Source organism: Roseovarius confluentis (assembly GCF_002917925.1).
In the GTDB taxonomy this organism is placed as follows: domain Bacteria; phylum Pseudomonadota; class Alphaproteobacteria; order Rhodobacterales; family Rhodobacteraceae; genus Roseovarius; species Roseovarius confluentis.
This window is the reverse complement of record NZ_PPFE01000004.1, coordinates 114,347-229,689: the sequence shown is the minus strand read 5'-3', so window position 1 is coordinate 229,689 and position 115,343 is coordinate 114,347. Positions and strand designations below refer to the sequence as shown.

General features: G+C 60.2%; 95 protein-coding genes, 1 tRNA gene and 1 other RNA gene (2 of these 97 running past the window's edge). 48 read left to right on the top strand and 49 right to left on the bottom strand.

Annotated elements, in window-relative coordinates; all coding sequences use genetic code 11:
• A protein-coding gene (locus tag C2I35_RS11520; RefSeq protein WP_103763192.1) for an efflux RND transporter permease subunit crosses the window boundary here: on the top strand, positions 1-1,653 show its end. It extends 1,740 nt beyond the left edge of the window; only the last 1,653 of its 3,393 coding nucleotides appear in the window; its start codon lies beyond the left edge, outside the window; the stop codon is at positions 1,651-1,653.
• Here the strand turns inward: C2I35_RS11520 and C2I35_RS11515 are convergent.
• The gene (locus C2I35_RS11515; protein ID WP_103763440.1) at positions 1,632-2,429 is read right to left on the bottom strand and encodes a protein-disulfide reductase DsbD domain-containing protein; all 798 of its coding nucleotides are present in this window, start codon (positions 2,427-2,429) and stop codon (positions 1,632-1,634) included. The genes C2I35_RS11520 and C2I35_RS11515 overlap by 22 nt on opposite strands.
• A gap of 161 nt (positions 2,430-2,590) precedes the next feature.
• Here C2I35_RS11515 and C2I35_RS11510 point away from each other — a divergent pair, with 161 nt between their 5' ends.
• Complete coding sequence (locus tag C2I35_RS11510) at positions 2,591-3,145, top strand: YqgE/AlgH family protein (RefSeq protein WP_103763439.1); 555 nt, start codon at positions 2,591-2,593, stop codon at positions 3,143-3,145.
• A 61-nt stretch (positions 3,146-3,206) separates the two neighbouring features.
• On the opposite strand, the gene C2I35_RS11505 is transcribed toward C2I35_RS11510, so the two are convergent.
• From C2I35_RS11505 to C2I35_RS11475, 7 genes are all read right to left on the bottom strand, one after another.
• On the bottom strand, positions 3,207-3,968 hold the full coding sequence (locus tag C2I35_RS11505) for a class II aldolase and adducin N-terminal domain-containing protein (RefSeq protein ID WP_103763191.1): 762 nt from the start codon (positions 3,966-3,968) through the stop codon (positions 3,207-3,209).
• A gap of 145 nt (positions 3,969-4,113) precedes the next feature.
• Positions 4,114-4,893 (bottom strand): LamB/YcsF family protein, encoded by a 780-nt coding sequence (locus C2I35_RS11500; protein WP_103763190.1) that lies wholly within the window; start codon positions 4,891-4,893, stop codon positions 4,114-4,116.
• A gap of 14 nt (positions 4,894-4,907) precedes the next feature.
• A complete protein-coding gene (locus C2I35_RS11495) occupies positions 4,908-5,921 on the bottom strand; it encodes a 5-oxoprolinase subunit C family protein (protein ID WP_103763189.1) in 1,014 nt (337 codons plus the stop codon).
• A complete protein-coding gene (locus C2I35_RS11490) occupies positions 5,918-6,676 on the bottom strand; it encodes a 5-oxoprolinase subunit B family protein (RefSeq protein WP_103763188.1) in 759 nt (252 codons plus the stop codon). Before C2I35_RS11490 ends, C2I35_RS11495 begins: the two co-directional genes overlap by 4 nt.
• Before the next feature lies 1 nt (position 6,677).
• On the bottom strand, positions 6,678-7,973 hold the full coding sequence (locus C2I35_RS11485; protein ID WP_103763187.1) for a TRAP transporter large permease: 1,296 nt from the start codon (positions 7,971-7,973) through the stop codon (positions 6,678-6,680).
• Positions 7,974-7,982: 9 nt separating this feature from the next.
• Positions 7,983-8,531 (bottom strand): TRAP transporter small permease, encoded by a 549-nt coding sequence (locus C2I35_RS11480; protein WP_103763186.1) that lies wholly within the window; start codon positions 8,529-8,531, stop codon positions 7,983-7,985.
• Positions 8,532-8,604: 73 nt separating this feature from the next.
• Positions 8,605-9,576, bottom strand: a complete 972-nt coding sequence (locus C2I35_RS11475; RefSeq protein ID WP_103763185.1) for a TRAP transporter substrate-binding protein — start codon at positions 9,574-9,576, stop codon at positions 8,605-8,607.
• A 221-nt stretch (positions 9,577-9,797) separates the two neighbouring features.
• Between C2I35_RS11475 and C2I35_RS11470 the strand changes: the two genes are divergently transcribed.
• The gene (locus C2I35_RS11470) at positions 9,798-10,319 is read left to right on the top strand and encodes a winged helix DNA-binding protein (protein WP_103763184.1); all 522 of its coding nucleotides are present in this window, start codon (positions 9,798-9,800) and stop codon (positions 10,317-10,319) included.
• 342 nt (positions 10,320-10,661) lie between these two features.
• Here C2I35_RS11470 and C2I35_RS11465 read toward each other — a convergent pair whose 3' ends face one another.
• From C2I35_RS11465 to C2I35_RS22625, 4 genes are all read right to left on the bottom strand, one after another.
• Positions 10,662-11,987, bottom strand: coding sequence for an HlyD family type I secretion periplasmic adaptor subunit (locus C2I35_RS11465; RefSeq protein ID WP_103763183.1), 1,326 nt, complete (start codon positions 11,985-11,987; stop codon positions 10,662-10,664).
• A 23-nt stretch (positions 11,988-12,010) separates the two neighbouring features.
• On the bottom strand, positions 12,011-14,428 hold the full coding sequence (locus tag C2I35_RS11460; RefSeq protein ID WP_103763182.1) for a calcium-binding protein: 2,418 nt from the start codon (positions 14,426-14,428) through the stop codon (positions 12,011-12,013).
• Positions 14,425-16,242, bottom strand: coding sequence for a type I secretion system permease/ATPase (locus tag C2I35_RS11455; protein ID WP_103763181.1), 1,818 nt, complete (start codon positions 16,240-16,242; stop codon positions 14,425-14,427). The genes C2I35_RS11460 and C2I35_RS11455 overlap by 4 nt, the downstream gene beginning before the upstream one ends.
• A 91-nt stretch (positions 16,243-16,333) precedes the next feature.
• On the bottom strand, positions 16,334-25,432 hold the full coding sequence (locus tag C2I35_RS22625) for a peroxidase family protein (RefSeq protein ID WP_211286136.1): 9,099 nt from the start codon (positions 25,430-25,432) through the stop codon (positions 16,334-16,336).
• Positions 25,433-25,872: 440 nt separating this feature from the next.
• On the opposite strand from C2I35_RS22625, the gene C2I35_RS11445 reads away from it, so the two are divergent.
• Complete coding sequence (locus tag C2I35_RS11445) at positions 25,873-27,282, top strand: sensor histidine kinase (RefSeq protein ID WP_103763180.1); 1,410 nt, start codon at positions 25,873-25,875, stop codon at positions 27,280-27,282.
• Here the strand turns inward: C2I35_RS11445 and C2I35_RS11440 are convergent.
• Positions 27,275-27,946, bottom strand: coding sequence for a LuxR C-terminal-related transcriptional regulator (locus C2I35_RS11440; RefSeq protein ID WP_103763179.1), 672 nt, complete (start codon positions 27,944-27,946; stop codon positions 27,275-27,277). The two genes, C2I35_RS11445 and C2I35_RS11440, sit on opposite strands and share 8 nt — an antisense overlap.
• Before the next feature lie 371 nt (positions 27,947-28,317).
• Here C2I35_RS11440 and C2I35_RS21890 point away from each other — a divergent pair, with 371 nt between their 5' ends.
• The 13 genes from C2I35_RS21890 to C2I35_RS11380 all read left to right on the top strand — a co-directional run bounded on the left by C2I35_RS21890 (position 28,318) and on the right by C2I35_RS11380 (position 39,840).
• Entirely contained in the window at positions 28,318-28,566 is a 249-nt protein-coding gene (locus C2I35_RS21890) for a hypothetical protein (RefSeq protein WP_146050022.1), read from the top strand.
• 345 nt (positions 28,567-28,911) lie between these two features.
• Positions 28,912-30,078 carry a tyrosine-type recombinase/integrase gene (locus tag C2I35_RS11435; protein WP_103763178.1) on the top strand — a complete coding sequence of 389 codons (1,167 nt, stop codon included), beginning with the start codon at positions 28,912-28,914 and terminating at the stop codon, positions 30,076-30,078.
• Between the two features lie 73 nt (positions 30,079-30,151).
• Positions 30,152-30,376, top strand: coding sequence for a helix-turn-helix transcriptional regulator (locus C2I35_RS11430; protein ID WP_103763177.1), 225 nt, complete (start codon positions 30,152-30,154; stop codon positions 30,374-30,376).
• On the top strand, positions 30,373-30,834 hold the full coding sequence (locus tag C2I35_RS11425) for a hypothetical protein (RefSeq protein ID WP_146050021.1): 462 nt from the start codon (positions 30,373-30,375) through the stop codon (positions 30,832-30,834). The genes C2I35_RS11430 and C2I35_RS11425 overlap by 4 nt, the downstream gene beginning before the upstream one ends.
• Positions 30,835-30,908: 74 nt before the next feature.
• The gene (locus C2I35_RS11420) at positions 30,909-31,088 is read left to right on the top strand and encodes a helix-turn-helix transcriptional regulator (RefSeq protein WP_103763175.1); all 180 of its coding nucleotides are present in this window, start codon (positions 30,909-30,911) and stop codon (positions 31,086-31,088) included.
• Positions 31,089-31,193: 105 nt separating this feature from the next.
• Positions 31,194-31,580 (top strand): hypothetical protein, encoded by a 387-nt coding sequence (locus C2I35_RS11415; RefSeq protein ID WP_103763174.1) that lies wholly within the window; start codon positions 31,194-31,196, stop codon positions 31,578-31,580.
• Positions 31,577-31,846 carry a hypothetical protein gene (locus C2I35_RS11410; protein ID WP_103763173.1) on the top strand — a complete coding sequence of 90 codons (270 nt, stop codon included), beginning with the start codon at positions 31,577-31,579 and terminating at the stop codon, positions 31,844-31,846. The genes C2I35_RS11415 and C2I35_RS11410 overlap by 4 nt, the downstream gene beginning before the upstream one ends.
• A complete protein-coding gene (locus tag C2I35_RS11405) occupies positions 31,843-34,374 on the top strand; it encodes a phage/plasmid primase, P4 family (RefSeq protein WP_103763172.1) in 2,532 nt (843 codons plus the stop codon). Before C2I35_RS11410 ends, C2I35_RS11405 begins: the two co-directional genes overlap by 4 nt.
• Before the next feature lie 149 nt (positions 34,375-34,523).
• Positions 34,524-34,970, top strand: a complete 447-nt coding sequence (locus tag C2I35_RS11400; protein ID WP_103763171.1) for a hypothetical protein — start codon at positions 34,524-34,526, stop codon at positions 34,968-34,970.
• A complete protein-coding gene (locus C2I35_RS11395; protein WP_103763170.1) occupies positions 34,967-35,278 on the top strand; it encodes a hypothetical protein in 312 nt (103 codons plus the stop codon). Before C2I35_RS11400 ends, C2I35_RS11395 begins: the two co-directional genes overlap by 4 nt.
• Positions 35,279-35,381: 103 nt before the next feature.
• On the top strand, positions 35,382-37,325 hold the full coding sequence (locus tag C2I35_RS11390) for a cell wall hydrolase (protein ID WP_170067190.1): 1,944 nt from the start codon (positions 35,382-35,384) through the stop codon (positions 37,323-37,325).
• Positions 37,325-39,298, top strand: coding sequence for a hypothetical protein (locus C2I35_RS11385; RefSeq protein ID WP_103763168.1), 1,974 nt, complete (start codon positions 37,325-37,327; stop codon positions 39,296-39,298). Before C2I35_RS11390 ends, C2I35_RS11385 begins: the two co-directional genes overlap by 1 nt.
• A 230-nt stretch (positions 39,299-39,528) precedes the next feature.
• Positions 39,529-39,840 carry a hypothetical protein gene (locus C2I35_RS11380; RefSeq protein WP_103763167.1) on the top strand — a complete coding sequence of 104 codons (312 nt, stop codon included), beginning with the start codon at positions 39,529-39,531 and terminating at the stop codon, positions 39,838-39,840.
• Positions 39,841-40,273: 433 nt separating this feature from the next.
• On the opposite strand, the gene C2I35_RS11375 is transcribed toward C2I35_RS11380, so the two are convergent.
• Positions 40,274-41,374 carry a cache domain-containing protein gene (locus tag C2I35_RS11375; RefSeq protein WP_103763166.1) on the bottom strand — a complete coding sequence of 367 codons (1,101 nt, stop codon included), beginning with the start codon at positions 41,372-41,374 and terminating at the stop codon, positions 40,274-40,276.
• 297 nt (positions 41,375-41,671) lie between these two features.
• Here C2I35_RS11375 and C2I35_RS11370 point away from each other — a divergent pair, with 297 nt between their 5' ends.
• Positions 41,672-42,043 (top strand): Rid family hydrolase, encoded by a 372-nt coding sequence (locus tag C2I35_RS11370; protein ID WP_103763437.1) that lies wholly within the window; start codon positions 41,672-41,674, stop codon positions 42,041-42,043.
• Positions 42,044-42,841: 798 nt separating this feature from the next.
• Here C2I35_RS11370 and C2I35_RS11365 read toward each other — a convergent pair.
• Positions 42,842-43,210, bottom strand: coding sequence for a hypothetical protein (locus C2I35_RS11365; protein ID WP_103763165.1), 369 nt, complete (start codon positions 43,208-43,210; stop codon positions 42,842-42,844).
• A 415-nt stretch (positions 43,211-43,625) separates the two neighbouring features.
• Here C2I35_RS11365 and C2I35_RS11360 point away from each other — a divergent pair, with 415 nt between their 5' ends.
• Positions 43,626-45,131, top strand: a complete 1,506-nt coding sequence (locus C2I35_RS11360) for an ATP-binding protein (RefSeq protein ID WP_170067189.1) — start codon at positions 43,626-43,628, stop codon at positions 45,129-45,131.
• A 199-nt stretch (positions 45,132-45,330) separates the two neighbouring features.
• On the opposite strand, the gene C2I35_RS11355 is transcribed toward C2I35_RS11360, so the two are convergent.
• From C2I35_RS11355 to C2I35_RS11340, 3 genes are all read right to left on the bottom strand, one after another.
• Positions 45,331-45,750 (bottom strand): response regulator, encoded by a 420-nt coding sequence (locus C2I35_RS11355; protein ID WP_170067188.1) that lies wholly within the window; start codon positions 45,748-45,750, stop codon positions 45,331-45,333.
• 1,174 nt (positions 45,751-46,924) lie between these two features.
• A complete protein-coding gene (locus C2I35_RS21885; protein ID WP_146050020.1) occupies positions 46,925-47,488 on the bottom strand; it encodes a hypothetical protein in 564 nt (187 codons plus the stop codon).
• Between the two features lie 430 nt (positions 47,489-47,918).
• Positions 47,919-48,170 (bottom strand): hypothetical protein, encoded by a 252-nt coding sequence (locus C2I35_RS11340; RefSeq protein ID WP_103763160.1) that lies wholly within the window; start codon positions 48,168-48,170, stop codon positions 47,919-47,921.
• Between the two features lie 237 nt (positions 48,171-48,407).
• Between C2I35_RS11340 and C2I35_RS11335 the strand changes: the two genes are divergently transcribed.
• Positions 48,408-49,031 carry a hypothetical protein gene (locus C2I35_RS11335; protein WP_146050019.1) on the top strand — a complete coding sequence of 208 codons (624 nt, stop codon included), beginning with the start codon at positions 48,408-48,410 and terminating at the stop codon, positions 49,029-49,031.
• 74 nt (positions 49,032-49,105) lie between these two features.
• Positions 49,106-49,600, top strand: coding sequence for a hypothetical protein (locus C2I35_RS11330; RefSeq protein WP_103763158.1), 495 nt, complete (start codon positions 49,106-49,108; stop codon positions 49,598-49,600).
• Between the two features lie 42 nt (positions 49,601-49,642).
• Here C2I35_RS11330 and C2I35_RS11325 read toward each other — a convergent pair whose 3' ends face one another.
• The 3 genes from C2I35_RS11325 to C2I35_RS11315 all read right to left on the bottom strand — a co-directional run bounded on the left by C2I35_RS11325 (position 49,643) and on the right by C2I35_RS11315 (position 51,285).
• Positions 49,643-50,182 (bottom strand): type II toxin-antitoxin system VapC family toxin, encoded by a 540-nt coding sequence (locus C2I35_RS11325; protein ID WP_103763157.1) that lies wholly within the window; start codon positions 50,180-50,182, stop codon positions 49,643-49,645.
• On the bottom strand, positions 50,182-50,970 hold the full coding sequence (locus C2I35_RS11320) for a hypothetical protein (RefSeq protein WP_146050018.1): 789 nt from the start codon (positions 50,968-50,970) through the stop codon (positions 50,182-50,184). Before C2I35_RS11320 ends, C2I35_RS11325 begins: the two co-directional genes overlap by 1 nt.
• Positions 50,971-51,208: 238 nt before the next feature.
• A tRNA-Met gene (locus C2I35_RS11315) sits at positions 51,209-51,285 on the bottom strand.
• Positions 51,286-51,386: 101 nt separating this feature from the next.
• Here C2I35_RS11315 and C2I35_RS11310 point away from each other — a divergent pair.
• The 5 genes from C2I35_RS11310 (at position 51,387) to C2I35_RS11295 (ending at position 56,488) form a co-directional block, all read left to right on the top strand.
• Entirely contained in the window at positions 51,387-52,820 is a 1,434-nt protein-coding gene (locus C2I35_RS11310; protein ID WP_103763155.1) for an FAD-binding oxidoreductase, read from the top strand.
• Positions 52,821-53,264: 444 nt separating this feature from the next.
• Positions 53,265-54,650, top strand: coding sequence for an ammonium transporter (locus C2I35_RS11305; protein ID WP_103763154.1), 1,386 nt, complete (start codon positions 53,265-53,267; stop codon positions 54,648-54,650).
• 15 nt (positions 54,651-54,665) lie between these two features.
• Positions 54,666-54,836 (top strand): hypothetical protein, encoded by a 171-nt coding sequence (locus C2I35_RS22150; protein WP_170067187.1) that lies wholly within the window; start codon positions 54,666-54,668, stop codon positions 54,834-54,836.
• A 130-nt stretch (positions 54,837-54,966) separates the two neighbouring features.
• Entirely contained in the window at positions 54,967-55,779 is an 813-nt protein-coding gene (locus C2I35_RS11300) for a CE1 family esterase (RefSeq protein WP_103763153.1), read from the top strand.
• Between the two features lie 67 nt (positions 55,780-55,846).
• Positions 55,847-56,488, top strand: coding sequence for an NAD(P)-dependent oxidoreductase (locus C2I35_RS11295; RefSeq protein ID WP_103763152.1), 642 nt, complete (start codon positions 55,847-55,849; stop codon positions 56,486-56,488).
• A 190-nt stretch (positions 56,489-56,678) separates the two neighbouring features.
• On the opposite strand, the gene C2I35_RS11290 is transcribed toward C2I35_RS11295, so the two are convergent.
• The 13 genes from C2I35_RS11290 to C2I35_RS11230 form a co-directional block, all read right to left on the bottom strand.
• The gene (locus C2I35_RS11290; protein WP_103763151.1) at positions 56,679-57,431 is read right to left on the bottom strand and encodes a TIGR02186 family protein; all 753 of its coding nucleotides are present in this window, start codon (positions 57,429-57,431) and stop codon (positions 56,679-56,681) included.
• Positions 57,431-58,345 (bottom strand): sulfite exporter TauE/SafE family protein, encoded by a 915-nt coding sequence (locus C2I35_RS11285; protein WP_103763150.1) that lies wholly within the window; start codon positions 58,343-58,345, stop codon positions 57,431-57,433. Before C2I35_RS11285 ends, C2I35_RS11290 begins: the two co-directional genes overlap by 1 nt.
• 153 nt (positions 58,346-58,498) lie before the next feature.
• Entirely contained in the window at positions 58,499-59,446 is a 948-nt protein-coding gene (locus tag C2I35_RS11280; protein WP_103763149.1) for an ABC transporter permease, read from the bottom strand.
• 4 nt (positions 59,447-59,450) lie between these two features.
• Positions 59,451-60,086 carry a LysE family translocator gene (locus tag C2I35_RS11275; RefSeq protein WP_103763148.1) on the bottom strand — a complete coding sequence of 212 codons (636 nt, stop codon included), beginning with the start codon at positions 60,084-60,086 and terminating at the stop codon, positions 59,451-59,453.
• Between the two features lie 97 nt (positions 60,087-60,183).
• A complete protein-coding gene (locus C2I35_RS11270) occupies positions 60,184-61,281 on the bottom strand; it encodes an ABC transporter permease (protein ID WP_103763147.1) in 1,098 nt (365 codons plus the stop codon).
• Positions 61,274-62,908: an ABC transporter ATP-binding protein gene (locus C2I35_RS11265; protein WP_103763146.1), complete on the bottom strand. Its 1,635-nt coding sequence runs from the start codon at positions 62,906-62,908 to the stop codon at positions 61,274-61,276. The genes C2I35_RS11270 and C2I35_RS11265 overlap by 8 nt, the downstream gene beginning before the upstream one ends.
• Positions 62,905-63,255, bottom strand: a complete 351-nt coding sequence (locus C2I35_RS11260; protein ID WP_103763145.1) for a molecular chaperone GroEL — start codon at positions 63,253-63,255, stop codon at positions 62,905-62,907. The genes C2I35_RS11265 and C2I35_RS11260 overlap by 4 nt, the downstream gene beginning before the upstream one ends.
• 50 nt (positions 63,256-63,305) lie before the next feature.
• Positions 63,306-64,295: a BMP family lipoprotein gene (locus tag C2I35_RS11255; protein ID WP_103763144.1), complete on the bottom strand. Its 990-nt coding sequence runs from the start codon at positions 64,293-64,295 to the stop codon at positions 63,306-63,308.
• Positions 64,296-64,554: 259 nt separating this feature from the next.
• Entirely contained in the window at positions 64,555-66,144 is a 1,590-nt protein-coding gene (locus C2I35_RS11250) for an ABC transporter ATP-binding protein (protein ID WP_103763143.1), read from the bottom strand.
• Positions 66,141-67,247, bottom strand: a complete 1,107-nt coding sequence (locus C2I35_RS11245) for an ABC transporter permease (protein ID WP_103763436.1) — start codon at positions 67,245-67,247, stop codon at positions 66,141-66,143. Before C2I35_RS11245 ends, C2I35_RS11250 begins: the two co-directional genes overlap by 4 nt.
• 4 nt (positions 67,248-67,251) lie before the next feature.
• Positions 67,252-68,337 carry a microcin C ABC transporter permease YejB gene (locus tag C2I35_RS11240; protein WP_103763142.1) on the bottom strand — a complete coding sequence of 362 codons (1,086 nt, stop codon included), beginning with the start codon at positions 68,335-68,337 and terminating at the stop codon, positions 67,252-67,254.
• A 63-nt stretch (positions 68,338-68,400) separates the two neighbouring features.
• Positions 68,401-70,347 carry an extracellular solute-binding protein gene (locus C2I35_RS11235; RefSeq protein ID WP_103763141.1) on the bottom strand — a complete coding sequence of 649 codons (1,947 nt, stop codon included), beginning with the start codon at positions 70,345-70,347 and terminating at the stop codon, positions 68,401-68,403.
• A 212-nt stretch (positions 70,348-70,559) separates the two neighbouring features.
• The gene (locus C2I35_RS11230) at positions 70,560-71,750 is read right to left on the bottom strand and encodes a c-type cytochrome (RefSeq protein WP_103763140.1); all 1,191 of its coding nucleotides are present in this window, start codon (positions 71,748-71,750) and stop codon (positions 70,560-70,562) included.
• A gap of 140 nt (positions 71,751-71,890) precedes the next feature.
• Between C2I35_RS11230 and C2I35_RS11225 the strand changes: the two genes are divergently transcribed.
• Both C2I35_RS11225 and C2I35_RS11220 read left to right on the top strand, forming a co-directional pair.
• Complete coding sequence (locus C2I35_RS11225; protein ID WP_103763139.1) at positions 71,891-72,724, top strand: prephenate dehydratase; 834 nt, start codon at positions 71,891-71,893, stop codon at positions 72,722-72,724.
• 494 nt (positions 72,725-73,218) lie between these two features.
• Positions 73,219-73,809, top strand: a complete 591-nt coding sequence (locus tag C2I35_RS11220; protein ID WP_103763138.1) for a hypothetical protein — start codon at positions 73,219-73,221, stop codon at positions 73,807-73,809.
• A gap of 72 nt (positions 73,810-73,881) precedes the next feature.
• Here C2I35_RS11220 and C2I35_RS11215 read toward each other — a convergent pair whose 3' ends face one another.
• Positions 73,882-74,349 (bottom strand): SRPBCC family protein, encoded by a 468-nt coding sequence (locus C2I35_RS11215; protein WP_103763137.1) that lies wholly within the window; start codon positions 74,347-74,349, stop codon positions 73,882-73,884.
• Between the two features lie 76 nt (positions 74,350-74,425).
• On the bottom strand, positions 74,426-75,382 hold the full coding sequence (gene nudC / locus C2I35_RS11210; protein ID WP_103763435.1) for an NAD(+) diphosphatase: 957 nt from the start codon (positions 75,380-75,382) through the stop codon (positions 74,426-74,428).
• 211 nt (positions 75,383-75,593) lie between these two features.
• Between nudC and C2I35_RS11205 the strand changes: the two genes are divergently transcribed.
• From C2I35_RS11205 to C2I35_RS11190, 4 genes are all read left to right on the top strand, one after another.
• Complete coding sequence (locus C2I35_RS11205) at positions 75,594-77,582, top strand: bifunctional 2',3'-cyclic-nucleotide 2'-phosphodiesterase/3'-nucleotidase (RefSeq protein WP_103763136.1); 1,989 nt, start codon at positions 75,594-75,596, stop codon at positions 77,580-77,582.
• Between the two features lie 10 nt (positions 77,583-77,592).
• Positions 77,593-77,689: signal recognition particle sRNA small type (gene ffs, locus C2I35_RS11200), an RNA gene on the top strand.
• Between the two features lie 95 nt (positions 77,690-77,784).
• Positions 77,785-79,353: a DUF6538 domain-containing protein gene (locus tag C2I35_RS11195; protein WP_245890472.1), complete on the top strand. Its 1,569-nt coding sequence runs from the start codon at positions 77,785-77,787 to the stop codon at positions 79,351-79,353.
• A 286-nt stretch (positions 79,354-79,639) separates the two neighbouring features.
• A complete protein-coding gene (locus C2I35_RS11190; RefSeq protein ID WP_103763433.1) occupies positions 79,640-80,041 on the top strand; it encodes a transcriptional regulator in 402 nt (133 codons plus the stop codon).
• Between the two features lie 219 nt (positions 80,042-80,260).
• Here the strand turns inward: C2I35_RS11190 and C2I35_RS11185 are convergent, their stop codons facing one another.
• The 4 genes from C2I35_RS11185 to C2I35_RS11170 are packed head-to-tail and all read right to left on the bottom strand — an operon-like array spanning position 80,261 to position 84,108.
• On the bottom strand, positions 80,261-81,277 hold the full coding sequence (locus tag C2I35_RS11185) for a proline racemase family protein (RefSeq protein ID WP_103763135.1): 1,017 nt from the start codon (positions 81,275-81,277) through the stop codon (positions 80,261-80,263).
• A 28-nt stretch (positions 81,278-81,305) separates the two neighbouring features.
• Positions 81,306-82,586 carry a TRAP transporter large permease gene (locus C2I35_RS11180; protein WP_103763134.1) on the bottom strand — a complete coding sequence of 427 codons (1,281 nt, stop codon included), beginning with the start codon at positions 82,584-82,586 and terminating at the stop codon, positions 81,306-81,308.
• 9 nt (positions 82,587-82,595) lie between these two features.
• Entirely contained in the window at positions 82,596-83,102 is a 507-nt protein-coding gene (locus C2I35_RS11175; protein ID WP_103763133.1) for a TRAP transporter small permease, read from the bottom strand.
• A gap of 22 nt (positions 83,103-83,124) precedes the next feature.
• On the bottom strand, positions 83,125-84,108 hold the full coding sequence (locus C2I35_RS11170; protein ID WP_170067186.1) for a TRAP transporter substrate-binding protein: 984 nt from the start codon (positions 84,106-84,108) through the stop codon (positions 83,125-83,127).
• On the opposite strand from C2I35_RS11170, the gene C2I35_RS11165 reads away from it, so the two are divergent.
• The 6 genes from C2I35_RS11165 (at position 84,095) to C2I35_RS11140 (ending at position 94,733) form a co-directional block, all read left to right on the top strand.
• Positions 84,095-85,291 (top strand): GlxA family transcriptional regulator, encoded by a 1,197-nt coding sequence (locus C2I35_RS11165; RefSeq protein WP_211286135.1) that lies wholly within the window; start codon positions 84,095-84,097, stop codon positions 85,289-85,291. The genes C2I35_RS11170 and C2I35_RS11165 overlap by 14 nt on opposite strands.
• An 873-nt stretch (positions 85,292-86,164) precedes the next feature.
• On the top strand, positions 86,165-87,133 hold the full coding sequence (locus tag C2I35_RS11160) for an ankyrin repeat domain-containing protein (RefSeq protein ID WP_103763130.1): 969 nt from the start codon (positions 86,165-86,167) through the stop codon (positions 87,131-87,133).
• A 10-nt stretch (positions 87,134-87,143) separates the two neighbouring features.
• A complete protein-coding gene (locus C2I35_RS11155; RefSeq protein ID WP_146050017.1) occupies positions 87,144-88,088 on the top strand; it encodes a hypothetical protein in 945 nt (314 codons plus the stop codon).
• Between the two features lie 716 nt (positions 88,089-88,804).
• Positions 88,805-89,995 carry a DUF6361 family protein gene (locus C2I35_RS11150; RefSeq protein WP_146050016.1) on the top strand — a complete coding sequence of 397 codons (1,191 nt, stop codon included), beginning with the start codon at positions 88,805-88,807 and terminating at the stop codon, positions 89,993-89,995.
• Entirely contained in the window at positions 89,992-91,791 is a 1,800-nt protein-coding gene (locus C2I35_RS11145) for a phospholipase D-like domain-containing protein (protein ID WP_103763127.1), read from the top strand. Before C2I35_RS11150 ends, C2I35_RS11145 begins: the two co-directional genes overlap by 4 nt.
• Positions 91,791-94,733 carry a DEAD/DEAH box helicase gene (locus C2I35_RS11140; protein WP_103763126.1) on the top strand — a complete coding sequence of 981 codons (2,943 nt, stop codon included), beginning with the start codon at positions 91,791-91,793 and terminating at the stop codon, positions 94,731-94,733. Before C2I35_RS11145 ends, C2I35_RS11140 begins: the two co-directional genes overlap by 1 nt.
• Positions 94,734-95,244: 511 nt before the next feature.
• Here C2I35_RS11140 and C2I35_RS11135 read toward each other — a convergent pair.
• The 4 genes from C2I35_RS11135 to C2I35_RS11120 form a co-directional block, all read right to left on the bottom strand.
• On the bottom strand, positions 95,245-97,269 hold the full coding sequence (locus tag C2I35_RS11135; RefSeq protein WP_103763125.1) for a hypothetical protein: 2,025 nt from the start codon (positions 97,267-97,269) through the stop codon (positions 95,245-95,247).
• Between the two features lie 316 nt (positions 97,270-97,585).
• Positions 97,586-98,671 carry a beta family protein gene (locus C2I35_RS11130; RefSeq protein WP_103763124.1) on the bottom strand — a complete coding sequence of 362 codons (1,086 nt, stop codon included), beginning with the start codon at positions 98,669-98,671 and terminating at the stop codon, positions 97,586-97,588.
• Between the two features lie 16 nt (positions 98,672-98,687).
• Positions 98,688-99,278, bottom strand: coding sequence for an ImmA/IrrE family metallo-endopeptidase (locus C2I35_RS11125; RefSeq protein ID WP_245890471.1), 591 nt, complete (start codon positions 99,276-99,278; stop codon positions 98,688-98,690).
• A complete protein-coding gene (locus tag C2I35_RS11120) occupies positions 99,259-99,801 on the bottom strand; it encodes a hypothetical protein (RefSeq protein WP_103763123.1) in 543 nt (180 codons plus the stop codon). Before C2I35_RS11120 ends, C2I35_RS11125 begins: the two co-directional genes overlap by 20 nt.
• Positions 99,802-100,184: 383 nt before the next feature.
• Here C2I35_RS11120 and C2I35_RS11115 point away from each other — a divergent pair, with 383 nt between their 5' ends.
• Both C2I35_RS11115 and C2I35_RS11110 read left to right on the top strand, forming a co-directional pair.
• Entirely contained in the window at positions 100,185-105,062 is a 4,878-nt protein-coding gene (locus tag C2I35_RS11115) for a DEAD/DEAH box helicase (protein ID WP_103763122.1), read from the top strand.
• Positions 105,059-105,502, top strand: a complete 444-nt coding sequence (locus tag C2I35_RS11110; protein WP_103763121.1) for a hypothetical protein — start codon at positions 105,059-105,061, stop codon at positions 105,500-105,502. Before C2I35_RS11115 ends, C2I35_RS11110 begins: the two co-directional genes overlap by 4 nt.
• A 340-nt stretch (positions 105,503-105,842) precedes the next feature.
• Here C2I35_RS11110 and C2I35_RS11105 read toward each other — a convergent pair whose 3' ends face one another.
• Entirely contained in the window at positions 105,843-106,325 is a 483-nt protein-coding gene (locus C2I35_RS11105) for a protein-tyrosine phosphatase family protein (RefSeq protein WP_103763120.1), read from the bottom strand.
• A 12-nt stretch (positions 106,326-106,337) separates the two neighbouring features.
• Entirely contained in the window at positions 106,338-107,168 is an 831-nt protein-coding gene (ypfJ, locus tag C2I35_RS11100) for a KPN_02809 family neutral zinc metallopeptidase (protein ID WP_103763119.1), read from the bottom strand.
• A 98-nt stretch (positions 107,169-107,266) separates the two neighbouring features.
• Here ypfJ and C2I35_RS11095 point away from each other — a divergent pair, with 98 nt between their 5' ends.
• The 8 genes from C2I35_RS11095 (at position 107,267) to C2I35_RS11060 (ending at position 112,481) form a co-directional block, all read left to right on the top strand.
• The gene (locus C2I35_RS11095; protein ID WP_103763118.1) at positions 107,267-107,659 is read left to right on the top strand and encodes a YidH family protein; all 393 of its coding nucleotides are present in this window, start codon (positions 107,267-107,269) and stop codon (positions 107,657-107,659) included.
• A gap of 76 nt (positions 107,660-107,735) precedes the next feature.
• Complete coding sequence (locus C2I35_RS11090) at positions 107,736-109,508, top strand: DNA polymerase III subunit gamma/tau (protein WP_103763117.1); 1,773 nt, start codon at positions 107,736-107,738, stop codon at positions 109,506-109,508.
• A complete protein-coding gene (locus C2I35_RS11085; protein WP_146050015.1) occupies positions 109,484-109,894 on the top strand; it encodes a hypothetical protein in 411 nt (136 codons plus the stop codon). The genes C2I35_RS11090 and C2I35_RS11085 overlap by 25 nt, the downstream gene beginning before the upstream one ends.
• Before the next feature lie 71 nt (positions 109,895-109,965).
• Positions 109,966-110,190 (top strand): hypothetical protein, encoded by a 225-nt coding sequence (locus tag C2I35_RS11080; RefSeq protein ID WP_103763115.1) that lies wholly within the window; start codon positions 109,966-109,968, stop codon positions 110,188-110,190.
• Positions 110,191-110,260: 70 nt separating this feature from the next.
• Positions 110,261-110,596, top strand: a complete 336-nt coding sequence (locus tag C2I35_RS22620; RefSeq protein ID WP_281255060.1) for an SH3-like domain-containing protein — start codon at positions 110,261-110,263, stop codon at positions 110,594-110,596.
• Positions 110,593-110,865 (top strand): SH3-like domain-containing protein, encoded by a 273-nt coding sequence (locus tag C2I35_RS22615; protein WP_103763114.1) that lies wholly within the window; start codon positions 110,593-110,595, stop codon positions 110,863-110,865. The genes C2I35_RS22620 and C2I35_RS22615 overlap by 4 nt, the downstream gene beginning before the upstream one ends.
• 1 nt (position 110,866) lies before the next feature.
• Positions 110,867-111,517, top strand: a complete 651-nt coding sequence (nthA, locus tag C2I35_RS11065; RefSeq protein WP_103763113.1) for a nitrile hydratase subunit alpha — start codon at positions 110,867-110,869, stop codon at positions 111,515-111,517.
• A 31-nt stretch (positions 111,518-111,548) separates the two neighbouring features.
• Complete coding sequence (locus C2I35_RS11060; protein WP_103763112.1) at positions 111,549-112,481, top strand: lysophospholipid acyltransferase family protein; 933 nt, start codon at positions 111,549-111,551, stop codon at positions 112,479-112,481.
• Positions 112,482-112,627: 146 nt separating this feature from the next.
• Here C2I35_RS11060 and hemF read toward each other — a convergent pair whose 3' ends face one another.
• The 3 genes in view from hemF to C2I35_RS11045 are tightly spaced (at most 45 nt apart) and all read right to left on the bottom strand, a layout consistent with a single transcriptional unit that may run on beyond the window.
• On the bottom strand, positions 112,628-113,515 hold the full coding sequence (hemF, locus tag C2I35_RS11055) for an oxygen-dependent coproporphyrinogen oxidase (protein WP_103763430.1): 888 nt from the start codon (positions 113,513-113,515) through the stop codon (positions 112,628-112,630).
• Between the two features lie 44 nt (positions 113,516-113,559).
• Positions 113,560-114,360, bottom strand: a complete 801-nt coding sequence (locus C2I35_RS11050) for an SDR family NAD(P)-dependent oxidoreductase (protein ID WP_103763111.1) — start codon at positions 114,358-114,360, stop codon at positions 113,560-113,562.
• Between the two features lie 45 nt (positions 114,361-114,405).
• Positions 114,406-115,343: the 3' portion of a class I SAM-dependent methyltransferase gene (locus C2I35_RS11045; RefSeq protein WP_103763110.1), read on the bottom strand. The gene runs 64 nt beyond the window's last position; only the last 938 of its 1,002 coding nucleotides appear in the window; its start codon lies off the right edge, out of view; the stop codon is at positions 114,406-114,408.

Genomic DNA, 115,343 nt, shown 5'->3' with positions numbered 1-115,343 from the left:
GACACACTGGCCATGATGCGCCAGATCCAGACCGCCGTCGAAGACCTCGGCGCCGACTACGAGGACCGCTACGGCGCCAACCCCATCAAGTTCGCCATCGCCCAGATCGGCGGCAATTCCGGCGGCGGCCTTGCCGGTGCCGACACCAAGGAACCCGACCAGCTGGGCGGCATATCCATCGAACTGATCGACCCCGACCTGCGCCCCTATTCCTCCTTCGCCTTCGTGGCCGAGTTGCAGGACGCCGTCACCCGCCACCCCCTGACCGAGGAACTCAGCTTTCGCGGCTGGCGCTCGGGCCCCGGCGGCGACGCGCTCGACGTCGAATTCTACGGCGCCAGTGCCGAGACGCTGAAAGACGCCTCCGAAGCGCTCAAATCCGCGCTGCTCGACTACCCCGAGGTATCGGCGGTCGAAGACAACTTGGCCTATGACAAGCAGGAATTGATCCTCGAACTCACGCCGCAGGGCCAGGCGCTGGGCTTCACCATCGACGGCATGGGCAGCGTCCTGCGCAACCGCCTCAACGGGATCGAGGCCGCGACCTATCCCGACAGCGCCCGCAGCGCCGAAATCCGCGTCGAGGTGCCGGAATCCGAGCTCACCGCCGACTTCCTCGAACGCATGCAGATCCGCGCGCCCACCGGCGCCTACGTGCCACTGGCGGATATCGTCAGCGTGACCGAGCGCGTGGGCTTCTCCACAATCCGGCGCGAGAACGGCATCCGCCACATCAATGTCACCGGCGACATTTCCGAAGATGACCCCGCCCGCGCCGCCGAGATCAGCACCGCTCTCGAGACCGAGATCCTGCCCCGCATTGCCAGCGTCCACCAGGTCGAATGGCAGCTTGGCGGCCTCGCCGAACAGGAAAGCGAGTTTCTTAACGACGCCCGCCTCGGCCTGATCCTGACGCTGACCGGGATCTACCTCGTCCTCGCCTGGGTTTTCGCCAGCTGGACGCGGCCCATCGTGGTGATGTCGATCATCCCCTTCGGTCTTGTCGGCACGATATACGGGCACGCCTTTTGGGAGGTGCCGCTGTCGATGTTCACGGTCGTGGGGCTCTTGGGCATGACCGGCATCATCATCAATGACTCGATCGTGCTAGTGACAACCATCGACGATTACGCCAAGGAGCGCGGCATCGTCCCCGCAATCATCGAAGGCGCCGTCGACCGGTTGCGCCCCGTCATGCTGACGACGCTTACCACGGTGCTTGGCCTCACCCCGCTTCTGTTCGAGCAATCCACACAGGCGCAGTTCATCAAACCCACGGTCATAACGCTGGTCTACGGCCTGGCCTTCGGCATGGTCCTCGTCCTGCTGCTGGTACCCGCGATCATTGCCATCCAGTCCGACGTCGCGCGACAGACCGCCTCCCTGCGCCGCGCCCTGCGCTCAAAACCCGGGGAATTGCGCGGTATCATGCTGGTGGGCGGGGTGGCCATCGCGGCGCTCTTCGCCGCCACGCTGGGTTTTGCGGCACTGACCGGCAGCCTGCCCGGACCGATCGCCGCGCTGGCCTTTGGATCCCCGATGCCGAAAGCACTGGTGCTCTTCATCGCGGGAACCCTTATGATCGTGGTTCTGCTCTATACCGCCGTGGCCCTGCGCCACGCCTTTCGCCGTCAGCCCGCCGAACAGCCCTGAATATCCACGGCACCACCCCGGCTCAGCACGGTAAAGCGTAGGCCCCTGCGGTCGACCGCAAAGGACCGCCCGTCGACATGGCTCAACACCGTCCGCGCGATCAGCCTGTCGCCCTGCCGCGTGGTCTCGGGCGGCGAGACCCAGACCTTGGGGTCGCTTGATTCGACCACCGCGTATTCCGACACGCCCAGCTTCGGCATTCGGATCGTCGCGGTCAGTTGCACGCCACCCGCCACGGGCGACAACCGGCAGGCAACGCTCCGCACCCCGGCCTCGTCGGCACCATAAGGCCGCGCGGTCAGGGCCGCGACGATGGCGGGGTCCGGCTTTTTCGCGGCACTCGGCAAGACCTGCGCCACGTTCACGCTGACCGGCACGCAGATATCCTTGCACACACCGATTTGCAGCTGGCCTTCCAGCCGCACGTCACGCCCACCCGCCTTGGGGCGGATGTGCAACGGCACAACCACGTCATCATCGTACCCGATGGTCATAAACCCGAATTGCGGCACCGGCTTGGGGGCGGGCCAGATCACGTCGACCCCCGAAAGGTTGCGCGATCCGCGCCAGTTGAACAGCGGCGGCACACCGGCCTCACCCGGACTGCGCCAATAGGTCTTCCACCCCGGTGCAAGGTCCAGCCGCAAAGCGGCGTAGTGACTGCCATCCGACGCCCGCCATCCGGGCAGCACATCGACGCGCACCATATTGGCGGTATCCTGGGCCGACACCGGCGCGGCACAGACCGCGATCAGGGCGGCTTTCAAAAGGGTCATGATCTTCTGCATGGGGCCTCTCATGGCGGGTTTCATCGGCTTTGCCAATTCACATTGAAGCGAGAAATCCCGGCACTCTCAAGGCAGGATGGTTGCACAGAACGCCCCGCACCTCCATCATGTGACCTGTAATCTAACCACCGGGGACCGCCTTGAGCGACATCGACCTGACCGGAAAACTGCTGATCGCCATGCCCGCCATGGGCGACGACCGCTTCGCGCAGTCGGTCGTCTTCATCTGCGCCCATTCACCAGAGGGCGCGATGGGTCTCATCGTCAACAAGCGCGCCGACGACCTGCGCCTCAGCGACCTTCTGGAGCAACTCGAGATCGCGCAGGGCCAGGACATGACCAACCTACCCGTACATTTCGGCGGCCCGGTGGAACATGGCCGCGGTTTCGTGTTGCATGATTACGGCTACCACTCTGCAATCTCCACACTCGACGTGAACGACGATTTCGCCATGACCGCGACGATGGACATCCTGGAGGACCTGGCGCTTGGCCGTGGTCCGCTGCGCAACATCGTGGCCTTGGGCTATGCCGGCTGGGGCCCCGGCCAGCTGGAAAGCGAATTGTCCCAGAACGCCTGGCTCACGGTCGAGGCCGACAAGGAAATCGTGTTCTCCCACGCTGACGCAACCAAGTGGGAATCCGCCCTGCAAAAGCTGGGCGTCAGCTCCGTCACGCTCTCCTCCGAGGCCGGCCACGCCTAGCCAAAAGCTTTATCAAAGCTTTTGGCAAAACTTTTGCGGAAAAGTTTTGGCCCGCCCCGTCTCACGCGGCGTAATCAGAGCCTTCCGCGTCGAGAATCGCCATCAGTTCCGCCAGGTGTCGGTCGCCCTGCTCTGGATAGTCTTCCATCTCCCGCGCGGTCTTTTCGGCCACCTCGTCCGACAGCACCCGCAACGTCTGGCCCGTCTGCAACGCGCGGATATACGTCTCCGCCGCCCGCTCGAAATAATACATCCGGTTAAAGCAATCCGCGACCGTGTCACCCATCACCAGGATACCGTGGTTGCCCATGATCATAACTTTCTTGGACGGATCCCCCAACATCTGGGCACAGCGCTCGCCCTCATCCTCGAAAGCAAGCCCGCCGTAGCCGTCGTCGATGACGTAGCGGTTGAAGAAGGTGGCGCAGTTCTGGTCGATCGGCGGCAGAGTGCTGTCGGCCAGGCTGGCCAGCACCGTGGCGTGGATCGAATGCACATGCATCAGGCAGCGGTGGTGCGGACAGGCCCGATGCACCCCGCCATGCAGCCCCCATGCAGTCGGATCCGGCGCGCCGGGCCGCTCCAGCGTCTGGGGATCTTTGGCGTCGATCAACAGCAGGTCCGACGCCTTCACCCGGCTGAAATGCACCTGGTTGGGGTTCATCAGGAATTGCGTTCCGTCATCGTTGACCGACAGGCTGAAATGGTTCGCCACAGCCTCATGCATGTTCAACCGTGCGGTCCAGCGAAACGCCGCGGCCAGCTCGACCCGCTCTTTCCAGTGGGCAATGTTGGGGGTGGTCGCGGTGTTGGTCTGCAACATGATACATCTCCATTCCGGGTTTTTTCAGCACCCTGCGCCAGTGCGACCGAAGTTGCAATCTGCGTGACACCCACGTCACGACAGCCAGCAGCATAGCGAAAGAAAATGTGGCCGCGCGGCGGCACGACCAGGCACATGGGGCCCCTCACGCCGAAACAGGGTCTCCCGCAAACATCTTCAGCTTCGTTCCGGCCTCTTTCAACGCTTGCCGGACATGGTCCGCGATGTCGACAGCGGTGGGCGTGTCGCCATGCAGACAAATCGTATCGATCCGCGTGGGAATGCGCTTGCCGCTTTCCGTGATGATCGCCCCGGCCCCCACCATCTCGACCATCCGCGCGGCAGCGGCCTCGGGGTCGTGAATGACAGCCCCCGGCTGGCTGCGATCAACCAGCGTCGCGTCGTCGTTATAGGCGCGGTCGGCAAAGATCTCGCAGGCCGCCCGACAGCCAAGTTCGGCCACCGCCTCCTGCTGCGCCGTGCCCGCCAGCACCATGATGATAAGCTCCGGCGCGACCGACAACGCGGCCTCGTAACAGGTCATCGCCACCGCCTTGTCCTCCGAGGCCATGTTGGCCAGCGCCCCGTGCAGCTTCAGGTGCCGCACCTCGGCCCCTTCCGCCCGCGCAATGCCCAACGCCGCACCCAGCTGATAGCGCACCAGGTTACCGAGGCTCTCTGCCGGCAGGGTCATCCGACGCCGCCCGAAACCCTGCAAATCGGGAAACCCCGGATGCGCCCCGATGCCCACACCGCGCTCTGCCGCCGCGCGCATTGTCTTGGCCATCACGTCCCAGTCCCCGGCGTGCTGCCCACAGGCGACATTGGCCGAGGTCACGATATCCAGCACGGCCGCGTCGTTGCCCATCACCCAGGGGCCAAAGCTTTCGCCCATATCCGCGTTCAGGTCCACCGTCGTCGTCATGTCTCTTTCGCCTCCTAAAGCTCTCGTCCGGCCGTGGCACCGCTGATCAGCTGGTAGGCCAGAAGATTTCGTATGTCATGCGGGTCGCGCACCAGCGGTGTCAGCGCCGATCGCAGCCCCTTGCGATGCGTTGCGGCACGGCGCTCGGCCTCCACCGCCTCTTCCAGCGTCACGAACCGGAACCGCAGCGCCGTGCCGGGCGCAGCCTGCACCACTGTCGGCAGATCGCAGGGCAGCACCGACGCGATGCGCGGGTATCCCCCCGTCGTCTGGCACTCGCCCAACAGCACGAAGGGCGCGCCGTCGCCGGTGATCTGAATGTCCCCGGGCACCACCACTTCGGACAGCACACTCAGGCCCGCATCGCTATGAAAGCCCTCGCCGTCGAAATCCAGCCGCACCCCCATGCGGCTACCTCGCGCATCGCGCTTGAACCGGGTCGTCTCGAACCGCTCGATCTGGCCGGCGTCGAAGAAATCCGTCTGCAGGCTCGGCACGACACGCACCGTGCCCCCCGCGAAGCGGGGCTCGACCGGCAGCAGCCGGTTCACCTCCACAGGGGCGCTCTCCTCGCCGATTTCCAGCCGCGCCTCGGACTCAACCGCCGATCCCAGCCCACTTGCCACGTGAACGCTGCGCGACCCAAGGCACGTTTCGCCGGCAAAACCGCCACCCACGTGCAGATAGCCGTAACTGCCCGCCTCGGCCCCGCCGATGGTCAGCCGCGCCCCGGCGGGCAGGGCATGGCTGGCGTGCCAGGCCACCCTTGTGCCGTCGATGGCCGCCCGCATCGGTGCGCCGGTCAGGGCGATACGCATGTCGCTGTCCGCTTCGAACTCGCCGCCCATCCCCGCCATTTCCAAAGCGGCCAGCCCGTCATCCTGTCCCAAAAGCGCCGCGCCCTCGGCCAGCGCCAACCGGTCGGCGGCACCGCCCGGCGACAACCCAAACCCCATGTAGCCCGGCCGCCCCCGGTCCTGCAGCGTCAGGCCAGGGCCCGCGCGGCGTACGATCAGCGCCCGGCTCATGTCACCTCCTTCGCGCGGGCACCGCCATCGGGATCGTCCTTCATCGCCTCAAGGCGCTCCCGCGACACCGGCTCGAACCGCACCGCGTCGCCCGGGCGCAGCACGAAGGGCGTGTCGGCCTCGGGCCGGAACAGCCGAAACCCGGTCTGCCCGATATGCCGCCACCCGGTCGGGGTGGAAACGGAGAACAGCACCAACTGCCGGATCGCAACCGCCAGCGCGCCCTCGGGGATGCGCTCGGTCAGGGCCTTCTGGCGGGGGATGTCCCAGTCCGGCCCAAGCTCGCCCAGATAGGGCTGACCGGGGGCGAACCCGATGGTCTGCACCCGCACGACCGTCTCCGAGATCGAGGCAATCGCCTCGTCCGCTGTCATCCCCGCCGCCGCAGCGGCCTCTTCCAGCTGCGGCGCAAGGTCGGTGCCGAAGACCGTCGGAATACACCATTCCCGCCGCCCCTGCGGCAGGTCGGCTTCGTACCAGTCGCGATCCTGCAACAACGCATCGAGATCGGCGCGCAACCCGGCGTGATCGCGGTGCACCGGATCGAACCGGACATAAGCCGAGACCAGCGATGTGGATGTCTCCTCCACCCCCTCCGGCGCCGCCCGGTCCAGCGCGGCGCGAAAGGCCAGCGCGGCGCGGTTGGCCGGCTCGCTCAGGCGATCGCCAAAGCTGACCAGCATCCCGTCCACTCCAACGGTGCGGATCCTCGGCCAGTCCGATGCGGCCACCTGCTCTGTGCCAGTGTCGCTCATCCTACATCTGCCCCGGCAGGAAGGTGACGATGGACGGGAACACCGAGATGATCACCAGCGCCGCCACCATAAGCAAAAAGAACGGCAAGGCCGCCTTGGCCACGTAAAGAATGTCGCGCCCGGTCAGCGATTGCAGCACGAACAGGTTGAAGCCCACGGGCGGCGTGATCTGCGACATCTCAACCACGATCACGAGGAAGATGCCGAACCACATGGGATCGATCCCGGCCTCGTTCACCATCGGCATGATCACGGATGCCGTCAGCACCACGACCGAAATCCCATCCAGGAAACAGCCCATGATGACGAAGAACACGGTCAGCGCGGCCAGCAGCGTGAAAGTCGACAGCCCCAGCGACCCGATCCATTCCGCCAGGATGCGCGGGATGCCTGTGAACCCCATCGCGACGGTCAGGAACGACGCACCCGCCAGGATGAAGGCGATCATGCAAGACGTCACGGTCGCGCCCATCAGCCCGTCGATGAAGCTCTGTTTCGTCAGCGTCCCGGTGCTCCACGACAGGATCAGCGCCAGCACCACGCCCACCGCGGCGGCATCCGTGGGCGAGGCGAGCCCGGCATATATCGAGCCGATCACGCCGAGGATGAGCAACATGACCGGGATCAGCCGCCGCGACCGGCGCAGCCGCTCAATGAAACTCACCGCCAGCGACTCGTCGGGCAGCCGCGCACGGTTCAACAGCGCCCACAGGATCACGTAGCCCAGGAACAGCCCCACCAACAGAACGCCGGGCAGGACGCCCGCCACGAAAAGCCGCGCGATGGATTGCTCGGTCGCCACGCCATAGACGATCAGGATGATCGACGGCGGGATCAGCAATCCCAGCGTGGCCGAGCCGGCCAGTGTGCCGATCACCATCTTTTCGGGATAGCCCCGCTGCGTCAGCTCCGGGATCGACAGCTTGCCGATGGTCGCCGCCGTGGCGGCGGACGACCCAGAGACTGCGGCGAAGATCCCGCAGGCGAAGACGTTGACATGCAAAAGCTGCCCCGGCAGCCGGTTCATCCAGGGCGACAGGCCCGCGAACATGTCGTCCGACAGGCGCGAGCGGAACAGGATCTCACCCATCCAGATGAAGAGCGGCAGCGCGGCCAGCGCCCAGTTGTTGCCATGCCCCCAAAGCGTGGTCGCCATGACCAGCCCCAGCGGCGCGTCGCTGAACAGCGCCATGGCGGCGATGCCCACACCCAGAAGCGCAAAGGCCACCCACAACCCCGCGCCCAGAAACGCGAACAGCAGGACCAGCAGGATGATCGAAAGAACCGTGACGGACATGGGCGCACCTCACTCGTTGAGAAGGTTTTCGCCCTTGCCGGTCCAGCTGGCAGAGCGTCCGCGCAACAGCGCGACAAGCTCGTCGGTCAGCGCGATGGCAAGAATGATCAATCCCAGCGCCACCGGCACCTGCGGGATCCAAAGCGGCACCGACACCATGCCGGAACTCTTGTCGCCGAACTCGTGCGACTCCAGCACCAGCAGGATCATGAACCACGCGGCATAGGCGGACATGACAAGGCCGATCGCGGTGACGACAATTTCCAAAGCGTGTCGGCTGCGCTCCCCCAGCGCCTGCGTGACCAGCGACACCCGAATGTGCCCGCCGGCCCGCAGCGTATAGGCCAGCGCCAGGAAACTCGCGGCGGCCAGGAAGAACCCGGTGAAATCGGCGTAGGACGGGATCGTGACCCCAAGCCCCTTGCCCGTCAGCCCCACGGTGATCTTGTCGGCCAGGTTCAGCGCCACCTGCGCGAAAACCAGCACGACGATGGCAAGGATGAAAAGCGCCGCCAGCCCGCCGGCCGCACGGTAAAGCGTGTCGAGAACGCGCCGCATGAGGTGTCTCCCTGTTTGGATGAAGGATGGCCCGGGCGCGACTTGGCGCGCGCCTCGGGCCGGTATGCGTGCGTTAGCCTTCGTAGGCGTCCAGAAGCTGTTGACCGGTCTCGCCGGCCTCTTCCTTCCACGCTTCGAGCATCTGGGCGCCGATCTCTTGCAGGCCGGTCGTCAGTTCCTCGGACGGCTCGACCACGGTGATGCCGTTGTCTTTCAGGACCTGCGTCATCTCCTCGGCTTCGGATTTGCTCTTCTCCCAGCCGCGCGCCTCGGCGGCCTCCGCGGCTTCCAGCACGGCGGTCTGCGTGTCCTCGTCCAGACGGCGGAAGGACCGCTTGTTCACCACGACGATGTTCTTCGGAATCCACGCCTGGATGTCGGTGTAATGCGTCAGGAAATCCCACGCCTTGGAATTCACCCCGGTCGAGGGCGAGGTGATCATCGCCTCCACACGCCCGGTGCTGAACGCCTGCGGAATATCCGGCACTTCCACCTGCGTCGGCGCAGCGCCGGCCAGGTTCGCGAACTGCTCCAGCGTGGCGTTGTACGTGCGGAATTTCAGACCCGCCAAGTCATCGACCGACGTGATCTCCTTGGTGGTATACAGCCCCTGCGGCGGCCACGGCACGGCGTAAAGCGGCATCAGCCCCTGCTCGTCCAGCAGCTGCTTAATCACTTCTTCCTGCGCGGCCCACAGCGCCTGCGCCTCGTCATAGCTGGTGGCCAGGAAGGGCAGCGAATCCGCCCCGAAGACCGGGTTGTCGTTGGCCAGCAGCGACAGGAAGAACTCGCCTGCCGGCACTTGACCGCTGCGGACGGCCTTGCTGATCTCGGGGTGCTTGAACAGCGAGCCCGCGGAATGGACCTTGATCGCCAGGTCGCCGCCGGTCGCCTCTTCGACGTCCTTGGCGAACTCCGCGATGTTGACCGTGTGGAACGTGGCATCCGGATAGGGCGTCGGCATGTCCCACGTCTCGGCCTTGATCGGCAGGGCCAGCGCCGCCACGGCAACCGCCGCGCCACCCAATGTCTTCATCAGTGTCATCACATTTCTCCCTGTGAATTATTCAATGTCGGAATATTGACGATACGCTTGCAATTTGTCAACGTTTTGTCAAATCGGGTTTGCTATCGGCGAATGGCTTGGCCCACTCATGCAGCGGCAGGCCAGCCTACGCGGCCACCCTCAAAGCATTGTGCGACGGCTTTGAATGTGAAAAAGTCAATGAAATGCCAGCGTTTCGCCAAAGAAAGAAGGGCCGAAGAATGGAAAAATCCCAATCGGAAAACCGCCGTATCGTCTCCTCACGCCATCTGGCCGAGGGCGAAGGCTGGGAACTTTCCGAATTCGAATTCGGCCTGATCATCGCCTACAACGCGTTCTCCCGCTGGATGACTCGCTGCATGGCCGCCGCCGGACAGGGCGAGCTCAACCCGCTCGACATCCTGATTCTGCACAACACCAACCACCGCAACCGCGACAAGCGCCTGTCCGACATCTGCTTCCTGCTCAACATCGAGGACACGCACACCGTCAATTACGCGCTGCGAAAGCTGTCCAAGGCCGGTCTGATCGTGTCCGAAAAGCGCGGCAAGGAAGTGTTCTATCGCACATCGGACGCGGGCAGCGCGCTCTGCCAATCCTACCGCGACGTGCGCCGCCAATGCCTGCTGGACGCCTCCGGCGGCACCGGCCTGAGCGGCGAGGAACTGCGTGAAATTGCCCGCATCCTGCGCGGCCTTTCGGGCCAGTACGACCAGGCCAGCCGCGCGGCCGCCTCACTTTAGCACCCCTCGATTTTCCCGGGGGCGCGGCGCCCGACTCCACTGCCGCGCCCACCACAACTCGCGCTCACCCCTTTCACGAACCATCCGCTCGGAATGCGTGAGCGCGGAATGGAGCTTTGTCAGGTTGCCGGCTCGACCGGGCAAGCTGCAACAAGCCGCCTATACGCGTGATCAATCCACAATGCCGCCGCAGCTCGGCCCGCAGACCTCCAGGCTCCGGGGCGTAAGGACCTGCCTCCTCTGAAGTGTCGGCGTTGAACGCCCAATTCCGAAATCCTCGCCGGCTTCACCTCGGGTGCGCTCGCTGATCAGCGAAGTCTTGATAAGCGCGAAGCAAGGCGCTTATTCCTCGCGGAAGGCGCGCTCGAACTGATCCATGAGTGGCCTTGCAAAATAGGACGCGGCTGTTTGCTCTTGTGTCGAAAGGTAGATTTCTGCAGGCATTCCCGGCAACAGGACGAGGCCGTCCAGCCGGTTCATCTCTTCAGGCGGAATATCAACATTGCCGATGTAGAACGGCTCGCCGGTTGCGCTCGAAATAGTGGTCGCAGGTGATATCTGCGAAATCACGCCGAGGATCTCGGGCGTCGTACGATGGTTGAACGACGAAAAGCGAATGCGGGCACTCTGATCGAGATAAACCTGGTCAATCGAAGTGGTGGGCAATTGCACCTCTATCCGCAATTCTGCGGACGATGGAACAATCGTAGCCAGAACTTCCGCCGGCGTGATGACACCACCTTCGGTAAAGACCGACAACTCGTTGATGCGACCGGAAATCGGTGCACGTATCTCGGTCCGTGACAGCCGGTCCTGCACAGCTGTCAGCCTGTCGGACAATTCCTGTATGCGTGTTTCCACAATCGAGAGTTCCCGCTGCGCCTCGTTCCGGGCGACCTCGTCCACCGAGAGGATACGCATCTCGATTTCGCTAATACGGGAACCGGAGCGCGCGATATTCGCGTCGAGTTCACCAAGTTTGCCGCGCATCTGAACAAGCTCGCGTTTCGCCTCGTCAACGCGCGGCGTCTGGATCAAACCCTTCTCGAACAGGCTGACAACCCGATCATGGCTTTCCTCGACCAGCGCCAGTTCATCGACCAGGGCCGAACGCTGCGATTCCAGTGCCACAATCTCCTCTTCTACCTGCACGATGCTGAGTTCAAGTTGCTCGCGCTGGTTGGTGCGGTTCTTGATATTGCCGGCGTGCAGACGAAGTTCCCCTGACATCAACTCGCTTTGCTGCGGGTCCGCACTGGCGAAGCGCTCGGGGAAACGGATTTCTTCCTCGCCATCACGATCAGCAATCAGTCGGGCACGCCGCAGTTCGGCCTCGTCAAGCTGAACCGACAAGATCGACAGTTCCGCACGGGACTGTGCGTCGTCGAGACGAAACAGAACTTGTCCGGCCTCGACCTCATCGCCTTCGCGCACGAATATCTTCTCGACGATTCCGCCGTCGCGATGCTGAACCTGCTTCAGGTTCTGGTCCACCTTCACGGTGCCCATCGCGATCACCGCGCCGGTAAGGTTTGCGTTGAACGCCCATGCGCCGACGCCACCCAACAACCCGAACATCATGGTCACGCCCAGCACGATGCGTCCGCTGATCTTATCGAAGGCGGCGCTGCGATTTGTCTTTTCCGAATTGCGTTTGGCATCACTCATTTGAAGTTTCCCTCGCGTTCACTTTAACAGCCTTGTTCGACTATCAGAATCTGGTCTGTTTCAATTGTCAGTTCAAAGTCGACAATCCGGTCCCGGTCGAGGTCGACTTCGATAATCGTTCTGCGATACGTGTCAGTCCAATCGTGGCGAAAGGTCAGTTGAGGTTCAGCTGCGTTGACCTCTTCGGCGTAATCTTCCAGATCTTCCTCTATGCGCTCTTCCAGCGATCTCTGTGCTTGGCGGATCTCCCTGTGACTTGCACCCGAACCGATCCAAATGCGGTCGTCGTCATCGAAATCCGTGATCATGTAGGACGATGGCATAGAAGAGACCGTGTCGCCCTGCTGGAACTCATACGTGTCGGCACCACCGTTCCCGGACATGACGGCGTGCCCCTCACCGGCGACGAAATGGTCGCCAAAATTGCTACCCCTGTAATGCTCGAAGTCGTCAAAGCTGTCTTCGCCAACACTTTCGCCAGAAGCTTTTTTCACGATCAGGTCAAACTCGACTGCTTCGCTTGCCCCGGAATAATCCAATTGGTCGTGACCATCGCCACCAAGGTAGGTGTCGTCGGCGTCATCATCGTCGGCGATCACCCGGTCATTGCCGGCCCCACCCTCGACGGTATCGGCCCCGTCGCCACCGATCAGGATGTCATCGCCGTCGCCTCCGACAAGGCTGTCTTGGCCGTCCTCGCCCGACAGGACGTCATCACCGACGCCGCCATCAAGCCGGTCGGCACCTTCCCCGCCGAACAAAACGTCATCCCCAGCGTCCCCTGAAATATCGTCGTCGCCGGCTTCGCCAAGGATCAGATCGTCGCCGTCCTCACCGGAAAGCAGGTCATCGTCGGCGCCGCCCGAAACCACGTCGTCGCCCGCGCCGGCCAGTACGGTATCCTGCCCGGTGCCGCCAAGAATTTCGTCATGGCCATCGCCGCCGTGGATCTCATCATCCCCGGCGTCGCCATGGATCTCGTCGTCGCCGTCCTCGCCGGAAAGCAGGTCATCGTCGGCGCCGCCCGAAACCACGTCGTCCCCCGCGCCGGCCAGTACGGTATCCTGCCCGGTGCCGCCAATAATCTCGTCATGGCCATCGCCGCCGTGGATCTCATCATCCCCGGCATCGCCATGGATCTCGTCGTCGCCGTCATCGCCGGAAAGCAGGTCATCGTCGGCGCCGCCCGAAACCACGTCGTCACCCGCGCCGGCCAGTACGGTATCCTGCCCCATGCCGCCAATAATCTCGTCATGGCCATCGCCGCCGTGGATCTCATCATCCCCGGAATCTCCATGGATTTCGTCGTCACCGTCCTCGCCATAAAGATGATCGTCGCCGGCTCCACCGGAAATGAAATCGTTGCCGGCACCCCCTGCGATCTGGTCGTTCCCGTCGCCCCCGTACAGAAAGTCGTTTCCGTCACCCCCGGCAATCTGGTCGTCGCCAGAGCCACCATCAATCGTGTCATGTCCGCTCAGACCGATCAGATTGTCATCCGCGCCAAGCCCCGAGATGACGTCGCGACCAAGCGTACCTACGATCAGGTCATCGGCCCCGGTACCTTCAAATTCGTTCGCGACCACGTTCAGATAGGCGGTCTGCGCTATGGTTAAATCTCCGTCGGTAATCGTGTAACTAATTTCGACCTCGCCAAGATATTCCGTGTCTGCAAAATACCGCCAGCCCGCACCGTGTGGGGCAATATGTCCGATGACACCACCATCGATCGAAACGCTCATCGCATCACCATCGGGATCGATCGTTCCGGACAGGAAATACGACAAAGAGATCGCCAGAACAGCACCGCTACCGATATCCCCGAGTTGAACTGGACCTGTCGTGCGGGGGGCACGGTTGCGTTCCTGTTCCGTGGTGGTCTCGTCAGTGGTATCCTCCTCGGTCACGACACTGGCGTCCGGTTGCGGGCTACGAACCGCGGCTTGCGGCGAATGGCCTTCTGGTAGGTTCTTGAAGCTCTGAAACAGGCTGAACGGGGGCAGGATCGTATTTGCAGACGCGCTGGCCAGGTTGCTTACAAATAGCGAGCCGGAAGCGGGCTCGAGAAACATACTCACAAACCGGCCTTCAATCTCAGGATAAGGATGGACAGTGTCGGCTTCGCTTTCGTCGGATGCGTGCGCGTCGGCAGCGGGTTCGCCTTCTTCCTCCGCCGTCTTGGCCACCCCCACCTTGGAAGACTTGAGGTTTGATGCATTTTCCTCATCTGGATCAGTCACAGGCGTTTCCTCGCCGGGTGACTGGGCGGCTACCGGATCAGCCCACAAGAACGAACGCAGGTAGAGTCCCAGACCAAGCAGGCCACCAACCCAACCACTGAGCAGCTTGACCTGGTTGTTGGCCGGCAGTTCCAGACCCATCGGGTCGAACTTTTCCGATGGTTCCTCTTTGCTTGAACGAAAGCCTTTTACGTCAATCATGACCGGCCTCCTCTACTGGCCTCGCGAACATGCTCTCGCACTTCGCAGCCATCCTGATTCTGCGCCGGTTTCGGTTCTGCTTTCGCGGCAGGAGCGGTCTTCACGGACCTTTTCTTCTGCGCATCGGGAACGGGTTTCGGATTCAGTATTTCCTCTCGGGACCCGAAAGCAGTCAGCTTGCCACCTTGGACAACGCCGATCAGATCGCATGCCTGAAGTGCGGAGGGACGATGCGCGATCAGCACAACAATTCCGCCGCGGCTTTTCACGCCCTCGATTGCGGCGATGAGGGCCGCCTCGCCTTCAGGGTCCAGATGCGCATTTGGCTCGTCCAACACGACAAGGAACGGTGACTTGTACAACGCACGTGCAAGCCCCAGACGCTGACGTTGTCCACCCGAAATCGATGTGCCCATCGGCCCAAGGTAGGTACGGTAGCCTTCCGGCATCCGGACGATCATCTCATGTACGTTGGCGGCTTTCGCAGCTGCCACTATATGCGCGGCTTCCGGCGCTTCATCGAGACGCGCGATGTTGTCCTCTACAGTCGCGTCCAGCAGCGCCACATCTTGCGGCATGTATCCGACAAAAGCGCCCCGATCATCATCGCTCCATTGCGTAAGCTCCGCACTGTCCAGCCGTACCGACCCTCGCAAGGGCGACCAGATGCCAGTCAAGACGCGCGCCAGCGTCGTCTTTCCGCCTCCGCTGGGTCCAATAATGCCGATGGCCTGTCCGGCTTCCGCTTCGAACGATATGTCGCTCAGCAACACCATGCCGGTCGCCGGAGCCGCAACGGTTACGCCTTCCAGCTTCAGGTTGTACTTCGGAGCTGGCAGCGACATCGGCTTGGGTTCGCCTTCAAGAACGTCGATCGTTTTGCGCAGCCGTTTCCACGCAGTGCGTGCGGATTCCATGTTCTTGGCATTTCCGATTGCAAGATCGATCGGTGCCATGGCACGGGCTGCCGCAATAGTCGCCGCAATGATCGCACCAGCCGAAAGCTCACCCATGATCGTCAGAAAGGCGGCAAGCCCGAGAATCGAAGATTGCAGTAACATCCGAAGCACACGCGAAATCGCACTGTAGGTCCCCGAGATGTCGGTGGTGCGGGTCTGAAGCTCGAGATGTCGGTCATTCGCAGCCGAGAAGCGTGCAACCGCGCGAGAGGCGAAGCCCATAGCTTTCAACACCTCGCCATTGCGCGCGTTCGAGTCCGCAATCGCATTGCGTTCGATCGTCGCTGCAACGGTCGAGTTGCTCCAACTGCGTGTCCGCAGTTCGGCCGCTATCGCGAGCGAGGTCAGAACAAAGGCGCCAGCGATAGTCAGTGCGCCAAGATAAGGGTGCAGGAAATAAACGAACGCCAGGAAAACCGGCATCCACGGCAGGTCGAACAAGGCAATCGGTCCTTGGGATCCGAAAAACCCTCGCACCGTGTCCACGTCCCGGCCGCGTTCCAGCGCCTCGGACGTGGAATAGCCATGCCGTGGCATATCGATGACCAGCTGATGCGCCATGGGTGCAAGCCTGCGATCCAGCCTGGCGCCCATACGGACAAGGATCTGCGAGCGCAGAATGTCGAACACGCCCTGAAACAGGTACAACCCGATAGCCAGGGCCGAAATGGCAAGCAGCGTCGGAACACTACCGCTTACCAGGGCACGGTCGTAGATCTGAAGCATGTAAAAGGCACCGGTCAGTGCCAGGATATTGATGACGCCGGAAAGGACGAGCAGAAAAACAAACAGGCCCTTGACGCTTCCCAGCGCCTTGAAGGCTGCATTACCGGGCTTTTTCTTCGGCTGTGCCATAATGAATTCTCGCAACTTGAAATGATCGGGTCCGGGCGGGTCGGTCCGGGCAGGTACACAGCCTGTCCGGACCGGTTTTCGTAATTACGCGTCAGAGCTGGAAGTCATCCTGGTTCAGCTCATGACGTCCCCGGATGTTGATGCTGAAGTCAGCACCGTCATCGCCATCGATATTGCCCTGGACCACGGTCATCTCGCCGTCCGCACCTGTTTCGTGCGTTACAAGAAGCTGACCACTGCCGGTAAAGGCGCCGGACACGAGAGAGAACGTTCCGTTGCCCATGCCCGACCCGTTGGCATCGATCTGCGAAAGGTCGATCTTGTCACCGGGTTCGAACGACAGGATCGTATCGCCATCGGCGTCCGACGCAGACAGGAAGCGATAGACATCGTTGCCGACACCACCATCCATTTCGTTCTGCGCGCTGCCGGCAGTGATCACGTCGTCGCCGGAACCTCCAAGAAAGTTCTCGACACTCCAGAGCACGTCATTACCGGATTGATCACTGGAGGCATGACCGCGTCCCCCCGGGCCGCTTCCGAGGTCAACCGTCGCGTCCGCCGTGATCTGGGACATGTCCAGGGTATCCGTCCCGGAGTCGGCACCGACGTCGTCACCGTAGTAGACATCATCGCCGTCGCCCTGGGTTGCCTGGAACATATCGTTACCGTCGCCGCCAACGACAAAGTCGTTGCCGCTTCCGCCCTGGATGAAGTCGTCTTCACCCTCCCCGAAGAGCTTGTCATTGCCTTCGTCACCGAAGACCATGTCGCGACCGCCACCAGCGAGCACATTGTCATTGCCATCACCGGCAAAGATCATGTCGCGTCCACCCAGTCCGAGGATGTTGTCGCCTTCGTCGCCACCGAAAAGGGTGTCTCCGGCAGCGGTTCCGATGATATCACCTGATGCCGCAAGCGGCGGGGCGCCTACATCATCATCGTCATCCCCGGCCTCATCGTCGTCATCGTCATCACCGACGTCGTCATCTTCATCATCGTCGTCACCGGCATTGTCGTCGTCACCGCCGTTGTCGTCGTCACCGGAGTTGTTGTCATCATCACCGGCATTGTCGTCGTCATCGTCGGCGTTGTCGTCATCATTGCCGTTGTCTTCGTCGTCAACCGCAGCATCGAACAGGCTGTTGTCGATATCCGTAAGGCTCGTGTTGCGCGCGACAATGTTGGCGAATGTCGTATCTTCGCCGAAGGCATCGTAGAAGTCGAAGTCGTCAAACCGGTCAAGGTAGTAGAACCGGTCGCCCTCTTGAAGACGGTCAAGCTGTTCGTGCAGCACGACCCAGAAGGTCTGACCCACCATGCCACCGTTGATATGCTTCTCGGCAAGGCCGCCGGTCCACATATCCACCCGGTCGATCCCCTTGACGATCTTCGCACCGTTCTCCCCGTCCATCAGTACGATATCCGGGTTCACCGCGACGAAAGCAGCGATCTTCTCGGGCGTATCCAGCACCAGGTCAGGATAGGCCTCCATAAGATCCTCGATCATCTCGTCGCTCAAATCGTTACGCGCCTGGAAGTCGGCCCAGCTATCATAAGGTGACAGGTCTCCGGCCAGCCCCACCGCTTCGCTGACATACTTGTCCATCGAAGCCGCAAGCTGAGCGCGTACCTGGTTCAGCGTCCCAAGACCGACATCCCAACCGCGTGCCACGTTGAACGAGAACAGGTCCGCGTTGATCCGAACAAGGTCAGACCGGATCGCCTCCACGATCTTGAGGTCCACCTCTTCCGCCATCTGCGTGGAAGTCCCGCCAACGATCGATGAGACACCGAACTGGCTGTAACCCGGTTGCGGCACATATCCCGGAGGAAGCGGCCCCGTGAATACCGACGCATCATTGCTCGGGTTGAGGAAGGCATCGTACAGCGGCACCTGGATCGGCTCGCCATCGGGTCCCGTGACCTGAAGGTTCTCCCCGACCAGCGAGTGGCCGAAGCGGTACGCCGCGGCTGCGAACTCGTGGCTGATCCGGGCGTCCGCTTCGGGATTGTAGCCGTCCCAGCCATGCGTTCCGAAGTCGCCGTCAGGGTCGCGCAGACCACCAAGCAGCTTGTCCGCGAACTCCTGGAAGACCACCCGCGCATAGTCGCTCTCGTTGATCATCTTGGCGGCCTGGAAGATCTCCTCGGCGGAACCTTCATAGCCCTGAGCGATCAGGTTCTCGACATGGAAGTTGTGGTTCCGCGCCCAGATCGTGTGGACCGATGTCAGTGCGATATTCTCGTTCGCACGGCCATCGCCAGCGACCCGGTGATCAAGCAAGTTGATGTACGGGTTGGTATCCAGCAGCAGCGGCTGACCGGAACCCAGGAAGTTCGATGCAAGTGCTTGCACCCCTGCCGCGTCGATCTCGCCGGTGGTGTCGTCCACCAGATCCGGCATCATATCGCGAAGCGTTGCAGCTCCCCCCGGCAGACCCGCATCCTCAAAGATCGTTTCGGCCGCCCAGTGATGCTCGATCAGGTCACGCAGCGTCGGAAGCAGGGTGAATGCCGGATCCGACGGATCGGCCTCGCCTCCCAGGAGACGCATGCCAAACCCTTGTGCTCCATCACTTTCGCGCAGGAACTGACCAACCAACTCGTGGCTACCATAAGCCTGGTTCTGATCGACATAAGGCGACGTGTTGTTGATATGCTGCGGCACGCCGTTTTCGTCATACCCCGAGACGGCTGCCCGCGTCAGGTCGGCAGGGTTGTCGGATGTCGGGCTGCGTTCCGCCCCCGGTCCGCCGATTTCGATCGTGCCAAAGGCAGGGTCCTTCCCGATAAAATCGAGCCCGTGGTCGAAATACTGACCGAAGGCCATGAACAGCGTGCTCGCATTCATCGCGTTGGTTGGCGTACCCGCCTCCTGCTGCCCGAGGATGTTGGAAATATCCCGCGCATCCAGACCGTCGAAGATCGGGTTGATCGCCCGGTTTCCGTTTTCGTCCGGCTCGCCATAGCGGGCCTCGGTCAAGCGGATGAAAGGTTCGTTCGCCGCGCCGTATTCAGGATTGTCCTCATTGTTACCGGCGCCGCTCAGCGTTCTGACTCCGGCAGCACCCTCAGTGTCGTCATCGCCCTCGAATGCCGGGTCGCCATTGACGAGGTTCTTCAGGCCCTCAAGGTCTCGCGCACTCAGAGCGAAAGAGCCGTCGGCCACATCGTCATCAAGCTCCATGTCGCTTCCGATGGCCGGCATCCCTGACGCACCATCGAAGGTAACGCTCGATCCGCCACGGCTGACAGTGACCATGCCGTTGCTGTCGGTGGTGACCTCTGGGTCGCCGATGCCAGGCAGCTCGATCACGTCCTGCGGGCGCAGGGCGCCGATGATCGTATCGTTGCCGCCTTCGCCGCGGAACACGATCCGGTGTCCCGATGTCAGCGCCGTGATGTCGATCGTATCGTCGCCGGAAGTGCCGTTGACGGTGATCGTGCTGAAGTTGAGGCTCGTCGGGTCGAAATTGCCAACGATGTTGACCGTATCGCCACCTACAGCGCCGCCATCGGGCACTCCGTTTCCGTTGTTGGCCGACACGTTCAGCGTATCGATCTCGATTTCCTCGATGTTGTCGAGCTCCGCCACGATGGTGGTGGTCGCACCGACAGTGCGGGTGATGACGATCTCGGTCGAGGCCTGGATGACCGTACCAAGGCTTGCCGCGAGCCCCGCATTCTGACCGCCCGACATGGCGTAGACAGTGAAGGTTTCAGCTTCGGCATTGCCCTGCAGGCGATAGGTGTCCGTGCCACCGCCACCATCGACGACGTCGCGTCCGTCGGTCGATGCCTGGATGATGGTATCGGTGCCGCCACCGGCAAGGATAATGTCGTTGTCCGCCCCGCCGTTCAACACGTCGTTGCCGCCGCCGCCGTCGAGCAGGTCGAAGCCGGCACCGCCGTTCAGCACGTCGTTGCCGCCGTTTCCGTACAGGAGGTCGTCGCCGCCATTGCCGTTGAGAGTGTCATTACCGCCGAAAGTACCAAAGATGCCCAAGTTAATTGGTGTCACGCCGTTCAGCACGTCGTTTCCGTCACCGCCGTCCAGCGTGTTATTTTGGAACGGTGCGCCATTCAGCGTCACGCCGGGGTTCTCTTCCACCGCGAGGGTCGGTTCGGAATAGACGGTTTCGAGCGTGCCGCCGCCATCGACGAAGCTCACCTCGACCCTCAGTTGGCGACCGATCTCGCTGATGTCGCCGAAAAACTCCTGAATGGGGTTCGGATCGTTCGGTGTGAACGTCGCTTCATCCGCACCGGGGATATCGGTCCAGACACCATCGTTGAGATACTGCCACTGGTAGTTGAACGTACCCAGACCATTTGCGTCCGCGATGCCGCTCACATCCACCGTCAGCACCTGACCCTCGACCGGAGACACCTGGCCATTGGTCGGCGTCGGATCATTGATGACGGGCATGCCTGTCGCCGGCTGCGGAGCCAGGATATCGCCATCGGCAAAGCGCAACACCTCGATGTTGTGCAGGGTATCCGTGCCGTCATCGATCAGGATGTCGGGATTGGTGCCGAACCCGGTGTGTTCAACGCGGATCATGCCGTCGCCCAGATCGGTGATCGTGTACTGATCCCGGTTGTCGTTGAAGACCGCGACGTCGATGTCGCCTTCTTGTCCACCATCCAGGATTTCGCGCTGGATATGCATCTGGCCGGGCGCAATCGTACGCGAAACCAGCAATTCGAACATGCTCTGACCGACCCAGTCGGGATCCACCCCGTCTTCCTCAGTAAAGACGTGTGTCAGGCTGTCGACCGTGGCGATTTCGTTTCCGGCCGTGTTTTCATCGTTCGGATCACCGGTAATCCGGATCCGGACGTTGAGCCAGCGGTCGCCATCTATGATGTCGTCGCCTCCGTTGCCGGTGATAAGGTCCGACCCTCCGCCGCCCAACAGGATGTTGCCCTCTTCCCAGAACTCCTCTCCGTTGAGGATCTCGACCAGCTCCGCCAGCCCTTCGATCCTGTCGATGCCTTCCTGGTTCAGACCATCGTTGAACAACTCGTTTTCGTTGCCTTCTCCTGCTCCGGGCGCCACGCGATCGTCCCCTATCAGCGTGTCGTCCATGTCCCAGCCGGACAGGCCTTCGACCTTGTCGAAACGATTGCGCAGAATGTCCTGCTCATCGGTGGTGAAGATCTTGATGCGCATGTCGGCATACGCGTCGGTCTCCACCCCTTTGAACGAGACCCAGTCGAAACCGAACATGCCCTCGTTACGCATCACGCTCTCGCCCTGAACCATGATGTCGTCGCCGGATTCAGCGTCGAAATCATGTTCATCCGAGCCCGCGAACATCACGTCATGGCCGATGATCTTGCTGTTGAAGAACAGTTCGGAGTTGTCGCCGGCCGTCACGTCGAAACCGCCACCGGCCTCCATCCAGTCGTCACCTTCGTTGCCCAGCAGGAAATCGGCGCCATCGCCGCCCAGAATAAAGTCGTCACCGGTTCCACCGAAGACTTCGGAGGCATCGACGCCGAGGAAGATGGCATCCTTGCCGCCACCGCCCATGAGCACGTCTGCACCGTTTGCAGACCCCATGACGTCGTCACCGCCTTCACCCTTGAGGAAGTCCCCTTCGTCGCCATCATCCAGAATGATGTCGTTGCCGCCACCGCCGTTGACGAGGTCGACGCCAAAGCCGGACTGGATGAAGTCATCCCCGTCGTCGCCCCAGATACCGTCATCGCCATCCGACGTAATGATCGTGTCGTTGCCGTTCGTGCCGCCAACCGCAAGGTGCTCGCCACCGGTGACGCGAATGTAGTTCGTTTCAACCTCGGCAGTGGTCGGATCATCGCGGACGACCTTACCCATTCCGAGACCTTCGAGAACCGGATCGTTTCCAACCGGGTCGTCGATCAGCTGGTTGGCCTGGTTGACCTCCAGAACGAAGTCGTACTTCGCGAACGAGTCGACGCCGATATGGTGATTGATGACATCATCCTCTGTGCCACGGATACCGTCTGCACCGGGATCCGACAGGCTGGTATTGGCCAGGAGCATTTTCGAGAAGGAGTTTTCTTCGAGCTCGTTGAGGAAGTTCTGACCTTGTGTCCGGCTCAGATAGTAGAAGCGGTCGCCGTCTTGCAGCGCTTCCATCTGCGCCTCGAAGACGGCGGTGAACGTCGAACCCAGCATGCCACCAAAGGGCATGATGCGCTCTGCCAAGCCACCGACCCAGAGGTCGATGTCGTTGAGGCCGGTCGTGGCAGCATCTCCCAGCAGGAAGTTGAAGCGTTCCTGGTCCGTCATCGTATCGCTGCCGAACACAAGCTCGAACGCCGCTTCGCGTTTTTCGTCAAGCGTGGTCGCATCAAGTATCGTCTGGTGCGTCCCGTAGGCCGCAAGCAGGTTCACGATCGTGGTCGGAGTCTTGAGATTGGTCGCCAGTTCAACCCAGTTTTCATAGGGTTTCAGCCAAACGGAATTTGTCTGTTGATACAGCTCCGCCCGCGCCTCGTTGAAGGTCGGGATACCCGTGTCGCGGCCCCGTGCGATGTTGATCGCAGCGAGGTCGAGCGGCAGGCCAAGTAGGTTGCTGCGCAGGGCAGGCACGACGAACTCGTCGATCTGGCTTCCGCGTTCGGTTGTCATGCCGAGGATGACGGCCGCCGAGGCCTCGTCCGCGGTCATCGCACCGTCATTGTCGAATGCAACCGGATTGAGGAAGGCGGCGATCAGACCCATGTTGTCGGTCGTGATATCGCCGGTTTCGCTATCGACCATCACACGCGGCATGTTTTCGGTCAGCATCGAGTGGCCAAAGCGGTAGACCACGTTGGCGAACTCGGCAAAGATCGAGGGGTTGATATCCGTCACTGCGTTAAAGACGAACGGGTCGATATTCGGATGGATCTTGCGCCCGAACTCCTCGAACACCAGGTGCTGGTACTGCATTTCCGTCGCAAAGCGCCCGGCTTGGAAGAGGCGCTCACCGTCCCAGGTCAATAACGTGGGATCTGTCGGGATCTCAGCGTCCGGCGCCAGATCCTCCAGCAGCCATTCGTTGATGAAGTCGATATCGCCCGAGGCCAGGATGGTCAGCTTCTGCGCCTCCACCTGGCGGTTGTGTTCCGAGTGGAACACGTGGTGAACCGCGGTCAGGCCGATGTTCTCGTTACCGCGCCCGTCGCCGGTGATGAAGTGGCGGTCCAGTAATTCATTGTCATACTTGCCCTCCGTGCTCTCGCTGTCGGACAGGCCAATCGCGTCGTCGTTGTCGGCAACCTTCAGCATCCCGGTTTGCGAGTCGAACGGGTTCGCCGCATGCGCGATATCGTCAAGGAACGCGTGTCCGATCCGGACCGCGCCAGCCACCCCCGCCGTGAACGTGTTGACCGGGTTGTCCAGATCGCCTTCGACAACATCGTCGTCATCCGTGTTCGGAATACCGTCCGGGCCAATACCGGTCACGATGAGTGGTAGCCCATTATCGCCCCGCACGAACTCGCCATAGGCATCCGTCCGCAGCAGCGGAATGTTGAGAACGTCGCCATCGGTCAGCTCGATCCCGAGCATGTCACGCGCCTGCGCCTTGATTTCCGCCCAGGTCGGCAGGCCGCCGTTCGCACCGTCCAGGAGGTGGCCGGTTGCCACCGGCTCGCCGTTTGAATCGAACGCGTATTCGCGCAGGAACACCTGGTGCGAGGCATGAGACGTATAGGTCTGGTTCTGGTCGACGAAGGGCGTCGTCGTGTTCTCGCCTTCGTGATCCGTGTCATCGGCCGTGCCCAGGATACCGTCCGGGCCGGGGCCTTCGGTCGGCGTCGACCGGGTTACCGCCATGAACCTCAGATGCGTCGGAAGGTCGTCGCCAAGGGCCTGACCCATCGCGCCGATGCCATCGTTGACGCCATTGGCCCCCACGACCAGCGGATCGTCCGGCTGAAGCGGAATGTAGATCGTCCCGTTGTCACCCTTGGTGATAAGGTCCAGCCCGTGGTCGAAGAACTGGCCGAAGAACGTCATCCAGGCGTTGAAGGGCGCGGATATGCCGTCATCGGGCGCAATGTTGGGAAGCGTTGCCAGATCGACGTTGTCGATCTCGATCTCGTTGCCAAAACGGGCCGTCAGCGAAACATTGTCCACCAACACCTGTGGAGCGCCGCCGCCATGTTCAACCTCGATGCGCAAGGTCTGACCCTCAAGGCCCGCGGGGATGGGGCCTGCCTCCAGCATCACATCTTCCCACTGCCCGTTGGCAGGCTCCGGGAATGCGACGGACGACAGAACCGTGGTCGCACCGCCTGCATCAACGGCAACAAGACGCGCGGTGCCACCCGACCAAACCATGTCAGACCGATCGCCAACGCTCAGGCTCAGCCCATAGCTCGCACCCTCGGTCAGAACGCCAGTGTCCTGAGACAGGACTGCACCGTCTTCGAGCCAAACTACGTTCGGGCCCGAATGCCCCGCCGAAGCCGATACGCCGTCGACCGGCGCCCACAAGCCGCTCTGCCCACCGGTGACCGTCCAACCAGAGGGCGGTGTCGGCGTCCAATTGCCAAGCGCAGTCACGTGCACGCCCGGCCCGCCATTGACGATTACCTGATCCTCGAAGCTCGCATTGAGAATTTCTACGGGGTTCGGCCCTTGGCCCGGACGGAGCGGGATCGCGTCTTCGCCATAGCGCTCATGGAAAGCGGCCAGTGCTGCGTCGTTGGCGAACCACGCCTCGACCGCGGCCGGGTTGTCGACGGTCTGGCTCACCACCAGGTTCGAAATGATCCGCGGGTCCGCGTCGGCTACGTTGCCGGTATGCCCGCCATTCACGCTCATGTCGCCCGTCGGCGCGCCGATCACTCCGTAGTCGGTGTTCGTGACGGCCGGTCCACCCGGAGGCCCGAACGGCATCGTGTCGCCATCCATATCGTCGCGGAAATTCGGGCTGAGCATCCGGGGCATGGCCGTGTCCGCCGCGCCCCAGGTTTCCCGCCCTTCGATCAGGTTGTTCAGCGTCCCATCGACAGTGCGAAGCCCTCCGGGCACGAGCGGATGCGACAACGCGAGCACAGCGCCTTCCGTTCCTTCAGGCACGACGTTGCCATCAGCATCGACGTAGATTTCCGTGAGCGGTGTGCCCGCGGCATGCGCTTCCGCGATTTTGACCTGACGAATGAAGAACTCCAGATCCGCGACATTCAGTTTGACAGCCATTTCAGATTCCCCCGCTGGGCTCGCAGCAGCATCTGCGCGAGCAATTAAATTAAATTTGTCAAAGTCTTAGGCCCCGCTCTCCCGACTGAGAAAAGCAGCGTCGCTCTGTAGAAAAAGCAGAGACCCCCAATTGCCCGATTACGGTCTCACTTCTGCCAAATTTCCGCCATGGGCAGAGGTCCGCCGTATCTCGACTGCAAAAGGCTGAAGAAAAAGTCAGACCAAGGATCGCGGAATTTTCAGACCAAAGGCCGAGACGACATGCGGACCAAAGCCCATACCGCGAAACCATCCAGTGTGATTAAGATGTTATTAATTCCCCGTTAATAATAGTTAATTTTAGGTTAGGACTAAATCGTCAGCCAGGCAGTGCAGATGGCGTTTGCGCATCTTCAAAGCGCACCGACCCGACGTGCCTGTCTGCGCCAGCAGACAAAAACATGTTCCAGAAAAAGAGCCCCACGCCGAATCGCGAACCCGAGTCGCTCCAATCAGCCGAATCGCCGGAGGCCACGTCCAGACGGTTCATCCTCGCACCCAGCCCCCTGGCAACGGTCTTTACCTTGATCGTACTCGTGGTCATGTTCTCGCTCGGCTCCTTCGTGATCTGCGAGTATCGCTCTCTGCAACTTCAATCGCAGGGTCGCGTTGGAAGCGCCTATATCGAGAATGTTCTTGTACCATTGGCTTTGGGAGCTCCCGAAAATAGCGAGAGGGCCGACACCGGCGCAGAACAGATATTCAGCAATGTACCTTTCGAGAAAACAGATTTCGTTATGCGTATATGGAGCCTTGACGGAAACCTTCTCCACTCGACGCTGGCCGACGACTCTCCCCAGCATCACGACGAAGATGATCTTCAAGTGGCGTCGGAAGGGGATTTCATCGTGGATCTGGAAACGTCAGGCACAATCGAAACGAATTTCCCCCTCGCCCACCCCTTTCTTGAGGTATACGCACCGATCCAAGATCCCAATACGGACAACGTGATTGCCGTCGGAGAGATATATCTGGACGCCGCGAAGATCTTGCAGGAGCGCAACTTTGTTGAGCGCATGGTTTGGGCTGCCGTAGCACTTGTGACCATTGGCATGCTTGGAATGCTTGCCTTGACGTTCAGTCAAAGCGCTCGATTGGAACTAAGGCTCGAACGCGAGCGCGAGATAACCAAGCAGAACGACCAGCTACGCCGCGACGCCAACCAGGCGCGGCTGGATGCGGCTCAAGCCAACGAACAGGTCTTGAACGTCGTCGGGGCCGAGTTGCATGACGGTCCAATTCAGATCCTCGGACTTGTCTCGCTGATGCAGGGCAAAGATGGCGACAAGGAGATGCCAGACGGAAAAAGCGCAGGCGACTTGGTCCATCAAGTCATGACGGAATTGCGATCCATTTCCGCCGGTCTGATCCTACCCGAATTGGAGGGCTTGAACACCGAAGGCGTCGTCGGGCTGGCCGTCGATCGCCACAAAGCACTTATGCCGGGCGATGTCGAAACCGATGTGGAAAAGCCGCTTGATGATCTGGATCTTGCGCGAAAGATCTGTCTCTACCGCGTCATCTGCGAAGGCCTTGGCAACGCGGTACGCCACGGCCATGGCATCCCTCCACGTGTAACGGTCCGCCAAGCAGGTTCCGCTTTGCACATCTCCATTCTGGGAGGTCATTCGAAATCCGCACGGTCAATTCGCCCGGGCACCCCTTGGCACCTCGGACTACAAGGCATGCGCCGTCGGCTCGACGCATTCGAAGGAAAAGTCGACCTGCAAATCCTGGACAACTCGTCCGAGCTTCAGGTGGTTTTGCCCGTGCGATCCTCGAACGAAGAAATCGAACTGCCCCTCAGTTAAGCTGCGACGCACCGCCCAACAACTCTCCGCTGTTGTGAAGTTGCTGCGCGGCCAACACGACTTCGACCCTGTTTCGAACGTTCAGCTTCTGGATCAGTACGGACATGTAGTGCTTTACGGTCTTCTCTTGCAAAGTGAGCGCTTCGGCTATTTCACGGTTCGTACATCCCTGCAGCAAGAGACGAAGAACATCTTCCTCGCGCTTGCTGAACCTGACCCGGGGCACCAACCGCGAGCGTGCTTTCTGGCGCAGGCCGGCAATGACGGTGGCCGAAACGCTCGGCGACAGATACGTTTCGCCCACTTGCACCTGCCGGATCGCCTCGGACAGTTCATCCAGGCTGCTTCCCTTGAGCACGTAGCCGAGCACGCCGGCCTCAAGTGCTGCAATTGCCGTGTCCTTGCTACTTGACGCCGTGAAGGCCACCATCTTGGTTTCAGGAAAATTGTTCGCGACCTTGACGATGGCCTGGACAACGTCGCCTGGCATGTTGAGGTCCAAGACTATTACGTCCGGTTTAATGGATTGAGCAATTTCAACAACGTCTGCCGAGGCACTTCCGGATGCCACAACGGAAAATTCGCCCAATTCTTTGAAAAGATGACAAATCCCTGAAAGCATAATTGGATGATCGTCAACAAAAGCAACGGTAATAATGGACATGTCAGTACGCCTACTCCTAAGTGCGTATGCAAGCTATGGCCTTTGAATCAGCTTAAAAAAACTGAACGTGGGAAACTAAGAAAATGAAAAACAACCCTATGAAATAACTGTGAACGGGTCTTAACATTTATTAATCGGCATTTCAATGCTCATGAGAATTTTAAGTATTGACATATTGTTTTTAGATCTTTTCGCAAAATTCAACTATTAGGTGTTTCGCTCATCGGCCGATAGACACGCCAGGGTATTGAGCGAGGATCGATGGATCGCGCATGCCATCTGCCCGGGCAAACGCCAACTTAAGGCCCCCGACTTGCGCAGCGTTTTTTACCTGATAATAGCGCAATTACCGCTTCGCCGAGTAGATCTTCATGAGGTCTGACCTGCCTCCGCAGATGTCCCGTTCCGATGTGGATTTGCACAACCTATTGCTGTGCTGCCCCGAACTTCAGGCTCTCGTTTCAAGTGAGGGACCATTGAGGCGGCCAGGTCCGGATGTGGTCCGTTCCAAAGAAGAAAAGTTTCTCGTTCGCTTTGCCGAACGACTGATCCAGCGCAGAGAAATTGATGGTCAGGAGATCGAGGCTATCGAAGAGGGCGTAGGAGCAATGGCTCACTGATACGCTCAGGCTCACACCTTGCTACAAGAGAATCGCGCCTCCACTCGGTAGGCTGAAATATGTCATTAACGAAAGGCGGTAGAGAAACGGAAAAAGTAATGTTCGCGCGGAGAAAACACACAGAAGAACAATGGGGGCCAAGCGGTAACAGGCTGTCATAAATTGGAAAATTTGGTAGCGGAGGAGGCTACGAAACTACTGTTTCACGCCGTTCCAATACACCCCATAATATTCTTTAATTACAGGGCTTATTGAATGCGCTTGTCTCAAGCTGTCCCAGAGAATTTCATTTAATCCCACACTTTTTGATGGTATAAATGATGGTAAGCAAATGTGGGGACAGCGATGGGGAAACTAACCACCAAAAAGGTTTCCAGCCTTAAAGATGCGGGAATGTACGGCGACGGAGACGGACTTTACCTGCGCATCGGAGAGTACGGCGGGAAGTCATGGATCCTTCGTACGGTCGTTCAGGGCAAAAGGCGTGACCTGGGTATAGGCTCAGTCAAAACTGTTGGCTTGGCGGAGGCCCGTGACGAGGCGCGCGAGATGCGGAAAATTGCCCGCAAGGGCGGTGACCCAATCGAAGAGCGAAAACGTGTGAGCGTTACATTCGAGGAAGCCGCGCGCAAGGTACACTCCGAGCTTAGGAAGTCATGGCGCAGCGAGGACCATGCAATCAGGTGGATTTCGTCACTTGATCGATACGTCTTCCCCGAATTTGGATCCAAGCCAATCCATCAACTCGACAGTTCGCATGTTCTCAAAGTCCTCTCGCCGATATGGACGGAAAAGAACGAGACAGCTTCCAAGGTGAAGCAACGCATCGCGACCGTGTTTGACTGGGCGAAAAGTGCAATGCTGTATCCGAATGAGAACCCCGTTAATGGCGTGACCAGGGCGCTGCCGACCGTAAAGCATCGACCTCAGCACATGGCAGCGCTGCCTTGGTCTGAAACACCTGACTTTATGCGTGAACTGAAAAAGCGTGAGGGCACTTCGGCACGTTGCCTGGAATTCATCATTCTGACCGCTGCCCGCTCTGGTGAAGCCAGGGGAGCACGCTGGTCTGAGATCAGCGGTGGCGTTTGGACTGTACCCGCCGAAAGAATGAAGACTAACGAGAAGCACCGTGTTCCGCTTTCGCCTGCGGCCCTTGCGACCTTGGAGAAGGTTAAGGGACTGGATGACGAGTTGGTATTTCCCAGTCCTTATCGTGGTCCGAACGGAAATCGGCCTCTTTCCGGCACCGTGTTTGCCGCCCTGTACAAACGAATGAAAATGAAGGGACTGACCACTCATGGGTTTCGGTCCACGTTTAGGGACTGGTGCAGGGAAAACCAAATCGCCGATAGGGAGATTGCTGAAATTGCGTTGTCTCACAAGGTCGGTGACGCGGTAGAGCGTGCCTATGCTCGGTCTGACCTTTTCCTTCTACGTCTGCAATTGATGACCCGTTGGGCTGACCACGCAACCGGCAAGAACATCAGTAAAGCGATGAATTATGCCTAACTTTCCGAAATTTTAACTGGGCTTAAACCCTGGCCGTGCAGATTGGTGTCATAAGAAAGAAGGAGGTCTTTAAATGACCGATAAGATACTAAGATGCCGAGAAGTTCAGCAAGCCATAGGGCTTAGCAGATCAACGATATACCGCATGATCGAGCGGGGTGATTTCCCGCGACCCCAGAAGCTTGGCCTGCGCGCCATTGGCTGGCGGCAAAGTGCGATTGATGGCTGGTTAAACGCCAGAGCTGTTGGAATTATGAACGGCATGGACCGCAACCTGCACTCAGGAGCGATGGCGTGACGAAAACTTCAAAATTTACCATCAAGACAGAAGAAGATGTGGAGCGTTTTTTGTCTGCAGAATTTCCAGAGTTGCCCATTGAGCAAGTCATGGATGCGTTCGACTGGGCCTTTTTCGGCGGTCAATACGAGCCAACGGATACTAAGAAGGTTTGGGCCAAGCGCATTAAGATACTGCGTAGGGATTCCGGCACTGATGAAACAGCGGAACTGGAAGAAATTTGGCATAGAAATAACCCAAAGACAGGCGGGGCCGATCCAGCGGACTACATGGTCGCTGACTGGGTAAAAATGGCCTTTGAGGAACTTGGTGCAAGAATCTCATTTGGAATTTCTGCGGAATTCGCTGGTGCACCTTCGACACGCTTTGGGCGGGTGGTTCAAGCGGCGTTTGCCTATCGAAACTTATCTACAAATTGGCGTCGTCCGGCCCAAAACCTGGCGGAGCAACTAGACTGAACCGAGTTGGCATTTAGACTGCTTTCGTGAGCCTGAGTATTTTTGCTTCACCGTGACACATCAGAGGTGAAGCAATGACTTATCTGAATCTAAACCAGCTTTCACAGAAGCTCGGTGGCCGCTCTCGTTCCTCGCTATATCGCGATATCGAAAGTGGCCGGATTCCTGAACCCATCCGCATCGGCGGTCGGCTCTACTGGATCGAAAGCCAGGTTGATGAAGCCCTAACTGGCAACCTGCAGGAAGCAGCTTGAAAGAAAACCCCCACCCAAAAGGTTCGGGCAGGGGCGGTATTCGTTTGTGCAGCAACAGAAACGTACCGCATTCCGCCCGTTCCTTCAACCCAGAAGGAAACGAGCATGAGTAAAAAAACAGAAGCAACGCCGCCCGAAAACACGCGGTGGATCATCTCGAGGCAAGACCTACCGCGACGTCGCGGCAGCGCGCGCTACGAGGTGCGCAACGCCGGTGGCGCACGCGAAACCATCACCTTGAGCAACCGCAAGAGGCAGGTTCTGGATGCGCTGATGCGCAACCCGATTTACTGCGCAAGCCCGGTTCGCCTGTCCGATATTGTTCTGCTTCTGCGGAATGAAAACGGGATCAATATCGAAACCGATTTCTTCCAGGAAAATGATGGGATCGAGAACACGCGCTTTGGCATCTACGTCCTTGTAGACCAGGTGCGTTACCTGGGCGAAGTCAGCACGGTCGCCAGTCCCGCAGCGGAAAGTGAGGCGGCATGACCGAGTGTTCGCGAAAACCCGAGGATGACCTGAGGGGTTATGTGGAGGTCCGCGAAGGCTGGGGCGAGGAAATCGCCCCATACCGCTACCTGACGGTCTACTACGTCTATGACTGGTCACGCCACCGGGACAGCGCGGCAATCGTCGGCAGCTTCGACACGCGCCCCAAAGCTATCGAGTTTGCCAGAGATTGGGCCGAAGCCCATGAACGGGATCTGGCGACGGCAGAGGTTATCCCTCTTCGTCGGGAAAGCGGGGCTGCATGATGAATTCCACCGCAGTCGTAATCGAAATGCAGGGCTACGCTGAGGGGGTGGTAGCAAGGGAGTATTGCACCGGGTTCGGTCAAAGCGACACGCACGCCGAAATCCTGAGCGATGGGCGGCGCAACCCGCACAAGTCTGCCGGGCAGGCCTACGGCTCAGTAACTGGCAAGGAAATCGTGCGCATGGTCGAGGACCCTGCCAACGTGGTGAAGGACCGCGCGCAGTGGTTCATCCCGTCGAACTATTGCCAGACGGATGCACGTTCTCATGAGGCACAGCGCGACCGAGGCTGCTTCTGGTGGCTGACGCTGGACATTGACGAGAACAACCTTGACCTGACCGACGTCGTATCGGCCATCAAGGGTGTTGTCGGCAACGCCCGCAGGTTGGTCTACAGCAGCAAATCCGCGACACCTGAAAAGAAGAAGTGGCGGGCATTACTGCCTTTGTCAGAGCCTATATTCGGGAAGGACTTCTCAGATACGCAACGCGCTTTCTTCGACCTCCTGGAAGAAGCAAGTGACGGCTCGTTGATCCCGGATCGGGGTTTGGAACGTCCCGGACAACTCGTCTACCTGCCGAACCGTGGTGAGCATTACCAGTTCGACATTTGCAGGGAAGCAAGGATTGCCCTGGATGCCGAGCACCCGATCATTCAGCGCCGCGAGGCAAACCGCAGGGCGTTGGCAGAAGCCGAGGCGGAAGCTCAGGCCGAGAGGGACCGTAGAGCCGCTCAAAGAGGCGTACAGGCTTCGGGAGGTGATGTTAGCCCCGTTGACCACTTCAACGGCGCTCACACGGTCGAGCAGCTTCTTGGACACTATGGCTACAAGCACCTCCCAGGCACCGACGACTGGCAAAGCCCGATGCAGTCGAGCGGGAGCCATGCAACCCGGTGCTACGGGGACTACTGGGTCAGTCTCTCAGGCAGCGATGCAGCGGCAGATATCGGGCGCGGCACACAGAGCGGTTACAGAACAGGCGACGCCTTTGATCTGTTTGTTCACTTCGAGCATGGCGGAGACTTTACCGAAGCCGTGCGCGCCTACGCGAAGAGTGAAAACCTTGGTCGCGCCTTCGGTGCCCCGACAGGATGGGATTTCGGCACTGACCCGGCAAATACACCGCAGCCAGAAGGTGGTGCCGAAACAGGCGACTTTGACCTGAGCCACGACGCGCTTGCGACGGACCTTGGTAGCCAGGATTTCGACCAGAACGGCAGATACGTCGCCATATGGAACAAGTGGCTTTTCTGGAGTGGTTCGCGATGGGAGGCCGACGACAAGTTGGGTCACCTCACCCGCACGCGCGCCTTTCTTCGGGATCGTGCCAGTGACCTTGTAGAGGCCTCAGAGCACAAGGCTGCAAAGCTCGACCAGGACAAGGGCGAAGGTGAAGGCGACAAGCTGCGCCGCTGGGCCAAAGAGCAGGCTCGCGCGCTCCGCAGTAAAGTCACTGTTGCGGCGGTAGAGAGCCTTGCGAGGTCCAATCCGGCGAGCGTGGCGGGCGCAGAAGACTTCGACGGCGACAGGATGCTTCTGGGCACTCCCGGCGGTACAGTTGACCTGCGCACCGGCCAGCTTCGCGAAGCACTCCGCACCGACAACATCACAAAACTCATGGCATGCGCTCCTGCTCCAACAGGCGAGCAGCCCGAACTGTGGCTTCGCTTTCTCAATGACGTGTTCGCAGGCGACCAGGAGGTTATCTCCTTCATGCAGCGCGCAGCAGGATACGCCCTGACCGGCCAAACGACCGAGCATAAGCTGCTGTTCCTTTATGGCACGGGCCGGAACGGCAAGTCGGTCTTCCTGAACACGCTGTTCGACCTCTGGGGCGATTATGCGCGCAGAGCGGCGGCTGAAACCTTCCTCAACAGCGCGGTCGAAAAGCACTCCACCGGGCTTGCAGGCCTTCAGGGCGCGCGCCTCGTGGCCGGGTCGGAGCTGCCGGTAGGAAAGACCTGGGACGAGTCGGTTATCAAAGACCTGACCGGCGGCGACCGGATGACAGCACGCTTCATGCGCGGCGACTTCTTCGACTTTGATCCCCAACTGACCCTGATGATTGCAGGAAACAACCAGCCATCGTTCCGAGGGGTCGATGAGGCAATCCGGGCACGCGTGGTCCTGGTCCCCTTCACAGTCACTATCCCAGCCGAAAAGCGGGATCCTGACCTTGCGGACAAGCTTCGGTTAGAAGGTCCGAAGATCCTTCGCTGGGCCATCGACGGTGCTGTTGAATGGCAGAAGCGCGGTCTGGATGTACCAGCCAGCGTGGCTGCGGCCTCGACCGAATACATGGATGACGAGGACACTTTGGGACAATTCCTGTCCGACGAAACCGTCTCAACGCCTAACGGCTTCGTAACGACCAGCGAATTGCACCAGCGGTTCGGTTTCTGGTGCGAACGCCAGGGGCTGCACCCATGGACGCAGAACACCATGCGTAAGGAACTGAAATCACGCGGCTTTCAAGAACACCGCCGGGCACAAGGACGGGGCTTTATGGGGGTGAAAATTGCCTAGGATGACACAAATGACACTTTTACCCTTATCCACCGTATACGCGCGTGCGCGCACACACATACGCGCGCGCATACGGTCGATATGTAGCAAAGTGTCATTTTCGTCATTTCCGTCATCGCAGCCCCGCGCTGGCAAGAAGGGGGTGCGTGATGACACGTAAAAACGACCGTAACAGCGGTGCGAATACGGAAGGGCGCAACCCCGACGGCACCTTTGCTCCTGGCAATCCCGGAAAGCAGCGAGGCGCGCGCCACAAGGCAACGCGCGCGGTCGAGGATCTTCTGGACGGGCAAGCGGAAGGTCTGACTCAGAAAGCTGTGGATCTGGCCCTAGACGGCGACACGACCGCTCTGCGTCTCTGCATGGAACGCATAGCGCCCGCCAGGAAGGACACGCCGGTCAATTTCGACCTCCCGGCCATGAAAACCGCACAGGACGCCTCACAGGCCGCTCAGGCGGTGCTGCAGGCCGCCTCCGAGGGTCAGCTAACCCCGCTGGAAGGCGCAAGCGTCATGGCGCTGGTGGAAGGCTACCGGAAGGCACTGGAAACCACGGAACTGGAACAACGGATAACAGCATTGGAGGCAACACAATGAGCATCAAGGCACGCTTGGGAAAACTGGAAAAGCATAGCGGCGATACTGGCCTCAGCACCGTGATCTTCCGCACGGTCTACGAGGATCGGAATGGCGAAGCCGAAAGCGAGAAAGCCGAGGGCTATATCGCCTGGGGGCAAAACCGCGTGGCGAGAGTCGAGCGAGGCGAACAGGAAAGCCACGAAGACTTCAATGCACGCCTCGATGGCTACAAGAATCTGAGCTGGCCGCAAGCCCAGCGCACCGAAGGGCTAAGGATCGCCCATGCAAATGAGGCAGTAACCAATAGCAGAAAGGCAGAACAATGACTTTGGAACGACAGAGGCAGGCAGGACGGCAAGACAGCCCTCAGGCCGAACAAGTGGCAACAACAGCGGCCAAGCAATGCCGCAAAGCAGGAGGGCATATGTAATGCTTTACTCATTTGGAGCGGGGACTGGAGTCTCCTACGAACAACTGCAGCAGCGTCGGAAGATTGTCGATGCGTTGCAAAAACAGAATACGCGCACCCCACGCAACGCAGGGGAAGGCGTCCACGCGATTGCAAAAGCCCTCGTTGCGCGCGGAGTAGACCGCCAGAACACGGAGGCAGCCGAGAAACTGCGTGAGCAATACTCCGGGCTGTGGGAAGGGCTCATGGGCGCTCCAGGTGGCGCACAGGGCGGTTACAGCGGCTCTTACACCGGCTCCGGTGCCACCGGACAGACCGCAGGCAACTTCAGTGCACAGCCCCAATCCACGCAAGAACGCATGGGCCTCGATATGGGGCAGTCCGACGAAGCTTTTGCGTCGGGGCAAAACCCGACCGAGACGGTCGGCGGCGTATCATATGATATAGGCCGTGAAGTCGGAAACCCACAGGACCGCATCCTATTGGCAAAAACGCTGGAAGCGGAAGCCGGTGGTGAGGGCTTGGATGGTATGCTCGCCGCAGGTGCCGTCATCAACAACCGCGTCAAAGCAGGCGGGTATGGCGATGGTTTGCAAGGCGTCATCATGAAGCCCGGCCAATTCTCGGCATGGAACAGCGTAACGGGCTATGCAGGTGGTGAGGGCGGGCTTGATATGAACCGCATCCAGCCCAGCCAGACCGCGCTGCAAGCGGCTGATATGCTTCTCGCGGGCCACTACGACGACCCTACAGGCGGAGCAACGCACTACTACAACCCGTCTGTAGCGACCCCGAAGTGGGGCATGCAGGCTGGCGGAAACTGGAAGCGCATTGGGAACCATGTGTTCGGCTTCGGTGACGGCAACCCAGGTGGGGGCGGTAGTTCGCCCCGTGGCGGCGTCCAGACCGCACAAGCGGGCGGCATAGATCCCTCAATTGTCCAGTTGGCGCAAATGCTGTCGGCACCGGACGAATTTATGCCGCCGGGTCAGAAGGCCATTGCCGAGGCATTGCTTCAGCGCAAGTTCGCGCAAAGCCAGCCGATGACGCCTCTTGAGCAGCAGCAATTCCAGATGAACCAAATGGAAATGGAGCGTATGGGGCAACAAGCGCCGGACGTGGTGGACATTAACGGCGTTGATGCGACGTGGGATGCTCAACAAGGACGGTACGTGCCGGTCGAGGGTTTCGAGGCTCAACCGGAGTTCTCCATGCTGTCGCCGCAAGAGGTGCAGCAGCTTGGTTTGCCTGACGGTGCCTACCAGCGCGGTGCCGACGGCAAGGTTTACCAAGTCGGCGGCGGTGGAACGAACGTCACTGTGAACAACGGCGGCGGCAAGTTTGCTGAGGAGTTCGCCAAGACCGATGCGCAGGCGCTTGCAGCGGTTTCCGAGAGCGGCCTTGCGGCACAGCGCAATCTCGGTCGCATTGACCAACTTGAAAGCCTTCTATCGGAAAGTCCGTCTGGGTTTGGCGCTCTAGCCAAGCAATATGCCGGGGAGTGGGGCATTAAAACCGAGGGCCTGGAGGACATTCAGGCTGCAACGGCGCTTATCAACTCGCTTGTTCCCGAGCAGCGCCAACCCGGCTCCGGCCCCATGTCGGATGCGGACCTTGCACTGTTCAAGCAATCGCTTCCGCGCATCATCAACCAGCCGGGCGGCAACGAAACAATCATTCGGACCATGCGTGGCATTGCGCAATACGACGCGGAAGGCGCGGCAATCGTACAAGACCTACGGGCGGGCAAGCTGACGCGGGCTGAAGCCTTTGACAAGCTGCGCAACCGTGCCAACCCGCTTGAGGGCTTCGAGGCTCCAAAGGGTAACAAGGACCAGGTAAGCTCAGACAACCCTTACATCGGGCTGAGTTCTGAGGACTTCAAAAAGATAGACCTCGACACCCTGACCTTTGAACAACTTCAACAACTTGATGAAGCGCGCAAAGCGCAAAGGGGGCAGTAATGACCGAAGATGAACTCCGTATGCGCCTCAGGCTTGCTCAACAGCAGGCTGACGGCATGGGTTTCCCTGAGGAACCACAGGGCGGATCTTCCACCAACAGCGCAGCCGTTGAGGACTTCAGCGGCAAAGCGCGCTCTTTGGGCCGAGGGATGGGACAAGGAGCTTCCTTCTGGACCGCTGATGAAATCGGCGGTGTCGATGCAGGTGTGTTCGGTATCACCAGAAACCCTGACGGATCCCGCAACTGGTTCGACTACTCGGATTCCTTCAGTGATAGGGTCAAAGGAGCCACCAATCGGCAGCGCATGAAGAACGCGCAGGCGGAGGAGTCAAACCCCAATGTGTATAACGCGGGTGAATTCCTGGGTGCAGCCGGGTCAAGCGTGGCCTCTGCTCCACTTGCTGGCGGTTCCTCGCTCTGGGGCACGGCACTCCGAGGGATCGGGATAGGTGCGACCGAAGGTGCACTCGCAGGCGGTGGCTCGGACAATGATTCAACACAAGGTCTCGGAGGGCTTGCAAAGTCGGCAGGCCGTGGCGCAGGCATTGGTGGTGCTGTTGGCGGCGCAGCGCCCCTGGCGGTTGCTGGTGGCGCGGCCATCAAGAATGCGGTTGTTGACCCCATGACTGGTATTGTCGACGCCCTTCTGAAGCGCGCCAACCAGGGTAAGGCCAATCGTGCCGTGATGAGCGGTGTCAGAAAATCCAAGAAGGTCCCGAGCCAGCTTTCGGATGATGTGCTGCTTGCGGCCCGTGAAGGACAGCCGGAATACACGCTCATGGACGCAATGGGCATTGCGGGTCAACGGCAGGCGTCGGGTCTGGCGCGTTCGGGCGGTGATGCCGCCGATGAAATCCGCGAATATTTGATGACCCGTCAAGCCGACGCCAAGGACCGGACAGTTGGCTTTATTGACGAAGCATTCGGGACTGATGGTAAAACCCGCGCTACTTGGGAGGGCGATGTACGGGCCAACCGCAAGAAAGTCGCGGATGCGATGTATGACCAAGCCGCACAGGACGCCAGCCCGGTCGATGTACGCCCTACGATTAGCCAACTTGACGCCACCATAGGCCAGATGACCAACAGCGGCATCAAGCCTACCAAGATTGTTCGGGAGTATGAAAAGTTGCGTAAGCGTCTGGCAGGTGTTGACCCGGACGGTAATCCCACGACTCTTTCGGACTATAACAGTGTCCTTGGCATATATCGGCAGGTGCGTGACGAAGTGGACAAGGCATACAAGGCCGGGGATGGGGCGCTTGGGGAAGCCCTAAAGCCCATTCGTGACAGCCTGGAAGCCTCGCTTTCTGAGAGCTCAGACCTGTTTCGCTTCGCACAGCAGAACTACCGTGCCGGATCTGGTGTGATTGATGCTTTTGAGGCTGGTTCGGATATGGCGAAACGTGGCCGCGCAGGTGACACCGTTCCGGCATATAAGGCCATGCCCGAGCAACAACAGCGTGCGGCACGGATTGGGTACGGCGATCAGATTGCAAGTGAGATTGAGCGCAACAAGGCGGTCCTGCCCAACCCGGCGCGGGAAATGGCCAGCACCAAGCGCCGGGCGGAATCGCAGGCAATGGCGAATGACCCGGCGCTGTTCCGAAATCGCATGGATCGTGAAAACACCATGTTTGAGACGCAGAACCGGGCGCTGCAAGGGTCAAAGACCGCAGACAACCTTCAAGACATCGAAGGCATGACGGACGCAACATCAGGCGTTGCAGCAGCAGCGCGGGATATGGCGAACTTCCAGCCCGGCAGTGCCATTTCACGGGTTGCAAGCGCTCTGGGTCCGGTCGCCAGGGGGCAAACTGATGAGACGCGCATGCTCATTGCCAAGATACTCATGTCCAGGAACCCTAAGCAGCAACTGGCAAAGGCTCTACGCGAAGACCGTGTTAGCCAGTCAATGCGCCGATTGGCTGAAGCTTTGCTGCGCGGGGGTGCCAGGGCCGAGGTCAATTAGGTAGGCCCCCAAGGCGAAGAAGAGAAGCGGGACCACCATAGCCGGATATATCCAGAGGCTATGGTTGGTTTCGCTTACTCCTTGCCGGGCCTCCTTCACCATAGTCAGCGCACCGAAGACAAAGCAGGCAGTCAAGGCGTTTCCGGCCAGCACCGCAGCAATGGTTATCAGGAAATCATTCATGGGCAATGTGAGTAGCGGTGAACACGGTATTCCAAAGGGCTTCGATCATGCATGAAAAATATGTTGGCGATGAACTCGATGCAAGCGCGGAGGCAATCGTAGAACGGCTGGTCCGCGAGTGTCAGGACGTTCCCGAAATTACGCGACTGGACGAGTACGCCCATTTCTATGACCAACTGAAGGCCATGCGGGCGCGTGGCGGCCCCTACATTCGCGAGCGTTTCCTCATGGAAGTGGCGGTGCTTCTCAGGCTTCACGAATATGAGGGCAAGCTAGGTCTGCCGCTATGCGAAATGCCCCTCGGCGACGGCCTGGGCGCTCTGGTTGAAGTTTCGCCGGTTCCCGAAGGGTGGCGCTGAAATGGGTGGCTGAGCGGCGAAGGCTTATTGGAGCGGGTCACTGGTAACAGCTAGCGATAATCAGATAGGCTTCTGACTTTTCGTGAAACTTTCCGCCGGTCGATCCGTGAGTGAGGATCGGGGGCGTCGAAATGACGGGGAAAGACATGCTTGCGATTATTGCTGCTCTTGCAAAACGAGACGGAACCGACGAACGGAACGTGAGACAGTCACCGACACCACTCACGCGTGCTGAGATAGCTTGCCTCTTCGCCAAAGAACTTGGCTATTGATGATTTGCCACCGATTTTAATGACAGACAAGTTTAGGTCGACCAGGCGGCAAAACGCCAGCTCGGCTTAGCTTTCGCCGTGCGGCGAACCCTCATGGACTTTGTAGAAAATGTCCTGTGTGAGCGCGGATCGTTTGCCAACTTTCCTGTAGTGCCGAGAAGCTAGTAATACCGGCTTTGAATACGACTGAGAGCTTCCGAGAGCTTTTCACTTTCGCGACTTGAATCGTATTCCTCCGGGTACGGCTCTTTGCCGTCAGCAATCTCTGTTGCGATATCGGTCAATCTTTCCAAAGGACGCACGAAATGACGGGTAAAGAACATAGAAAATATCGCGAGGATGCCCACGAGGCTGAATAAGCTCATCCACATCGCAGAAGATAGTTGCGATGCATCTTCACCGAAGTTTGACGGCGGGATGCGTACCACGACGGACAAACCAGTCGGTGGAGCATTGCCGATAGTTAATTCTGGTGCGACAGCATAAATGTTTCGCTCACCATTTTTGTCTTCGATGATTTGTGCAGAGCCGATGTTTAGCGAAAGAGAGCTGAGGTCGACAGGCGTGAGATTGGGCTGATTCTCTTGATCCTGGTCGAAAACAGAGCGTCCGCGTGCATCGACAACGTACGTGACGAGTTCGAGATCATCTGCAGCCGCTTCCACATACTGCCTAAGCCAGCTGGCTTTAAGGCTATAGACATATACGCCTTTAACACTTCCATCTGGCGATTTAACCGGCACCGATATGTTCAACACTTCCTTACGGTCATGCGACTGCTCGGTGGCCGAGGACGTCATTGCACCGAAGAATGGCCCTCGGAGTCCTCGCCTGTACCAGTCGGTGCCTGATACTGAAGTCCCCTCTCTCAGTCCATTTGATCCAACTCGAATTGTTCCCGAAAGATCCGCGAGACCAGCCCAGCTTACACGACCACCGGCTACAAGAACCGCATCCGTAAAGGCGCGTACCTCGTCGTAATCCTTTGACGCAATCTGCCCAGCGACCGCCCTAAGACTTTCCCATTCACGCTCCAACGCGCGGGACACGGCGAGTCTAATCGCCTTCGCTCCTCGAGTAGCATTGGTGGCTTCCACTTGAGCTTCGAAATTCCGAGCATGCTGATGGATCGGCCACCAGATTGCCAACATGCCCAGGAACCCGCATATGACGACAAATCCAAGAACTGAGTTGGCAAGACGAGGTGCGTGTAATTTTTGTTGCTGCGAGCCGCTCTGGCTTCTGATCTCGACGTAAGGCATATCTGTCCCCCCAACCACAAATTACTTGAGCTGGGCCAGTCGGCTTTCCTGATTTGAATATATCCCGACTACAGCCACACCCTGGCGTCGTTAGAATGGAAATCCGGCAATATTATGACGACCCGGTTTCTTTCGGCCTTAACATGTGGAAGGTCTGCTCCGAGCTCAATTTGCCGAATGTTGCACTGCGCACGAACGTCCGCATTGTGCATCGAAGAAGCTGGTTTATCATGTGTTGAAATCCGATCCATAGTGGAGGTCACTCACATGCGGCAGCTTGTCTCGAATGGAAACCCTATGGAGGAAATCGTCGGGTTCAGTCGCGCAGTTCGCGTAGGTCCATACATTTCGGTAGGTGGAACTGCTCCAGTCGATGCGGAAGGTAAAACCGTAGGCGTCGGAGACGTGTTTGCGCAAACTACCCAATGCTTCGAGATCATCAAAGCCGCTCTCGAACAGGCTGGCTCCGGTATCCACGATATCGTGCGGACAAGAGTTATTCTGACAGATATAGAGAATTGGAAAGACGCCATTGAGGCGCGAAAGAGATACTGCCTCGAAGCCCGGCCAGTGGATACGATTATGGCTGTCACCCGGTTTGTAAACCCGGAATGGTTAGTTGAGATTGAAGTTGATGCGGTAGTTTCAGGCGACACGGCAGCGTCATGACTACATTGTCGCGTCTGAGCGAATAATCCGACGAATTCGACGCCAAATGAAAGATGCCATTGAAACAGATACCCCGAAATTCCATTCCCCCGCGCACCCAACTTTGGCTTAGGCCGCAGCAATTTTCTGGGTAGAACCCTTAGGGCGTTGCCTCTGGCAATGCCGACTCTATCAACAAAAGACTGATCCTGAAAACGGAGTGTTTCTCACTTAGTCGCGATTGTCACTTTGTTGGCTTCATTGAGTCTCGTTCTCGACCGCCAGAAGGTGCATTTCACTTTTGATATGGCGCAGCGTTTTCCGTAGCGCAGAACGAAAGCGTTCAATCAAAAAGAAGACAGGCAGCCTTGTGGCGAGTCCCCAGGTGATCAGGAATGATGAGCAAGACTGAAGCAGCAGAGAAATTCGACATCAAAGAGAATTGTGTTCCCGAAAGAGCTGTAAGAGTGCGCAAACGTCGCTGCTATGCGATCCTCGTTATTGGGGTCTTGAGTATTCTGCTACTGGCAAACTGAGCCGATCCAACGAAAACAACGGCGTATACTCTTCGATACTAAAGCGACCAAACCCTGTAGCAGCCCCGACTCCGACGCAGATGCCTGAACACCTCGCCAAGAGAAAAGAACTTTGGGAGGCGCGTAAGAATACTGGTGCAACTTGCACCAGTATTACCGGCCCCGGCCAGCCCAAAAGGTTTGCCTCTGAAACCTCGGAAAAAACAGGAGTTAACAAGTCCACGGTCAACCGCGCTGTGTCTCGCGCCGACCGGCTATGCGCAGCGGCGGTCGAGTATTACCCTCAGCGAGGGGTCGTTTGATGAAGCTGCAATTGCCAAAGACTACCAATCTTTGCCCAAAGCGAAACGCAGTGAAGTATCTCCAGGGTGCCATCGAACCGCACTTCGCACATGTACGTGACCATGGCCATATCTTCTGCAACCAGTTCGACGGAGTAATCCGATAGGGGCAACTTCACTTCAGTGAGTTGAGCGCGCTTCTCCGCTACAAATTCGCTCGTTCTTTCGTGGCGCTGTCCCGAGCGATCATCTTCGACGAACTTTGCAGTAAGCGTGTAATTCACGTCATCACTTTCGAAATGCAGGTCTTTATCCCAAAGCGATTTCTCTAACGATGCGAGTGTTCGTTGATCTTCTAAAGTCGGTTTCATCTCGGCGAAGTTACTATGTTTTCTCTGCTCGGGAAGTGAATCTTTGGTGTGGCTGCAAGGACTGATTCTCGCTCATATGCACACTTTCGTGCCACTTCAAGTTAGTTCATGCAATTTTGGATTGCAGTGAGCAGAGGACCGAAAGCCAATCATTTCATGCTGAAGAAAACAGTACTGATCGGCACAAGGCTTCTGCTTTTGTCCCTGAACCGTTTCGAGGGTTCCTCGGTCTGGGTAAAGTCCTATTCCCCGGAAATGCTTAGAATTGAGTTCTTCGAAAATCCTTCTATAAATTTGCGCCAGTCGAGATATCAAGTTTACCGGGGTGCCCATGTCCAATTACGACCTTCGTTATGCTTCCGAGGAGTGGAAACACTTCCTAGGCCGACATGACGCCGCCTTAAGGCAGCTATTCATGCTGTCGCTCGACCCCGATATCGAACTTGATGAGAAGATATCGCGGCTGCTGCGCTTGGGCTGTGATGCTCTCAATTTGCCACTTGGTATCGTCAGCCGTATCGACGGCAGTGTCTACGAGGTGCATCACGTATCTGGACCTGAATGGGCTCCTGAACCAGGTGCGACCTTTGATGTGTCCAAAACGTATTGCACCCATACCCTCGTGGCAGATGACGTGACATACTTCCATCACGCTGGCCAATCCGCAATCGCCGACCACCCATGCTACCAGAATTTCGGATTGGAGAGTTACATCGGCGTTCCTTTGCTGGTGGGCAAAGAACGCGTCGGCACATTGAACTTTTCCGGTCCCGACGAGCGAAAAGCTTTCAGAGCGATGGAAGCCGAGTTGGTGCGACTGTTCGGGCGCTGGTTGGGCCAGGAATGGCTTAAGTCGGAACGCACACGCGAGATTTCGGAGAAGACCATGCTTCTCAATGCCATTGTCGAGGCGGTTCCGGACGCGATCATTACAGCGAACGATGAGCGCAGGATCCAAATGGTCAATTCGTCAGGCGAAAAGCTGTTTGGCTTAGACCGAGACAAGCTTGTGGGGCAAAGCACATCGGTTCTTTACCCCAGCGTCGATGAATACGAACGCCAAGGTGAACGGGTCTACGACAAGGCGCTGCAGAAGGCCGTAAACCGTTTCGAAATGAACCTTCGCAAGAAGGACGGATCAATATTCCCCGGCGAAGTCTTCATGGCCCCTCTTAACGGCGACGCTGATGCAAAGCTTGGCGTAGTAGGTGTTGTACGAGACATCAGTGAGGAAACAGCACTTCGCAAGGCCAAGGATGAACTCATAGCGACTGTATCGCACGAACTTCGCACGCCGATTACTTCGATAAATGGCGCTGTGAAACTCCTCACAATGGAGCGTGATCAGCTCCCAGAAAATATGCGGGTGCTACTTGATGCAGCCACACGAAACGCTGATAGGCTGATACACCTTGTCGAAAACATTCTCGACTTGGAGAAGCTCAACTCGAATGAATTCTCTGTCGATCACCGAAGAATTGACCTGTCGGCGCTGGTTGTCAGGGCAGTTGAAGACATGTTGCCGTATGCTGATCAGTACAACGTGAGCCTCGACTTAGCGAGCGGCAATGCCAATCCAAGTGTCATAGTTGGCGATGAAGCTCGCTTGCTCCAAGTTCTGAGCAATTTGCTATCGAATGCGGTGAAGGCTTCGTCGGCTGGAGGAGTGGTTGAAGTTGGACTAACCTCAAGTGGAAACGGTTTTTGGATCCGCGACCATGGCAAAGGCATTCCAGCGTCTTTGCAACAAGAACTGTTCGACCGATTCACGCGGTCGCCTGAGAGTTATACAGCAACGCAAAAAGGCACCGGTCTTGGCATGAGCATCGTTAAGGCCATTGTTGATCACCACGGCGGACAAATCGAGTTCGATACAGCTGAAGGCGAAGGAACGACCTTTACGGTTACGCTTTCCGAATAGCCGCTCGGTGAAGAGAAATAGGCTCTGGCTTCATCTGTGAGGCCATATTTTGCTGCGTAATCCGCAAGGATCCGCTCTGCTTCTTCCAGTCGTTCTATGGTCATCGGCGGCTCCCCTATGAGGGGATTGTCGCATCAAAAGGTTAATGTACCGTTAACCCGACGCGCGGCACATGATTGCGATCATCTCTGTTTTGATCTCAACTTGTGCCCTTTTCGATGTTCGGTGCCACATCTAAGCTTGTCGCCCTGACAAGGCTAAGACCGGAAACGCGTTCCAGTTTTGCACGCAGGTCGGCATCCCGAAATGGTTTTTCGATCACGTCACAGTAACCCAAGCTGGGCGGAAGATTTCGGATGTCTTCCTTGAAGTTCGCGAGGAGTATGACGTGGCAATCTACCTGAATTAACCGTCCAGCAACCTCCGCACTTTGGGTTCCGCAATCCATAGCTAAATCTACTATTGCGACCTTTGGTGCGCGTAGCGTGATTTCACGGTCAGCGTCCTCGATGCTCTTACATGTTCTCACGTCATCAAGACCGTATGCCTGAAACGCTAGCTCTAGGTCGAGCGCTACTACAGGATCGTCCTCGATAATGAGTACAGGTATTTGGTTCATGTAGTGATCTTGCTCCGAGATGCATGCTTCGATTACTCGCTCAAGTGTTGAACAGTCAAATCGAACTAAGCCATGTTCAGTGATTCGCAGAATTAAATAAGACATAACAAAGAAACAGACGCATCGCGTGGGTAAGGAAAAGTCCGAACAATAACTCAAGCGGTCGCGTGAATAAGTTTCGACCGTTAACGGCAAGCGACTGAAAGGATATTGACCTTCCAGCCGCCCAGCCCCCAATTAAGGCTGTTAGTTTTTCGCAGCTGCACATTCTCGGGACTGTTCGGCTGCGGTGGCGGGGAGTAACCGCCACACGGATGCCCTGGGGAAAGACGACCGCTTTCATAGCGCAACACACGTCCGTTGTTTTCTCAACAACTCCGTCACGCGCATAGAGAGATTGGCAAGGTCGTGCCGACAACCCATTATGGTTGTCCATGTAGCCTTCCAAGCTTATTGATGATGGCGCTTAGGTTCTGTTAGGATCGACACAATCATATATACCACTCACAAACCTGATTGCGCTCACGCCTAGGAAGTGTGGGCGCAATTTTTTGGCTGAAAACTGTCTTGGATCAATAGAGCAATTCGGAGTTCTTCCGTGTAATCACAGAAACTTCGGAACTTTTACGTGTTGTTTGTCGTTAGAAACTTCTGTTTGCAAAAGTCGAGGCTTTCCCATTTTGAATTGGTTACACATGTATTTGGCTTACACCCTGTTGTTGACGGTCTTAATCGGCGTCGTTTTCCTTGTGCTTTAAAAGCGTCAACATAGTCTGAGCAGAGAAAAAGCGACCGAGGCACGCCCGGTCGCAGTTACAAGGAGACAGGCGAGGCTGATGGGGTTCAAATCCTCGCCTATAGATTTGCTCCTATAGAATTATGAAGTGATGCGCCACCCACTCTAGTTTAATAGCAGGTTACCCGCACTGGCCTTGCACGGTCGCAATTTTGTTTGAATGTTTTTGGCTTCTATCCCCATTACTCCTCAATGCGATTACGCTTTGCGTTGAGATTGGTAACGGAAATGTTGAGCAGGCATTTTTAACAAATCTGTTACCGCTCCACGTAATTTCCGTACTAGCACTCAGTTTTGGGCGACATTTGTCGACATGTAGAACTGCCTAGTACCAGGCCGCTGACGAAGCGGCCTGGCGTAACTTCTTTCTTCACGCATTTAGCCGTCATTCGCGCCGGTTGTCGCTTCTGCACCGGCCCGCGCCTCCAGTTGAGCCTGAATGCTCTCGCGGAAGTCTTGCGCAGCCATGCCGATGGAGACACCAGCCTCTGAATCGGTCTGCAGTCCAGCTGCGTCTACCGCAACCTGACCAACACCCAGGCCGAGGGCGGGATTTACGTCAATCACGGCTTGGGCAGTTCCTGTGGCGCTCGTGCGCGTGTCAGCGATGGTGCCGATGGACTGACCGTCTGCGGATGCGACTTCAGCACCGACGTTCACACCAGCAGCTGTGTCACCAGTTGAAGCCTCTGAAGACGCGCTGGCGTTGGAATCGACACCGACATTTGCGCCGTCGGTGCTCGCGCCTGCGCCCACTCCAGCGTTTGCGCCAAGTCCACCGACACCTGCATCAACGCCTGCACCGGCATCAGCGCCCACTCCAGCGCCAACTCCGCCGACGCCAGCGCTTGCACCGGCATCTGCGCCGACGCCTTGTGCATACAGCGGCAGCGCGAGGGTCGAGGTAAGTGCGGTGGTCAATGCGACTGTCTTGAGTTTCATTGTGCTAACCTTTCGTACTTTTCCAAGTTGCAGGCCAATCAAACGACCTGCTTCGAAAGGGATAAGCACGCGCGCGAAAATTTCGATGCCCCTTCTGATCCGGTCCGTTCAGACGGCAAAATCCAGCGTTTTTCGCGGGTAGACGACGGCAATCTACCGCAAGGCGTGACGTGCGATTGGAACAAAGTTCGAAGACTTACGTTGCAGTTCGTTTTTCGAAACGGGTTGTTTCGCAGATAACCCTGAACGGCTAATTTCGGACACAATCGCGCCACATTTAACGCACGGACAGAACGCAAAGATGGCTATCAGTAACGAGTGTTTTAAACTGATTTTCATGACGAAAGCGGCAACTGTCTGTGATTGGCGGTTGCCGCATTTTTCATTTTCTGGAGACTGTTTATGCCGAAATAATGGCTAACTCATCGCTCTATTCCAGCGCTTTCAAAGCCACGCCTGGTCCTGTGGCCACCTGACCGTCATCGAGGAATTGGATGCCCTGGTTTTCCAGGGTGCTTACTATTTCTGCAACTATCTCTTCGGACACTAGCCCCTTGTGGTCTGGTTTGCCTTCCACTCGCCTAAGCGTGATTAACGGAATTCTGGCGAGGTTGCACAATTCAAATTGCGTCAACCCAGCAAGGGTTCGAGCCGCTTTGATTTGTGACTTCGAAATAGCCATAGGTTCTCCTGATACTTTATTATCAGTGATACACTTGTTATCAGTTACGTCTAGTGATAGATAGTTATCAGTCAGTAGGAATACTGGCGATGATTACAATCGCGCAGAGCGGCACCCGCCCCTGATGCCTGTCTGGGATGCAGAAGCGCAAGCGCCGCGCTCTGTGAACCTCGCAACCATTTCTCGGATCGCAGTCAACGGTGCGGTCTACAACTTCGCAACCTAATGGAGGATAAAATGGACAATGGAACTCGACCCGTAACGAACTGGGAAAACCAGAGTGTTGGAGGCATCGCGTTGTGCTCCGAAGGTCTCTTTCTTGATCATGTCGAGGATGCAAAAAAGCTTCGCGAGAGACAGGCGCAGTACGAGGCAAGCCTGCCAACTGAGCCTGATGAAGTCATCCGTTCTGCCCGACGGCTCCTACACCCGAACGGTGATGACTACCCTGAAGGCGTCGAAGAAGCGCTGCAACTTTCATGTGCACTTGCAGTCATCGTGAGGCATGGAGACTTGGAAGTGCCTTCGCCTGAAAGAGACGCGGCACTCTACCTGGCCAACCGACTTGAAGATGCTACGCGTAACGCTGTGGGAAAGCTTGATCGACTGTCCGATGTCCTGTCCGCCAAAAGCCGACAGGAGCGTAAAGAAGCCGAGCGGCAGCGCTTATCGGAGCGTGAAGTCGCCTCGCTTCTTCAAGGTTTTGACGACGAAGAAACAGCAATGTTTCGGGAGGCACTCACTACAGCTGTAGAGGATGGTGGAAACCTCGAGCAGGAACTGGAAACCCTCAAAGCCAAAATCGAGGCCAAGCGAGCAAAAGAGAGCGAAGCGGTGGCTGAGAAGGGAGGTGAAGACTAAGGCCGCCCTTTTCCTTGTCGTCGGAGGCAGCCTGCAATCGTGGGCTGCCTTTCCCCATTAAGGCTATTTCAAAAATGACATTTCAGTACGACATTAACCGCCAGTGGTCTGACCAGTTCATACCGCAGATCAAGAGCATCGTCGGGAGCCACCTATTGCAAGCGGCTCCCGATATGCTCGACATGACCCAAGCAACGGATCTGGTCATGCTGGACGCCCGCGATATGCGGATTGCGGCACGGGTGCGCAGGCCGGGATATGCAGACCGCTACCCTTATCAGTTCACAGTGCGCTCACGGCTTCCTTCAGGTGCTGAGACGGAGCTTTCCAAGATAGTGAATGGGAAAGGCGATTGGCTGTTCTACGGCCACGCCAACGCCTCTCAGACGGCTGTAGAGCGTTGGTATCTGATCGACCTCAACGCATTCCGTGCGGCGCTGATCCGGCAGGGTGCAGAGGGCTTGTGCTGGGGGAACAAATGCAACCCGGATGGGACGTGGTTCACCTGGTTCGACGTGCGCAGCTTTCCGGCGGATCCGCCGTTGGTGGTGGCGAGTTCATGCACATAAGGGTTCAGATTGACACGGGGTCTAAGAAGAGGCGGCTAAGATTCAGTGCCTACTTTCACCATCAAGAAGGTCACCCTGCAGATATTTTGCTGGGAGTAAGGTGGTTTGCGATGGCTGGCAAACTCTCAGCCCTTTTTCTTCTATTCGGGAACCGTAACCCGCAACTCGCTCAAACCTGCCATCCATTGAGTGGAATTCAGAACAATCTGCACTCAAAGCCGACGCCAGATGGACACTATCAGGCCCTTTGAGGGCGATGCCTTCATTCCAACGAAGGTTGCGCGCGTCCGTGCATACGAATGGATCAGCCTGTACAAGAAAGGCGTATTGCCCTGAAACCAACAAAGACTCCAACGCGTTTTGCACGCCTTGCGGAACAGGTGTGCTCCCGGCATGGGAAGCCTCAGCAATAGATATCGTTGACGTGTAGACTGTTATTTCCCTGTCTCTGTGAGCCTGCATCAGTTTCTTAATGTACCAGACCTCTTGCTCTCTCCCGTCCTCAAGTCGAGCCGACACGTCAAACTTCACAACATCTATGAAGCAGCACGCGTCCATATATACAGCGGGAGTTGCGCTCATCAGGATGCGTCATCCAAATCATCTTCGGGCTGAAACTCTGGGAAGGACCCGAAAATTCTATCAAAATCATCTGGAGACAACGATGCGGTTTTCTTCAACCGCTCTAAACTCATAGAAACAATACTCCGATTAACCCGGTCGTAAGTGCACTCACCGGAGACAAGAACTACCGTATTCGCCTCCTCCATTGCGTCAGCAACAAGTGAATGCTGGCTTCTTCCATAAAGCACTTTGACGAGTTGGTTGGATGACAACTCACGGACCTGAATGTAAGGGTGACCGACGCCTTTGACCCATGAGTGGATCACTCCTTGAATTCCACCTATGGCGGGGATTGGCTTTTCGACACGGGAACGCATCGACTGCGCCTTTGAATACGTAATTGCCCGCCATTTCGGACTCCCGCCACGATGCGGGATAATCCCCAAGCCTATTTCCTCGTCAGGATCTATCAAATTTCCGATTTTGGCGTATTCCAAGGCCGTCGAATCTCTGACCATCCCGTTTAGACCATCACGGTCAGGGTCAAAATCGGCCAACACCTCAATACTGCGCTCGAAGACCTGCGCCAAGCCAGCATCAACAACGCCTTGGAATTCCGCATCAAACTGAACGGAATGGTTTTCAAAGTCGGCGGCCAACCATTCTCCAGGTTTCGCATCGACACCGCAGTCTTTTGAAAGCGCGCGCAAGAATTTCTCAGCTTGCTCAGAAATCCGGCCAAGCTTCCCCAAAGGCGCGCCCCTGCGCCCTTTGTTCAAAACAAATCTGATTTTCAATTTGGCCAAGAACGCCTCCAGCAGTTCAGATTCTACGCGTCTGGCGAGTCCCGGTAAAGAATTCTCTGACCGTCGCCTGTGCACTGTGCCGTTTGGATCCGAAACTCCATAGTCGGCGATGTCAGCCTTCTCTGCGCGCGAATTGCATACACAACGCACTAACTGACCACATGATGGTAGAAATGATGGGACACGGCAACGAAAGCGCCGTTTTATAATTAAATTTCTGATGCTTGCAGGGATGTTTTGGTAGCGGAGGAGGGACTTGAACCCCCGACACGCGGATTATGATTCCGCTGCTCTAACCACCTGAGCTACTCCGCCAAACCGTGGCGCTAGTTAAGACAGGCGTACCAAGGCGTCAAGTCCGGAATTCGCCCTTTTTCATCTTGCGGCGACCCCGCGCCGCGCTCACTCTGCATACCATGCCAACAGATGCAGACACCCTGCTTTCCGACCTTCGCAACGCCCTCGGCGCGCCCCATGTGCTGACCGGCGACGCCGCCGCGCCCTACCGGATCGACTGGATGGGGGATCGCCGACCCGAGCCACTGGCCGTTCTGCGCCCCGCCGACACCGGCCAGGTCTCCGCCATCCTGCAAGCCGCCTCGCTTCACGGCACCCCCGTCGTGCCGATCTCGGGCAACACCGGCCTCACCCACGGCACCGACGCCGGCGGCGGGCTGCTCCTGTCGCTCGACCGCCTCAACACCATCCGCGAGATCCGCCCCGACGCCCGTGTCGCGGTGGTCGAGGCCGGCGTCATCCTCGCCCACCTGCACGAGGCTGCCGAAGCCCACGACCTGATCTTTCCGCTTACCTTCGGCGCACGCGGCTCGGCCATGATCGGCGGCGCGCTCTCGACAAACGCGGGGGGCTCGAACGTGGTGCGCTATGGCTCCACCCGCGGCCTCTGCCTCGGGATAGAGGCGGTCATGGCCGATGGCCGCGTGCTCGACCTGATGAGCCCCGTGCACAAGGACAATTCCGGCTACGACCTGCGCGACCTGCTGATCGGCGCCGAGGGGACGCTCGGCATCATCACCGCCGCCGTCCTGAAACTCGCGCCCAGGCCCCGTGCCTATGTCAGCGCCATGGCCGCCTGCCCCTCGATCGACGCCGCCCTCAAGCTCCTGCATCGGCTTCAGGCCGAAACCGCCAACTCGGTCGAGGCGTTCGAGCTGATGCCCGGCAACTACATAGACGCGCACCTCACGCGCCATCCCGACGCCCGTGCGCCCTTCGACGACCGCCACGACGTCAACATCTTCCTCGAACTCGGCGCCCTGTCGGCCCGCGATGCCACGCCGGACGCCAAAGGCGCCGTGCCCATGGCCACCCATCTTGAAACCGTGCTTTCGGACATGCTCGAGGCCGGCGACATCCTTGACGCCACCGTGGCCCAGAACGCCGCCCAGCGGTCCGAGATGTGGGCAAGGCGCGAGGCCGCCGCCGAGCTGACCCGCCTGCATTCCCCGGTCGTCGACAACGACATCGCCGTCCCGCTCGACCGCATGGCCGACCTGATCGAAGGGATCGAGGCCGAGACCCGCGCCATCGACCCCGGCATCCGGTTTCTGCACGTGGCCCATCTTGGCGACGGCAACCTGCATTTCTCCGGCTGGCCCTCGACCGACGACACCGAAGCGCATGCCGCCATTGTCCGCGCGGTCGAGGATGTGGCGATCTCGCTCGGCGGGTCTTTCTCGGCAGAACATGGCGTCGGGCTGTCCAAACGCCCTGCCATGGCCCGCCACAAGGACCCAGTGGCGCTCGACATCATGCGCAGCATCAAGGCCGCGCTGGACCCGCAAGGCATACTCAACCCCGGCAAGGTCCTACCGCCATCCGGGTCATGATCCGGCGCAGTACCGGCGAAGCAGCGCGCCGGCTCTTTGGTACAGATCCGGTCTTTTTGATCACTTGACCACCGCTGGCCGCTTAAAATTTACGCATTTATTGGTATATTTTTGGTTCAAGCCCTGTGGGCGTCGAAAAATTTTAACGCGCAACCAAAGGTAGAAGGCATCCACCGACTTCAAACCCAGGCTGTGAGCCCCACCGCTCTGCATTCTCTGGTTTACGAAGAATTTTCATAACCTTACGCCCCACAAGGAGCCGCGCACCCGATACCGCAATGGCTCGTCCCCTCCTCCGACCCGCCCAGAAAACGCTGCCTTCCCGTCCCTTCCGCAGCCGAAAAAACGTTTGGCGGAACGCGTTGGACCCGCTTGAGTAATGGCGTCGCCGGAATCGAAGCGTACGGGACTGCGCACTCCGGCCAACACGGAGGTAAAAGAAAAATGGAAGAACAACTCGCGGAACTTGCGGCCCAGGTGGCCGCGATGGAGGCGAAGGGGAACATGACCAACACCATGTTCGCGGAGACGTACTATTACCTCTCCATCCCCCTCATGATCATCATCCACGCAGGCTTCCTTGCCTATGAAATGGGGGCATCGCGCGCCAAGAACGCGTTGTCGTCGGGGGTCAAGAACATCCTCGCCTTCGCGTTCGTCATACCGGCCTTCTATTTCTTCGGCTGGTGGGTTTACTGGGGTTTCCCCACGGGCTTCTCGCTCTCCGAAGGACCCAACGGGATCTCCGGCGCGGGCTATGCCAACGCCATCGCCTTCCCTTGGGGAGAGTCGGCAGCCTACATGGGCCCCAACACCGAAGACCAGATCGACGGCGTCTTCTGGGGCGCCTTCACGCTCTTTGCCGCTACCACCGCCTCTATCATGTCCGGCGCCGTGATCGAACGGATCCAGACCGTGGGCTTCGTCATCCTCGCCATCATCCTCGGCGGCTTCAGCTGGACGCTCGCGGCGGCCTGGGGCTGGCACGCGGATGGCTGGCTGGTACAGGACTGGGGCGTGCATGACTTCGGCGCAGCGGGGCTTGTCCACGCGGTCGCGGCCTTCTTCGCGCTCGGCGTTCTGATCAACCTCGGCCCGCGCATCGGCAAGTTCAATCCCGACGGCACGGCCAACAACCTTGCCGGCCACAACATGCCCTTCACGGCCACGGGCCTCATGCTCATCGTCGTCGGCTTCTGGGGCTTCCTGATGGCCTGCCTGGTCGTCGGTGGCGAGGCTTGGTCCTGGGGTGCAAACTTCACCACGATCTACGGCACGCCCACCAATCTTGGCGCACTGACCTTCAACATCCTGATGGGCGTGTCCGGCGGCATCATCGGCGCATGGCTGTTCACCCGCGATCCGTTCTGGATGATGTCCGGCGCGCTGGCGGGCCTCATCTCGGTGGCCTCGGGTCTCGACATCTACTTCCCGTCGCTGACCTTCATCATCGCCATCTGCGCGGGCATCATGTTGAAACCCGCCGCCACGATCCTCGAAAACATGGGGATCGACGACGCCGTCGGCGCGGTCACCGTGCACGGAACGATGGGCGTCTTCGGCATGCTGATGCTGGGCATCTTCGCCAGCGGTTACCCCGCCCTCACCGGCGAAGGCGCACCGACGGTCAGCTTTATGGGTCAGCTTGTCGGCATCGTCGTCTTCGTGGTGATCGGGTTCAGCACCGGCTATGTCAGCTCTCTCATCCTGAAAATGGTGGGGATGCTGCGCGTGCCCGAGGCGGCCGAAATCGCGGGTCTGGACACGGTCAAGGTACCGGCACAGGCCTATCCCGAAGGCATCATGGCGTCGCCCCCGGCGTCGCAGTAACGAAAGGAAAGAACCATGGGATTTCCCTTTGAAAACGCATCCTGGGACGGTGTCAGCGGCGTGATCTTCGTCGGCGGTGCTGGTGGCCACACGCTGGTCTACAGCCTGATCGCCATCGGCATCTGCATCGCCGCCCTGCTCTTTGGCAACGGCATCGAGTCGACCAAGTACAAGAAGCACAAGTAAGCCTCGGCTCACCTGCTTGAGACGCCCCGCGGTCCCGCCGCGGGGCGTCTTGCATGGGGGCAGGGTCAAATGGCCGTGAAGGCTCCGATTAGCCCTGTTACCCTACGCCTTCGATGCTAACCCTGTTGGCATGAAACAGTTGCTCGCCCCCCTCGCCCTCATCCTCACCCTGACCTTACCCGGTCTTCCGGCCTTCGCCTGCGGGCCCGACACCGACTGCCGGATTGGCGACCGCAGCTACCGCATATACCTGCCACGGGGGCAGGACGGCACCACGCCCATGGGCGCACTGATCTTCGCCCATGGCTACAAGGGCTCGGCGGCGGGCACGATGCGCAACGGCGCGCTGCGCGGCATGGCCGACCTGCTTGGCATCGCGCTGGTCGCGGCCAACGCCAAGGGTGACGACTGGCGCCTGCCCGGCACGCCCTCGGGCGGCGTCACGTCTCCCGAAACCGAGCTGGGCTATTTCGACGCCCTGCGCGACGACATCCTGGCCAACACCGCGATCGACCCGGACCGCATCGTCGTGGCCGGCTTTTCCGCGGGCGGGATGATGATCTGGACACTGGCCTGCCACCGGCCCGCCGACTATGCCGGGTTCATTCCCGTCGCCGGCACCTTCTGGGCGCCCACGCCGGACAGCTGCACGACACCCCCCGCCGATATCATCCATGTCCACGGCACGTCCGACCGGATCGTCCCGCTCGCGGGCCGCGCCATCGGCGAGGCACGGCAGGGCGATGTCGAAACCGTCCTCGCCATGTACCGCCGGGTCGGCGGGCACGAGACGTCGAAGACCCCCGCCTTGCACGACGGCCTGACCTGCGACGCGTGGACCGCCCCCAACGACACGCGTCTGACCAAATGCCTGCATCCCGGCGGCCACAGCTTTCGCACCGAGTGGATCGCCGCCGCGTGGAACCTGATCTTCTCCGGTTGACCAGACGCACTTTACCTCGCCCCCGCCGCCGCTAGGTCCTGAAACGAATGCCACCCAAAGGAGCCGCATGAGCCAGCACATCACTATCCTCGGCGCCACATCCGGCATCGGCCAATGCGCTGTTGACGAGGCGCTACGCCGCGATCACACCGTCCGTGCCTTTGCCCGCTCCGCCGGCGACATGGCCTCCCGCCCCGGGCTGGAGCCTTTCCCCGGCGACGCGCTCGACCCCGCCAACGTGGCAGATGCGCTCAAGGGCACCGACGCGGTGATTTACGCACTGGGGATCAAGGAAAGCGTCTCGATGCTCTGGAAAGAGGTCACGCTCTTTTCGGAAACCACCCGCATCCTTCTGGACGCCATGCAGACGGCGGGCGTTTCCCGCCTCGTCGCCGTCACCGGCTTCGGCGCGGGTCGCAGTCGCGCCGCCATGAGCAGCGTTGAGAGCCTCGGGCACAAGGCCATTCTGGGCCGACCCTACGCCGACAAGGACCGGCAGGAGGCGCTGATCATGGACAGCCCGCTCGACTGGACCATCGCCCGCCCCGTGATCCTGTCCAACGGCGCCCGCACCGGCACCTGCAAGGTGTTGCGAGAGCCCGAGGCGTGGCGCAACGGCCTGATCTCGCGCGCTGATACCGCCTGTTACCTGGTCGACGCGATCGAGGATGGTCTCGACATCCGCGGCGATGTCGTCCTCACCCGGTGAATTCGCGGAACTGGACTTATCGCGTTAAGCTTTTATTCACCTAATGGATGCTGCGTTCGCGAAATCCGCGAGACCCGTTAACCTGTCATCCGGCGGAACTGGCACTGTCGTGATACCACCCGAATACCGACGCGATACCGACACTCGAAATTGACGAATTGGCGGCCTTAACCTTCGGGTCCCGAAATGCTCAGCGGTCGCGTATCGCCCGGAACGCCGCTGACGCGCCCCAGCCCGCCGCGATTGCGATGGCCAGCGACATCAGGCCATAGATCAGCGGCTGTTCCCGCGACAGGTTGAAGATCCACCGCTCCAGCCCGACCTTCTGCACCCCGATGGCCGTCTCGTAGGTCGCCACGATCTCGCCGCCGCGCGTCAGGAAGATCCGCGTCGCATAGGCCCCTTCCGTCAGGTTCGCCGGCATCTCGATCGAGGTGCGGAACAGTGTCTGCTCGTCCAGCGACACCGCCCCTTCCTGCAGGCTGTAGGCCCCGTTGGCCTTGCGAATACGGATCACCGCCTCGGTAAACGCCTGCGGATCGACCGTGGCACTTGCCGCGCCGACCGACCGGATCGCTCGCGGGATCGAGATGCTGTGGCGCAGGTCCTCGACATTCGACAGAACCTTGTCGAGCGGCCCGGTCGTTGCGATTGCATAGAAGGACGGCGCCCGGTCCACCTCGACAGAGTCGACATTGACCCAGATCCCGAACCGACGCTCCTTGCGGCGCACCACCACGGGCTTGCTCGGCCCCGCAATGGTCACGATCACATCCAGCGGTTCCTCGGGCACCGGCGCCTCACGCTTGACCGCACCGAACACCAGGATCTCCGAGCCGTCGAAGGTCGCCGTGATCGCCACCTTGTCCCGGCTCAAACCCAGCACGACCTCCTCGGCCATCAGCGGCCCGGCCATGAACAGAAGGGCAATCAGCCAGCGCATCAATGTCCCTCCGCCGCGCCGATGGAATAGAGCTCCGACGGCATGATCAGCAGATCCAGCGCCAGTTTGAAGCAGACCGCCAGCACCATCATTGCCAACAGGATGCGCAATTGCTCGGCCTTCATCCGAGTGCCGATCGTCGTCCCGATCTGCGCCCCGATCACGCCCCCGATCAACAGCAGAACGGCCAGCGCAACGTCCACGGTAAAGTTCGTGGTGGCGTGCAAGAGCGTGGTGAAGGCGGTCACGAAAATGATCTGGAACAGCGACGTGCCCACGACCACCTTGGTCGGCATGCCCAGCAGGTAGATCATCGCAGGCACCATGATGAACCCGCCACCCACGCCCATGATCGCCGCCAGCACGCCCACAGCGATACCCACCAACACCGGGGGAATGACGCTGATATAAAGCCCGCTTGTGCGGAAGCGCATCTTGAACGGCAGCTTCTGGATCCAGGTGTGTTTCTTCCGCGCCGCGGGCTTGCCCGACTTGCTGCGCCGGATCGCCCGCAGGCTTTCAAAGAACATCATCCCGCCGATAATGCCGAGGAACACGACATAGCACAGCCGCACCAGCAGATCGACCTGCCCCAACGAGCGCAAGTAGTTGAACACCACGACACCCAGCGCGGCCCCGATCAGGCCCCCTATGAGCAGCACGGTGCCCATTCGGAGATCAACGGTTTTTCGCCTCAGATGCGCCAGCACGCCCGAAAAGGACGACGCGACGATCTGGTTCGCCTCGGTCGCCACGGCCACCGCCGGCGGAATGCCGATAAAGAACAGAAGCGGCGTCATCAGGAACCCACCGCCCACGCCGAACATGCCCGACAGCACACCCACCAATCCGCCCAGTCCCAAAAGCAGGAACGCGTTGACCGAAACCTCGGCGATGGGAAGGTAGATCTGCATAACCCGTGTTAGCCCCGCCTCAGGGCTTTTTGCAAGTGCGGCATCGGCATTGCCGCCTCAGGTCTGATCAATTTATGTGAACTGGCCTTACGAAGCGTGAACGCATCGGTCCATGTGCTTCCGTTTCTGAAACTTTTGAGACATCTGGGGCAGTTAGCGCTCTTTCACGTAGGGCACACCGCCCGATTTCGGGGGAATCGCCTTGCCGACGAACCCCGCCAATATAACCACGGTCAGAATATACGGCGCCGCATCCATCAACTGCGTCGGGATCGTTATCCCGCCAACTTCGAGGTTCTGATAGCGCAGCGCCACCGCCTGCAACAAACCGAACAGCAGCGTTGCCCACAGCGCGTACCACGGCCGCCACTTGGCAAAGATCAACGCCGCCAGCGCGATATATCCCCGCCCCGCGGTCATGTCCTTGACGAACCCGGCCTGCAGTGCGGTCGACAGGTACGCCCCCGCGACCCCGCACAGAACGCCACAGATCGCCAGTGCCGCGAACCGCATCCCCGGAACGCTGATACCCGCCGTATCGACTGCCTCGGGGTTCTCGCCCACGGCGCGCAGGCGCAGCCCGAAACGGGTACGATAGAGAACCCACCAACTGGCCGGGACGCAGAGAAATGCCAGGTAAACCAGTATCGTATGCCCCGACACCAGCTCGCCATAGACCGGCCCAAGGCTGTCCGCAAAGGGCAGGTCGATCGGCTCGAACCGCGCGCCGCTGCCCAGTGACGGCGTCCGCCCCGCCTCCTGGAACCAGTCCGCCGCGATCAGCACCGTCAGCCCCGCCGCCAGGAAATTGATCGCCACACCCGATATCAGCTGGTTGCCCCGGAACGTGATGCTGGCCAGCCCGTGCAGACCCGACAGCAGCATCGACGACCCGATGCCCGCCAGCAGCCCGATCAAGGCCGACCCCGAGACATAGGCGACGGCGGCTGAAAAGAATGCGGCCATCAGCATCTTGCCTTCCAGCCCGATGTCGAAAATCCCTGCCCTTTCGCTGAACAGCCCCGCAAGACAGGCCAGCAGCAGCGGTATGGCCAACCGCACCGTGCTGTCGAGAACTTGCAGAAGGGTCAGGAACTCCATGCGGTCAACTCTCCGATGTCGCCATCTTGTAGGCGGCAAAGCCGAAGAAACTGCCCAGCCCCGCTTCGATCCACCGCCGCCCGCTGGCATAGGCCGCCCGGATAGGGCTCGAGGACAGGAACAGCGCCCAGGCCGCATGCATCGTGAAACTGATCACGAAGGCCCCGGCGACGAAGGCGGCAATCACCGGCGCCGGCGCGCCCTCGACCGCGCCAACCGCGGCGATGGCCAGCCAAAAGACAATCGCCTTGGGGTTCGTCACCTGCAACGCGTAGCCCTGCGCAAACAGCTTCGCATTCGCCTGCTTCGGCGTCTTAATCACCGCCACTCTTGGCGGGTGCAGCGCCTTCCTGAAAGCGCCGTAGGCCAGCCACACCAGGTAGGCCGCGCCCACCAGCTTCAAAAGGCTCATCGCCCAGGCCGCCTGCGACAGTATCAGGCCCACGCCCAGCATGGTCAGGATGTTGATCGTCATGCTGCCGGTGGCGATCCCCGCGCAGGTCACCAGTGCCGGCCCCCGCCCCTGATTGGTCGAGATCCCCAAGAGCATCGCCACCGCTGGCCCGGGCGAGGACGCCCCCACCAGCAGGATGGCATAGGCGGCGATAAAGCCGGGAAGGTAAGGCGCGAAATCCGTCATGGTACGAGGCTCCGAAAAGGTCTGACCCTCGCACATTGCCACACAACGCCACACCCCCCTAGCCTCAACACTTCGCTCCAGGCCGAACCATGCACGCTCATGCCTTCCGCCTCCGCCGCAGCGCGCCGTAGGCCCGCTCCATCGGCATCCGCACCATGTTGTCCAGCGCCCCGGTGAACAGGATCACCAGCGCCTGTATCACCACGATCAACTCGCGCGGTATCGACGTCCACAGGCCCAGTTCGCCCCCGCCCTGGTACAGAAACCCGAACAGGATCGCCGCCAGGAACACGCCCAATGGATGGTTCCGCCCCATCAGCGCCACCGCGATCCCGATGAACCCCGCGCCCTCGGTCGGGTTCAAGAGCAGCCGCTCCGCCTCGCCCATCACCACGTTGACGGCCATCAACCCGGCCAGCCCGCCCGAGATCAGCATCGCCACCACGACGATCTTCACCGGCCCGATGCCGGCATAGCGGGATGCCGTTTGCGAATAGCCCAGCGCCCGGATCTCGTAGCCCAACCGCGTCCGCCAGATCAGCACCCAAACGAACAGGCAGGCCAGCACTGCCACGAACAGGCTGATATTCACCGGCGCCGCCTTGGAAAACGAAATGCCCAACGGCGCGAGCATGTCGTGCAGGGTCGGCAAAGTGGCCCCTTCCGGGAACCGCGCCGTGGCCGACTCGACCGATCCCGCCGGGCGCAGCACCCCGCCCAGCAGGTAGTTCAGCAGCGCGGCCGCGATCAGGTTGAACATGATCGTCGTGATCACGATGTGACTGCCCCGCGTCGCCTGCAGCCACGCCGGGATCAGCGCCCAAAGCGCCCCGAACACCGCGCCCCCGACCACCGCGGCCGGCAGCGCAAGCGCCCAATGCGGCCAGGGCAGCGCCAGGCACACCAGCGCCACGCCAAGCCCGCCCAGCATCGCCTGCCCCTCGGCCCCGATATTGAACATCCCCGCATGGCTCGCCACGGCAAAGGCAAGGCCCGTGAACATGAACGTGGTCGCGTAATAGAGCGTATAGCCCCAGCCATAGGTCGACCCGAACGCGCCCACGACCATGATCCGCAGCGCCTCGACCGGGCTTTCCCCGATACCAAGGATCACCAGCGCCGACAGCAGTGCCGCCAGCAACAGCGACACCAACGGCACCAGTACCGCGTCGGCCCAGCCGGGGAGCCTATCCATGCCCGCCTCCCTGCCCGGCCCTGTGCGCCGTGCCGTGTTCCTCGGCGTGTTCCCGCGCCTGCGCCGCCTGCGCTTCCTGCACGGCGGCGGCGGCATCGTCGGGCCGTCCCTCGATCCCGGCCATCAACAGGCCCAGTTCCGTCTCGTCCGTCTCACCCGGCAGGCGCTCGCCCATGATCCGCCCGTCGAACATCACCGCGATCCGGTCGCTCAGAGCCATCACCTCGTCCAGTTCCACGCTCACCAGCAGGATCGCCTTGCCCGCATCCCTGAGCGCAATGATCTGGCTATGGATGAACTCAATAGCCCCGATATCCACGCCCCGCGTCGGCTGACCCACCAACAGCAGGTCCGGATTCCGCTCGATCTCCCGCGCCAGCACGATCTTCTGCTGGTTGCCCCCGCTAAAGTGCTTGGCCGACAGTTTCGCATCGCGCGGCCGTACGTCGAACCGCTCCATCTTGGCCGCCGCCTCGGTCAGGATACCCGCGTTATCCATCAACAGGCCCGCCCCCGACGCCGGCCCCCTGTGATATCCGAACACACTGTTTTCCCACGCGGAAAACGCCATGATCAGCCCCTCGCGCTGCCGGTCCTCGGGCACGTGCCCCACCCCCGCCGCGCGCCGCGCCTTGCCATCCGCGCCACTGCCGGCCAAGGCCAGATCAATGCCGTTCACGGCCACGCGGCCCGTGGCGGCCCGCATCCCGCCAAGAACCTCCAACAGTTCCGACTGCCCGTTCCCGGCCACCCCGGCCAGCCCCACGATCTCGCCCTTGCGCACCTGCAGGTCGATACCGCGCAGCCGCTCCACCCCCTGCCCGTCGACCACATGCAGGTTCTCGACCTCCAGTACCACGTCGCCGGGCCGGGCGGCCTCCTTCTCGACGCGCAACAGCACCTTGCGCCCCACCATCAACTCGGCCAGTTCCTCCGGCCCTGTCTCGGCGGTCCGGACCGTCGCCACCATCTCGCCCCGCCGCATGACGCTCACGTCGTCGGTGATCTCCATGATCTCGCGCAGCTTGTGGGTGATCAGGATGATCGTCTTCCCCTCGTCCCGCAGCCGGGCAAGGATGCGAAACAGCTGATCCGCCTCCGCCGGAGTCAGTACACCCGTGGGCTCGTCGAGGATCAGGATATCCGCCTGCCGGTAAAGCGCCTTCAGGATCTCGACCCGCTGCTGCATCCCCACGCCAATATCCTCGATCAGCGCATCGGGTGTGACGTTCAGCTCGTATTCCTTCGCCAAAGCCGCCAATTCGCGCCGCGCCTTGGCAAGGCTCGGCCTCAGCAGCGCCCCATCCTCTGCACCAAGGATCACGTTCTCCAGCACGGTGAAGTTCTCCACCAGCTTGAAATGCTGGAACACCATCCCGATACCCGCCGCAATCGCCGCCTGGCTGTCGGGAATGCGCGTCTCCTGCCCTTTTATGAAGATCCGGCCACTATCGGCCTTGTAGAAACCATAGAGGATCGACATCAGGGTCGATTTTCCCGCCCCGTTCTCGCCGATGATCCCGTGAATGGTCCCGGGGGCCACCTTGATCGAGATATCCTTGTTGGCCTGCACCGGACCAAAGGATTTCGATATCCCCTGCAATTCGATGGCCGGCGCCACGCTCATGCGCCCGTCCCCTTGAAGCCGACGATCCGGGTCAGGCGTTCATCCGAGTCCACCTCGATCACGAATTGCCCCGGCTGGATGTGGCCGTCCGCCATTATGAACTCCACCGTCGCGCGGATGATGCCGTCTCGTACGTCCATATTCGCGATCTGAGCAATCGCACCCGGGGCCATGGCCGAGTATTGCCCAACGTAGTCTATCACGGCCGCCGTCCCGACCAACGCCTCCTCCAGCCGCGGGTCGGCATAGCGCACACCGGCCGCCAGCACGTCGTTCAGAACGGCCATCCGCGCCTCCGCGTCGCCGTCGCCCCAGGCGTTGAAAAACCGTCTGACGCTATCGCTCATGGCAGCCTCCGGCTAGCGCCGGGCCACCCTCGCGGCCCGGCAATATATTCCTACGACGCCGGGCAGGTATTGTCGGACATGTAGTCGTGCACCTCCAGCTCGCCATTCGCGATCTTCTCGGCGGCGGCGTCCACGGCTTCTTTCATGTCAGCCGTCACAAGGTCCTCGTTATGCTCGTCCAGCGCATAGGCCACCCCGTCGTTCGACAGGCCCATCACGTTCAGCCCCGTCTCCACGTCCTCACCCGCCGACATCGCGTCGTAAACGGCATTGTCCACGCGCTTGACCATCGAGGTCAGAACGCTGCCCGGATGCAGGTAATTCTGGTTGCTGTCCACGCCGATGCCCAGCACGTCCTCGTCGGCGGCGGTCTGCAACACGCCCGTCCCGGTGCCGCCCGCCGCGTGATAGATGACGTCAGCCCCCTGGCTCATCTGCGCCTTGGTCAGCTCGGACCCTTTGACCGGGTCGTTCCACGCCGCAGGCGTCGTCCCGGTCATGTTCTGGATCACGGTCGCGTCCGGATTGGCCGCTTTCACGCCCTGCACGTAGCCGCAGGCGAACTTGCGGATCAGCGGGATGTCCATGCCGCCGATAAAGCCCACCGTGCCGGAGTCGCTCGCCATCGCGGCCATCATCCCCACAAGGTAGCTGCCTTCATGCTCGTTGAAGACGACCGAGCGCACGTTGGGTTCTTCCACCACCATGTCGATGATCACGAACTTGGTGTCGGGATAATCCGGCGCCACCTCGCCCAATGTCTCGCCGAAGGCAAAGCCGACCATCACCACTGGGTTGTTGCCGTTCTCGGCAAAGCGGCGCATGAACTGCTCGCGCTGCGCTTCGGATTCCAGCTCGACCTCGTTATAGCTGCCGCCGGTTTCCTCGGCCCAGCGCGAGGCACCATTGTGGGCGCTTTCATTGAACGACTTGTCGAACTTGCCGCCAAGATCATAGATCAACGCCGGATCGGCCAGAGCACCTGCCGTGCTCAGTGCCAGCGTGGCGGCCGCGCCCATGAGGGTTTTCATCAGTGTCATGCATATCTCCCTGAGGTGCGGGGCGGTGCGCGGCTGACCGGAAGGGTTGAATCACGCTCGCCCCCTTGTTGATTCCGGCAAGTAGGCCGCAACTGGCTATTCGGGTCAAGGTGAACAGCGGCTTGCCGCAGGGTAAGCCCCGCATCACGCCATACACCCGGCGCGAAACCATCCAACACGCCGTCCCGGACTTGATCTGGGACCTCCTGACGCGATCGCACGCGCCTCTGCGTAGGGTGGGTGAAAACCCACGCGCCGCCTAAACCGTCAAATCCAACGCCGCCTGCAACAAGGTCTTCGTGTACTCGGTCTTGGGGCTCTCGAAGATCTCCTCGGACGCCCCGTATTCCACGATATCGCCCTGCTTCATCACCACCACCTTGTGGCTCATCGCCCGCACAACGGCCAGGTCGTGACTGATGAAGAGATAGGTCAGCCCGTATTTCACCTGCAACCGGCGCAGCAGGTCCACGATCTGCACCTGCACCGTCATGTCCAGCGCACTCGTCGGTTCGTCCAGCACCACCAGCTTTGGCCGCAGGATCATCGCGCGGGCGATGGCGATCCGCTGCCTTTGCCCGCCGGAAAACTCGTGCGGATAGCGGTCCATCGTCTCGGGGTTCAGCTCGACCTCGCGCATCACCTCGGCCACCAGCTCGCGCAACGGCCGGCCGTCGGGGTTGCCATGCACGCCCAACCCCTCCGCAATGATTTGTTCACAGGTCATCCGCGGGCTCAGGCTGCCCACCGGGTCCTGGAACACGATCTGGATGTCCGAGCGTTTGCGCCTCAGCTTGCGGGTGGACCATTCGCGCATGTCCTCGCCCTCGAACCGCATCTCGCCTTCGGACTCGATCAGCCGCATCAGCGCCAGCGCCAGCGTGGTCTTGCCCGACCCGCTTTCGCCCACGATGCCCAACGTCTCGCCCCGGCGCACCTCGATGTCGGCCTCGTTCACCGCCTTCACATGGCCCACCGTGCGCTTCAGCAGCCCCTTCTGGATCGGGAACCAGATGCGCAGCCCATGCGTCTCGACCAGCGTCTCGGCCCCCTCCGCTACCGGCTCCGGCACGCCCGAGGGCGCAGCGCCCAGCAGCTTTTTCGTATAGTCATGCTGCGGGTTGCCGAAAATCTCCTCTGTCGGCCCGCTCTCGACGATCTCGCCGTCCTTCATCACGCAAACCCGGTCGGCGATCCGCTCCACCACGCCAAGGTCATGGGTGATGAACAACAGCCCCATATCCTCCTCGCGCTTCAGCTCCGCCAACAGCTCCAGAATCTGCGCCTGGATCGTCACGTCCAACGCCGTCGTCGGCTCGTCCGCGATCAGAACGTCGGGCTTGTTCGACAGCGCCATGGCGATCATCACCCGCTGCCTCTGTCCGCCAGAAAGCTGGTGCGGATAAGCGCCCAGCCGGCTTTCGGGGTCGCGAATACCCACGCGGTTCAGCAATTCCAGGATGCGCTCCCGCACCGCCGCGCCGCGCAGCCCCTGGTGCAGCTCGATCGACTCGGTCAGCTGCTTTTCCAGCGTGTGCAGCGGGTTCAGGCTGGTCATCGGCTCCTGGAAAATGAAGCTGATGTCGTTGCCCCGCACCTTGCGCAGCAGCTTGTCATTCGCGCCGATCATCTGCTGGCCGTCATAGGTCACGCTGCCCTCGACAATGGCGCTTTCCCCCAACAGAGACACGGTGCTCAACGCCGTCACCGACTTGCCCGACCCGCTTTCACCCACCAGCGCCACGGTCTCGCCGCGGTCCACGCTGAACGTCACGCCGCGCACGGCCTGCGTCACCGCACCGTCCTGGCGGAAGCCCACCTTCAGGTCTTTGACTTCAAGCAGGCTCATTGAAAGGTCTTTCTGGGGTCGAATGCGTCGCGCACGCCTTCAAAGATGAAGACCAGCAGCGACAGCATGATCGCGAAGGTGAAGAACGCGGTAAAGGCAAGCCAAGGTGCCTGCAGGTTCTGCTTGGCCTGCAAGGTCAATTCCCCCAGCGAAGGCGCACCCGAAGGCAGGCCGTAGCCCAGGAAATCCAGTGTCGCCAGCAGGCTGATCGTGCCGGTGATGATGAACGGCAAAAAGGTCAGCGTCGCCACCATCGCGTTGGGCAGCATGTGGCGGAACATGATCTTCATGTTGCCGACGCCCAGCGCCTTGGCCGCGCGCACGTACTCGAAATTGCGCGCGCGCAGGAACTCCGCCCGCACCACGCCCACCAGCGCCATCCACCCGAACGCCACCATGATCCCGACGAGCAGCCAGAACCCCCTCGGCAATATCGAGAACAGGATGATGATCACGTAAAGCTGCGGTGTCGACGCCCAGATCTCGATGAACCTCTGAAAGAACAGGTCGATCCGGCCGCCGAAATACCCCTGCACGGCCCCCGCCACGACGCCGATGACGGACGAAAAGAACGTCACCACCAGCGTGAACATCACCGCCAGCCGGAAGCCGTAGATCACGATCGCCAGCACGTCCCGCTTGGTGCCATCCGTGCCCAGAAGGTTCTGATCGTTGGGCGGCAAGGGCGCTGCCCCGGGTCGGTCAACCGGCGTGTCGTGGCTGTAGGGGATAAGCGGCCAGAGCGTCCAGCCCTTCTCGATCGCCTCTCCCATCACCTCGCCGTCCTGGGCATCCTCGATGATCCCCTCGGGATCGTCGAAGCAATCCACCAGCCCGCCCGATACGATCAGGCATTCGACCTCCGGGTCGGCATAGACCGCCTCGGTCCGGAAATCCCCGCCGAACTCGGTCTCGGGATAGAACTTGAAAATCGGCATGTAGTACGCGTCGCGGTACTTCACCAACAGCGGTTTGTCATTGGCCACGAACTCCGCCGGCAGGGTGATCACGCACAGCAGCGCAAAGATGATCAGCGACCAGAACGCCCGCTTGTTGCGCTTGAAGTTACGCCAGCGGCGCTGGTTCAGGGGGTTGAGCTTGATCATCTCAACCCGACCTCTTCTCGAAGTCGATGCGCGGATCGATCAGCACATAGGTCAGATCCCCGATCAGCGCCACGACCAGCCCGATCAGCGTCGTCAGGTACAGCGTTGCGAACATCACCGGGTAATCGCGCCCGATGGCGGCCTCGAAAAAGAGCCGCCCCAGACCATCCAGCGAAAAGATCGTCTCGATCAGCAGGCTGCCCGTGAAGAACACGCTCACGAACACGCCCGGAAAGCCCGCGATCACGATCAGCATCCCGTTGCGGAACACGTGCCCATACAGCACCTTGCGCTCGGTCAGGCCCTTGGCGCGCGCGGTCATCACGTATTGCTTCTTGATCTCGTCCAGGAAAGAATTCTTCGTCAGGATCGTCAGGGTGGCGAACCCGCCGATACTCAGCGCGGTGACCGGCAGCACGATGTGCCACAGGTAATCCAGCACCTTGCCGATCACCGTCATGTCTTCCCACCCGTCCGAGGTCAGGCCCCGCAGCGGGAAGATCTGCCAGTAACTGCCCCCCGCGAACAACACCAGCAGCATGATCCCGAAGAGGAACGCGGGGATCGCATAGGCCGCGATGATGATCCCGCTGGTCCAGGTGTCAAAACTGCTGCCGTCCTTCACCGCCTTGCGAATACCCAGCGGGATCGACACGAGATAGGACAGCAGCATCGTCCAGATGCCCAGCGTGATACTGACCGGCATCTTTTCCAGCACCAGGTCCATCACGTCGATCTTGCGAAAATAGCTCTCTCCGAAATCGAAAGTGGCATAGTTCCACAACATGTTCAGGAACCGCTCCAGCGGCGGCTTGTCCAACCCGAACTGTGCCTCCAGTTCGGCGATGAACTCCGGCGGCAAGCCCTGCGATCCGATATAACCGCTGTTATCCTCGTTGCCGGTCACGGCACCATCTTGCTCGCCGCCCGCAAAGCCGCCGAACACGTCGCCCTGCCCCTGGATATCGGCAATCGCCTGCTCCACGGGGCCGCCGGGCAGGAACTGCACCAGCGCGAAGTTGATGATCATGATCCCGATCAGCGTCGGGATGATCAGCAACAGCCGTCTTACGATATAGGCGCCCACCCGTGGCCCCCTATGCCCGCGGGATGCGCGTCAGCGCCCCGTCTTCCAGAACCTGCCAGATCGTCAAAGCGCTCCCGCCTCTCTCAGCTTTTTGGCTTTCTCGGCGTCGTACCACCAGAAGTCCAGCGTTCCCAGAAGATAGGGCGGAATTTCCTCGGGATGCGCGTACTGGTCCCAATAGGCGACCCAGTGATCGGGGGCATAACCATCGGGGATCACCACGAACTCATGCCGCAACGCCCGGTCGAGCGCGCGGATCGTCATGTCCTCTTCCTCCTGGCTTTCGGTCATCAGGGATTCCTCGATGATCCGGTCCACCATCTCGCTGCGCAGCCCGGCAGGGTTGAACAGGCCATCGGCGGCCTCGGTCCCGAACCGCTGGGCAAGGCCCGTGCCCGTGCCCATAAGCGCCGGATAGCCGTCGAACACCAGGTCATAGTCGTGGTCGCGCTCACGCTTGGTGAACTGCGCGCTGTCCACGGCCTCGACCCGCGCATCGATGCCCAGGTCCTGCAGGTTGGAGACGAAGTTCTCGGCCACGGCTTTTTCCGTCGGCTGTCCCGACGCGTTCAGCAGGAAATCGAGCCGCAGCACGTTGCCGTCCTCACCGCGCATACGGCCATCGTCGCCCACGGTATATCCCGCCTCCTGCATCAGCCGCAGCGCCTGCCGCTTGTTCTTGCGAGAGGTCAGCCGCGCGGGATCGCTCGTATGCGGCACCCACGGCTCGGTCGTCTTGACCTCCTCGGGCACCACGTCGCCCAGCGAATTCAGGAACTCCAGTTCGTCCCCCTCGGGCACGCCCGTGGCTTCCAGCGGGGTGCCGGTGGAATAGGACCGCTGCTGCTCGTAGAACCCGGCGAACAGCGACTCGTTGGTCCACTCGAAGTTGAACATCAACGCCACCGCCTGCCGCACGCGCTTGTCCTGCAACACGTCACGGCGGGTGTTGAACACGATGCCGGTCATCTGCGGCGGTGACCCGTCCGGGATCGCCTCCAGCTTCACCCAATCCTTGTTGGCCGCCGGGAAATCATAGGCGCTGGCCCATTGCTTGGGGTCCGCCTCGGTGCGGTACGTCACCTCCCCCGCCTTGAACGCCTCGAAGGCGGCGGTGGAGTCCGCGAAATACTCCAGCCGGATCGTATCGAAATTGTGCCGGCCCTTGTTGATCGGCAGGTCCCAGCCCCAGTAATCGGGGTTGCGCTTGATCACCACGCGGCGGTTCGGCTCCACCTCGTCGATGACATACGGCCCAGACCCCGGCGAAATCTCCAGCCGCGGCTCGTCCAGTCGCGCGCCGGTTTCCTCGTACCACGCCTTGGACCAGATCGGCACTGTGCCCACCTGGTCGATCAGGCTGCGGCGCGAAATGCCGTCCGCGAAGTAGAACTTGACCCTGTGTTCGTCCAGCACCTCGACCTTCGGAATGCGCTTGCGCACCGCGTCGGCATAGCTTTTCAACCCCTGGTCCAGCAGCAGGTTGTGCGAAAACGCCACGTCCTCTGCCGTGACGGGCGTTCCGTTCGAGAACGTCGCCTCGGGCCGCATATGGAAGATCACCCACGACTTGTCCTCGGGGTATTCGACCGTGTGCGCCACCAGCCCGTACATGCCGTTCATGTCGTCGCCCGGCAGGCTGCCCGATCCGGCCAGAACCTGGCCCAGAAGGCTTTCGTACATGATCGTCGACAGGGCCGAGGCGCGGCCATTGCGGGTGTAGGGATTCATCGAGTCAAAGCTGCCCGCCAGCGCGATGGAAATCTCGCCACCCTTGGGCGCGTCGGGGTTCACATAGCTGAAATGCTCGTAATCCTCGGGATACTTCAACTCTCCGAAATAGGAATAGCCGTGGCTCTTGATGATGGTCTCGTCCGAGCCCTCATCCTGTGCCAGCGCGGTCGTTGCGGCCAGCGCCGCGATGCAAAGCCCGGTGAGGGCGGCGGTCAGGAAACGGGTGCGGGAAACTGCTACGGCCCGGGTCGTGGCCCGGCTGTGGCGTCGGGTCATTCTTCTCTCCTCTTGACCTGCCTGATGTGGGGTCTTTGTTCTTGCAAGGCAAGCTAAAGTAGGAACGAAACGGGTTTCAAGCGCCGAAAGCCGGATTCCCGTTCAAACTTCCCGTGAGGCGACGTCTTGCCGACTCTCCGCGCCGCACCGCCCATGAAAAAGCCGCCGCTCCGGACCGGAACGGCGGCTTTCTGACTTTTTCAGGTCCCGGCTCAGTTGCCGGTGGACTCCAGGTACTTCACCAGGGCCGCGCGCTCTTCTTCCTTGCGCACGCCGCGATAGGCCATCTTGTTGCCCGGCGCATAGCCCTTGGGGTCTTCCAGCCACGCGTTCAGCTCGTCCGCCGTCCACTGACCGTCCAGACCGGCCAGCGCGTCGGAGTAATTGAAGCCTTCGACCGAGCCGATGTCACGGCCGACGACACCCACCAGGTGCGGGCCGACGCCGTTGGCTTCTTCCTCGGCCTTGTGGCAGGCGGCGCATTTGCGGAATGCCTGCTCGCCATCCGCGGCGTCAGCCGCGGCGACCATCGCGGCAAAGGCCGAACCTCCACCCTCACCGCCCGAGCTTTCCTCGGCGGCCTGCTCCTCAGAGCCGCCCTCGTCAGAGCTTTCTTCGGCAGACGATTCCTCGGTTGCTTCCTCTTCAGAGCCTTCCTCGGCGGACGCTTCCTCGGTGGCTTCTTCTTCAGAACCTTCCTCGGCGGACGCCTCTTCGGTGGCTTCCTCTTCGGAGCCTTCCTCGGCCGACGCCTCTTCAGTGGCTTGCTCTTCCGAACCCTCTTCGGCGGATGCCTCTTCGGTCGCCTCTTCTTCAGTGCCTTCCTCGGCAGATGCGCTCTCTTCCGCGCCTTCCTCGGCGGCAACTTCCGTCATGTCGCCATCGGTCTGGTCAAGAAAGGCGATCACGTTGGCGCGGTCCTCCGGCTTGGACAGGCCGTTATAGCTCATCGACGTCCCCGGCGCATAGCCCGACGGGTTCTCCAGGAACGCGTAAAGATTCTCGGGCGTCCAGACATCCGCCGCCTCGCTCAGCGCGCCGGAATAGCTGCCATAACCATCGGCACTGCCAACATCACGCCCGACCACACCGTAGAGGTGCGGGCCGACGCCGTTCGCGCCCTCTTCCGCCTGGTGGCAGGCCTTGCACTTGCCGAAGACGCGCTCGCCCGCGCCCACATCGGCGTCGGAATAAAGCGAGGCCAGCGTCACCGCTTCCTCTTCTTCCTCACCGCCACCTTCGCCTTCGTCCACCTCGATGACGTAGGCCGCCTGATGCTCCTCGCCGTGACCACCGCCACCGACGTGATAGATTTCCTCCGCAGCCCACTTGCCAAGAAGAAAGACCAGGAACGTACCGCAAAGGCCGCCCATGATCTTTGTGAAGGTCATTGTGTCAAACATAGCCCGCTTCCATCTGAATCTCTCGCGCGGTATCTATCCGCTTCCCCTCGGGCGGCGCAAGGTGTAGTTTCCGCGACCAAACGCCCGCCTTCGGCAAAATTAAGCGGGAAATGGTAAAAATCAGGCGAAGAACCAACGACATGACCAAACGCATCGCCTTTCAGGGAGAGCCCGGCGCCTATTCCCACCAGGCCTGCCGCGACACCTATCCCGACATGGATACCCTGCCCTGCCGCACCTTCGAGGACGCGATCGAGGCCGTCCGCTCGGGCGAGGCGGACCTTGCCATGCTGCCGGTCGAAAACTCCACTTTCGGGCGCGTGGCCGACATTCACCACCTGCTTCCCGACTCCGGCCTGCACATCATTGCCGAGGCTTTCGTGCGCGTGCATATCAACCTGCTGGCCCTGCCCGGCGTGTCGCTGGAACAGGTCAAGCGCGCCAAAAGCCATACGATGCTTTTGGGCCAGTGCCGCGCATTCCTGGCACAACACGACATCCAGCGCGTCACCGGCGCCGACACCGCGGGCTCGGCCCGCGAGGTGGCCCAGGCCGGCGACCCCGAGATGGCCGCGCTCGCCTCCGAACTCGCCGGAGAGATCTACGGCCTCGACGTCCTCGCCCGCGAGATCGAGGACGAGGGCAACAATTCCACCCGCTTTCTCGTCATGTCGCGCGAGCCCGACCGTTCCTATCGCGGCGAAGACGGCATGATGACCACCTTCGTCTTTCAGGTGCGCAACATCCCCGCCGCGCTTTACAAGGCCATGGGCGGGTTCGCCACCAACGGCGTCAACATGACCAAGCTGGAAAGCTACATGGTCGGCGGCTCCTTCACCGCGACGCAGTTCTACGCCGATATCGAGGGGCACCCCGACGACCCCGGCGTCAAGCTGGCGCTCGAGGAGCTGGATTACTTCACCTCCGACATCACGCTTCTGGGCGTCTACCCCGCCGATCCGCGCCGCCACTAGAACCTTTCGCCAAAACCCGGAATCCGCAGCTTGCGGCCAAGCACAGCGCAAGGCTTGACCGCTTCGCGCGGCGCGTCCTCAACCGATATTTCAGGTAAAAGCCGGGATGCATGAGACCACATTCCGGCATCGAAGGCCGTCCACGCCGCCTGCCACAAGGTCAATTATTACAAACGCACCGTTACATCCAAAACTGCACCCATTTGGTGCGCTTTTGCACAAAACCTATGTAACAATATTTATTAATTAAAAACAATACCATACGAGATCTCAAGCTCCTGACAACACAACGCTTGAGAGCAGGGTCACGCCAATCCTCACGGATCTGTGCATCCGCGTGTTCGGCCAGTAACGAGGCGCGGAGCCCCCCTGTGCCGGCACCCCGAATGCCGCCATCTTGTTCGGCAGACGACGCGGACAGCCCGCGCCGCCAACACCGAAACGAACACACACCGTCAACAGAATTGACGAACATCATATGAAAGGAACATATCATGCGTATCATCAGTACAGTCGCGGTTCTCGCCGCTCTCGCCACCCCCGCCGCCGCCCTTCAGGTCGTCAACGTCCTGGGCCAGCACAGCGCACCGCTCAACAACAGCGTCCTGTCCAACGGTGCCCCCTATTTCGACGAAGAAAAGGACAACCAACTGGGCTTTGGCTTCGGCGCACCTTTCCAGGATGAAGAGAAAGACAACCAGTTGGGCCTCGCCGCAAACTTCGGCGCGCCCTTCGTCAATCAGGAGAAAGATGACCAACGCGGCTACGGCGCTGACGCGTCATCCGCCGGTCAACTTGTAGCCAGCAACAAATACGGCGCGCCCTTCGTCAATCAGGACAAGGACGACCAACGCGGCTACGGCGACGATACGGCATCCGATGTCCAATTGATCGCCAGCAAGTACGGTGCACCGTTCGTGAACCAGGAAAAAGATGATCAGCGCGGCTACGGCGCAGACACCGCCACCTTCGAGGTCGCCAGCAACTACGGCGCGCCCTTCATGAACGATGAGAAGGACAATCAGCTCGGCTACGGCTTCGGCGCACCCTTCCAGGATGAAGAGAAAGACAACCAGCTGGGCTAAGTTCGGCTCTGCCAGACACCGGAAAACGGGTCGCCCTCACCGGCGGCCCGTTTTGCGATCAGCACGAGACGCTCAGGCGTCGCTTTTGTAGCGGTCTTCCAGTTCCTTGGCATAACCCGCCACGCGCAGGCTGAACCGCTTGTTCAGGTTGCTCTTCGCCAGCTTCATCGACTGCACCAAAAGTTTTGCCGCCAGCGTCTTGGGTGCCATGTCGATCACCACGCTGATCCGCGTGCGCGACCGCGACAGCGCCACAAGGTCCAGAACCATCTTGCCGCCCATGTTGGGAGAGCGCGACGCAATGACCAAGCCATTGGGCCGGTCCAGCTCGGTCAGCTCCAGTTGCATCTCGCGCCGCTTGCCCCGCAGGCTAAAGGCCGCGTCCCATTTCATTCCCGGCCGGGTCTCATTCAGGTCGTCGACGCGCTGCACCTCCGCACCCCGCCGCAACGCCGACCGCTCGATCGCCGCGAAATCGGTCACCTGCTCGAACACGAACTCGATCGGGGCTTCTACGTCTTCATGGGCCACGAATTTCATGTCTGCGCCTCTTCTTTTTGTCCCGTCCGGTCTTTCGCGCCGGGCAGGGTCTTGGAATGCCTATCGGTTACCGGCGTTATAGCGTATCCGCCAACCAGTTGCGCAGCAAAAATTGCGCAATTGCACCTTTTCGCGCCGGGCTGAGGACGGGATGCGTCCCGGAAAAGGCCTGCATCATCTCCTCGCGGCTGACCCACATCGCCTGCTCGATCTCGACCGGGTCGATGGTGATCTCGCGGCTCAGCGCCACGCCGCGGCAACCGAACATCAGCGACGCCGGAAAGGCCCAGGGCTGGCTGGCCAGGTAGTCGACCGCGCCCACCTTCACGCCGGCTTCTTCCCAGACCTCCCGGCGCACCGCCGCCTCGATCGTCTCGCCCGGCTCCACGAACCCCGCCAGAAGCGAGAACATGCCCTCCGGCCAATGTGGCGAGCGGCCCATCAGCACGCTGTTGCCATGGGTGATCAGCATGATCACGACCGGATCGGTCCTTGGGAAATGCTGTGCGCCGCAGGACGGGCAGGCGCGTTGCCATCCGGCCTGGGTCATCTCGCTCTGCGCCCCGCACCGCGCGCAGAAACGGTGGCTGACATGCCAGTGCAGCACCGCCTTCGCTGTGGCGGCCAGTTCGGCATCGCGTGGGCTCAGCCGGGTCATGACGCGGCGCAACTCCGCAAAGACCTGCGTGTCATCCAGCAGCGGATGCCGCTGCTCGGACGTATCGACAAAGCTGTTCATCTGGGCCGGGTCCACGTCCTCGGGCATCCAGCCCACCAGTTCCCGCGCCTCGATCAGGCGCCCATCGTCCTGCAGGCCCAGCAGCACGGCCTCGGGGGCCGTCTGCGCCAGCACCGGATGGTCGGCGGGCAACCGCGCCAGACGGTCCAGTCCCGGCGCCTCGACCAACGGCTTGCCCTGCCACAACAGCACCACCTCGCGCGGCGTCTGCGCGATCTCTTCCGGTCGCCGCCGCAGCTCGGCAGCACGGTCCAACCCCGAACCGCCGAATGTCACAGTCTCGGCATGGCGCATCTGCATCTCCTTTTGCCGCAGACCTGCCACAGCCCCCCGCCAACGGCAAGCCGCGCCCCGAAGCCGCAATCCCACGCACGCCCACGCCCCAATCTAAGCGCGATCCTAAATAAGTGACCTCAACCGAAAGGAGATTGCCGCCACCCACCCCCTGTGCCAGTCTTGGATCCGTCCGGGTAAACTCCTTGATTAGTGAAATTCGACTTTAAACATGAATAACACCGCGCCTGACCACACCTGGCCGCACGCGCCCGCATCCGCGGATCGTCCCATCCCGGACAATCATATCTGGCTGCGGGTGCTGGAAACCACTGATGTCCACGCCCATCTTGCGCCCTACGACTATCACCGCGATGCCGAAGTGCAGGGCCACGGGCTGGCCCGCACTGCCACGCTGATCGCCCGCGCCCGCGCCGAGGCCGCCAACAGCCTGCTGTTCGACAATGGCGACTTCCTGCAAGGCTCCGCGCTCAGCGATATCGGCACCGGCCCGGACAGCGGCTGGTCCGGCCCGCACCCCGTAATCGCCGCGATGAACACTCTGGGCTACGACGCTGTCGGACTTGGCAATCACGAGTTCAATTTCGGCCTCGACTGGCTGGACCGCGCCCTGTCCGAGGCCACCTTCCCCGTGCTCTGCGCCAACGTCCTGCACGCCGGACCCGCTGCAACGCCCTTGCATCCGCCCTCCGTCATCCTGCCGACGGTCCTGCGCGACAACCGCGGCAAGGAGCACACGCTGCACATCGGCGTGCTTGGCCTGCTGCCGCCGCAGATCACCACATGGGACCATCAGCACCTTGCGGGCCGCGTCACCACACGCGGCATCGTCGAGACCGCGGTGACCGAAGTACCCCACCTGCGCGAGGCCGGCGCCGACATCGTCATCGTTCTGGCCCATACAGGGATCGGCCCCGCCGCGTCCGCGTCCGACAGCGCCGACCCGGCCCTTGAGCACGCGGCCCTCGCATTGGCCACGGTGCCGGGGATCGACGCGCTTCTGACCGGGCACAGTCATCAGGTCTTTCCCGAAACCACGGCGCCCGGTCCTCCCGCGCCGGGCGTCGATCACCACGCCGGCACCCTCGCCGGGGTTCCGGCCGTCATGGCTGGCTTTCGCGGTTCACACCTGGGCGTGCTGGATCTCTGCCTTGCGCAGGATGCGGCGACCGCGGCATGGTCCGTGCAGGATTTCCACTGTCGCGCACAACCCGTGGCTCCAGCAGACGGCACCGCCCCTGCCGCCGCCGACCCGGATCTTTCCGCCGTCACGCGCCCGGCCCACCTGGCGACACTGCAGGTCACCTCCCAAACCGTCGGCCACACGGCGCATCCCATCCACAGCTATTTCGCACGGGTCCGACCCTGCAACGCGCTCCACCCGGTACTCGACGCCAAGACAGCCGCGCTTTCCGCCGCGCTCGGCGACACCGAGGACACGGACCTGCCGGTCCTGGCCGCGACACCCTGTTACAAATCCGGCGGCCATGGCGGGCCCGGCGATTTCATCGACATCCCCGCCGGTCCGCTGACCCTGGGGCACATGGCCGAGCTCTACCCGTTTCCCAACACCCTGATCGGGCTGCGGCTGACCGGGGCGCAGATCGCCGACTGGCTGGAGCGCGCCGCGTCCTGCTTTCATCAGATCCTGCCAGGCCATGGCACCACGCCGCAACCACTCTGGAACCCCGCCTTCGCAAGTCATGCGTTCGACACGATCTCGGGCCTTAGCTATCGCATCGACCTGTCCCAACCGCCACGCTATGACCCGCAAGGGCAACTGATCGACTCCGGCGCACGGCGCATCCGCGACCTTTCGCGCAACGGCACGCCCCTGTCGCACGATGCTCTCTTTTGCGTGGCCACCAATAATTTCCGCGCCCATGGTGGGGGCCCCTATCCACGTGCCACAGCCCAGGCCGTGGTGCATCAAAGTGCACGCACCGTCCGTGACCACCTCACCGCGTTCCTGCGCGACACCGGCACCGACAGCACCTTGCCCGTCGCCGGCGGCTGGCATCTCGACGGCCCGCGAGATGCGACCGTTCTGCTGGAAACCGGCCCCGGCGCGCGCAATCACCCAGAAGACCTCGCGACCCTGGGCGCGCGCGATCTTGGTGTGGACGCGACAGGCTTCCTGCGCCTCGCCATTCCCCTTGTCAGACTGGCAGACCTTGCGAATCCCCCCCAGAAAGCTTAGGTATCCGGTCGAGAGGTTGGCGCGGGCAGGCGCCTCGCCAACCCGGTCAGGTCCGGAAGGAAGCAGCCGTAACGAGCCCCGCTTGGGTCGTTGTCCAGCCTCTCACCCATTCTCACACTAGTCCGTTGAAATTAAACAAAGCCCTTGCAAATAGGGGGCATTGGCCGTTTGAAGGTTACAGTTTTGGTTACAAAGGCTGATCATGATGGCGGGAAAACCTAGGAACTTCGTGAATCGCAACGGACGCTATCACGCTCGACTGGTCGTTCCCAAAGATCTGCGTGGGATCATCGGCAAAACTGAATTGCGCACCCCTCTCGGCGGTGACTACCGACAAGCAATCAAGTTGCTTCCAGGTGCTGTCGCTCAGCTTCAACATCAAATCGCCCTCGCTGAAAGGAAGATCAGCGCAGGAACATTGCAGACCGGCCGGGCACGCTATCCACTCGCTCCTGACCAGATCGCCATGAGCCATTACATGCAAAGATTGGCTTTCGACGATGAGCTAGGCAATGATGCGCGCTGGCCGTCTATCGGCATTGACGACCTACTGGTGCAGAGACTGCGCGCGGCGATAGCTGGTCACGCCGATGATGGAGAACTTGCGGATCTCGTAGGGCCGCAGATTGAGCGTTTCCGCGCCTCCGGAAATCTCGATGCGGCAATGGGGAGCGACGAATGGCGAGTGATTGCCCGTGCCCTTTGCAGTGCCGAGTTAGAGGCACTGGAGCGGGTGGCCGAGCGTGACGAGGGAGATTTCACTGGAACCCCTACTGCGCCGATAATCAAGAACGCGCAGCCTCCGCAGAGCGCTTCTGCGCCGGTGAGCATCAAGAAGCTGTGGGCAGACTACGTGCAGGTTCGCCAGCGACTGGGATATATGAAGGACGGGGGGCGCAGACAGGAACTGGCAATCAAAAGTCTGATCAAGTTCCTACGCCACGACGATGCAACCAAGATTACCAAGAAAAACATGTTGGATTGGGTGGAAAATACTTTGCAGGAGAAACAACCATCGACAGTCAGCAAAGTCTATTTGCCGACGATCCGCAGCCTGTTCAGATGGGCCACCGAACAAGACAGAATAAACGACGATCCCGCTGTCGGTGTGCGGTTGGCTGCACGGAAACCCATCCACAATCGAGAGCGCGGCTTCACGACCGAAGAAGCAATAAAGCTGCTCGCCGCGGTCTTTAACTATCAGCCTAAGACCTCATTCAATGGAACGATTATGGAAGGAGAAAAGATCACTGCTGCCAAAAGGTGGGTGCCTTGGCTGTGTGCATTCACAGGGGCGCGCGTTGCCGAGATTACCCAACTGCGCCGTGAAGATTTCCGTGAAGTTGGTGGCAACATGACGATCAGGATAACGCCAGAAGCCGGGGGCACAAAGACCGGTCAATGGCGCGACGTGCCAGTGCACCCCCAGATCATCAAGCTCGGTTTTCTCGATTATCTGCACACGATCAATAGTGGACCCATCTTTCACAACGGCAAAGAGCACAAGAACTATCAGACTTACGCGAAGAAAATGGCCAATCGCGTCGGTGATTGGCTCAAAGAGCAAAACCTTGTGCCGGAAGGTGTTCAGCCCTCGCATGGCTGGCGGCACAGGTTCAAGACAGTCGGGCGCGAGATCGGGATCCAGGATCGGGTTCTTGATGCAATACAGGGCCACGCCGCCAGAACAGCTGGTGACGATTATGGTGACGTGACGCTTTCGACAAAGATCAACGCAATCAACCGGCTGCCTGAATATGAGATTTCTTGAGTTGATGTTACGACATCTACTTGATCGAAACATGGGTTCTAGGCGGTTAGTGCGACATAATCATCATGAAGCTGTCCGACAGCTTGGAACGAGATATACATCATGGGTGCCCTGGTCCGGCCAGTCCGATTGGTCCGACCACCTTTAACGACTTCAGACCAAGTTTTTGATCGAAAGTGAGCCCTGGAACATCACGGGTTCCCTCATCCTGCGACGCTCCCCAGGCGTCTACTTTCTATAATGAAAGTAAGCAGCGCGTGCTGTGACACGAATGAGAGAACAAGAGATGACAAAGAAACCGCATCAGGACACTGAACTGGCGAAATATGTTGAACGCCGGGTTTTGGAGCTGAAATCGAAAAAATCCCAAGCTGAAATCGCCTCTGAGGCCGGGTTCCAGAACGCCAACATGGTCAGCATGCTCAAGAGTGGTTCGAGCAAGCTTGCACTTGACCGCGTGCCGTCAATGGCGCGCGCCCTTGAAGCCGATCCGGCTTATCTGATGCGTATCGCCTTGGAGCAGGCGGTCGGGCGGACGGCGGCTGCGGCCGTGATCGATATCTTCGGCGCGCCGGTCACCGCAAACGAGCGGGGCTGGATCGAGGCAATCCGGGAGGCCTCCGACAACAGCGACCCTCGGCTCACCAGCCGGTCGAAGGCGGCGGTCAACGCGATCTTTAGGAAATAGGCATCATGCGCGACCGAGAGGATGACCTGACACCCAACGAGCGCGCATGGCTGCGCTTCCTGCGCGACGTGAGCGACGATAGTGACCCAAGGCCCACCCTGCGTCGCGTGCAGCTTCTAAGGCGCCTCTGTGTCCCTAAGAGATCGTAGCGGGCGATCTTCTCGGTGAAGACGGCGAGGTGTTCGAGAGTTAGTTTCATCCTCGCCGCCATCGATCAATTTAGCTGACCACGAAACCTCGTCCCACGGGGTCGTTGTCGTCCAGAAGCCACTTGGCGTAGCCTGTCACCTTCGCAGTTCCCTTTACGGTGGGGATGACCGCCCGAAGGTTTCCGAGCTTCGTCTCGCCGATCAACTCGCCCTCGAACCTGCCAATTCCGAGCAAACCTTCGGAGCGAATTTTCTCGTGAAGTCCCATCTTCCCGCGCGCCTCGAAGGCGGCCATCATCATCGATGTCCCTGTCCCACCTGGCGAGCGATCCAGCTTGCCGTCGCTGAAGACATGCACGTTGCGATATAGACTATCTGCGTGGTCCGGCTCTTGCCAGAATGTCGTGAAGTTCAGGCCGCGGATATGCGGAGCCGTCGGATGAGCGATGTCCATTTTGGCGTTGATCTGGTCCTTCACCATGACACCCATTTCCGAAAGCATCCGGCCATTCTCCGGTCCGATGGGCTGGTTCGGATAAGGCCATTTGACGACCGCAAAGAAGTTCCCACCGAAGGTGATATCAGCCATGACTTCACCGACCTCGGGGAGGGTGACCGGCACGTCCTGTGCCAAAACGAACGCCGGGACGTTTTGGAAACGGGTCCAGGCGACTTGGCCATTCTCGCGCCCGACTTCCGACGTGACCGGCCCTGCCGGCGTCTCGAAACGGATCTTCACGACATCACCGCCGTCATCGTGCACCATGCCATGTGCGACCATTGCCATGGACAGCGCGATGGTGCCGTGGCCACACATTTCCATAAAGTCATCTCCGTCACACCAGAGCATCCCGGCATCAAATTCGGGGCTGGACGGTGGGGTCACGAATACGCCAACCATGTCGTGGTGACCCCGCGGTTCGCGCAAAAGGCCCGTGCGGACGGTATCATAGTGGCGCCGGATGAAGTCTCGCTTGGCAACGATGTCGAGACCGTGGGGATAGGGGATCCCGCCGGGGATGATGCAGGTCGGCTCGCCGTCCGTATGCGTGTAGATCACGTCCAGGAAACGGTTGGGTGTCATCATGATGTCGAAACCTTCTTTCTTTCAGGGATTAGAGACCGAGGGCGCGCGGGATCCACAGAACCATCGCCTCGGGGAAGAGAATTACGGCGCCAAGCACGAGCAGCATGACCGCGATAAATGGCAGATTGGCGCGTGTGAGCGAAAACATGTCCACCTTCGCGATCACGCTGGTGATGAAGAGCGCTGCACCCACGGGTGGCGTCTGCTGGCCAATCCCCCAGCACAGCACGACAACCATTCCAAAATGCACCGGATCGATGCCAAGGAACTGGATGGCCGGAAAGAACAACGGCACGATGATGAAGATCATCGCGATCCCGTCGAGGAAAGTGCCGGCCACAATCATCACGACGCTGAGCAAGACAAGGAACATCACCGGGGAAAGCTCCATCTCTGCAAGTGGGCGAAGGATGTCGTCGGCAAGCTGTTCGTAGGTGAACGCGAAGCCCATCACATGTGCAGCAGCCGTCACGAGCATCACCGCGCCGCTTAGGACTGCAGCCTCGCAAAGCGTCTGGTAGAGGACCTTCAGCTTGAGGGTTCGGTAGTAGAACATTCCTACGGCGGTGCCGTAAACCACCGCAACTGCGGAGGCTTCGGTGGCTGTGAAAACACCCCCCAGGATGCCCCCGAGTATGATCGCTGGCATCAATAGAGCCGGCAGCGCCCTGGTAAAGGCTTTCATCGCGCGGTTCGCCGAGAACGGCGCTTCGACAGGATATCCCGCGCGGATCGAAATTAGCCAGGCAGTGACGATTAACGCGACACCAAGCACGACCCCCGAGATCAGACCAGCGGCGAACAGGGCGCCAGTGGAGATCCCCAGATAAGCTCCGAGAATGACCATGGGAACGCTTGGCGGAATGATAATGCCAATGGTCGACGATGCGGCCGTCACGGCCCCCGTGAAGGGGCGGCTATAGCCGCGCTTGACCATCGGGTCGATCAGCATGCCGCCGACGGCGGCGGTATCTGACATAGAGGTTCCGCTCATTCCGGCAAAGAACATCGACGTGACGATGTTCACCGCCGCCAACCCACCGCGCATCTGGCCAACGAGGGTCTTGGCGAATTCCACGAGGTGGCCCGAGATGCCGCTTCGGGTCATGATCTGACCGGCAAGGATGAAAAGCGGAACGGCTAGGAGCGGGAAGCTCTGGACGCCCCTGTAAAGGCGCTGCGCCACGATGAGCTGGTCGACATCGGCAAGCCAGAATATTCCCACGGCGATCGAGATCAGCGCAAAGGCGATGGGGACGCCAAAGCCGATCAGGCCAAGAAGGACGCAGAGAGCGAGCAAGAGGGTCATATCGGTGCCTTAGAGGTCGACGGAGGTGGTGGAAGTTTCATTGTCTGTCGTGACGGGTTCTTCACCCTGTGACATCCGGATTAGGCCCCGGATCGTAGTGATCACTGCGTCTAGGCAGATAAGGACTCCGGCTATGGGTATGGCCGCGTAATACCAGGATGTGGACACTTCGAGCACGTTGGTCAGCTGGTCCGAGAAACGCAGCATCTGCTTGGTGCCATGCCAGGCCATGATCCAGCCAATGAGGCCGATGAGAGCCTGGTTCAGCAGGAATGCCGCACCCCGCATTGGGAATGGCATTCTAGCCAAAAGAAGATCGACCTTCAGATGCGCGCCTTTGCGAAGCGCGAGATAACCGCCGATGAAGGTGATGTAGGTCAGCAGGGCAAGCGAGACTTCGAAGCTCCAGCTTAGAGCGGAATCGAGCGCGTAGCGATAGATGACTGCGAGAAAGGCGACGCCGACAGCGGCAACCAGAAGCACCGCGATGACGCCTTCAAGAATACGGTTGATCATCGCGATGCCTCCTTTCTTTGGATCAGGGACGCGCAGCGACGATTGCGTCGATCAGGTCCTGCGCCGAGCCAGACTGCTCAGCGGCCCAGTCCGTCCAGATCACGGAGGACGCTTCGGTGAAGGCCGCGATATCGGCGTCGTTCACCTGCATGCCCTGCTCCTTCAGGAAGCTGACGATCTCTGCATCCGCCTTTGTGCCCAACTCAACCGAATAAGCTTCGGCCGCATCACCCGCCTCCATAACGGCCTGCTGCTGCTCTTCGGTAAGGCTCTGAAATTTGTCTTCGCTCATCAGCAGGTAGGTGACCGTGTAGAGGTGATTGGTCAGCGACAAGTAGTCCTGAACCTCGTAGAACCGCTGAGACTGGACCCAGATGACCGGGTTTTCCTGGCCGTCAAACACGCCAGTCTGCAGCGCCGAATAGAGCTCGCTGAACGGAAGAGGCGATGCGTTGGCGCCGTAGTGGTTGAAGATCTTGATCCGCAGAGCGCTGCCCGGTGTCCGCATCTTGATACCATCCAGATCGGCGGGCACGTTGATTGGGCGGACATCGTTCGTGATCTGGCGGAAACCACCTTCGAGGAAAGCAACAGGGCGCAGGCCCTTTGCAAGCAGCATTTCTTCAATCATCTCGCCGGCGTCGCCATCCAGCGCCGCCTTCACGTGGTCACGGCCGGAAAAGATGTAGGGCAGCGCGGTTGCGCCAAGTTCGGGCACCACACTGGTAATCGGCGTCTCCACCGTGGCCATGTCGAGCAGACCGGTCTGCATGGATTCCAGCGAACTTTCCTGATCGCCTAGGGCGCTGTTGGCGAAGAGATCGATATCGACCGCCCCACCAGTCAGCTCGCCGAGCACCTCGTCGAACCGTTCGACCGACAGGTAGGCAATCGATTGTTCGTTGCCGGGCATGTTCGCTTTGAACGTATTGTCTTGAGCGGCTGCCGGAAGCGAAAGAGCCAGACAACTTGCGATCGCCGTGACAGATAGTATGCGGTTCATCATTTTCAGTTTCTCCTGTCGGGTCGTTTTTGTATTTGGAAAGGCTAGAAGCAAAAACGACATCAAAATAGAATACCTCGGACATAATGAAGAATGCCGCAGTCATCTTTCCGGATTGGAGCACGGAATGTCGAATATCAAGGTTCGGTCAAACCGGCCCGGAGGCGGGCGACAGAAGTTCCGCGTGGCGATTCTTCCGTTGGACAATTTCACTCTCAATGCATTCTCCGGGTTTGTCGACGCGCTACGACTGGCAGCCGATGAGGGTGGGCGCAGTCGTCAGATCGAATGCGGTTGGGAGATTGCGGGACACAGGACCGTCCAAGCGAGCTGCGGTCTTACCGTTACACCACAAGGGCCGCCACCCGATCCCGCGGCGGTCGACTACATCGCTGTAAGCGCCGGGAACGACTATAGAGACAGACAACAGCCCGCTTGGTTGGATGCCTATCTCAAAGATGCCGCCGACAAGGGCGTGACGCTGATTGGTCTCTGCACTGGCACGTTCAATATCGCGCGCGCAGGTCTTATGAAGGGTCGCCCAGCATGCGTCCACTGGAATGTCCGGGAAGAGTTCCGCGAACAGTTCCCAGGAATCGAGACTGTGTCAGATCGCATATTCCTCGATGCCAGGGACCGCATCACCTGTGCTGGCTCGACCGGGGCATCGGACCTAGCTCTATACTTGGTGTCCCGTCACTGCGGTGCTGAAAGGGCACAACAGAGTCTGCGTCACATGATCCTGAACCGGCAGCGCGAATCCTCTTCGCCACAACCGCAATTCGTAACCGACATGAGTGGGGTGAAGGATTCGGATGTCAGACATGCGATAGGCTTGATGGAGCAGACCCTGAACGCCCCGATCTCCGTCGACGAGCTAGCGGAAAAAGTTGGCCTCAGTCCGCGCCAACTGAGCCGTCGCTTCGTGGAGGCGGTCGGACATCCTCCCTCAAGGTTCTACCGCGTCATGCGTCTTCGGTATGGAGCGTGGCGTTTGCTCCATACCACCGACAGGATAGGACAAGTGGCCGCAGACCTCGGCTTCGCAGATTCCTCTCACTTTTCGCGAGAGTTTGCGTCGCTCTTCGAAATGACGCCGAAGTGCTATCGTGCAGCTTCCAGCCAATTGACCCACAAATCGACAGAGGCTGATAGCGGAAGTTCGTTGGATAGGACTCAAGATTGATGAGTAGTCAAATCCGGTAGAGATAGTAAAACGAAGCAGACGCCCTAGTCCGCAGATCTTTAAAGAATGGCTGGAGCTCCGCATTTCGCCGGATCCCTACGCGACGTTTACCTAAGGTTGACACAGGTTTACATGAGCAAAACAGTCGGAAACCTCTAAGGGTCGAAATTGGCCGAAATGGCGCACATTTTATGCGCAAAGGTTTACGCTAAGTTTACGTTAAGTTGACATATTCGACCCCAAAAACGAATTATCGGGTTGGAAATGTAAACCTTCCTTTAGGACGATCCCATAAATTTAAGGGCTTGTCAGGTCAGAGTAGTATTATCAGGTTGGCTGAAGCATGCGCACGTAGTCAGGGTGAGCCGGAAAAGGCGTGATACCGCTGTTTTAGCAAAGCTTTAGATCGAACAAGGCTTGCGCCGTGCGCAGACAAACGTCCGCGTGTGGGCAATAACCGGTAGACGAGGTAGCGCGCCAGATCGTCCAGCGGAGTCTGCAGGCGAGGCTCCGAGCAATCATGCTGCCCACCTAAGGGGCTTCAAGCTCCCGTTTCGATTGCAATTCACACCATGGCCGCCGCGCCTACGTATCCCGTTGGAAATTACACAAACGCAGCGCCATGTGCCTTCCTTTGCGGGATCGAATATCGGGATTTTCTCATGATGGAGCGTTGCAGTGACAATGATCAAAATTGTCTTGAACGAGGGAGTCTACATTGATGTCATCGCCATCTACGAGATCAAGATACAGGTGCTGACCGAGCGAAAATGTTGAAAATACGTGGAAATGCTCATTCACGCGTAGCATGGTGTCTTCGAGTTGGGGAAGGCGTGACAGCGTTGAGACCCGGTCGGTTCAGAGAGAAGAGACATGCGAATTCTTATTCTTGTTCTAGCGCTTGTTGGAGTTCCCGCTTTTGCCTGCGAAAACAGCGATGCATTTTTCACTAGTGCCTCTGATGAAGAGCTGCTCGTGTGCATTCGGGAAAACAAGGGTGATTTCATTATTTCGCGTGACGCGGATCAGTCAGGTGTTCTGCACAAGATCGTCAAGTTTCGACGCTCTTCTAAACTGATCGGTGAACTCTATGCCAAGGCCAGCACCGGCGAACATTGGGCAAAAATCAAAACCTTTATCGACGACGACGAGAGGACCCCACTTCATTATGCTGCGAAATATGCGGTGGACCCATCGGTCGTCTCGCGCCTGATCCTATATGGTTTCGATCCCAACGCACTAAAGGACAAGGTCTCTTACACACTTGAGGCAAATAGAGGCGTAACTCCGCTCTATTATGCGACACAGCGGCCAGACGGAGCCAGCATCGTGGCCGCTCTGATCGCCGGCGGCGCAGATCAGGTATGGGCAGAACCAGAAGTAGCGGCCACTCCGTTGATGCAGGCTGCCACCGTGGCCGAGGATGGAAGTGTTCTCGCCGTGCTGCTGGCCGACAAGGAGGTTAGCCGCACACAAAGGATTGGTCGCGGAATCCTCGAACTGACCGACGCCCGGGGCTATACGGCGCTGAACTTTGCCGCCAACCAAGACCGCCCGTTTGAAGTCATTCGCATGTTGGTGGAAGCCGGGTCTGAAGTGGATGTCGCCAATGCGCAAGGTTTTACGCCTTTGCTAAGCGCCGTGGCGCATTCAACCGATCCCAAAGTCGTGAGGTATCTCTTCGAAAAAAGCGAAGCCCCCTGCGTAAAAACCAACGAACAAGAAGAAGAAGAAGAGATCGTCAACCGAGACGCTTTGAAACTGCTAATAGAAAATAATGCGCTTTCCGAAAATTTGACGCTGAAGACAATGTTCCACGAGAAATGCAATGAAGCGCAATGAGGGACGCGGCATGTCCGATCGACAGCCTACATGGCTTCTGATGCTACTCTCGCCTATCCGCCTGCTAACTCGTCTGTTCGGCAAGGCCGCGTTCCTTGTATTCTGTCTTTTTCTGACACTTGGTCTGAACCTAGCCTTACTGATCTCGGACGAATTCTACGATCTGACAAAACTCGCCCTGCGAAAGGTGGGATCGACTCTAGGTGGGTCAAGCGCCGAATATGTCCCCCGTAAGGTGCTGACCCAAAGGAATGCTGAGCTCGAAGCAGATTTGGAGGTGAGCGAGAAACGCATTGGCACTCTAGACGCGGAGAAAAAGAAACTGGCAGCTGAGAAAAGCGCTCTGACCGAAGAGAGGAATGCGTTGGCCAAGCAGACGAATGTTCAATCTGACGAGATCGGCGAATTGAGGGCCAGGGTCCGAGAACTTGAAACCCCTAGCCCTGCGCCGAAGCCTGTCCTATCCGAAGCTCGAATATCAAAGTCTCAACCGTCAGGGTTTTTGCCCAGCCCTAATGTCGAGGTGCCCGAACTCGACTCAAAAGCAGTGAAGCGCGCCAAGGAACTAAACAAAAGCATAGTGCGGCGCTCAATGCGCTCGTTTGCTTCCGACGCCTCCTCGGCAAGCGCGGAGGCAATCCCCTTTGTTGGATCGGCTGTCATCGCCGCTACTACGGCGTGGGGCTTTCGAGATGCTTGCCTGTTGATGCGGGACATGCGGGAGTTGGAAATGGTCTTGAATGCAACGTCGACTGACAATGTCCCCACGTGCGGCTATACGCTGGCAGAAATCAAGGACTCCGTATTGGAGGGTGATCAGGAACCGAGCTGTCGAGAAGTGAACAAAATGCTGTCCCCTGAACTTCGGGTGAATTGCCCGCCCGAAGCACGACCAAGAGCTGAGCCAGTCTTGAGCCCCGAAAAAGAAGGCGTAGTCGTGCCTACTTACGACTGAGTGCCCTGCATTGCCCCCGTCGAGTTTGTCCGCCATTGAGACGCTGCAAAATAAATGAGTGGACCAAGTCCGAAGTAACAGAGGCATCAAAGCGCGCGCGCGACTATCGAGGAGGAAGGAAAGGCACAGGAGACAGCCAAGCCAAATTTTGGGATCTTCTGAACGCCGGTGAGGAATGGCTCTGCATTCCGATAGGGACGCATCGATAGCCTAACCAATGATCGAAGTCCTAGAGGTAATTGCTGGACGTGGTGGGGATGCATTCTGGCGCATGAACTGCTCCGAGACCAATCCTCCCAAACTCGCGGACGATGAGGTCCATGTCGCCAGCGTGTCTGTGAGAGTCTAGGGCGCACGTTCTGGAATTGCGCTGTCATCTCCCCGGCAAGAAATGCTACCTCCCCTCGGGTCATCGCTTACTAAGTAGACACACAGGTATTGGTCAAAGCATCTGCAAAGATATTCTTTCTGTAACTTGACCCGCTATGGACTGTGCGGCCTATTCTAGAGGTCAGGGATAGATCGATTCCTTTGAAAATATTACTTTTCCGCTCGCAGGGGTGGGATGGTCCTTTATACTTTGGCCGGATGGGTTCGGACAGCATTTTGGTATTATCTCGTGGCAACCTATTTCGCTTCGATAATGTGATCTATGAGCTTCGTATGAAAGTTCGCGAGCTAAAAGTGCCCGCTCCAGCCCACCCAAGAGAAATCCGATGACCAGTTTGCCTGCCATCGGATGGTTTATGCTCTCGGAGGCCGATCGCGACGCGGCTCACCGCTTCCTGTCACAGCTCGCGTCGGACGGGACGCGCGACGAGCTCGGCTTAGCCCCCATCCATTTTGCGTTCGCCGATCGGTTTTTTCCCGGAACCTCGGTTCAGCACCAGCAACTGCGCTATGTGTTCTTCGTCGCTTGGGCTTATCAAGAGCTATTAGACATCAGCGACGGTGGCAACTTCGACCGGGACCGACTTTTCGAGATCGAGCGTCGTTACTCTCTTCGTCTGATGAAGGGCGTTTCAAAGCTTCAGAACTCCGGTATCAATGGGTGGACAAAGTATCAGGCGAGGGAGCGCCCAGTTGTCCGCGCGAGCACGATCTACTGGACCGCTCTACGCTCCTGGAAGATCGTAAACTCCATCCCGGGAACTGAAGATGTCCCGACGGAGTCGCAAATGCAGGCCGCATGGCCGATGCTAATCTCGCGAGACTACAGTGACGCGCTCAGGAGCTCTGTGATCGATCTGTTCGAAGACATGCCGCGCGCGCCAGACGGCTGGCGGCGCAAGACTGGCCCCCTCGATTTAAAGCTCTCTAGCATAGAGGCGGAATACATCCGCCGAAAGTGGCGGCAGGCTGGTTCAGGAGGAACGCCTCCGTTGCTCAGCCGCTTGGCAGACGCCGGCGTATCCACAAAATCTCTGTGGTCAAGAAATGTTCTGGACGTGGCTTCTATCGAGGAGCGCAAACTGCTCGCGCTGGCGAGAAGTGCGGCCTCGATTGCGTGCATCGCGCGCGCGGCCTATGCCGCACTGGTGGAAGCGAAGCGCAACAAGGACTTGGAAACCAACACAAGGCGCCATTCCCACGCGCTGCCTGAGCTCACCGCTAGGCACCGTGAAGCCGCGTTGAAGATCGATCTCGACGCCCTGCGCGCGGAAACCCGCATGGACTCCCATCTGGAGCGCTTCCTACAAGAGGTGCTCGAATGGGTTCGCAACCGAGGATCGCTCGACAGCATCTCGCGTGCCCTTGAGACGCGCGAGCGCGAGCTGAAGCAGGATCGGGCATACCTTCTTAATGCTAAGCGGCGCGCGGACTGGCAAAAAGATGTCGCAACACCGCTCGACTATCGGTGGCCGGTAGTGCGGCAGATGATCATCCGGGTCGGAACGGGCATATGAGCTTCAACCGGTGTAGCCGCATCTCAGTCTTTGGCGCCCTGCGCCCCGACGCTGGGCAATCCGTGTCGCACGCGGTCGTCGCCACCTACTCGCTCGATCTCGTTTCGCTACTCGGCCTCGTTTTGGTGCTCGGCGGTGACGCCGAAGCTGAGTTCGAGAACTCCCCTCTCGGCCTCGTGAAGGCCTTCGACAGCGTGCGCGGTAGGCTCCGCGTGTTGCATCAGGTTGGTCGAATTATTGCACCTCGAGCGCACAGATCAATCCTGCCGTTGCTCGACACAATGGTCGAGTCGATCGCGGCCAACGAGCGCCGCCAGAGCTGGCATCCAAAGGTCGCGCTCGTTCGATATGATAGCGATCCCATACAGTGGCGCTTCTGGATCGGCAGCCGGAACCTGACCGGCTCGCGCGATCTGGATGCTGGCCTTCTCCTTGTGTCCTCGCACGAAAAGGCGGCGCGTCCAGTTCCCGATATCTCCGAGCTGGCGCGTGGCCTGTTGGTCGAAGGCGAATTTAGCGCGACTGAAATCGAAGAACTGCGCGCTTCGCGCTGGCTCGCTCCAGCCGGCACCTCTATTCGACGATTGCTGTGGCGCAGGCCAGGTGGAGAGACGCCTTTCATTTCTTCGCCATTGCTCGATCGAGCGGAGATGGCCAGCGCGGTCAGCCCCTTCATCGACAAAGCCGGTCTGGAGGAACTCCGAAAGGCAGGTCCCCCCACTTTTACACTTCTGACGAATGATGTTTCGGCTGGCGGTTTTGCGCCGCACCCCGGGATCGTCTTTCGGACAGGTTCGGCGCCCGAACCGGAAATGACGGTATCGGTAGACCAGCAGACCGTAGACAGGACCGCGGAGTTTATCGAGCCGCCACCGTCAGGCGTCCACGCCAAGATGATCGCCGTCACCAGGGGAAAGCGGTCAACAATAATGCTCGGAAGCGCGAACCTAACGAAACGCGGTTTGCTAGGTCCGAACGCCGAGGCGGTTGCCATCCTTGACGTAGAGGACACAGCGCTGGCCGAATCGCTTCACAAGTTCGTGCAATCTGGCTTCGAGTTCGAATCTTCTCGAGTGGATCAAGAACTCGCGGAATTGGAGGAGGGTCAGCGGCATCTGGACGAGCGGATCGCTCTCCTGCTCGAATGTGAACTCAGCCTTGAATACGAGGCAGGCGGACTGACACTTACCCTCGGAAAGGGCGCGGACGCCGCACTCTCCACCGCGCGGTTCGAGGCTGCACCGTTCCTCGCCGCCGACACTTGGATACCAATCGAGACAGGTATGCGGAAAGTCCAACTTCTGCGCGGGAATGTCGGGCTAAGCGAGCAGACTTCGTTCGTCTCTTTCCGCGCAACAAGCTTGAAGGATCCGAAGATTCAAAGAAGCTGGGTGCTCGCGCTACAGGTCATCGGTCTCGACAATGACCGGCGTAACCTCGCACTCTTAACCCGATATGTTGGTGCAAGCAGGTTTCGGGACTGGCTACGCTCGCAGATCGAAGGTCTCGACGTCACGGCAGGCGAGAATTGGTCCGACCGGCTCCAGCAACCCCACCAGAGCAAGACCTCCAGGGTTCCAGAGATGTTCACCTTGGAAACGATGCTGTCCGCCTGGGCCCGCGATCCTCGTGGCTTCGAGAGGCGCACCGCCGGCATGATGGAGATGCTAGACTCATTCCGCGAAACCTTCGAGGAACTGCCCGAAGGAGAGGAGAGGCGCGCAGCGCTCGCAGACCTCTCCGAAGTGCGCCCGTTCCTCGAAGCCGTCTACAGCGCAATCCACGACGTCGCCTAATGGAGCTGACCCCGTTCCAGATTAGCACCGTCGACGTGGCGAGCACGGTCCTAAAATCCAATGGTCCGCGGCGCTTCCTCGTCGCAGACGAGGTCGGGCTAGGCAAGACCATCATAGCACGGACGATCGCTCAGCGACTGCGAACCGGACGCAAGCTTCTAAACGTGATGTATCTCTGTCCGAGTCTCGCGATCGCCGGCCAGAACCGGCCAAAATTCGTCTCGTTAACTGGGATCGATCCCGAGGAATACCATCCTGGCGGGGACCGCCTCGCGCTGGTCCCGGGCTGGCTGCCAAAGGATGGGAACGGGTTCCGGGTGTTCACCTTCACCCCGGAGACGAGCTTGCCCGGGTGGAAACCAGGCCCGCGAACCGGCCGGAAGGCGGAGCGCGAACTGATCCGAGCGGTGCTGGAACGTTTTCCGAAGTTGTTGTCCGCCGTGACACGGCTCGACCTTGATCGCTCCGCCTGCGGAAGGCGACCACTATTCACCGAAGGCCGCTCCGACCTGAACGGTTTTACCGCCATCGGGATCGAGCGGGCGATGCGGGACGTATTCGACTGCCAGTCTGGGAGCATCGAGAAGGCTGTGTTGGGATGGCTCGAGCGCGAGGATACCGACCTCTTAGAGTTCGTCGGGCGCTTTAGGTCGGTCCTCGCGCTGGCGGCGTTGCGCCTCAGGACGGTCAAGCCCGACCTCGTCATACTCGACGAATTCCACCGATATGCGGATCTCGTAGTTCCAAAGGCCGAGACTTCGAATGTCGGGCTCAAGCAGGAACGAGCGAGAATTCACTGGCTCCTCAAAGAGGCGCTTCTCGGCGGCGATGATCGACCGGCTGTTCTTTTGCTCTCGGCGACTCCCTATAAGCTGCGACGCCTCGACGGCAAGGAGATTCACGAGGTCGACAACTACCGGTCGCTCATCGATCTTGTTGGTTTCCTGGCCGGCGACGAAGGATACCGTGCCAAAGTTGAGGAGGCGATGCGTGAATACCACCGTGCTTTGAGAACGATCGAGTCGAAGGACACGATCCGCGCGTCAGTCCTGAGAACCAAGGAAAGGTTGGAAGCGCTGCTTCGGCCCCTGATGGCTCGGACGGAACGTGCCTTGGTGCACAAGGAAGATCTTTTTGACCGCGATAACCCGCAGGTGTCTGTCGAAACCCAGGACCTCGTCGTGTTTAAGCACTTTGCGGAGACTGTAGGATCGGAATTCGCCGGCTGGGCACCGGCTATGTGGACCTCGATCCCATACCCTTCGCAAACGATGCACGGTTACAAGATTTGGAAGTCCCTTCAGGCGGCCACGCCCGCTCCGATACAGGCCGGAAGCCGCAAGGGTAACGTGGCGCACCCTCAGCTGCGCCATCTCGACCAACTGGTCGGGGATCCAGCACATCTCTCACTACCGTGGCAGCCGCCGACTGTCGCCTGGTGGCGACTAGAGGGGCCGTGGTCCGACAGGCGACCGCTTCCCGGCAAGACGTTGTTGTTCAGCAGGTGGCGCGGCGCCCCAACAGCCATCTCGGCGTTGCTCTCGATCAAGCTGTCTGGCGGACTGCGCAAGCCAAAGGCGAAGGCGCCAGTCCCGCTCCTTCGGCCCGGCGGCAGCGAGACCGGAGCTCTGGTCGGGCTCTTCATGCCGTGGCCCAACCTGCCACTCGCGATCGAACCGCAGAAGTCCAAGGGCATGGCCATTGGTAGCATCCGAGCAGACGCCCGCCGACAGCTCGAAAAGTATCTCCAGGCGAGGCGTATCCGCCTCGACGGGACGGAAAAGCGTCCGACCTGGATTGTCGCGGCAGGGATTGAGCACGAGATCAACGGGACAACCTATCAGAGGGTGTCTTCGCTGGCCGCGAAAGCCAGCAGCAGCTTGAAGGCTAAGAACTGGTCCAAACTGCCCAGGATCAACCGGATCTCACGGGCTGAGCTGACGGCGCTAAGCGACCACCTACTGTCATCGCCGGGCTCGATCTTGGCGCGGTGCCTCGCGCGCCACAATGTTCCGCAGGATCGGCCTCGCGATCGACAGCGGACATTCTCGTTCTCGTGGGAGAGTTTGCGGCGCTATCTTGGCAACAGGGCTTTCGCCAAGCTTGTCCTGTCATCGTCCAAGAAGAAGCGCTATCCCGACGCCCTCGCGGACGCGATGCTCAAGGGCGGTTTCGAGGCCGTGCTGGATGAGCAGATGTGCCTCCTCTCCAGGTTTGGCGACGCCGAAGGATTGGAAATCGTCGACCAGCTTTCTGCTGGTCTGCTCGACCGGCCTGGTCTCGTGCAATTCCGCCACAGCGGCACGAACCACCGTGTGCCCGTTCAGGCCGTGATCCCATTCGCCGGAGGCCAGCGGAGTCGCGGCGGGAAGAAGGGAGGCAAGCGCTTCCGTAGCGACATCCTGCGCCATGCGTTTAACTCGCCCTTCTGGCCGCATATGCTCTGCACGACGTCGATCGGTCAAGAGGGACTAGACTTCCATCTTTGGTGCAGCCGGATCGTTCACTGGGATCTCCCGAGCGATCCAGTTGACTTTGAGCAACGTGAGGGCAGGATCGCGCGCTACGGGAGCCTCGCTGTCCGCCGATCTCTAGCGCGTGAACACGGCGTTCAATCGCTCGGTGCCGACCGAGGCGTGAGCCCGTTTGGCGAACTGATTTCGCTTGCTAGACGGGTCGATGGTGACCGCACGGGATTAGAGCGGTGGTGGCTTCCGGCCAATGGCCGCCCGACCAGCATCAGCTTCGACTGGCGCTTCAGCCACCGGGCGGCCAGACGGGAACGCATGCTTGAGGAGTTGCTATATTATCGGCTCGCACTAGGCCAGCCAGATCCCGAAGCGTTTGTCACTATGCTTCGCAACATCGACGCCGACGAGACCAGTGGAAGGGAACTCGCAATCGACCTTTCGGCGATCTCGCGGGACACGACGGCCCAGTGATGAACAAGTCTTGGAGAGCGTGGCTCAGACCGCGAGACGGAATTCTTGCGGTCTTCGTCGCGCACATGGGCGGTGCTAGAATTAGACGCGCCGCGGCATCTGTCTTTCGTCACACACATCCAAGTCCGAAAGTTGCATTGGCCACATAACTGCGATCGGCTCAATTAGCTCTTAACGGATCTTTTTGACGCCGATTTCTCGGATATTCGCGTGGTAGGTGATGAAGATCTGCGCAATGGCGACGGCCTGAAAGCCCAGTAAACGCTTACTTATAACATTCATGATTCGTTATGTTCGCGACGAACGGTGCGTCGACCTAATAACTGGGTTCACCTCTTACAGCCAATCTCTTCTCCCTCATGCAGACGAAGCCATACTTCCTCAACCGCACACCTCTCTCTTGTTCGCACACTCTGCACATCGGAGTCTGAATGACAATCCGGACAAAGAAGCGGGGAGGCGCCTCACAACGGTTTCCACACCTGTCATGATCGGCGGGCGCGGCCGGGAACTACTTGATCTTGAATCCGCTCCAGCGTCGCTGCAAACCGTCCAGAGCGTAGCCGATGACAGCATTCATCTCCTTCCAGTCTGCGAGGCCTATCTCCTCGGCGTTCCTCCTGCGCGGTGATTTACCCCTGTCCCGTTTCGCTGCCAGTCGTCTTTCCTCGCCAAGGGCACGCAGCCGTAAATTTATCCCGTAGACGCCCCGGTTCTTCATCTGAGCTTTTGCGTCTTCGAATATGTGCTGCAGCGGCTCAATCATCGGCAGTCTGCAGCGCAGGAAATCCTTGGTGATCTTCCTAAATGAGATGCTGCTCAGATCGTCGATTGTTTGCAGACCATGTTTGTTCAGCGTCTCTGTCCCGGAGATCGTGACTTCAATCCGGGCGCGGCGTTCTTCGTCTGACAAGGAGGTGAAAGTATTCTTACCCAGATTTCTCCGGTCTGAGATTTTGTGCTGAACACTGACCATGTGCGGCGCGAACTTGCCACCCTTCGCTATCGTAGAATTCAGGTGTAGCGTGCTCCCCGGTTTCTTCGTCAAGATACGGTTTCTGATCTCGGGATCGATAACAAGCGCATCGCTTTCATTTCTGTAGAATCCACCGGACGATTTCACGTGCGCGAAGAGGAAAGCGGTCTTGGGCACGACCTCGCCGTATTCGATTTCTTTCTCGGATAGCTGGCGCGCATCTGCATGTCGCGGCGTTGTAGAACCTGGCTCCAGACTGCGACTGGGGCTGGTCCAATGGTGGCGCTGTAGCAGACCGACCATCCGCTCGCGGCGCAGAAGGGCCTCTTCCGTGGTGCACGGTTTCCTGGGATAGAAATCGACCGAGACTTCGATCAAATGGAACAGCACTGGCTCAATGAGACCTGGCCCAACCTTGATCGCTTTCAAAATCGCAGCCAGCACCTCCGGTGTCGGCTCCTGGATCATCACAGCGAAGTGATGCCCGGTTAGTTTGCTCAAATCCTGGAGCGGCAATGGCGTCCCCCAACCATTTTCGTTTTTGATCTTTGTCAGATCGCGAACGAAGGTCGACTTGCCGGTCGTCTTTTCGATTTGCTTCTTGAGCGTTTTTTCGTCTGTCTCGGCTGTGGTGCTTGCCAGGATCGCGAGGCTGTCGATCAGCGCCTTCACTTGGTAGTCGCCGCGAATGTTCACATCCGGCATCAAGGTAATCGTCCCTTTCCGGTCCGCGCGTGCGTTCCCGGACAACGATGTCGGGGCGGTCTTGTGCGGCACATATCGGAGCTGCGGGTTCAGCTTGGTGCCCGATGGCAAGCGCCTATACTCCTCGGCATGCGCGTCAGATTGATACTCAAGCGCGATCTCAAACGGCGCGAGGGTCGCAGGACGTGGCGAATCCGGTTCGACAAAAATCTCTTGAAAAATAGTCTGTTTCGCCGGCAGCAAGCCTGTTATCGCATCCAGTGCGCGTTCGATCTCCGGCGATTTCTTGATCGGCTTGCCGCTGTGTAGTTCAGAACCAGACTTCAGGTGTCGCAGGTAGTCTGACAGGATGTGCCTCGCGGAACGGAGAGGTGCATCGAAACTCGAGGCTGCGACCTTCTCGTCGAACAAGATCTTCCACTGTTCAGCTACGTCTTTTTTTGTGATTTCCCGCATCCGGGTTTTTCGTCCGCGCGCTGGCTGTGCATGACGCTTCTTGCGTTCCGCCGTCTTCATCTCAGATAGGATCGCACCGACGCACTTCAGGATCTTCTTCGGATCCGCCGGTTTTCCGGGGCGCGATTCCGCACCTGGACTACCTTTGGTCAGCCAGTTCCCAAACACGACAAGTTCGGCTTGCTTTTTCAGCACGCCCTTCGCGTTGATCGCATCGGCGAGTGTGGAGGGAACATTTCTCACCATGTCAACCTGCCGCCGGACCACCATGGTGTTCAATCTACGCGCAAACTTTGGATCCAGAGGGCCAGCTTCAAGGTCACCAACCTCAAAGAGCTCCGTCGAAGCCGACGCCAACTTTTCCCCGCGAATTCGCTGGGTCACTTGCACGCTGGTCATCTAGTGCTGCTCCTTCGAGAAATCGGAACTCGATTACGGCGAACAGAGAACCTCGGCAAGCGACCTTCTCGCGATTGTGGAAAAGCGGCAAAGATGGAAGCCTATCCAAAGTTTGGGATCTTCTGAGCGACGGTAAGGAATGGCTCTGAACCCAGATAGGGACCCGTCGGCGGCCTAACCAGTGAGCGAAGTCCTAGGGATATATGCTGCACTTGATAGGGATGCATTCTGGCTCCTGAACTGTTCCGAGGCCTATCCTCCCTTAGCGGACTTGGGCATTCGCACATTGGCTGCGGCTTCTCACCAAAGCTACGCTTCAGAAGTCGTCGTCGCTCCATTCTTCATCCAGCGCTTCAGGCAGCGGCAGGTGGCCATAAAAGGCCTGCCGGTGAAGATGAATGTTGATCCGAGCGGAATACATCTTGGGCATCGTGTCGATTGCGAACGCTTGCCCTGCGGCCGTTCCCTCGATTAGCTGCTCGCCCCAAATACCTAGGTTCCCGGCCCAGTAGCCACTGCCTAATATCCGCTGAGCCGCAATTTGAAACGATACATCGTCATCCTTGTCGCGAGCGATTATCCATGAGGAGTCTGCGGGATAGTCGATACGGTTCTTGGGCTGGCTGGCGTGGCCATAGCTCCGAGGCTTGGTAGTGCCCCAATCGCCGTAGATGATTCTTGGGTGGTTGGTCGCCTGTTGCACTTGAGCCAGCAGGTCACGATTCTTGAAAACGCATACATCTGTCCCATCAAACATCGTGAAATCCTTCGGAAACGAAGTGCAGGAAATGGCAATCGGGACCTCTGGCGGTATCGTCGCGAAAAAGCTGTTAGTGTAACCGCTCGCAAGGGCTGCCACTAGGAGCGGGTCCGGCACCCAGCCAAACTCGAACACCACGGCATAGTCATTCGCCCCCTCGTCGGCCAGTTCAGCCACCAGAGCTGGCATCCATTGCGGGATGCCCGATCCAATACCCTCAGCAAGGTTCATCCGAAGACAGAAGGTCCGGTCATTTTCCCGTGCCCAAGCGATCTGTTCTCGCGCGCTGTCGATTGTGCGCTCTGCCATCAGCAGGCAAGGGTTAGCGTTTGGATACTCCGAAAGCAGGTTCCACCACTCATTGAGGCCCGCAGGTTTAGTGGCCAAACTTGCCCACTGATCTTTTGCCTCGTTGGGCTTGTCGTTCACCCGGTAATAGGTATCCACGTCAATGAAGTAAGGGCGTGAGGAGTATGATTCCTCAAACTTGTCCAATGCGCGAGAGAGAGGTGACGTCGCCAGCCATGGGGCCAACAGCACGAGCGGCGTTAGCCGATCTTTCGTTGTCCCCGGCAGCTCTTTGAGACCGCTGAGTTCGGCGGGACGGATGCCCAGCGTTACTAGATACTCCTGAACATCCATTGCCCGTTCCGCCTCCTCACACCATCTGGAGTTTAATTTCCATCGCAGCCGTAGAGACGCCAAAGCGGCGGGCGAGGTCTTCGATCACCTCGGGTGTCATCGGCCCAGAGTATTCAGCGGTGGCGTCGGCAAGCTGAGAGGATGGTATGACAAGATCCGATGCAAGACGGTTTGCCTCGTATTCGATCTGCATTGGCTGGTCTGGCGCGCGAAGCAAAACGTTTTCGGACCAACCATTCGCCTCCTCAACTCGATCACGATGAAGCAAAAAATGCGCAAGCTCGTGGGCGAGCGTGAAGCGCTGGCGGTGCTTAGCCTCGTGCCGGTTGACGCGGATGACGAAGTCTCCGTTCTCTTGGCCGATCTGGCCAGAGGTTCCGCGAGGCAACGTAGACAGCAGGACCTTTACACCAAGTCGCTTAGCGATGGCACCCAACTTCACTGGATACTCAGTCAGATACTCATCAATATCCGCCCGAACCTCTGGATCAAGGTTCAGATATTCTTTGGAAGGCGACTTGACCTCCCAGCCTTTTGAAGCGGATATAGTTTGCATATTTCCGTCCATGGTTTCTACCTCCTGTTTTTCAGGCTTCTCCGCCTTCATCGTCTGCGTAAACTTCCGGGTTGTCTGGGTCGGGCTCCGGCCCGCCACCTTGCATCCGCATCGCGACGCGCTCAAGCACTTCATCCAGCTCGCCTCGCTGAGCCATCTCGCTCAGTATTTTGTGACCCAACTCGTCGTTCAGCAGCGCATTTTGCAGCACTAATGGGAGCGCTTCCTGCACCTTCACGTTGACATTGGGCTCAAGCTCAGCAGCCATAGTCTCGTTAATCTTTTCGGCTGCCGCATCTTTGGCTCCTTCCGCCGCCTCGTCTTTGATCTCGCGCAGCGTCTTGAGTGCGACCAGACCGATCACGAGAGCTCCCACGGTTACTGCGAGGCCAACGGCTCCGAGGAAGATCGTCGCCACGGTAAGCAGCAGGTCAACATAGTCTGCCCTAGTGGGGTCGATGTGGGCAGACTGACCTTCGACCGTGAGACCCCAGCCAAACCAGAACACGACTGCGCCAACGGCGGCAAACCCACCAATTATTGCCCCGAGTATTGCGGCGCCGACCTTACCCAATGCCTAACTCCTGACCCTCCAAATAGGAACGTTTGATGAACAAATCAATTCGGATTCTATAGCACGCGCTTAGTCAGGTCGATAGAAATACCAACTTTTCAACGCCCTTTACCGCGGCTCCGCCCTGAAGATCCATGCCCAGGAAGGACCAGCGATTTCGATGATGTAAGTTCGATTTGGAGCCACACTGGAGCTACTACTATGTCAGATGACCAAGCACCGAAGATCTACGCGACTGCTCTGCATCACGAGAGCGTTGAATTGAGGGAAATATTGAAGTCGCAAGGGATAGCGGTTGAGAATCCAAGAGTATGACGCGTAGGCTGTAACCGCAGCGGCTCGTCCGAAGTCAGTCGAAGTCAGATTTAATTGATATAATGCACATGAGCCCACTTGACGATTTATTGCAGTCCTATCGCGCAGCTGCTGTCACAGAACGTGAAAAAGGCACCTATCTCGAGCGCTTGGCGTGTGTCTACCTGACCGCAGACCCGGTTCAGGCAGAAGAATACGCGGACGTTTGGTCATGGTCGGATTGGGCCGCCCAGCACGGCTGGAACGGCAAAGACGTTGGCATCGACCTCGTCGCGCAGCTGCGGAATGAAGACGGTTTCGCCGCGATCCAGTGCAAGTTCTACGGGGCGCAGCACCGGATCCAGAAAGCGGACATCGACAGCTTCATCTCGGCGTCGGGCAAAGCTCCTTTCGTTCGACGCGTCGTCATCGACACCACAGAGGTTCCCTGGGGTGCCAACGCCGAGGAGATGATCGCTGGTCAAAGTATCCCGGTTGTTCGCCTGTCCCTCACGCATCTCCGCGAGAGCCCGATCGATTGGACAATCTTTGGTATTCGCGGTGAAGCCGTTCTGTCAGCGAAGAAATCTCTCAGACCTCACCAGATTGAAGCGCTTGAGGCCGCGCGCACTGGCCTGTCCGAGGCGGATCGCGGCAAGCTCATCATGGCCTGCGGCACCGGCAAGACGTTCACCTCTCTCAAGATCGCGGAGGATCTGGTCGGCAAGGGTGGTCGCGTGTTGTTCATGGTCCCCTCTCTGGCGTTGATGTCCCAGACGGTTCGGGAATGGACGAACGACACGGAGACACCTCTACGGTCTTTTGCGGTTTGTTCTGATGCGCAAGTCGGCAAGCGCCGTGTTTCGAACGAAGATGCGGCCGAGATCGAGGCGCACGATCTCGCGTTCCCGGCCACGACCAGTCCAGAGCGACTCGTCGAGAAGGCGGGTCAGGATGATCCGGAACGGATGACGGTCGTTTTCTCGACCTACCAGTCCATCGGGGTGCTGGATGCCGCGCAGAAGGCGGGCCTCCCCGCCTTCGACCTGATCGTGTGCGACGAGGCGCACCGCACGACCGGCGCGACGCTGGCCGGCGAGGAAGAGTCGAACTTCGTCCGCATCCACGACGATGCCTGCGTCGTGGGGCGCAAACGCCTCTACATGACCGCGACGCCGCGGATCTTCGGCGATGCGGTGAAGACGCGGGCCGATGAAGAGGCCGCCGTCCTGGCATCGATGGATGACGAAACCCTCTACGGTAAGACGCTGCTCCACAAGGGGTTCGGCTGGGCCGTGCAGAAAGGCCTGTTGACCGACTACAAGGTCATCGTGCTGGCCATGGACGAGGGCCTCGTAAGCGCCAGCCTCCAGAAACGCCTGGCGGATCAGAATTCGGAACTCGACCTCGACGACGCCACCAAGATCATCGGCTGTTACAAGGCGCTGACCAAGCAGGACCTGAAACAGGACATTTCCTTCGACCCGCAGCCCATGAGGCGCGGCTTGGCGTTCTGCAAAAGCATCGCCGCCTCCAAGCTGATCCGGGACGAGTTTGCCAATGTAGTGGCCGAATACACCGGCGACGACGCGATGATCGAGGACGATGCGCCCTCCTCGCCCGACCGTCTCGACATCGAGATCGAGCACGTCGACGGCACCTTCAACGCCAAGTCCCGCAACCAGTTGCTCGACTGGCTCAAGGCAGAGGCCGATGGCAATACTGCCCGCATCCTGACCAATGCACGCTGCCTGTCCGAGGGCGTCGACGTGCCCGCTCTGGACGCGATCATGTTCCTGCACCCGCGCAAGTCCCTGATCGACGTGGTGCAGTCCGTCGGCCGCGTCATGCGTCGCGCCGAGGGCAAGAAGATGGGCTACGTGATCCTGCCCGTCGGCGTGCCAGCAGGGGTGGAGCCCGAGGTCGCGCTGCAGGACAACGAACGCTACCGCGTCGTCTGGCAGATCCTGAACGCCCTCCGGGCCCATGACGAACGTTTCGACGGCACCATTAACCAGGCATCGCTCGGTCAGGATGTCTCCGACAGGATTGAGATCGTCGGCGTCACGAAGGAATCCGAAGAGCTCAGGTCCATCACCCACGAGGTGACCGAGTTGCCAACCCGCAAGGCGCAAGCGCAGGCCGGGCTCGGCCAAGGGAGCGACACCGGCGATATCGTCATCGAGGGCCCGAGCGCCGAGCAATACGAGCTATTCATCGACGAGTTCTCCAAGGCTATTATGGCCAAGATCGTCAAGAAGTGCGGCACCCGCGACTACTGGGAGGACTGGGCGACCAACATCGCCGAGATCGCGCAGCGCCACATCTCGCGCATCACCGGCATCCTGGCCGAACCCGGCACCAACGCCCGCAAGGCCTTCGACGATTTCCTCGCCGAGCTCCGCGACGACCTCAACGACTCCATCACCGAACAGGACGCCATCGAGATGCTGGCCCAGCACCTCATCACGCGTCCCGTGTTCAAGGCGCTTTTCGCCGGGCACCAGTTCACCGACCAGAACCCCGTCTCCCGCGCCATGCAGCAGGTGCTGGACGTGCTGGACGAGAACCGCATCGACAAGGAAACCCGCGATCTCGAAAAGTTCTACGACAGCGTCCGCAACCGCGCCCACGGGATCACCGATCCCCAAGCCAAGCAGCGCCTGATCGTCGAGCTCTACGACAAGTTCTTCCGCAACGCCTTCCCCCGCACGACCGAGAAGCTGGGCATCGTCTACACGCCGGTCGAGATCGTCGATTTCATCCTGCACTCGGTCAACGAGATGTTGCGGGAGCACTTCGGCCAGTCTCTCGGGTCTAAGGGCGTCCACATCATGGACCCCTTCACCGGCACGGGCACTTTCATCACGCGGCTGCTGCAATCCGGCCTGATCGCCCCGGAAGAGCTGGAGCACAAGTATCGCCACGAGATCCACGCCAACGAGATCGTCCTGCTGGCCTACTACATCGCCGCGATCAACATCGAGGCGGTTTACCAGGGCGAGGCCAAGAAGAACGACTACGTGCCCTTCGAGGGGATCTGCCTCACCGACACCTTCCAGATGTATGAGGGCGACGACGAACTGGCGCTCTACATGCCCGACAACTCCGAACGCCGGACCCGGCAGAAAGAGCTGGATATCCGGGTGATCGTGGGCAACCCGCCTTACTCCGTCGGGCAGTCGACTGCCAATGATGACAACGCCAATGTCACCTATCCGGGATTGGACGAGCGGATCAGGTCCACATATGCGGCGCGTTCGGCCAATACGAACATGCGGTCGCTTTACGACAGCTATATACGGGCTATCCGCTGGGCCTCCGACCGGATCGGAGATGCAGGCATCGTGGCCTTCGTCACGAACGCAGGATGGGTAGATGGCAAAGCAGCGGACGGGCTGCGGGCGTGTCTCGCTGAGGAGTTTACAGACCTTTACGTTTTCCACCTTCGAGGCAATCAGCGCACCAGTGGCGAGCGATCACGCAAGGAGGGCGGAAAAATATTCGGCTCTGGCAGCCGTGCCCCGATCGCCATCAGCGTCTTCGTCAAGAACCCGGACGCGGCAAAGCATGGGCACATCTATTTCCATGACATCGGTGACTATCTTGACCAAAAACAGAAGCTGGCCATCATCCGCGACTTCGGCAATGTGCGAGGAATCTCGGATACGAGCGGGTGGGTGGAAGTTGAGCCCAACGCGCATCACGACTGGCTGTCACAGCGCACCGAGGACTTCGAGAAGTTCGCCCCGCTTTCTGCAAAGGATGGCGACAAGGCTGGCCTATTTGAGACCCACTCCGCCGGGCTGAAAACAAATCGCGACGTCTGGGTTTATGACGCATCGAAAAAATCTTTAGAGGACCGTGTTCGGGGGCAGATTCATTTCTTCAACGATCAGGTATCGCGCCGAGAAGCAGACACTTCCTACAAGGCTGATACCGATGGCAAGAATTTCAAATGGTGCCAGGCAACGTTGAAGGCCTTCGAACGTCATCGAAATATGGATTTCCATGACGATGTCATACAGGCTGCAATGTATCGGCCGTTCCAGAAGCTTTGGGTCTACAAGCACAAGAGCTTGAACTGGAGCAGCTACCTGATGCCGCGATACTTTCCGACAGCGCATGAGGACAATCTATGCATCTGCATGTCCGGCCCCGGCGGGAGAGGTGAGTTCACGGCACTCATGTCAGACGTCGTGCCCAGCATTCATTTCGCCGACAGGGACGGAATTCAAAGCGTTCCCCTTTACCTTTACGACCAGCAGGATGAGGAGCCGGGCGGCCTCTTCGAAGGCCAGTCCTCCGGCCTTCAGCGCCGCGACGCGATCACCGATGCCGGGCTGGCGCATTTTCAGGCGGCCTATCCGGGCGAGGAGATCACCAAGGAGGATCTCTTCTACTACGTCTACGGCCTGCTGCATTCGCCCGACTACCGCGACCGCTACGCCGACAACCTGACCAAGGAACTGCCCCGCGTCCCTGCGGTGAAGACATACGCCGACTTCCGCGCCTTCTCCGACGCCGGCCGGCGCCTTGGCAACCTACACGTGAACTACGAGACGGTGGAGCCATACCCCGTCACCTACAAGCAGGGCACGCCCGCGCTGTGGAACGTGGGCGACCCCAAGGCCTTCTACCGCGTCACCAAGATGAAGTTCGGCGGCAAGGCCCGCGACAAGGACAAGACCACGGTGATCTACAACGCCAACATCACCATGACGGACATCCCGCTGGAGGCCTACGACTACGTCGTCAACGGCAAGCCCGCGCTGGAATGGGTGATGGAGCGCCAGGTGGTCAAGACCGACAAGGCCAGCGGCATCGTCAACGACGCCAACGACTACGCCAACGAGACCATGGGCGACCCGGCCTATCCGCTCGATCTCTTCCGCCGCGTGATCACCGTGAGCCTCGAAACGATGAAGATCGTGCGAGATGTGCCGAAGCTGGATCTGCCTACATGAGGATCCTGCGACTTCTCCTCGCGATCATCGTGATACCGTCCATGTCGATGGCTCAGAGCTTCTCTTGCGGCATGGGCGACCGTCCCGCCTGCCTTGGATATGGCGATACGGTGTGCTCCAGCCGCGGCAAATGCGTCAGCCAGGACGCGGCGTGCTTTGAAAGCTACCAGTGCAACTACGAAGGGTTCACATGCAAATCGAACCTGACCGAGTGCGGCGCGGAATACGATGGCCTGCTGATCCGGTTCAATACACTGGTCGATGACTACAACATGCTTCTGGAAGAAGCTCGTGATATGCGCACAGAATTCCAGATCGCCTTGGAAGATTTGGAGGAAACTAGACGTGACCTGCGGCGATCAGAAGAGGTGCTTTCCGACGTCCGCTCATGCATCGAAGGGCAGGGCAGTCTCGATGATCCGGACAACTGTCTGCCGTGACGGGCATCTAGTGATTCTACAATTAGCACTGAAACGATAAGAGCTGACGTGTTCTGACGGCAGACGGAGTCAAATTAAAGCTACATCACTTGCCCATTTCATATGCGGTTACACGGTTACAAAACTACATCTAACTTATTGATTTTAATAAACACAGGTCGTTGTCCAGCCTCTCACCCAAGTAAACCGGGCGCAGTCCGATTTACGTCGGCCGAAAGGGGATGCACCGCATCCCCGAGAGGCTTCCACAGAACAACCCAAGAAACCCACATCACTCGATGCCAACAGAATTTTTCAAAAATTCTGTCCCAAATTTTTTCACAAAAAATTTCTCCCCGCCTCAGCCCGCGCGCGCCCACTTCAACTGCGCATCGGTTTCCACCGCACAGGGCCGCACCGCGCGCAACCGCTCCAATGCCTCGTCCGCGTCCTCGCCAGCCTCGACCATCAGGCGCAGCGCCGCCATACCGGAGCGCCCGCAGCCTCCGAAACAGTGGATCAACACGCGCCCCCCGCCCTGCAGTGCGGCCAGCGCAGTCTTGCTGGCGATGTGCCACTCCTCGATCCGCTCCGGCGCAGGCACGCCCATATCCTCGACAGGCAGGTGGATCCACCTCGTGCCCTTGTCCTGGATCTCGGCCCCCATATCCGTCAGGCCGTGGCTGACCTGTTCCGACACGGTGGTCATCGAAAGAACCAGCGCGGGCTTCCAATCGGCGAGATGCTGCAAATCGTCGTCCCAATGCCCGCCTCTGCCCGGCATCGGGGCGATGCCGAGAATGCCCTCGGCCACCGGCAACGCGTATATGACGAACTGCGACATGCCGCCCGGCCCTCAGAGACGATCCGCTGCGAACGTGTCGCAGGACCGCACGTCGCCGCTCTCGTAGCCTGTGGCGAACCAGCGCGACCGCTGCTCGGACGTGCCATGCGTGAAGGTATGCGGCTGCGGCACCCGACCCGCGCGTTTCTGCAGATGATCATCCCCGATCCGCCGCGCCGCGTTCAGTGCCTCCTCGATGTCGCCCGGCTCCAGCAGCCCTTCGACCGACCGCGCCCAGACTCCCGACAGGCAATCGGCCTGCAATTCCAGGCGCACCGTCAGCCGGTTGGCCTCCACTTGGCTGGCCTGCTGCCGCGCGCGGTTCACCTCCGGCAGGATGCCCAACTGGTTCTGCACGTGATGCGCCACCTCGTGGGCGATCACGTAGGCCGCCGCAAAATCCCCCTTCGCCCCCAGCTCGCGCGACAGCGTGCCGAAGAACTCGGTATCCAGATACGCCTTGCGATCCGCCGGGCAGTAAAACGGCCCCGTCGCCCCCGACGCCCCGCCACAGGGGCTTTGTGTCACACCCGCGTACAACACGAGCACCGGCGGCACATAGCTCTCGCCCAGCTGCTGCTCGAACACCTGGTCCCAGACCTCTTCGGTGGTGGCCAGCACGCGCGACGTGAACTCCGCCGCCGCCTCGTTCTCGGCGCTGATCTCGCGCGGGGTGCTCTGCTGTCCGCCCGCGCCTTCCAACAGCGGCGTCACGTCGATTCCGGCGAAATACCCGATTGCCAGCACGATCAGCAGACCGACTCCGCCAAGCTGCAACCCACCCCCGCCGGACCGGCGCCGATCCTCGATATTCCGGCTGCGCCGAAACCCTTTCAACCGCATGATGTCCCCCCAAGGACGATGAACCGCAACCAACATAGCCCGGTTTTCGTTCTTTCGGATATACTGAATATGAACGAAAATTTCGCAAGGAGCCGGGAATGCCACAGGACGACGCCGACCACGGCGAGCAGGACAAGAAAACCAGGTGGGCCGAGAATCGCACCGACTGGGCGTCGGACCGCACGATCCTTGCCAACGAGCGCACCTTCAACAGCTGGATGGGCACGGGGCTGGGTGCGGTCGGCGTCGCCATTGGCCTCAAGGCCGTGTTCGGCGCGTTCGAGCCCACCTGGGCCGCCAAGGCCGTGGCATCGGCCTTTCTCGTCATCGCCATCGTCGTGTTCTGGGCCGCCCGTAACCAGGCCCGCAAGACCATCAGCAGCATGGAAACCTACGATGCCGCGCCCATGCCCACGAAAAACTTCACCCTGCTGGCAAGCCTGATGACGCTGGCCACCCTCGCCACCGGCGCCATCCTCTGGAGCCTGTGATCCCCGCACCCCCTGCTGGACCCCGGCGCGTGTCGCCTCTACTCTGCCCGCAAATTCGAATCCCAAAAGGCGTGGCATGAGCGACACCCAAGACAGCGGCTATCAGGTGCTGGCCCGGAAATACCGCCCCGAGACCTTTGCCGATCTCGTCGGGCAGGACGCGATGGTGCGCACGCTCAAGAACGCGTTCGAGGCCGACCGCATCGCGCAGGCCTTCATCATGACCGGCATCCGCGGCACGGGGAAGACGACCACCGCCCGGATCATCGCAAAGGGCATGAACTGCATCGGCCCGGATGGCGAGGGCGGCCCCACCACCGACCCGTGCGGCGAGTGCGAGCATTGCAAGGCAATCATGGAAGGCCGGCATGTCGACGTGCTGGAAATGGACGCGGCCTCGAATACCGGCGTCGGCAACATCCGCGAAATCATCGAAAGCGTGCACTACCGCGCGGCCTCGGCCCGCTACAAGGTCTACATCATCGACGAGGTTCACATGCTCTCCACGGGCGCGTTCAACGCGCTTCTGAAGACGCTCGAGGAACCCCCCGCGCACGTGAAGTTCATCTTCGCCACCACCGAGATCCGCAAGGTCCCGGTGACGGTCCTGTCGCGCTGCCAGCGCTTCGACCTGCGCCGGATCGAACCCGAGGTGATGCTCGACCTCCTGCGCCGCATCGCCGGCAACGAGAACGCACAAATCGCCGAGGACGCGCTCGCGCTCATCACCCGCGCCGCCGAAGGCTCGGCGCGGGACGCCACCTCGCTGCTCGATCAGGCCATCTCCCACGGCGCGGGCGAGACCACCGCCGAACAGGTCCGCGCCATGCTGGGCCTCGCCGACCGGGGCCGCGTCATGGACCTCTTCGATCTTGTGATGAAGGGCGACGCGGCCGGCGCCCTGACCGAGCTTTCGTCGCAATATGCCGAAGGCGCCGACCCGATGGCGGTGCTGCGCGACCTGGCCGAAGTCACCCACTGGGTCAGCGTGGTCAAGATCACGCCCGAGGCCGCAGAGGACCCCACCATCGGCCCCGACGAGCGCACCCGCGGCGGCCAGATGGCCGAGGCCCTGCCGATGCGCGTGCTCACCCGCATGTGGCAGATGCTTCTGAAGGCACTGGAGGAGGTCGCCGCCGCGCCCAACTCCATGATGGCGGCTGAGATGGCGATCATCCGCCTGACCCACGTCGCGGACCTGCCCTCGCCCGAGGACCTCGTGCGCCGGCTGCGCGACAATCCTCCCTCCGGGCCGCCCACCGGCCCCGCGCCCACACCTCCAAGCGGCGGCAACGGCGGCGAAACCCATGGCGCCCCCGCGTCCCAGTCCGGCGGATATGCCCCGACGCAAACCACTGGCGGCGGCAACGGTGGCGGCGTCACTGCGGTAGCGACGCAGGCCGATGCCTCCCTCGCGCATTACCCCACCTTCGACCACGTGGTCGAACTCATCCGCGCCCATCGCGACGTCAAGCTGCTGGTCGAGGTCGAGACCTCGCTGCGCCTCGCCGCCTACCAACCGGGCCGCATCGAATTCGTCCCCACGGAAAACGCCCCCCGCGATCTCGCGGCCCGTCTCGGCACCCGCCTGCAGACCTGGACCGGCAACCGCTGGGGCGTCACGGTCGTGAACGAAGGCGGGGGCGAGACCATCGCCGAGGTGCGCGACGCCGCCCGCAACGCGCTCGAGGCCGAGGCCCGCGAACACCCGCTGGTGCAAGCCGTCTTCGCCGCCTTCCCCGAGGCCCGCATCGACGATATCCGCACGCCCGAGGACATCGCCGCCGAGGCGCAGGCCGACGCGCTACCCGAAGTGGACGACGAATGGGACCCCTTCGAAGAGGATTGATCCTCTCCGCGCCCCTGATCCTGCCCGCCACCGCCCGCGCGCAGGAGGTCTGCGCCAAGGTCCGCCCCGACTGGGACGGCGCGCCCGTCCCGGCATGGGAAGAGGCGATCCTGCTCTTCGGCTCACCCGCCGCGCTGGCCCTGCTCCTTGCCTCCGCCCTCGTTCTGCGCTTTCGCAGCGCATGGGGCGCGCTGGCGGTCTTTGTCGGCTGGAGCCTCCTCGTCTCGGCCTTCACGATCTACGACCCCACAGGCGGCCAGCGCATCGCCGCAGCGCAGGAAGGCTGCATCGGATCCCCGGCACTCTTCGTCGCCATCGTCATGGCCATCGGCGTGGGCTTGTTGCTCTACACCGGCAAACCACGCGACGAGGACGCGAAGGGCTGACACCGAGCTGGCCGCGATCCGGCCCTCAAAATGCCCGATTCACGGGGTATGGCGGGGAAAAGGACCTTGTCATGAAAGTCGGATTCAACAGACTCTACCAAGAGCACCCGCAGATGCGCCGCTGCCACCGCTGCACCGGATCGGGACAGGCGCCCTGTCAGGTCTGCTTTGGCCACGGCACCACGCATCGGCGGCTCGACCGCGTCGGGAAACCCATTCATGATCGCTGCGACGGCTGCTTCGGACGCAAGACCACCCGCTGCGGGCTGTGCAATGGCGAAGGCTACATCGCGTAGGGTGGGTGAAAACCCACGCGCTCGCGCAAACCCATGGACAGGCCCCGCCCCGCCGTCCTAACCTGCGACCATGACCGATACTCCTGAACGCCGCTGGCACGACATGGGCGGACACTCCGCCGGCCCCATCCCGATGGAAAGCCACGACTTCGCCCTTTGGGAAAAACGCGTCGACGCCCTCATGGTGCTCTGCGGCGCCAAGGGTCTCTTCACCGTCGACGGCCTCAGGCGCGCGCTCGAGGACATGGGCGAGGACGCGTTCGAGAAATACTCCTATTACGACCGCTGGATAGCCGCCACGAACCAGAACCTGGTCGAGGCGGGCGTCTACAGCCTCGAGGAACTGGGCCAGCGCATGGAAGAAATCGCCAAACGCGGCCCAACCTATGGCGAGGCGCAGGAATGACGTCCGCAGGCACCAAGGTCCGCGTGAAGACGATGACCCCGCCGGGCCACATCCGCGCGCCCTTTTACCTGCGCGGCAAGACCGGAGAGATCGAGCGCATCCTCGGGCGCTTCAAGAACCCAGAGCAACTCGCCTACGGCCTGCCCGCAGCCGAAAAGACCCTCTACCGCGTCCGCTTTTCCATGGCCGAACTCTGGGGCGACGCCGCGGAAAACCCCACCGATACCTTGGATGCCGAAATCTACGACCATTGGCTGGAAGAGGCCTGACATGCCGCACGACCACCACGACCATGATCATCTCTCGCCTTCCGGCCACCCCTACCGGCAGGACAACGACGCCCCCCTCACCTATTTCCAGCGCATGGAAATCGCCGTACGCGAACTCCTGATCGAAAAGGGCCACCTCACACCGGCAGAGATCGCCACCCAGATCGACGCCATGGATGCCCGCTCCCCGGCCAACGGTGCCGCCGTGGTGGCCCGCGCCTGGACCGATCCGGAGTTCAAGGCGCGGCTCATGGACAATGCCGGCGATGCCACGCGCGAAATGGGCTTCGACATCGGGCCGCTGCACCTCGTGGCGGTCGAGAACACTGCCGACACCCACAACATGATCGTCTGCACGCTCTGTTCGTGCTACCCGCGCAACCTGCTGGGCCTGCCGCCCGACTGGTACAAGACCCGCGCCTACCGCTCCCGCGCGGTCCGCGAACCCCGCGCGGTGCTGCGCGAATTCGGCGTGGAGCTGCCCCAGACGACGCAAATCCGCGTCCACGACAGCACCGCCGACATGCGCTACATCGTGCTGCCCGCCCGGCCCGAAGGCACTGATGGCATGGACGCCGCCGCGCTGGCCAGACTGGTCACCCGCGACTCCATGATCGGCACCGGCCTGGCCCTCGTGCCCGAAAACACTTGAGGCAGCCCCGCCCCCGGCGTATCCCCTGCCCATGAGCAGCGAGCCCGAAAAAATCCCCCTCGGCGAACGCCTGACCGGCGCGGTCCTCGTGGCCCCCATCCGCATGGCCGGCCTTCTGCCCTACCGCTGGCGTGTGCCCTTCGCGGCGTGGCTGACCACGCGCATCCTGGCGCCGCTCGCGGGCTATCGCAATCGCGTGCGCGAAAACCTCGCCCTCGTTCGCCCCGACCTGTCGCGATCCGAAATCGAGACACTGGCCCGCCGCGTGCCCGACAACGCCGGGCGCAACATGATGGAGCTCTACTCGCCCGAGTTCCCCGACCACGCCCGCAAGTCGCCCGTCGTCGGCCCCGGCCTGCCCGATATCCGTGCCGCCCGCGACGCCGGCCGCCCGGTCATCTTCGTCACCGGCCATTTCGGCAGCTTCAATGCCGCGCGCATGGCGATGATGGAACAGGGTTTCAACATGGGCGTGTTCTACCGCCCCATGGCCAACCGGCCCTTCAATACGCATTACGTCCGCGCCATGGCCGCGCTCAGTGAACCGATGTTCGAACAGGGGCGCAAAGGCATGATGCAAATGGTCAAGCACCTGCGCTCGGGCGGCGTGCTGGCGATCCTGAACGACCTCAACGCCCATGACGGCGTGCCGCTCGACTTCTTCGGCAAGCCCGCACTGACGTCCCTCGCCACCGCCGAAATGGCGCTGAAATTCGACGCCCTGCTGGTCCCGGTCTGGGGGCTGCGCGATCCTGACGGCCTCCACTTCACCATCCACACAGAGACGCCCATCGCCCATTCCGACCCGGTTACAATGACGCGCGAATTCAATACCCGGCTGGAAGCGGCCGTGCGCGACAACATGGAACAATGGTTCTGGATTCACCGGCGCTGGAAAGATGGCACCGGCCCTATGGCCGAGCGCGGCGCCGACTACCTGCGCGAACTGGAAGAGAAAGCCTGATCCAAAGGTGCGGCTGCGCCGCGCTCTATTATTCGTCGAGGGGCCAGCCCCTCGAGCACCCCGGAGTATTGACCGAACAGTGAAGCCGATCACAGTTTCACTGTTCCCGAAATACTCCCGCCGGAGGCATGAAACTCTTTTCGCGCTCAGGTCCACTTCGCGAGCGGCGGCAGGCTCATCAGCACCGCATCGGCATCATGCCCCGTGGCCAGCCCGAACTTGGTGCCCCGGTCGTAGACAAGGTTGTATTCGGCATAAAGCCCGCGATGCACCAGCTGCGCCTCCTTGTCGGCGTCGCTCCAGTCCTGTGCGCGGCGCTTTTCCACCAGCGGCACGTAGGCTTTCAGGAAGGCCCGGCCGATATCCTGTGTCAGGGCGAAATCCGCCTCCCAGTCGCCGGTGTTGCGGTCATCCATGAAAATACCGCCCACGCCCCGCGCCCGGTGGCGGTGCGGGATATAGAAATACTCGTCCGCCCAGGCCTTCAGCGCCGGGTAGATATCTTCCCCGTGGGGATCCAGATGCGCCTTCTGCTGGTCGTGGAAATGCGTGGTGTCGTCGTCATACTCGATGCAAGGATTCAGGTCCGATCCGCCCCCGAACCACCACGCATGGGGCGTCCAGAACATCCGCGTGTTCATGTGCACCGCCGGCACATGCGGGTTCTGCATATGCGCCACCAGGCTGATTCCGCTCGCCCAGAAGCTGGGGTCGTCTTGCATCCCCGGCACGCCCCGCGCCGCCATCGCCTTCTGCGCCTGCTCTCCCAGCTGGCCGAACACTTCCGAGACGTTCACGCCCACCTTCTCGAACACGCGCCCGCCGCGCATCACGCTCATCAGCCCGCCGCCCGCGTCCGAACCGTCGTCGCTGGTGCGTTTGGTCGGCTTGACCTCGAACCGCCCCGGTTCCGCGTCCGACAGCGGGCCGTTTACTTGGCTGTCCTCCAGCGCCTCGAAGGCCGCGACGATCTCGTCGCGCAGCTGGTGAAACCACGTTGCTGCGCGGCTTTTCTGTTCGTTCATGTCTGTCATCGTACTTCCTTCAGCGGGCCCGCCCATCCGGGCGGACGAGCGCATTAGTGAGCCGGGGCCGACACCGGGTCAAGCAGCGACCGGCCGCCATCCACCGTCATGATCTGCCCGGTCATGAAGCTCGATCCGTCGCAGGCCAGGTACTGCACCGCCTCCGCCATCTCGTTCGGCGCCGCGATCCGCCCCAGTGGCGTATGCGCCTCGATATCTTCGCGAAAGTCCTTGTTGTCGCGCAACGTGTCCTTCAACGACGCGCTCATGACCGAGCCGAAAGCAACCGCGTTCACCCGGATCCGGTGCGGCGCCAGCGCCACGGCCAGGCTGCGGGTCATCTGGTCCACTGCCGCCGACGCGATGGAATAGCCCAGCAGGTCGGGATGCGTCCGCCGCCCGGCAATGGACGACAGGTTCACGATAGAGCCCACCGGGCCTTCCTCTTGCCCTTCCGCCTGCTTGATCATCCGTTTCGCCACCAGCTGGCTCAGCCGCAGCGCCGTCATCAGGTTCTGGTTCAGCAATTGCTCCACCGCGTCGTCATCGGGGTTCAGCGGGTCCGACGGCAGCAATTGCCGCCACGCGTTCACCAGAACGTCCACATCGTCAAAGGCGTCGATCGTCGCCGACAACAGGTTCGCCTGCGTCAGCTTTTCCCGCAGATCCCCCGCGAACCAGCGCTTGTTCGCGCCATCCTCGTTCTCGCCCAGCTCGTGCTTCAGAAGCTTCTCGTTCATGTCGGCGAACATCACGTTCGCCCCCTTGTCGACGAAATGCCGCCCGATGGCGAGGCCCACGCCGCTCGCCGCGCCGGTCACGATGACCGTCTTTCCCTGTATCGAAAAGGACATGGCTCGATCTCTCCCTGATGGCCCGTCGGACCTGTCTAGCGCAACTCAGCCGCGGGTGCGAGCCGGTCTTGCCGCCTGCACGATCTTGAACCGGTTGTCGCCGCCGATCTCGCGCACCTCACCGAACGCCGCCGAAAGATCGCCGTCATAGGGCAGATGCCGGTTGGCGACCATGAAAAGCTGCCCACGCGGCGACAGCATCCGCGCCGCGGACCGAATGAAGGCGCGCCCAAGACCCGGGTCGCTCGACCGTCCGATATGAAACGGCGGGTTCATTACCACCGCATCCACCGGCCCCGGCGCGGCCCAGGTCAGCGCATCGGCCCAGTGGAACGCGGCGCGAGCGTCGCTAACGTTCTGGCGCGCACAGTCCAGCGCGACATGATCCGCCTCGACAAGGTGCAGCGCCTGCACGCTCTCGCGGCGCAGTACGTGATGCGCCAGGTACCCCCAGCCCGCGCCGAGATCGACGACCTGCGCGCCCAGCTTCTCTGGCAGGGCGTCGGCCAAAAGGCGCGAGGCCGGGTCTACCCCGTCCGCCGAGAAAACCCCCGGCGCGGTGACGAAGGTTTTGCCATCCTCCTCCACCGTCATGTGCTCGGCCAGCGCCCAGTCGGAAAAGTCAGACCCGGCGTCGATGGTGAACAGCTTGCCATGCGCCTTCGACAGCGGCGCCGACACCTCGGCCCGGCCGCGGCAGGCTTTCAGGATCGATTCGATCCCGTCCGTCTTTGCCCCGTCGACCACGACGATCCCGTCGCTGACGCTGGCGGCCTCCGCGATCAACCCCTGGCACAACGCCTTCGCGCGCGTGGCAAAGACCACCGCCGCACCGTACCGCCCCTCGGCCTCCAGCACACAGTCCCATCCGGCGGCCTGGAACGCCTCCCAATCGGGTCGGAATCGGGTGATGATCTGCGTGCGGTCCTTGGGCAACGACGACAGGTCCGCCCCCGTGCGCGGCGCAAATACAGCCACCCGCG

Bases quoted from the DNA above. Each gene is read 5' to 3' on its own strand.
- C2I35_RS11515 (WP_103763440.1), bottom strand. From the start codon at position 2,429: ATGACCCTTTTGAAAGCCGCCCTGATCGCGGTCTGTGCCGCGCCGGTG.
- C2I35_RS11505 (WP_103763191.1), bottom strand. From the start codon at position 3,968: ATGTTGCAGACCAACACCGCGACCACCCCCAACATTGCCCACTGGAAA.
- C2I35_RS11500 (WP_103763190.1), bottom strand. From the start codon at position 4,893: ATGACGACGACGGTGGACCTGAACGCGGATATGGGCGAAAGCTTTGGC.
- C2I35_RS11495 (WP_103763189.1), bottom strand. From the start codon at position 5,921: ATGAGCCGGGCGCTGATCGTACGCCGCGCGGGCCCTGGCCTGACGCTG.
- C2I35_RS11490 (WP_103763188.1), bottom strand. From the start codon at position 6,676: ATGAGCGACACTGGCACAGAGCAGGTGGCCGCATCGGACTGGCCGAGG.
- C2I35_RS11485 (WP_103763187.1), bottom strand. From the start codon at position 7,973: ATGTCCGTCACGGTTCTTTCGATCATCCTGCTGGTCCTGCTGTTCGCG.
- C2I35_RS11480 (WP_103763186.1), bottom strand. From the start codon at position 8,531: ATGCGGCGCGTTCTCGACACGCTTTACCGTGCGGCCGGCGGGCTGGCG.
- C2I35_RS11475 (WP_103763185.1), bottom strand. From the start codon at position 9,576: ATGACACTGATGAAGACATTGGGTGGCGCGGCGGTTGCCGTGGCGGCG.
- C2I35_RS11470 (WP_103763184.1), top strand. From the start codon at position 9,798: ATGGAAAAATCCCAATCGGAAAACCGCCGTATCGTCTCCTCACGCCAT.
- C2I35_RS11465 (WP_103763183.1), bottom strand. From the start codon at position 11,987: ATGAGTGATGCCAAACGCAATTCGGAAAAGACAAATCGCAGCGCCGCC.
- C2I35_RS11460 (WP_103763182.1), bottom strand. From the start codon at position 14,428: ATGATTGACGTAAAAGGCTTTCGTTCAAGCAAAGAGGAACCATCGGAA.
- C2I35_RS11455 (WP_103763181.1), bottom strand. From the start codon at position 16,242: ATGGCACAGCCGAAGAAAAAGCCCGGTAATGCAGCCTTCAAGGCGCTG.
- C2I35_RS22625 (WP_211286136.1), bottom strand. From the start codon at position 25,432: ATGGCTGTCAAACTGAATGTCGCGGATCTGGAGTTCTTCATTCGTCAG.
- C2I35_RS11445 (WP_103763180.1), top strand. From the start codon at position 25,873: ATGTTCCAGAAAAAGAGCCCCACGCCGAATCGCGAACCCGAGTCGCTC.
- C2I35_RS11440 (WP_103763179.1), bottom strand. From the start codon at position 27,946: ATGTCCATTATTACCGTTGCTTTTGTTGACGATCATCCAATTATGCTT.
- C2I35_RS21890 (WP_146050022.1), top strand. From the start codon at position 28,318: ATGAGGTCTGACCTGCCTCCGCAGATGTCCCGTTCCGATGTGGATTTG.
- C2I35_RS11435 (WP_103763178.1), top strand. From the start codon at position 28,912: ATGGGGAAACTAACCACCAAAAAGGTTTCCAGCCTTAAAGATGCGGGA.
- C2I35_RS11430 (WP_103763177.1), top strand. From the start codon at position 30,152: ATGACCGATAAGATACTAAGATGCCGAGAAGTTCAGCAAGCCATAGGG.
- C2I35_RS11420 (WP_103763175.1), top strand. From the start codon at position 30,909: ATGACTTATCTGAATCTAAACCAGCTTTCACAGAAGCTCGGTGGCCGC.
- C2I35_RS11415 (WP_103763174.1), top strand. From the start codon at position 31,194: ATGAGTAAAAAAACAGAAGCAACGCCGCCCGAAAACACGCGGTGGATC.
- C2I35_RS11410 (WP_103763173.1), top strand. From the start codon at position 31,577: ATGACCGAGTGTTCGCGAAAACCCGAGGATGACCTGAGGGGTTATGTG.
- C2I35_RS11405 (WP_103763172.1), top strand. From the start codon at position 31,843: ATGATGAATTCCACCGCAGTCGTAATCGAAATGCAGGGCTACGCTGAG.
- C2I35_RS11400 (WP_103763171.1), top strand. From the start codon at position 34,524: ATGACACGTAAAAACGACCGTAACAGCGGTGCGAATACGGAAGGGCGC.
- C2I35_RS11395 (WP_103763170.1), top strand. From the start codon at position 34,967: ATGAGCATCAAGGCACGCTTGGGAAAACTGGAAAAGCATAGCGGCGAT.
- C2I35_RS11390 (WP_170067190.1), top strand. From the start codon at position 35,382: ATGCTTTACTCATTTGGAGCGGGGACTGGAGTCTCCTACGAACAACTG.
- C2I35_RS11385 (WP_103763168.1), top strand. From the start codon at position 37,325: ATGACCGAAGATGAACTCCGTATGCGCCTCAGGCTTGCTCAACAGCAG.
- C2I35_RS11380 (WP_103763167.1), top strand. From the start codon at position 39,529: ATGCATGAAAAATATGTTGGCGATGAACTCGATGCAAGCGCGGAGGCA.
- C2I35_RS11375 (WP_103763166.1), bottom strand. From the start codon at position 41,374: ATGCCTTACGTCGAGATCAGAAGCCAGAGCGGCTCGCAGCAACAAAAA.
- C2I35_RS11370 (WP_103763437.1), top strand. From the start codon at position 41,672: ATGGAGGAAATCGTCGGGTTCAGTCGCGCAGTTCGCGTAGGTCCATAC.
- C2I35_RS11365 (WP_103763165.1), bottom strand. From the start codon at position 43,210: ATGAAACCGACTTTAGAAGATCAACGAACACTCGCATCGTTAGAGAAA.
- C2I35_RS11360 (WP_170067189.1), top strand. From the start codon at position 43,626: ATGCTGTCGCTCGACCCCGATATCGAACTTGATGAGAAGATATCGCGG.
- C2I35_RS11355 (WP_170067188.1), bottom strand. From the start codon at position 45,750: ATGAACCAAATACCTGTACTCATTATCGAGGACGATCCTGTAGTAGCG.
- C2I35_RS21885 (WP_146050020.1), bottom strand. From the start codon at position 47,488: ATGAAACTCAAGACAGTCGCATTGACCACCGCACTTACCTCGACCCTC.
- C2I35_RS11340 (WP_103763160.1), bottom strand. From the start codon at position 48,170: ATGGCTATTTCGAAGTCACAAATCAAAGCGGCTCGAACCCTTGCTGGG.
- C2I35_RS11335 (WP_146050019.1), top strand. From the start codon at position 48,408: ATGGACAATGGAACTCGACCCGTAACGAACTGGGAAAACCAGAGTGTT.
- C2I35_RS11330 (WP_103763158.1), top strand. From the start codon at position 49,106: ATGACATTTCAGTACGACATTAACCGCCAGTGGTCTGACCAGTTCATA.
- C2I35_RS11325 (WP_103763157.1), bottom strand. From the start codon at position 50,182: ATGAGCGCAACTCCCGCTGTATATATGGACGCGTGCTGCTTCATAGAT.
- C2I35_RS11310 (WP_103763155.1), top strand. From the start codon at position 51,387: ATGCCAACAGATGCAGACACCCTGCTTTCCGACCTTCGCAACGCCCTC.
- C2I35_RS11305 (WP_103763154.1), top strand. From the start codon at position 53,265: ATGGAAGAACAACTCGCGGAACTTGCGGCCCAGGTGGCCGCGATGGAG.
- C2I35_RS22150 (WP_170067187.1), top strand. From the start codon at position 54,666: ATGGGATTTCCCTTTGAAAACGCATCCTGGGACGGTGTCAGCGGCGTG.
- C2I35_RS11300 (WP_103763153.1), top strand. From the start codon at position 54,967: ATGAAACAGTTGCTCGCCCCCCTCGCCCTCATCCTCACCCTGACCTTA.
- C2I35_RS11295 (WP_103763152.1), top strand. From the start codon at position 55,847: ATGAGCCAGCACATCACTATCCTCGGCGCCACATCCGGCATCGGCCAA.
- C2I35_RS11290 (WP_103763151.1), bottom strand. From the start codon at position 57,431: ATGCGCTGGCTGATTGCCCTTCTGTTCATGGCCGGGCCGCTGATGGCC.
- C2I35_RS11285 (WP_103763150.1), bottom strand. From the start codon at position 58,345: ATGCAGATCTACCTTCCCATCGCCGAGGTTTCGGTCAACGCGTTCCTG.
- C2I35_RS11280 (WP_103763149.1), bottom strand. From the start codon at position 59,446: ATGGAGTTCCTGACCCTTCTGCAAGTTCTCGACAGCACGGTGCGGTTG.
- C2I35_RS11275 (WP_103763148.1), bottom strand. From the start codon at position 60,086: ATGACGGATTTCGCGCCTTACCTTCCCGGCTTTATCGCCGCCTATGCC.
- C2I35_RS11270 (WP_103763147.1), bottom strand. From the start codon at position 61,281: ATGGATAGGCTCCCCGGCTGGGCCGACGCGGTACTGGTGCCGTTGGTG.
- C2I35_RS11265 (WP_103763146.1), bottom strand. From the start codon at position 62,908: ATGAGCGTGGCGCCGGCCATCGAATTGCAGGGGATATCGAAATCCTTT.
- C2I35_RS11260 (WP_103763145.1), bottom strand. From the start codon at position 63,255: ATGAGCGATAGCGTCAGACGGTTTTTCAACGCCTGGGGCGACGGCGAC.
- C2I35_RS11255 (WP_103763144.1), bottom strand. From the start codon at position 64,295: ATGACACTGATGAAAACCCTCATGGGCGCGGCCGCCACGCTGGCACTG.
- C2I35_RS11250 (WP_103763143.1), bottom strand. From the start codon at position 66,144: ATGAGCCTGCTTGAAGTCAAAGACCTGAAGGTGGGCTTCCGCCAGGAC.
- C2I35_RS11235 (WP_103763141.1), bottom strand. From the start codon at position 70,347: ATGACCCGACGCCACAGCCGGGCCACGACCCGGGCCGTAGCAGTTTCC.
- C2I35_RS11230 (WP_103763140.1), bottom strand. From the start codon at position 71,750: ATGTTTGACACAATGACCTTCACAAAGATCATGGGCGGCCTTTGCGGT.
- C2I35_RS11225 (WP_103763139.1), top strand. From the start codon at position 71,891: ATGACCAAACGCATCGCCTTTCAGGGAGAGCCCGGCGCCTATTCCCAC.
- C2I35_RS11220 (WP_103763138.1), top strand. From the start codon at position 73,219: ATGCGTATCATCAGTACAGTCGCGGTTCTCGCCGCTCTCGCCACCCCC.
- C2I35_RS11215 (WP_103763137.1), bottom strand. From the start codon at position 74,349: ATGAAATTCGTGGCCCATGAAGACGTAGAAGCCCCGATCGAGTTCGTG.
- nudC (WP_103763435.1), bottom strand. From the start codon at position 75,382: ATGCGCCATGCCGAGACTGTGACATTCGGCGGTTCGGGGTTGGACCGT.
- C2I35_RS11205 (WP_103763136.1), top strand. From the start codon at position 75,594: ATGAATAACACCGCGCCTGACCACACCTGGCCGCACGCGCCCGCATCC.
- C2I35_RS11195 (WP_245890472.1), top strand. From the start codon at position 77,785: ATGATGGCGGGAAAACCTAGGAACTTCGTGAATCGCAACGGACGCTAT.
- C2I35_RS11190 (WP_103763433.1), top strand. From the start codon at position 79,640: ATGACAAAGAAACCGCATCAGGACACTGAACTGGCGAAATATGTTGAA.
- C2I35_RS11185 (WP_103763135.1), bottom strand. From the start codon at position 81,277: ATGATGACACCCAACCGTTTCCTGGACGTGATCTACACGCATACGGAC.
- C2I35_RS11180 (WP_103763134.1), bottom strand. From the start codon at position 82,586: ATGACCCTCTTGCTCGCTCTCTGCGTCCTTCTTGGCCTGATCGGCTTT.
- C2I35_RS11175 (WP_103763133.1), bottom strand. From the start codon at position 83,102: ATGATCAACCGTATTCTTGAAGGCGTCATCGCGGTGCTTCTGGTTGCC.
- C2I35_RS11165 (WP_211286135.1), top strand. From the start codon at position 84,095: ATGCGGTTCATCATTTTCAGTTTCTCCTGTCGGGTCGTTTTTGTATTT.
- C2I35_RS11170 (WP_170067186.1), bottom strand. From the start codon at position 84,108: ATGATGAACCGCATACTATCTGTCACGGCGATCGCAAGTTGTCTGGCT.
- C2I35_RS11160 (WP_103763130.1), top strand. From the start codon at position 86,165: ATGCGAATTCTTATTCTTGTTCTAGCGCTTGTTGGAGTTCCCGCTTTT.
- C2I35_RS11155 (WP_146050017.1), top strand. From the start codon at position 87,144: ATGTCCGATCGACAGCCTACATGGCTTCTGATGCTACTCTCGCCTATC.
- C2I35_RS11150 (WP_146050016.1), top strand. From the start codon at position 88,805: ATGACCAGTTTGCCTGCCATCGGATGGTTTATGCTCTCGGAGGCCGAT.
- C2I35_RS11145 (WP_103763127.1), top strand. From the start codon at position 89,992: ATGAGCTTCAACCGGTGTAGCCGCATCTCAGTCTTTGGCGCCCTGCGC.
- C2I35_RS11140 (WP_103763126.1), top strand. From the start codon at position 91,791: ATGGAGCTGACCCCGTTCCAGATTAGCACCGTCGACGTGGCGAGCACG.
- C2I35_RS11135 (WP_103763125.1), bottom strand. From the start codon at position 97,269: ATGACCAGCGTGCAAGTGACCCAGCGAATTCGCGGGGAAAAGTTGGCG.
- C2I35_RS11130 (WP_103763124.1), bottom strand. From the start codon at position 98,671: ATGGATGTTCAGGAGTATCTAGTAACGCTGGGCATCCGTCCCGCCGAA.
- C2I35_RS11125 (WP_245890471.1), bottom strand. From the start codon at position 99,278: ATGAAGGCGGAGAAGCCTGAAAAACAGGAGGTAGAAACCATGGACGGA.
- C2I35_RS11115 (WP_103763122.1), top strand. From the start codon at position 100,185: ATGAGCCCACTTGACGATTTATTGCAGTCCTATCGCGCAGCTGCTGTC.
- C2I35_RS11110 (WP_103763121.1), top strand. From the start codon at position 105,059: ATGAGGATCCTGCGACTTCTCCTCGCGATCATCGTGATACCGTCCATG.
- C2I35_RS11105 (WP_103763120.1), bottom strand. From the start codon at position 106,325: ATGTCGCAGTTCGTCATATACGCGTTGCCGGTGGCCGAGGGCATTCTC.
- ypfJ (WP_103763119.1), bottom strand. From the start codon at position 107,168: ATGCGGTTGAAAGGGTTTCGGCGCAGCCGGAATATCGAGGATCGGCGC.
- C2I35_RS11095 (WP_103763118.1), top strand. From the start codon at position 107,267: ATGCCACAGGACGACGCCGACCACGGCGAGCAGGACAAGAAAACCAGG.
- C2I35_RS11090 (WP_103763117.1), top strand. From the start codon at position 107,736: ATGAGCGACACCCAAGACAGCGGCTATCAGGTGCTGGCCCGGAAATAC.
- C2I35_RS11085 (WP_146050015.1), top strand. From the start codon at position 109,484: ATGGGACCCCTTCGAAGAGGATTGATCCTCTCCGCGCCCCTGATCCTG.
- C2I35_RS11080 (WP_103763115.1), top strand. From the start codon at position 109,966: ATGAAAGTCGGATTCAACAGACTCTACCAAGAGCACCCGCAGATGCGC.
- C2I35_RS22620 (WP_281255060.1), top strand. From the start codon at position 110,261: ATGACCGATACTCCTGAACGCCGCTGGCACGACATGGGCGGACACTCC.
- C2I35_RS22615 (WP_103763114.1), top strand. From the start codon at position 110,593: ATGACGTCCGCAGGCACCAAGGTCCGCGTGAAGACGATGACCCCGCCG.
- nthA (WP_103763113.1), top strand. From the start codon at position 110,867: ATGCCGCACGACCACCACGACCATGATCATCTCTCGCCTTCCGGCCAC.
- C2I35_RS11060 (WP_103763112.1), top strand. From the start codon at position 111,549: ATGAGCAGCGAGCCCGAAAAAATCCCCCTCGGCGAACGCCTGACCGGC.
- hemF (WP_103763430.1), bottom strand. From the start codon at position 113,515: ATGACAGACATGAACGAACAGAAAAGCCGCGCAGCAACGTGGTTTCAC.
- C2I35_RS11050 (WP_103763111.1), bottom strand. From the start codon at position 114,360: ATGTCCTTTTCGATACAGGGAAAGACGGTCATCGTGACCGGCGCGGCG.